General features: G+C 71.7%; 105 protein-coding genes, 1 tRNA gene and 1 pseudogene (1 of these 107 cut by a window edge). 39 read left to right on the forward strand and 68 right to left on the reverse strand.

Annotated elements, in window-relative coordinates:
* The 3 genes from IEJ02_RS30650 to uvrB all read right to left on the reverse strand — a co-directional run.
* Positions 1 to 665: TerD family protein (locus IEJ02_RS30650; RefSeq protein ID WP_223864745.1), on the reverse strand; the 665-nt coding region annotated here is incomplete at its 3' end.
* A gap of 182 nt (positions 666 to 847) precedes the next feature.
* Positions 848 to 1426 carry a TerD family protein gene (locus IEJ02_RS30655; protein ID WP_137977476.1) on the reverse strand — a complete coding sequence of 193 codons (579 nt, stop codon included), beginning with the start codon at positions 1424 to 1426 and terminating at the stop codon, positions 848 to 850.
* Positions 1427 to 1622: 196 nt separating this feature from the next.
* A complete protein-coding gene (uvrB, locus tag IEJ02_RS30660) occupies positions 1623 to 3767 on the reverse strand; it encodes an excinuclease ABC subunit UvrB (RefSeq protein ID WP_191067800.1) in 2145 nt (714 codons plus the stop codon).
* Positions 3768 to 3982: 215 nt separating this feature from the next.
* On the opposite strand from uvrB, the gene IEJ02_RS30665 reads away from it, so the two are divergent.
* The 4 genes from IEJ02_RS30665 to IEJ02_RS30680 all read left to right on the forward strand — a co-directional run bounded on the left by IEJ02_RS30665 (position 3983) and on the right by IEJ02_RS30680 (position 7291).
* Positions 3983 to 4861, forward strand: a complete 879-nt coding sequence (locus IEJ02_RS30665) for a glycerophosphodiester phosphodiesterase (RefSeq protein ID WP_191067801.1) — start codon at positions 3983 to 3985, stop codon at positions 4859 to 4861.
* An 88-nt stretch (positions 4862 to 4949) separates the two neighbouring features.
* Positions 4950 to 5594, forward strand: a complete 645-nt coding sequence (locus IEJ02_RS30670) for a methylated-DNA--[protein]-cysteine S-methyltransferase (RefSeq protein ID WP_191067802.1) — start codon at positions 4950 to 4952, stop codon at positions 5592 to 5594.
* 350 nt (positions 5595 to 5944) lie between these two features.
* Positions 5945 to 6598 (forward strand): DUF4360 domain-containing protein, encoded by a 654-nt coding sequence (locus tag IEJ02_RS30675; RefSeq protein WP_137977479.1) that lies wholly within the window; start codon positions 5945 to 5947, stop codon positions 6596 to 6598.
* Positions 6599 to 6628: 30 nt separating this feature from the next.
* Positions 6629 to 7291 carry a DUF4360 domain-containing protein gene (locus tag IEJ02_RS30680; protein ID WP_191067803.1) on the forward strand — a complete coding sequence of 221 codons (663 nt, stop codon included), beginning with the start codon at positions 6629 to 6631 and terminating at the stop codon, positions 7289 to 7291.
* Between the two features lie 82 nt (positions 7292 to 7373).
* On the opposite strand, the gene IEJ02_RS30685 is transcribed toward IEJ02_RS30680, so the two are convergent.
* Complete coding sequence (locus IEJ02_RS30685; protein WP_182468999.1) at positions 7374 to 8021, reverse strand: nucleoside/nucleotide kinase family protein; 648 nt, start codon at positions 8019 to 8021, stop codon at positions 7374 to 7376.
* Between the two features lie 95 nt (positions 8022 to 8116).
* Between IEJ02_RS30685 and IEJ02_RS30690 the strand changes: the two genes are divergently transcribed.
* Positions 8117 to 8659 carry a DUF1697 domain-containing protein gene (locus IEJ02_RS30690; RefSeq protein ID WP_191067804.1) on the forward strand — a complete coding sequence of 181 codons (543 nt, stop codon included), beginning with the start codon at positions 8117 to 8119 and terminating at the stop codon, positions 8657 to 8659.
* A gap of 82 nt (positions 8660 to 8741) precedes the next feature.
* Here the strand turns inward: IEJ02_RS30690 and IEJ02_RS30695 are convergent, their stop codons facing one another.
* The gene (locus tag IEJ02_RS30695; RefSeq protein ID WP_275560333.1) at positions 8742 to 9221 is read right to left on the reverse strand and encodes a type II toxin-antitoxin system PemK/MazF family toxin; all 480 of its coding nucleotides are present in this window, start codon (positions 9219 to 9221) and stop codon (positions 8742 to 8744) included.
* Positions 9222 to 9282: 61 nt separating this feature from the next.
* Here IEJ02_RS30695 and IEJ02_RS30700 point away from each other — a divergent pair, with 61 nt between their 5' ends.
* Entirely contained in the window at positions 9283 to 10506 is a 1224-nt protein-coding gene (locus tag IEJ02_RS30700) for an FUSC family protein (RefSeq protein WP_191067805.1), read from the forward strand.
* A gap of 47 nt (positions 10507 to 10553) precedes the next feature.
* Here the strand turns inward: IEJ02_RS30700 and IEJ02_RS30705 are convergent, their stop codons facing one another.
* Positions 10554 to 11762 (reverse strand): ADP-ribosylglycohydrolase family protein, encoded by a 1209-nt coding sequence (locus tag IEJ02_RS30705; protein ID WP_191067806.1) that lies wholly within the window; start codon positions 11760 to 11762, stop codon positions 10554 to 10556.
* A gap of 144 nt (positions 11763 to 11906) precedes the next feature.
* Between IEJ02_RS30705 and IEJ02_RS30710 the strand changes: the two genes are divergently transcribed.
* Both IEJ02_RS30710 and IEJ02_RS30715 read left to right on the forward strand, forming a co-directional pair.
* Entirely contained in the window at positions 11907 to 12212 is a 306-nt protein-coding gene (locus tag IEJ02_RS30710) for a DUF6343 family protein (protein WP_137977483.1), read from the forward strand.
* 119 nt (positions 12213 to 12331) lie between these two features.
* Complete coding sequence (locus IEJ02_RS30715) at positions 12332 to 12538, forward strand: hypothetical protein (protein ID WP_191067807.1); 207 nt, start codon at positions 12332 to 12334, stop codon at positions 12536 to 12538.
* A 157-nt stretch (positions 12539 to 12695) separates the two neighbouring features.
* Here IEJ02_RS30715 and IEJ02_RS30720 read toward each other — a convergent pair whose 3' ends face one another.
* From IEJ02_RS30720 to IEJ02_RS30730, 3 genes are all read right to left on the reverse strand, one after another.
* Positions 12696 to 13076 (reverse strand): tetratricopeptide repeat protein, encoded by a 381-nt coding sequence (locus IEJ02_RS30720; protein ID WP_191067808.1) that lies wholly within the window; start codon positions 13074 to 13076, stop codon positions 12696 to 12698.
* Positions 13077 to 13240: 164 nt separating this feature from the next.
* A complete protein-coding gene (coaE, locus tag IEJ02_RS30725) occupies positions 13241 to 13849 on the reverse strand; it encodes a dephospho-CoA kinase (RefSeq protein ID WP_137977486.1) in 609 nt (202 codons plus the stop codon).
* A gap of 38 nt (positions 13850 to 13887) precedes the next feature.
* A complete protein-coding gene (locus IEJ02_RS30730) occupies positions 13888 to 14832 on the reverse strand; it encodes a PAC2 family protein (protein WP_191067809.1) in 945 nt (314 codons plus the stop codon).
* A gap of 312 nt (positions 14833 to 15144) precedes the next feature.
* On the opposite strand from IEJ02_RS30730, the gene IEJ02_RS30735 reads away from it, so the two are divergent.
* Entirely contained in the window at positions 15145 to 15678 is a 534-nt protein-coding gene (locus IEJ02_RS30735; protein WP_223864748.1) for a right-handed parallel beta-helix repeat-containing protein, read from the forward strand.
* Positions 15679 to 15688: 10 nt separating this feature from the next.
* Here the strand turns inward: IEJ02_RS30735 and rpsA are convergent, their stop codons facing one another.
* On the reverse strand, positions 15689 to 17191 hold the full coding sequence (gene rpsA / locus IEJ02_RS30740) for a 30S ribosomal protein S1 (RefSeq protein ID WP_191067810.1): 1503 nt from the start codon (positions 17189 to 17191) through the stop codon (positions 15689 to 15691).
* A 367-nt stretch (positions 17192 to 17558) separates the two neighbouring features.
* Here rpsA and IEJ02_RS30745 point away from each other — a divergent pair, with 367 nt between their 5' ends.
* Positions 17559 to 18449 carry a class I SAM-dependent methyltransferase gene (locus IEJ02_RS30745; protein ID WP_191067811.1) on the forward strand — a complete coding sequence of 297 codons (891 nt, stop codon included), beginning with the start codon at positions 17559 to 17561 and terminating at the stop codon, positions 18447 to 18449.
* A 22-nt stretch (positions 18450 to 18471) separates the two neighbouring features.
* Positions 18472 to 21345 carry an ATP-dependent RNA helicase gene (locus IEJ02_RS30750; protein WP_191067812.1) on the forward strand — a complete coding sequence of 958 codons (2874 nt, stop codon included), beginning with the start codon at positions 18472 to 18474 and terminating at the stop codon, positions 21343 to 21345.
* Between the two features lie 459 nt (positions 21346 to 21804).
* Here IEJ02_RS30750 and IEJ02_RS30755 read toward each other — a convergent pair whose 3' ends face one another.
* From IEJ02_RS30755 to polA, 7 genes are all read right to left on the reverse strand, one after another.
* Positions 21805 to 22155, reverse strand: coding sequence for a hypothetical protein (locus IEJ02_RS30755; protein ID WP_275560329.1), 351 nt, complete (start codon positions 22153 to 22155; stop codon positions 21805 to 21807).
* Positions 22156 to 22178: 23 nt separating this feature from the next.
* On the reverse strand, positions 22179 to 22397 hold the full coding sequence (locus IEJ02_RS30760) for a hypothetical protein (RefSeq protein WP_223864749.1): 219 nt from the start codon (positions 22395 to 22397) through the stop codon (positions 22179 to 22181).
* Between the two features lie 147 nt (positions 22398 to 22544).
* Positions 22545 to 23165, reverse strand: coding sequence for a hypothetical protein (locus IEJ02_RS30765; protein WP_223864750.1), 621 nt, complete (start codon positions 23163 to 23165; stop codon positions 22545 to 22547).
* 2 nt (positions 23166 to 23167) lie between these two features.
* Positions 23168 to 24169 carry a cell envelope lipid trafficking protein PgfA gene (pgfA, locus tag IEJ02_RS30770; protein ID WP_137977492.1) on the reverse strand — a complete coding sequence of 334 codons (1002 nt, stop codon included), beginning with the start codon at positions 24167 to 24169 and terminating at the stop codon, positions 23168 to 23170.
* A gap of 16 nt (positions 24170 to 24185) precedes the next feature.
* Complete coding sequence (locus tag IEJ02_RS30775; protein ID WP_191067816.1) at positions 24186 to 24320, reverse strand: SPW_0924 family protein; 135 nt, start codon at positions 24318 to 24320, stop codon at positions 24186 to 24188.
* 171 nt (positions 24321 to 24491) lie between these two features.
* The gene (locus IEJ02_RS30780) at positions 24492 to 26270 is read right to left on the reverse strand and encodes a lytic transglycosylase domain-containing protein (protein ID WP_191067817.1); all 1779 of its coding nucleotides are present in this window, start codon (positions 26268 to 26270) and stop codon (positions 24492 to 24494) included.
* A gap of 113 nt (positions 26271 to 26383) precedes the next feature.
* A complete protein-coding gene (polA, locus tag IEJ02_RS30785) occupies positions 26384 to 29122 on the reverse strand; it encodes a DNA polymerase I (RefSeq protein ID WP_191067818.1) in 2739 nt (912 codons plus the stop codon).
* Positions 29123 to 29372: 250 nt separating this feature from the next.
* On the opposite strand from polA, the gene IEJ02_RS30790 reads away from it, so the two are divergent.
* The 8 genes from IEJ02_RS30790 to IEJ02_RS30825 all read left to right on the forward strand — a co-directional run bounded on the left by IEJ02_RS30790 (position 29373) and on the right by IEJ02_RS30825 (position 38971).
* Positions 29373 to 31655, forward strand: a complete 2283-nt coding sequence (locus tag IEJ02_RS30790; protein WP_137977496.1) for an FdhF/YdeP family oxidoreductase — start codon at positions 29373 to 29375, stop codon at positions 31653 to 31655.
* An 81-nt stretch (positions 31656 to 31736) separates the two neighbouring features.
* Positions 31737 to 32252: a hotdog fold thioesterase gene (locus tag IEJ02_RS30795; protein WP_191067819.1), complete on the forward strand. Its 516-nt coding sequence runs from the start codon at positions 31737 to 31739 to the stop codon at positions 32250 to 32252.
* Between the two features lie 55 nt (positions 32253 to 32307).
* Positions 32308 to 32766, forward strand: a complete 459-nt coding sequence (locus IEJ02_RS30800) for a hypothetical protein (RefSeq protein ID WP_191067820.1) — start codon at positions 32308 to 32310, stop codon at positions 32764 to 32766.
* 567 nt (positions 32767 to 33333) lie between these two features.
* Positions 33334 to 34542 carry a branched-chain amino acid ABC transporter substrate-binding protein gene (locus IEJ02_RS30805; RefSeq protein WP_223864752.1) on the forward strand — a complete coding sequence of 403 codons (1209 nt, stop codon included), beginning with the start codon at positions 33334 to 33336 and terminating at the stop codon, positions 34540 to 34542.
* Between the two features lie 102 nt (positions 34543 to 34644).
* Entirely contained in the window at positions 34645 to 35577 is a 933-nt protein-coding gene (locus IEJ02_RS30810) for a branched-chain amino acid ABC transporter permease (RefSeq protein ID WP_037948794.1), read from the forward strand.
* Between the two features lie 12 nt (positions 35578 to 35589).
* Positions 35590 to 37344, forward strand: coding sequence for a branched-chain amino acid ABC transporter permease (locus IEJ02_RS30815; RefSeq protein ID WP_191067822.1), 1755 nt, complete (start codon positions 35590 to 35592; stop codon positions 37342 to 37344).
* Complete coding sequence (locus IEJ02_RS30820; protein ID WP_191067823.1) at positions 37341 to 38258, forward strand: ABC transporter ATP-binding protein; 918 nt, start codon at positions 37341 to 37343, stop codon at positions 38256 to 38258. Before IEJ02_RS30815 ends, IEJ02_RS30820 begins: the two co-directional genes overlap by 4 nt.
* Positions 38255 to 38971, forward strand: coding sequence for an ABC transporter ATP-binding protein (locus tag IEJ02_RS30825; RefSeq protein ID WP_137977499.1), 717 nt, complete (start codon positions 38255 to 38257; stop codon positions 38969 to 38971). The genes IEJ02_RS30820 and IEJ02_RS30825 overlap by 4 nt, the downstream gene beginning before the upstream one ends.
* Before the next feature lie 59 nt (positions 38972 to 39030).
* Here the strand turns inward: IEJ02_RS30825 and IEJ02_RS30830 are convergent, their stop codons facing one another.
* Complete coding sequence (locus IEJ02_RS30830; protein ID WP_191067824.1) at positions 39031 to 39225, reverse strand: hypothetical protein; 195 nt, start codon at positions 39223 to 39225, stop codon at positions 39031 to 39033.
* Between the two features lie 428 nt (positions 39226 to 39653).
* Between IEJ02_RS30830 and IEJ02_RS30835 the strand changes: the two genes are divergently transcribed.
* The 3 genes and pseudogenes from IEJ02_RS30835 to afsR all read left to right on the forward strand — a co-directional run bounded on the left by IEJ02_RS30835 (position 39654) and on the right by afsR (position 44218).
* Complete coding sequence (locus IEJ02_RS30835) at positions 39654 to 40457, forward strand: AfsR/SARP family transcriptional regulator (RefSeq protein WP_317985966.1); 804 nt, start codon at positions 39654 to 39656, stop codon at positions 40455 to 40457.
* Positions 40454 to 41116: pseudogene (locus IEJ02_RS50510) on the forward strand (AfsR/SARP family transcriptional regulator); the annotation flags it as partial. The gene IEJ02_RS30835 and the pseudogene IEJ02_RS50510, both read left to right, overlap by 4 nt.
* 75 nt (positions 41117 to 41191) lie before the next feature.
* Complete coding sequence (afsR, locus tag IEJ02_RS30840; protein ID WP_370467158.1) at positions 41192 to 44218, forward strand: SARP-family global regulator AfsR; 3027 nt, start codon at positions 41192 to 41194, stop codon at positions 44216 to 44218.
* Here afsR and IEJ02_RS30845 read toward each other — a convergent pair.
* Complete coding sequence (locus tag IEJ02_RS30845; RefSeq protein WP_191067827.1) at positions 44175 to 44813, reverse strand: ANTAR domain-containing response regulator; 639 nt, start codon at positions 44811 to 44813, stop codon at positions 44175 to 44177. The genes afsR and IEJ02_RS30845 overlap by 44 nt on opposite strands.
* A gap of 97 nt (positions 44814 to 44910) precedes the next feature.
* On the opposite strand from IEJ02_RS30845, the gene IEJ02_RS30850 reads away from it, so the two are divergent.
* Together IEJ02_RS30850 and IEJ02_RS30855 are read left to right on the forward strand one after the other, a co-directional pair.
* Positions 44911 to 44984, forward strand: a tRNA-Leu gene (locus IEJ02_RS30850).
* A gap of 108 nt (positions 44985 to 45092) precedes the next feature.
* Entirely contained in the window at positions 45093 to 45866 is a 774-nt protein-coding gene (locus IEJ02_RS30855; RefSeq protein WP_191067828.1) for a helix-turn-helix domain-containing protein, read from the forward strand.
* Between the two features lie 33 nt (positions 45867 to 45899).
* Here IEJ02_RS30855 and pyk read toward each other — a convergent pair whose 3' ends face one another.
* The gene (gene pyk, locus IEJ02_RS30860) at positions 45900 to 47330 is read right to left on the reverse strand and encodes a pyruvate kinase (RefSeq protein WP_191067829.1); all 1431 of its coding nucleotides are present in this window, start codon (positions 47328 to 47330) and stop codon (positions 45900 to 45902) included.
* Positions 47331 to 47487: 157 nt separating this feature from the next.
* Positions 47488 to 48228: an SIMPL domain-containing protein gene (locus IEJ02_RS30865; protein ID WP_191067830.1), complete on the reverse strand. Its 741-nt coding sequence runs from the start codon at positions 48226 to 48228 to the stop codon at positions 47488 to 47490.
* 105 nt (positions 48229 to 48333) lie between these two features.
* On the opposite strand from IEJ02_RS30865, the gene IEJ02_RS30870 reads away from it, so the two are divergent.
* Positions 48334 to 50130 carry a bifunctional metallophosphatase/5'-nucleotidase gene (locus tag IEJ02_RS30870; protein ID WP_191067831.1) on the forward strand — a complete coding sequence of 599 codons (1797 nt, stop codon included), beginning with the start codon at positions 48334 to 48336 and terminating at the stop codon, positions 50128 to 50130.
* 115 nt (positions 50131 to 50245) lie between these two features.
* On the opposite strand, the gene IEJ02_RS30875 is transcribed toward IEJ02_RS30870, so the two are convergent.
* Positions 50246 to 51184 (reverse strand): NADP-dependent oxidoreductase, encoded by a 939-nt coding sequence (locus IEJ02_RS30875; RefSeq protein WP_191067832.1) that lies wholly within the window; start codon positions 51182 to 51184, stop codon positions 50246 to 50248.
* A 115-nt stretch (positions 51185 to 51299) separates the two neighbouring features.
* Between IEJ02_RS30875 and IEJ02_RS30880 the strand changes: the two genes are divergently transcribed.
* Entirely contained in the window at positions 51300 to 51866 is a 567-nt protein-coding gene (locus tag IEJ02_RS30880) for a TetR family transcriptional regulator (protein ID WP_191067833.1), read from the forward strand.
* Between the two features lie 42 nt (positions 51867 to 51908).
* On the opposite strand, the gene IEJ02_RS30885 is transcribed toward IEJ02_RS30880, so the two are convergent.
* From IEJ02_RS30885 to IEJ02_RS30905, 5 genes are all read right to left on the reverse strand, one after another.
* A complete protein-coding gene (locus tag IEJ02_RS30885) occupies positions 51909 to 53402 on the reverse strand; it encodes a lysine N(6)-hydroxylase/L-ornithine N(5)-oxygenase family protein (RefSeq protein WP_191067834.1) in 1494 nt (497 codons plus the stop codon).
* Entirely contained in the window at positions 53399 to 54799 is a 1401-nt protein-coding gene (locus IEJ02_RS30890; RefSeq protein ID WP_191067835.1) for a pyridoxal phosphate-dependent decarboxylase family protein, read from the reverse strand. Before IEJ02_RS30890 ends, IEJ02_RS30885 begins: the two co-directional genes overlap by 4 nt.
* A gap of 176 nt (positions 54800 to 54975) precedes the next feature.
* Complete coding sequence (locus IEJ02_RS30895) at positions 54976 to 55209, reverse strand: hypothetical protein (RefSeq protein ID WP_191067836.1); 234 nt, start codon at positions 55207 to 55209, stop codon at positions 54976 to 54978.
* A gap of 313 nt (positions 55210 to 55522) precedes the next feature.
* Positions 55523 to 58129 (reverse strand): aminopeptidase N, encoded by a 2607-nt coding sequence (gene pepN, locus IEJ02_RS30900; protein WP_191067837.1) that lies wholly within the window; start codon positions 58127 to 58129, stop codon positions 55523 to 55525.
* A 79-nt stretch (positions 58130 to 58208) separates the two neighbouring features.
* A complete protein-coding gene (locus tag IEJ02_RS30905) occupies positions 58209 to 58592 on the reverse strand; it encodes a chorismate mutase (protein ID WP_191067882.1) in 384 nt (127 codons plus the stop codon).
* Between the two features lie 1261 nt (positions 58593 to 59853).
* Here IEJ02_RS30905 and IEJ02_RS30910 point away from each other — a divergent pair.
* Positions 59854 to 60240 (forward strand): VOC family protein, encoded by a 387-nt coding sequence (locus IEJ02_RS30910; protein WP_191067838.1) that lies wholly within the window; start codon positions 59854 to 59856, stop codon positions 60238 to 60240.
* An 89-nt stretch (positions 60241 to 60329) separates the two neighbouring features.
* Here IEJ02_RS30910 and IEJ02_RS30915 read toward each other — a convergent pair whose 3' ends face one another.
* The gene (locus tag IEJ02_RS30915) at positions 60330 to 61127 is read right to left on the reverse strand and encodes a S1 family peptidase (RefSeq protein ID WP_191067839.1); all 798 of its coding nucleotides are present in this window, start codon (positions 61125 to 61127) and stop codon (positions 60330 to 60332) included.
* A 265-nt stretch (positions 61128 to 61392) separates the two neighbouring features.
* Here IEJ02_RS30915 and IEJ02_RS30920 point away from each other — a divergent pair, with 265 nt between their 5' ends.
* Positions 61393 to 62280, forward strand: a complete 888-nt coding sequence (locus IEJ02_RS30920) for a hypothetical protein (RefSeq protein ID WP_191067840.1) — start codon at positions 61393 to 61395, stop codon at positions 62278 to 62280.
* Between the two features lie 118 nt (positions 62281 to 62398).
* Positions 62399 to 62872, forward strand: coding sequence for a PPOX class F420-dependent oxidoreductase (locus tag IEJ02_RS30925; RefSeq protein WP_137977513.1), 474 nt, complete (start codon positions 62399 to 62401; stop codon positions 62870 to 62872).
* A gap of 16 nt (positions 62873 to 62888) precedes the next feature.
* On the opposite strand, the gene IEJ02_RS30930 is transcribed toward IEJ02_RS30925, so the two are convergent.
* From IEJ02_RS30930 to hisI, 18 genes are all read right to left on the reverse strand, one after another.
* Positions 62889 to 64391 (reverse strand): glycosyltransferase family 39 protein, encoded by a 1503-nt coding sequence (locus tag IEJ02_RS30930; protein ID WP_191067841.1) that lies wholly within the window; start codon positions 64389 to 64391, stop codon positions 62889 to 62891.
* A gap of 75 nt (positions 64392 to 64466) precedes the next feature.
* Complete coding sequence (locus tag IEJ02_RS30935; protein WP_191067842.1) at positions 64467 to 65444, reverse strand: ABC-2 membrane transporter-related protein; 978 nt, start codon at positions 65442 to 65444, stop codon at positions 64467 to 64469.
* Complete coding sequence (locus IEJ02_RS30940; protein WP_191067843.1) at positions 65441 to 66373, reverse strand: ABC transporter ATP-binding protein; 933 nt, start codon at positions 66371 to 66373, stop codon at positions 65441 to 65443. The genes IEJ02_RS30935 and IEJ02_RS30940 overlap by 4 nt, the downstream gene beginning before the upstream one ends.
* Entirely contained in the window at positions 66370 to 66792 is a 423-nt protein-coding gene (locus IEJ02_RS30945) for a GntR family transcriptional regulator (RefSeq protein ID WP_191067844.1), read from the reverse strand. Before IEJ02_RS30945 ends, IEJ02_RS30940 begins: the two co-directional genes overlap by 4 nt.
* Before the next feature lie 210 nt (positions 66793 to 67002).
* Positions 67003 to 68463 (reverse strand): glutamate synthase subunit beta, encoded by a 1461-nt coding sequence (locus IEJ02_RS30950; RefSeq protein WP_191067845.1) that lies wholly within the window; start codon positions 68461 to 68463, stop codon positions 67003 to 67005.
* Positions 68456 to 73006, reverse strand: coding sequence for a glutamate synthase large subunit (gene gltB, locus IEJ02_RS30955; protein WP_191067846.1), 4551 nt, complete (start codon positions 73004 to 73006; stop codon positions 68456 to 68458). The genes IEJ02_RS30950 and gltB overlap by 8 nt, the downstream gene beginning before the upstream one ends.
* Positions 73007 to 73307: 301 nt before the next feature.
* The gene (locus IEJ02_RS30960) at positions 73308 to 74039 is read right to left on the reverse strand and encodes a VIT1/CCC1 transporter family protein (protein ID WP_191067847.1); all 732 of its coding nucleotides are present in this window, start codon (positions 74037 to 74039) and stop codon (positions 73308 to 73310) included.
* Positions 74040 to 74227: 188 nt separating this feature from the next.
* Positions 74228 to 75208 carry a prolipoprotein diacylglyceryl transferase gene (gene lgt / locus IEJ02_RS30965; RefSeq protein WP_191067848.1) on the reverse strand — a complete coding sequence of 327 codons (981 nt, stop codon included), beginning with the start codon at positions 75206 to 75208 and terminating at the stop codon, positions 74228 to 74230.
* A gap of 70 nt (positions 75209 to 75278) precedes the next feature.
* The gene (locus tag IEJ02_RS30970; RefSeq protein ID WP_191067849.1) at positions 75279 to 76106 is read right to left on the reverse strand and encodes a DsbA family protein; all 828 of its coding nucleotides are present in this window, start codon (positions 76104 to 76106) and stop codon (positions 75279 to 75281) included.
* 442 nt (positions 76107 to 76548) lie between these two features.
* On the reverse strand, positions 76549 to 77367 hold the full coding sequence (trpA, locus tag IEJ02_RS30975) for a tryptophan synthase subunit alpha (RefSeq protein WP_191067850.1): 819 nt from the start codon (positions 77365 to 77367) through the stop codon (positions 76549 to 76551).
* Positions 77367 to 78614, reverse strand: a complete 1248-nt coding sequence (trpB, locus tag IEJ02_RS30980) for a tryptophan synthase subunit beta (RefSeq protein ID WP_191067851.1) — start codon at positions 78612 to 78614, stop codon at positions 77367 to 77369. The genes trpA and trpB overlap by 1 nt, the downstream gene beginning before the upstream one ends.
* A 70-nt stretch (positions 78615 to 78684) precedes the next feature.
* The gene (gene trpM / locus IEJ02_RS50895) at positions 78685 to 78837 is read right to left on the reverse strand and encodes a tryptophan biosynthesis modulator TrpM (RefSeq protein WP_369075658.1); all 153 of its coding nucleotides are present in this window, start codon (positions 78835 to 78837) and stop codon (positions 78685 to 78687) included.
* A 23-nt stretch (positions 78838 to 78860) separates the two neighbouring features.
* Positions 78861 to 79670, reverse strand: a complete 810-nt coding sequence (trpC, locus tag IEJ02_RS30985) for an indole-3-glycerol phosphate synthase TrpC (RefSeq protein ID WP_137977522.1) — start codon at positions 79668 to 79670, stop codon at positions 78861 to 78863.
* A gap of 157 nt (positions 79671 to 79827) precedes the next feature.
* Positions 79828 to 80238, reverse strand: coding sequence for a DUF2752 domain-containing protein (locus IEJ02_RS30990; RefSeq protein WP_191067852.1), 411 nt, complete (start codon positions 80236 to 80238; stop codon positions 79828 to 79830).
* A gap of 168 nt (positions 80239 to 80406) precedes the next feature.
* A complete protein-coding gene (locus IEJ02_RS30995) occupies positions 80407 to 80676 on the reverse strand; it encodes an HGxxPAAW family protein (RefSeq protein WP_191067853.1) in 270 nt (89 codons plus the stop codon).
* 780 nt (positions 80677 to 81456) lie between these two features.
* Positions 81457 to 82170: a TIGR02234 family membrane protein gene (locus tag IEJ02_RS31000; RefSeq protein ID WP_191067854.1), complete on the reverse strand. Its 714-nt coding sequence runs from the start codon at positions 82168 to 82170 to the stop codon at positions 81457 to 81459.
* Between the two features lie 661 nt (positions 82171 to 82831).
* A complete protein-coding gene (locus IEJ02_RS31005; protein WP_275562690.1) occupies positions 82832 to 84367 on the reverse strand; it encodes an anthranilate synthase component I in 1536 nt (511 codons plus the stop codon).
* A 163-nt stretch (positions 84368 to 84530) separates the two neighbouring features.
* Entirely contained in the window at positions 84531 to 84908 is a 378-nt protein-coding gene (gene hisI / locus IEJ02_RS31010; RefSeq protein WP_191067856.1) for a phosphoribosyl-AMP cyclohydrolase, read from the reverse strand.
* 216 nt (positions 84909 to 85124) lie between these two features.
* On the opposite strand from hisI, the gene IEJ02_RS31015 reads away from it, so the two are divergent.
* Together IEJ02_RS31015 and IEJ02_RS31020 are read left to right on the forward strand one after the other, a co-directional pair.
* Complete coding sequence (locus IEJ02_RS31015) at positions 85125 to 86138, forward strand: hypothetical protein (RefSeq protein WP_191067857.1); 1014 nt, start codon at positions 85125 to 85127, stop codon at positions 86136 to 86138.
* 783 nt (positions 86139 to 86921) lie between these two features.
* Positions 86922 to 87554: a TIGR03085 family metal-binding protein gene (locus IEJ02_RS31020; RefSeq protein ID WP_191067858.1), complete on the forward strand. Its 633-nt coding sequence runs from the start codon at positions 86922 to 86924 to the stop codon at positions 87552 to 87554.
* A gap of 81 nt (positions 87555 to 87635) precedes the next feature.
* On the opposite strand, the gene IEJ02_RS31025 is transcribed toward IEJ02_RS31020, so the two are convergent.
* The 3 genes from IEJ02_RS31025 to IEJ02_RS31035 form a co-directional block, all read right to left on the reverse strand.
* Positions 87636 to 88466 (reverse strand): endo alpha-1,4 polygalactosaminidase, encoded by an 831-nt coding sequence (locus IEJ02_RS31025; protein WP_191067859.1) that lies wholly within the window; start codon positions 88464 to 88466, stop codon positions 87636 to 87638.
* Positions 88467 to 88680: 214 nt separating this feature from the next.
* A complete protein-coding gene (locus IEJ02_RS31030; protein WP_191067860.1) occupies positions 88681 to 89589 on the reverse strand; it encodes a polysaccharide deacetylase family protein in 909 nt (302 codons plus the stop codon).
* Positions 89590 to 89772: 183 nt separating this feature from the next.
* Entirely contained in the window at positions 89773 to 90522 is a 750-nt protein-coding gene (locus tag IEJ02_RS31035) for an SDR family oxidoreductase (protein WP_191067861.1), read from the reverse strand.
* Between the two features lie 215 nt (positions 90523 to 90737).
* On the opposite strand from IEJ02_RS31035, the gene IEJ02_RS31040 reads away from it, so the two are divergent.
* The gene (locus tag IEJ02_RS31040) at positions 90738 to 91208 is read left to right on the forward strand and encodes an OsmC family protein (RefSeq protein WP_191067862.1); all 471 of its coding nucleotides are present in this window, start codon (positions 90738 to 90740) and stop codon (positions 91206 to 91208) included.
* A gap of 2 nt (positions 91209 to 91210) precedes the next feature.
* On the opposite strand, the gene IEJ02_RS31045 is transcribed toward IEJ02_RS31040, so the two are convergent.
* Entirely contained in the window at positions 91211 to 92311 is a 1101-nt protein-coding gene (locus IEJ02_RS31045; RefSeq protein ID WP_191067863.1) for an alkene reductase, read from the reverse strand.
* 65 nt (positions 92312 to 92376) lie between these two features.
* Here IEJ02_RS31045 and IEJ02_RS31050 point away from each other — a divergent pair, with 65 nt between their 5' ends.
* The 3 genes from IEJ02_RS31050 (at position 92377) to IEJ02_RS31060 (ending at position 94689) form a co-directional block, all read left to right on the forward strand.
* Positions 92377 to 92742 carry a MerR family transcriptional regulator gene (locus IEJ02_RS31050; protein ID WP_137977533.1) on the forward strand — a complete coding sequence of 122 codons (366 nt, stop codon included), beginning with the start codon at positions 92377 to 92379 and terminating at the stop codon, positions 92740 to 92742.
* A 259-nt stretch (positions 92743 to 93001) separates the two neighbouring features.
* Entirely contained in the window at positions 93002 to 93643 is a 642-nt protein-coding gene (locus IEJ02_RS31055) for an RNA polymerase sigma factor (protein ID WP_191067864.1), read from the forward strand.
* Positions 93640 to 94689, forward strand: coding sequence for a CU044_5270 family protein (locus tag IEJ02_RS31060; protein ID WP_191067865.1), 1050 nt, complete (start codon positions 93640 to 93642; stop codon positions 94687 to 94689). Before IEJ02_RS31055 ends, IEJ02_RS31060 begins: the two co-directional genes overlap by 4 nt.
* A 57-nt stretch (positions 94690 to 94746) precedes the next feature.
* On the opposite strand, the gene hisF is transcribed toward IEJ02_RS31060, so the two are convergent.
* Genes hisF through hisD form a run of 9 tightly spaced genes read right to left on the reverse strand, consistent with a single transcriptional unit; the run spans position 94747 to position 100798 of the window.
* Positions 94747 to 95517: an imidazole glycerol phosphate synthase subunit HisF gene (gene hisF / locus IEJ02_RS31065; RefSeq protein ID WP_191067866.1), complete on the reverse strand. Its 771-nt coding sequence runs from the start codon at positions 95515 to 95517 to the stop codon at positions 94747 to 94749.
* On the reverse strand, positions 95514 to 95924 hold the full coding sequence (locus IEJ02_RS31070; RefSeq protein ID WP_137977536.1) for a Rid family hydrolase: 411 nt from the start codon (positions 95922 to 95924) through the stop codon (positions 95514 to 95516). The genes hisF and IEJ02_RS31070 overlap by 4 nt, the downstream gene beginning before the upstream one ends.
* Complete coding sequence (gene priA / locus IEJ02_RS31075; protein WP_137977537.1) at positions 95921 to 96652, reverse strand: bifunctional 1-(5-phosphoribosyl)-5-((5-phosphoribosylamino)methylideneamino)imidazole-4-carboxamide isomerase/phosphoribosylanthranilate isomerase PriA; 732 nt, start codon at positions 96650 to 96652, stop codon at positions 95921 to 95923. Before priA ends, IEJ02_RS31070 begins: the two co-directional genes overlap by 4 nt.
* A gap of 50 nt (positions 96653 to 96702) precedes the next feature.
* The gene (hisH, locus tag IEJ02_RS31080; protein WP_370467157.1) at positions 96703 to 97341 is read right to left on the reverse strand and encodes an imidazole glycerol phosphate synthase subunit HisH; all 639 of its coding nucleotides are present in this window, start codon (positions 97339 to 97341) and stop codon (positions 96703 to 96705) included.
* On the reverse strand, positions 97338 to 97502 hold the full coding sequence (locus tag IEJ02_RS31085) for a CG2302 family histidine operon protein (RefSeq protein ID WP_037948925.1): 165 nt from the start codon (positions 97500 to 97502) through the stop codon (positions 97338 to 97340). The genes hisH and IEJ02_RS31085 overlap by 4 nt, the downstream gene beginning before the upstream one ends.
* Complete coding sequence (locus IEJ02_RS31090) at positions 97499 to 97765, reverse strand: hypothetical protein (protein ID WP_191067868.1); 267 nt, start codon at positions 97763 to 97765, stop codon at positions 97499 to 97501. The genes IEJ02_RS31085 and IEJ02_RS31090 overlap by 4 nt, the downstream gene beginning before the upstream one ends.
* A 2-nt stretch (positions 97766 to 97767) precedes the next feature.
* A complete protein-coding gene (gene hisB, locus IEJ02_RS31095; RefSeq protein WP_014059975.1) occupies positions 97768 to 98361 on the reverse strand; it encodes an imidazoleglycerol-phosphate dehydratase HisB in 594 nt (197 codons plus the stop codon).
* Entirely contained in the window at positions 98358 to 99476 is a 1119-nt protein-coding gene (locus tag IEJ02_RS31100) for a histidinol-phosphate transaminase (protein WP_191067869.1), read from the reverse strand. The genes hisB and IEJ02_RS31100 overlap by 4 nt, the downstream gene beginning before the upstream one ends.
* Positions 99473 to 100798, reverse strand: a complete 1326-nt coding sequence (hisD, locus tag IEJ02_RS31105) for a histidinol dehydrogenase (RefSeq protein WP_191067870.1) — start codon at positions 100796 to 100798, stop codon at positions 99473 to 99475. The genes IEJ02_RS31100 and hisD overlap by 4 nt, the downstream gene beginning before the upstream one ends.
* A gap of 156 nt (positions 100799 to 100954) precedes the next feature.
* Between hisD and IEJ02_RS31110 the strand changes: the two genes are divergently transcribed.
* Genes IEJ02_RS31110 through ybaK form a run of 3 tightly spaced genes read left to right on the forward strand, consistent with a single transcriptional unit; the run spans position 100955 to position 103861 of the window.
* Positions 100955 to 102550, forward strand: coding sequence for an oxidoreductase (locus tag IEJ02_RS31110; RefSeq protein ID WP_191067871.1), 1596 nt, complete (start codon positions 100955 to 100957; stop codon positions 102548 to 102550).
* Between the two features lie 55 nt (positions 102551 to 102605).
* Complete coding sequence (locus IEJ02_RS31115) at positions 102606 to 103346, forward strand: LON peptidase substrate-binding domain-containing protein (RefSeq protein WP_191067872.1); 741 nt, start codon at positions 102606 to 102608, stop codon at positions 103344 to 103346.
* An 11-nt stretch (positions 103347 to 103357) separates the two neighbouring features.
* A complete protein-coding gene (gene ybaK / locus IEJ02_RS31120) occupies positions 103358 to 103861 on the forward strand; it encodes a Cys-tRNA(Pro) deacylase (RefSeq protein ID WP_137977540.1) in 504 nt (167 codons plus the stop codon).
* Here ybaK and IEJ02_RS31125 read toward each other — a convergent pair.
* The 6 genes from IEJ02_RS31125 to IEJ02_RS31150 all read right to left on the reverse strand — a co-directional run bounded on the left by IEJ02_RS31125 (position 103744) and on the right by IEJ02_RS31150 (position 109630).
* Positions 103744 to 104553 carry a hypothetical protein gene (locus tag IEJ02_RS31125; RefSeq protein ID WP_191067873.1) on the reverse strand — a complete coding sequence of 270 codons (810 nt, stop codon included), beginning with the start codon at positions 104551 to 104553 and terminating at the stop codon, positions 103744 to 103746. The genes ybaK and IEJ02_RS31125 overlap by 118 nt on opposite strands.
* A 73-nt stretch (positions 104554 to 104626) precedes the next feature.
* Complete coding sequence (locus tag IEJ02_RS31130; protein ID WP_191067874.1) at positions 104627 to 105364, reverse strand: SDR family NAD(P)-dependent oxidoreductase; 738 nt, start codon at positions 105362 to 105364, stop codon at positions 104627 to 104629.
* Positions 105365 to 105377: 13 nt separating this feature from the next.
* Positions 105378 to 106157, reverse strand: coding sequence for an SDR family NAD(P)-dependent oxidoreductase (locus IEJ02_RS31135; RefSeq protein WP_191067875.1), 780 nt, complete (start codon positions 106155 to 106157; stop codon positions 105378 to 105380).
* A gap of 22 nt (positions 106158 to 106179) precedes the next feature.
* The gene (locus IEJ02_RS31140) at positions 106180 to 107508 is read right to left on the reverse strand and encodes an MFS transporter (RefSeq protein ID WP_191067876.1); all 1329 of its coding nucleotides are present in this window, start codon (positions 107506 to 107508) and stop codon (positions 106180 to 106182) included.
* A gap of 246 nt (positions 107509 to 107754) precedes the next feature.
* On the reverse strand, positions 107755 to 108633 hold the full coding sequence (locus tag IEJ02_RS31145) for a polysaccharide deacetylase family protein (RefSeq protein ID WP_191067877.1): 879 nt from the start codon (positions 108631 to 108633) through the stop codon (positions 107755 to 107757).
* On the reverse strand, positions 108626 to 109630 hold the full coding sequence (locus IEJ02_RS31150; RefSeq protein ID WP_191067878.1) for an asparaginase: 1005 nt from the start codon (positions 109628 to 109630) through the stop codon (positions 108626 to 108628). The genes IEJ02_RS31145 and IEJ02_RS31150 overlap by 8 nt, the downstream gene beginning before the upstream one ends.
* Positions 109631 to 109820: 190 nt before the next feature.
* On the opposite strand from IEJ02_RS31150, the gene IEJ02_RS31155 reads away from it, so the two are divergent.
* On the forward strand, positions 109821 to 110846 hold the full coding sequence (locus IEJ02_RS31155) for a LacI family DNA-binding transcriptional regulator (protein WP_191067879.1): 1026 nt from the start codon (positions 109821 to 109823) through the stop codon (positions 110844 to 110846).
* A 172-nt stretch (positions 110847 to 111018) separates the two neighbouring features.
* On the opposite strand, the gene IEJ02_RS31160 is transcribed toward IEJ02_RS31155, so the two are convergent.
* The 3 genes from IEJ02_RS31160 to IEJ02_RS31170 form a co-directional block, all read right to left on the reverse strand.
* Complete coding sequence (locus IEJ02_RS31160; RefSeq protein ID WP_317985967.1) at positions 111019 to 111774, reverse strand: SLC41A family transporter; 756 nt, start codon at positions 111772 to 111774, stop codon at positions 111019 to 111021.
* A gap of 59 nt (positions 111775 to 111833) precedes the next feature.
* A complete protein-coding gene (locus tag IEJ02_RS31165) occupies positions 111834 to 112760 on the reverse strand; it encodes an ABC transporter permease (RefSeq protein ID WP_191067880.1) in 927 nt (308 codons plus the stop codon).
* Positions 112761 to 112838: 78 nt separating this feature from the next.
* On the reverse strand, positions 112839 to 113506 hold the 3' portion of the coding sequence (locus tag IEJ02_RS31170; RefSeq protein WP_137977549.1) for an ABC transporter ATP-binding protein. It continues 373 nt past the right edge of the window; only the last 668 of its 1041 coding nucleotides appear in the window; its start codon lies beyond the right edge, outside the window; it ends in the stop codon at positions 112839 to 112841.

The following is a 113506-nucleotide window of genomic DNA, read 5'->3' on the forward strand; positions in this document are numbered from 1 at the left end:
CGCGGCGGGGTCCGCGGCTGGTCCGGGGCCGGGTCGGTGCCGCCGCCCGCGGCGGCCGTGCGCACCCGCCCGTCGCCCTCGGTGCGGGGCGGGGGCTGGGCGACCGAGCGGGCCATGCCGCGGGCCACCGCCTCGTTGATCCGCGCCGCGAGGTCGGCGCCCCGCTCCAGCCCCTGGTCGTGCAGCATGGCGGCCAGCCCGCCCGCGTACCCCTGGCCGATGGCGCGCACCTTCCAGGCGCCCTGCCTGCGGTAGAGCTCCAGGGCGGCCACCGCGGACTCCGAGTCCAGATCGGTGATCGTGTAGCTGGCGATCTCGGTGCCGTCGAGGCCGGTGACGGCGACGAACGGCGCGGCCATGGCGCCGAACCGGGCCGGGCCGCCGACGCCCGTCGGCAGCGCGAGCAGCACGGTGACCCGGTGGATGTGCTCGGGCATCGCGTCGAGGTCCACGGCGAGCCGGTGGGCGGCCGCCGCCTGTTTGGGCACCTCTATCCCGGTCAGCTGGGGCGAGGCGGGATGCGCGACCCATTCGGCGCCGTGCACCGTGCCCCGCTCATCGCCGAGTGTCGCCCCGGCCACGATCGGATTGCCCGCAGAGATCCGGATCTCCAAACGGGTCTGGGGCAGCGGATGGTTCTGCCCTCGGACCAGCTCGGCCGTCATGGCTGCGTCCCCTCGTTGTGTTCCGCTGTGTACGTGTTCCGCTGTGTGCCGTAGGTGTGAGTGGTGATGCGGTGGTGCGGTGAGCGCGTCGGCCCGGCGAGCTCTGCTCAACCGGGCCGACGCGCTCACCTGGGCGGTGCGCCTTGCCAGAGGCGGTACGCCATGACGGACGCGGTACGCCTCTACAGATGCGGCAGGATGTGCGGCATCAGGTCCTGGAAGGTGCGGCCGTTGGCCGGCTCGCCGACCGCCTTCATCTGCCAGGCGCCGCCCGCGCGCTGCACCGTGGCCATGATCTGGGCGGTGTACTGCCCGCCGCCGGTGAGGGTGTAGCGGGCGAGCTCCTGGCCGTTGGTCTCGTCCACCAGCCGGCAGAACGCGTTCTGCACCTCGGCGAAGGTCTGACCGGTGAAGGAGTTCACCGTGAAGACGATCTGGTCGATGTGGACGGGCACCCGCTGGAGGTCGACCAGGATGGCCTCGTCGTCGCCGCCCTGCCCGGCGCCGCCCACGAGGTTGTCACCGGTGTGGCGGACCGAGCCGTCGTCGCTGACCAGGTGGCGGAAGAAGACGACATCGGTGGGCTGCTTGTCGGCGAAGAGGACGGCCGACGCGTCGAGGTCGATCTCCCGCGTACGGGAGCCGAACAGCCCGCGGCGGGGCGCCGCCTGCCAGCCCAGCCCCATCCGCACCGCGGTCAGGGTGCCCCCGTCGGCCTTCTGCAGGCTGATGGCCTGTCCCTTGGACATGTTGACCGTCACGCGCTGTCCCTACTCTCGTCTCTCGATTCCCCGTGGCCGCCGCGGGTGTGCGGCCGTGGCCGCGCCGTACGCACGGCCCTTCCGAAAACCCTATGCACGGCCGCCGGGGCTCCGGCCGGACGAGCGGACTTTTGTGTCGGTCTTGCAACACAGGGAACCCGCGGGCGCCCCGGTGAGGACCCGGGGCGCGCGGTCATCAGGACACTCCGGCCTCCCGCATCTGCCGCAGCTCCTTCTTCAACTCCGACACCTCGTCGCGCAGTCGGGCCGCCACCTCGAACTGGAGCTCCGCCGCCGCGGCCCGCATGCGGTCGGTCATCTCCTCGATCTGCTCGGCGAGCTCGGCCGCGGGCCGGTCGGTCAGCACCGCCTCCTTGGCCTTGCCCTTGGCGGCCTTGGCCTTGCCGCCCTTGGCCGCCTTGCCGCCGGCCGCCGGCTCTGCCGCCTTCGCGCCCTTGCCGTCCTTCGCCTTGCGGTAGCCGGTGCCGAGCAGCTCCTCGGTGTCGACGTCCTCGCGGGCGATCTGGGCCACGATGTCGTTGATCTTCTTGCGCAGCGGCTGCGGATCGATCTTGTTGGCCTTGTTGTACGCGATCTGCTTCTCGCGGCGGCGGTTGGTCTCGTCGATGGCCTTCGCCATCGCCGGGGTGACCTTGTCGGCGTACATGTGCACCTGGCCCGAGACGTTACGGGCGGCGCGGCCGATCGTCTGGATCAGCGAGGTGCCCGAGCGCAGGAACCCTTCCTTGTCGGCGTCGAGGATGGCGACCAGCGAGACCTCCGGCAGGTCCAGGCCCTCCCGCAGCAGGTTGATGCCCACCAGCACGTCGAACTCACCGGCGCGCAGCTCGCGCAGCAGCTCGACCCGGCGCAGGGTGTCCACATCGCTGTGCAGATAGCGCACCTGGATGCCCAGCTCGAGCATGTAGTCGGTGAGGTCCTCGGCCATCTTCTTGGTGAGGGTGGTGACCAGGACGCGCTCGTCCTTCTCGGTGCGGGTGCGGATCTCATGGATGAGATCGTCGATCTGGCCCTCGGTCGGCTTGACGACGACCTCCGGGTCGACCAGGCCGGTCGGGCGGATGATCTGTTCCACGAAGCCGTCGCCACGGGACATCTCGTACGCCCCCGGGGTGGCCGAGAGATAGACCGTCTGGCCGACGCGCTCCAGGAACTCCTCCCACTTCAGCGGGCGGTTGTCCAGTGCGGAGGGCAGCCGGAAGCCGTGCTCGATCAGGGTCCGCTTGCGGGAGGCGTCGCCCTCGTACATCGCGCCGATCTGCGGCACCGTGACATGCGACTCGTCGATGACCAGGAGGAAGTCCTCCGGGAAGTAGTCCAGCAGGGTGTGCGGCGGGGAGCCGGTCTCACGGCCGTCGATGTGCAGCGAGTAGTTCTCGATGCCGGAGCAGGTGCCGATCTGCCGCATCATCTCGATGTCGTAGGTGGTGCGCATCCGCAGCCGCTGGGCCTCCAGCAGCTTGCCCTGCTTCTCCATCCGGGCCAGGGTCTGCTCCAGCTCGGCCTCGATCCCGGCGATGGCCCTCTCCATGCGCTCGGGCCCGGCCACGTAGTGGGTGGCCGGGAACACATACAGCTCCTGGTCGTCGCTGATCACTTCGCCGGTGAGCGGGTGGAGCGTGGACAGCGCCTCGATCTCGTCGCCGAACATCTCGATGCGGACCGCGAGCTCCTCGTAGACCGGGAAGATCTCGATGGTGTCGCCGCGGACCCGGAAGGTGCCCCGGGTGAACGCCATGTCGTTGCGGTTGTACTGAATATCGACGAAGCGACGCAGCAGCTGATCGCGGTCGATCTCCTCGCCGACCTTGAGCGGCACCATGCGGTCCACGTACTCCTGCGGCGTACCGAGGCCGTAGATGCAGGAGACGGAGGCCACCACGACCACGTCACGCCGGGTGAGCAGCGAATTCGTCGCCGAGTGGCGCAGCCGCTCCACCTCCTCGTTGATCGAGGAGTCCTTCTCGATGTAGGTGTCCGACTGTGGGACGTAGGCCTCGGGCTGGTAGTAGTCGTAGTACGAGACGAAGTACTCGACCGCGTTGTTCGGCAGCAGCTCGCGGAACTCATTGGCCAGCTGGGCGGCCAGCGTCTTGTTCGGAGCCATGACCAGCGTGGGCCGCTGCAGCTTCTCGATCATCCATGCGGTGGTCGCGGACTTGCCGGTGCCGGTCGCGCCGAGCAGGACGACGTCCCTCTCCCCCGCGCGGATGCGCCGGTCGAGGTCGGCGATGGCGGTGGGCTGGTCACCGCTGGGCTGATAGGGGCTGACGACCTCGAAGGGCGCCACCTTGCGTTCGAGCTGAGTTACGGGCCGCATGAGACCCACCGTACGACTCGCCACTGACAACGGCTGAGCGCTCGTCCGCACCACCCCCTCCTCGGCCCTCCGGCCGGATTCGGATGATCATGCGCGCGATGTCGCCCGTGACACGAATTTTCCGTCCATCCGATGTCTATCCTCCACTGCCACGCATCTGGGACCCTCTGCCCGTCCATGAGTCGGACGAGAATCAGACGACGCGAGGAGTCCGTATGCAGATCCGCCCGGCCGCCGCGTTAACCGGCGCGCTCATCGGGATGTCCGCGCTCTTCCTCCCCACGGCCACGGCCCAGGCCACCGGCCAGACGCACCACCACACGGTCACCGTGGCCCATCGCGGTGCCTCCGCGTACGCCCCCGAGAACACCCTGGCCGCCGTCGACGCCGCCGACGACCTGGGCATCGACTGGGTGGAGAACGACGTCCAGCGCACCAGGGACGGCGAGCTGATCGTCATGCACGACACCACGCTGAGCCGGACCACCGACGTCGAGCAGGTCTTCCCGGACCGCGCGCCCTGGAAGATCTCCGACTTCACCCTCGACGAGATCGAGAAGCTGGACGCCGGAAGCTGGTTCGGCCCCGAGTTCCAGGGCGAGGCGGTGCCCACCCTGGAGGAGTACATGGACCGGGTTTCGGACAACCACCAAAAGCTCCTGCTGGAGCTCAAGGCTCCTGAGCTCTATCCGGGGATCGAACGCCAGACGCTGCGGGAGCTGCGCAGAGAGGGCTGGCTGGACCACCGGCACAAGCGCCGGCTGATCGTCCAGAGCTTCAGCGCCGACTCCGTGCGGACGGTCCACCGGCTGCGGCCGGACGTCAAGACCGGCTTCCTGGGCACCCCGGCCGTCGCCGACCTGCCGGAGTACGCCGAGTTCTCCGACCAGATCAACCCCAGCTACACCACCATCGACGCCGGCTACGTGTCCGCGGTGCGGTCGGTGGAGGGGGCGCACGGCAAGCCGTTGGAGGTCTACACCTGGACCGTCAACGACGGCCCGACGGCGGTCTCGGTCGCGGGCATGGGCGTGAACGGCATCATCACCAACAAGCCCGATGTGATCCGGGACGCCCTCGACGACGCCTCGTGAGCCACGGCTCCCCTGACGAGGCGCCCCGCCGGCCGACCGGCGGGGCGCTGTCGGGGGCGCTGTCGGTGGGGGGTTCTACGCTGAAGGCGTGACGATCGCAGAGCGGCAGACACAGCCGGACCCGCGGGAGCGGCGGGAGCGCCCGGAGGGGCCGGAGGCGCGCGCCTGGGCCTGGGCGGTCCTGGCCACGCCCATCGGCCCGCTGCTGCTCGCGGCCACCGACGAGGGGCTGGCCCAGGTGGTCTTCCACGCGGAGGAGAAGACGGCGGCCGAGGCCGTCGCCAGGCTCACCCGCCGTCTCGGCGCCGAGCCCACCGCCGTGCCGCCCGCGGCCCCCGGCACCGCGGCCGTCCCGTCCGCACCTCGCTGCGCCGGGCATCTGACCGAGGCGATACGGCAGATGGAGAGCTATTTCGCCGGGGACACAAAGGCCTTCACCCTCTCCCTGGACTGGTCCCTGATCACCGGCTTCAACCGCCGGGTGCTGCGCGAGCTGGCCGCGCATGTGCCCTATGGCACGGTCGTCGGCTATCAGAACCTCGCCGACCGGGTGGGTGAGCCGGGCGCGGCCCGCGCCGTCGGTGTGGCCATGGGGAGCAATCCACTGCCGGTCGTGGTGCCGTGCCACCGAGTGGTGGAGAGCGGCGGGGGTATAGGCGGTTTCGGCGGCGGGCTGGAGACCAAGCGCACCCTGCTGGCACTGGAAGGCGTTCTTCCGCAACCGCTCTTCTGAATCGTCCTTCCCGGCCGGACGGAAATATCTTGTCCCGGAATTCCGCGGCCGTCTTGTGGCGCTTGCGTGTCACCCTTATCTTAAGAGCGCCCATCGCCTTGGCCTTCTGTCAGCAGCCGGGCATGGGGCTCTCATTGCGTTCGGCCGTACGAACCGTACCGCGTGATAACGCTCTTCCGCTCTTCTGCTCTTCAGCACTTCCCGCTCCACCGATCGTGCGCGCCACCTGCTCTGCCGGTACTTCCCGCACGTCCCGTACCCCCAGCTCTTCCTCGCCCTTCCTCGCTCTTCCCGCTCCTCGGAAATTCATCGCTCAACTACGTCCCCACAAGTGATCGAATTGGAGAGCCATGTCCGGTGTTCTGCTGGCGGGCGGCGCGGCCGCGGCGCTATTCGCCTCGGCCCTTTCCACCCAGGGTGTTTCCTCGGCCCCTGATGGACCGCCGGAAAAGATCCAGATAAGCGTCAAGACGGTGAACGGCTCGGGCTGCCCCAAGGGCACCACCGCCGTGGCCGTCGCCGCCGACAACTCGGCGTTCACCGTGACCTACAGCGACTATCTCGCCCAGGTCGGCCCCGGCGCGGATCCGACCGACATCCGTAAGAACTGCCAGCTCAGCCTGGGCGTGCATGTGCCGCAGGGGTTCACCTACGCCATCGCCCAGGTCGACTACCGGGGCTATGGCTACCTCGAAAAGGGCGCCAAGGGCACCGAGAAGGCGAGCTACTACTTCCAGGGCTCGGCGGACACCGCGTCGCGGACCCATGACTTCAGCGGTCCGTACAACGACAACTGGCAGACCACCGACAGCACCGACTACAGCGCCCTGGTGTGGGCCCCCTGCGGCCAGGACCGCAACTTCAACGTCAACACCGAGCTGCGGGTCAGCGCCGGCACCTCTCCTGCGGGCACCACCAGCTTCATGGCCATGGACTCGACGGACGGCGGGGTCAACACGGTTTACCACCTCGCCTGGAAGGAATGCCCTTCCGCCGTCCGGTAGCCCGGTAAATCCACCATCGAATGGAGAATCATGCCCGGTGTTCTGTACGCAGGCGGCGTGGTCGCGGCGTTATTCGCCTCGACGCTCACTTCCCAGGCATATGCACAACCCCCGTTCGACACCGTGCCGCCCGACAAGATCGTGATCACGGTCGCGACCGTCAATGGGTCGGGCTGCCCGGCGGGCACCGCGGCGATCGCCGTCTCCCCGGACAACACGGCCTTCACCGTGACCTACAGCGAGTATCTCGCACAGGTGGGCAAGGGATCCAAGCCGACGGACTTCAGGAAGAACTGTCAGCTGAGTCTGGTCACGCATGTGCCACAGGGATTCTCCTACGCCATCGCCAGTGTCGACTACCGTGGTTTCGCCCATCTGGAAAAGGGCGCGTCCGCCACCCAGAAAGCCTCGTACTACTTCCAAGGGCAGTCGCAGACCTCGTCGAACACGCATAGCTACAACGGCGCCTACGACGACAACTGGCAGGCCACCGACGTATCCGATATCGCCACCGTGGTGTGGTCGCCCTGCGGCGAACTCCGCAACTTCAACATCAACACCGAGTTGCGGGTCAACGCCGGATCGTCCAACACCACGGATACGACGAGCTTCATCGCCATGGACTCGACGGACGGCGATGTGAGCACCACCTATCACTTCGCCTGGAAGGAATGCCCGCCGACCAAGAAGTGACCCCCGCGCACCAACCCGGGCCTGACCCCTGCACACCAACCCGGGCCTGACCCCCTGCGCACCGCCTCGAAACGTACCCCGGCTACGGCTCCGGGCGGTGCCAGGCCGGATGCCGGGGGTCGTCCATCCGCACCACCACGTCCGCCGCCTCACCGGGCCCCACCTCGTCCTCGTAGCGCGCGAAGGCGGGCAGGGTCCAGCGGTCGCCCTCGTCGGTGCGGCGGGCGAGGGCCGCCGGGGACAGCCGCAGATGCACCGAGAGGTCGAACGGGAACCAGTGCCCCAGCAGCAGCGCGCCGTGCAGCAACAGCACCCCGCCCGGCGGAAGTTCGGCGTACGGGCTGCGCGTGGCCCGGTCGGTCTCCGGATCCCACAGGTCGGGCAGCACCCGCCCGGTGCCGCCCGGCCCCGGTTCCAGCGGATCGAAGACCTCGCGCCACAGGGCGCCGGTGTCCAGCCAGCGGTCGTAGTACGCGTCGGGGTCCCGCTTCCCGTACTCGTAGCGCAGCGAGGCGGGCCGCCAGAACCCCGCCGCCGCGACCACCAGCGCCGGTCGACCGAGGATGCGCAGCGCCTCCGCCAGATCCCGCGCCAGTTCGCCGGTGGGCGCCGCCGGAGCCCCGTCGACGGCCACTCTCAGCCAGGGGCTGCCGTCCGCCGCCGTCAGCCCGGCGATGCGGTCGGCGGTCGCGTCGGTCAGCCGTTCCCAGGTGATCGCTTCGAGCCGCACGCCCCCATCATGCCGTGGGCCCGGGGCCGGCATGCCGTGGGCCCGGGGCCGTGGGCTCCAGGGCCCAGGGACTCCGGGAGAGGTACCCTCCGGCCATGGCACCTCAGATAGCGCTGCTCCGCGGCATCAATGTGGGCGGGAACAGGAAGTTCCCCATGGCCCGGCAGCGTGAGCTGATGGCCGAGCTGGGCTTCGAGGACGTCACCGTCCACCTCCAGACCGGCAATATCGTCTTCGCCGACCCCGGCACCCCGCCCGGGCAAACGGCCCGCACGCTGGAGGACCACTTCGCCGCCGACCTCGGCTTTCCCGTGGACGTCATGGTCCGTACGCGCGACGAGCTGGCCGCGGCGATCGAGGCCAACCCCTATCCGGAGGCCGTGGCCGAGCCCAAGACCCTGCATGTGGTCTTCCTGGCGGACGTGCCCGCGGACCCGTCCGCGCTGGACGCGCTGGATCCGGCCGCCTACGCCCCGGAGGCGTTCCGCCTCATCGGACGCGAGATCTTCCTGCACTGCCCGGACGGGGTCGGCCGCTCCAAGCTGGCGGCGAAGGTCACCAACGCCCGGCTCGGCGTGCCGACCACCGCCCGCAACTGGAACACGGTCACCAGGCTGCTGGCGCTGGCCGACGGCTGAGACGTTTCCTCAGCATCGGCCGGAGACACGCCGCATCCGGCCGGAGACACGCCGCATCGGCCGGAGACTCCCCGAGCCGCGCTCAGCTCCAGCCGTACCGCTGCCGCAGCCGCAGCACGACCAGGTCGAAGCGCGGCCGGTCGAGCGCGCACGCCTCGCGCCGCATCCCGTCCGGATGCACCCGCAGCACCCGGTCCAGATCGACCCATGACTCCCGCCCGGCCCGGTCCCACGGCCCGGAGCCGATCGGCACCCACTCGCGGTCGCCGTCGTGCCGCTTGCTGGACAGCTGCACGGCGAGCAGCGTCCCGGCCCGCTCCCGCGCGACCACCAGCACCGGGCGGTCCTTGCCGCGGCCGTCGTTCTCCTCGTACGGCACCCATGTCCAGACGATCTCGCCGGGGTCCGGATCCCCGTCCGGATCGGGCGCGTAACTCGTCCGTACCCGCCCGACCTGGCGCGGATGAGCCTCGACGGTGGCGGCCGGGCCGGTGCTTCCGGGAAGCGCCGCGCCGTCCCCCGTCCCCTGCGTTCCGTTCAATGGGCTGATCACGCCCGACACGTTAACCCGTCCGCGAAACCCGGTGACATGGCGGCCCCCTCGGCGTGGAAGGGGCTTGTACGTGCCCGATGTTCTCGACCCACTGGCGGAGCTCGTCAAACGACGCCACGACCCGGTCGTCGTCCAGACTGTGCGCTCCACGGCGGCGGCGACCATCGCGTACGTCGTCGCCCTCGAGCTGAGCAAGGAACCCGCCCCGCTCACCGCCCCGCTCACCGCCCTCCTCGTCGTCCAGGTCACCCTGTACGCGACCCTCACCCGAAGCCTGCGCAGGGTCGAGGCCGTGGTCGTGGGCGTCCTGATCGCCGTCGCCTTCAGCGTGCTGGTGGGGCTGACCTGGTGGAGTCTGTGCCTGATCATCCTCGCCGCCCAGACCGCCGGCTATCTCACACGCGTGGGCGACTGGGTCCAGGAGGTGGCGATCAGCGCCATGCTGGTCCTGGGCGTGGCGCAGGTGACCACCTACGCCTGGGACCGGGTGCTGGAGACCCTGATCGGGGCCGGTGTCGGGATGGCCTTCAACTTCTTCCTCGCGCCTCCGGTGTGGGTCGAGACGGCCGGTAAGTCCATCGAGGACCTGGCCCGCCGGATGCGTCAGCTGCTGCTGCACATCGGCGAGGAGCTGGGCAGCCAGATCGCCGTCGACCGCGCCGCCGCCCGGCTCCACGAGGCCCGCCGCCTCGACCACGACATCTCCCAGGTCGACGCCGCCCTCCGGCAGGCGGAGGACAGTGTGCGGCTCAACCCCCGCGTCAAGGAAGGCCTGCTCTACCGCGTGGTGCTCCGCACCGGCCTGGACACGCTGGAGATCTGCACCGTCATCCTGCGCGTCATGTCCCGCACCCTGACCGATCTCGCCAGGGCGCGGACGGACGAGCCCCTCTTCCCCCCGGACGTGGCGGATGCCCTGAAGGACCTCTTCACCCATCTCGCCGCCGCCGTCGAGAGCTTCGCCGTCCTGGTCACCACGCAGGTCAGCGCCAACGCCGAGGAAGCCGAATCCCGCCTCTCCAGCGAGCTCGTCAAGGCCCACGCCAGCCGCGACCGCGGCGCCGACCTCCTGCTGCGCCGCGTCCAGGAGCACCCCCGCCAGTGGCAGCTGCACGGTGCCCTGCTGGCGGAGATCGACCGCGTCCTCGACGAACTCGACATGGAGCAGCGCTCCAAGCGCCTCATGGAAGAGCTCGACCGCAGCACCCGCGAGAAGCGCGAGCGCTTCCCCTTCCTCCACAAGGCCCAGCGCCGGCTCCGGCGCGGCCGCACGGACGGCTCCGGAGCGGTCTGAGTCCCGGGGCGGTCTGAGTCCCCGGGTGGTCAGCGTCCCCGGGGCGGTCAGCTGAGCGGGTAGCGGTCGCGGGGGAAGACCACGTCGTCGTAGGGCTCGTACAGCTCCACCGAGCGGTGGAACTCGGAGGCGAAGTCGTCGGCGAGTTCGGCGATCGTGCCGCGGCCCTCGGTCAGGGACAGCCAGGCCGGCGGGAGGCGGAGGTCGCCGTGGTGGGCGCCGAGGATGTTGCCGCAGATCGAGCCCGTCGAGTCGCTGTCGCCCGAGTGGTTGACGGAGAGCAGCAGGGCCGCCTGGACGGGGGTGCGCGGGGGCGCCGGGTCGTAGCTGATCTTGCCGCCGGGGCCGTACAGGATCTGCTGGGCCGGGGTGCGGGCCAGGGCACTGTAGACCGCGATGGCCAGCGCCTCCTCGGCGACCCAGCCGCCGCCGAGCGACTCGGCCTTCTCGGGGGTCGGATCGCCCTCGGCCGCCAGGTCGACCGCCTTGCGGAGGGCGGCGGTGGTCTCCTCGTGGCCCGGGTAGCGGGCGAGGAGTTCCAGGGTGCGCAGGGTCGCGCCTTCGAGGGACTCGCCGTCGAGCAGGCAGGCGATCATGGCGGCCAGGGCACCGGCCGCGTAGTAGCCCGTCGGATGGCCATGGGTGATCTGGGCGCAGCGGGCGGCGAGTTCGAAGCTCTCGCGGGGGTCGAGCCCGGTGAGGCCGAACGGCGCCGAGCGCATCACGGTGCCGCAGCCCTTGGAGCCGGTGTTCACCGGGCCGGGGGTGCCGTCGAGGGGGGCGCGCGGGGCGGGGACGTGCTTCGCGGTGAGGCCGGAGAGGCAGGCGTTGCCGGGGGCGCGGCGGGCGTACAGCCAGGGCTGGGTGCGCAGCCAGCCGGAGCGGACCAGGTCCCCGCCTCCCTCGGCGGGCGGCGGCCCGGGGTGGTTCTGGGTGTCCAGCCAGCGCAGATAGGCGTGGCGGACGACGGCGGTCTCGGACCCTTCGAGGCCCTTGGACGAGGTTCTGGCGTGGGCCCGTATCAGGCCCTCGGCCGTGAAGAGCGTCATCTGGGTGTCATCGGTGACCCGGCCCACGACCCCGCTGCCGTCCGGGACGAGGGTGGTGACGCCCGCGGCGCCGTAGGTCTCGCGGATCGACCGCAGGGAGAGGAACTCGATGGGATTGCCGAGGGCGTCGCCGATCGCACCGCCCAGCAGGCAGCCGCGGATGCGGGCCCGCTTGGCGGCCGTTTCGTCCCATGACTGGCGGATCACTGGCCACTCCTCATCGTCCTGGTCCCATGCCGTCCCGTGTGGATGTACACGACATGATCTCAGGTGTCGGTGGGCGCCCCCCGGCGGTAGATTCGAGGGGGCGGAAAGCGGTAGGAAGCGGCCGAAAACGGGAGATGCTGTGCCATGCCGATGCGGCTGATCCGAACGGGCGATGAACCGGTACACGCGCGCAGTCCGCTGCGGATGCGGCTGGGGCTGGCCACGTGGGGGCTGCTCTGGACGCTCGGCGGCGCGGTGGCCTTCGCGGTCGCGGGCCGGCCGGGGTGGGCGGCGGCGTGCGGGGCGCTCGCCGTCGTCACGCTGATCGATCTGGTCCTGGTGATCCGGCACATCCGGCAGGGGCCGCACTATCAGCCGGGCCGTGATGTGCCGCCGTACGCACCGGTCTCCGAGGGCAGGCGGAGCCGCGGGCGGCGGCGGGCTCCGTAAGGCGGGCAAGCCTGGGCACGCCGCTTACGGCGGTGACGGGATATCGACGGCGGGGAGCACCGCGTTCCGGGGGATACTGCCCAGTACCTGCTGAGTACCTGCCGCGACAGGGGGCCGTCATGGGGGTGCTGGCGATCGGCATCGCGCTCTGTGCGCTCGGGCTGATGCTCTCCGGAACCGGAGAGCCGTACGGGCGGTGGGAGGCGCGGCGGGGACCGGAGGCCGACCCGTACGACATCGTCCGTCAGCGCGGAGTGGCGCTCGGGCTCGGCGGGGTGGTGCTGCTGGGCGCGGTGGTCCTCGGCGGCTTCGCCCTCTGGCGCTGACCGGGGACACGGGCGCCCGCCGCCCACCGTTGCGTACGGCGGAACGCGGGCCCCGCCGCGCACCGGCGCGTACGGCGGAATGCGGGCTCCACCGTGCACCGGCGCGTACGCCGGAACGCGGCCCCCGGTGAGCGCCGCGGCTCAGCCCGCGCCCCGCCTATCCGTCCCGGCTACCCTTTTCGCCGAACCGGGCCGCCTCCACGAAGTCCGGGCGCGGATCGAGCGCCGCGGCCAGCCGGAAGTGGCGGGTGGCCTCGGCCGAGCGGTTGGCCCGCTCCAGGGTGCGGGCCAGGGCGAAGTGGGCGAAGGCGTTGTCCGGCTCGCGCTCCAGGACGAGCTGGAACTCCAGCTCCGCCGAGCGCAGCTGGGCCGCGCCGAAGAACGCGCGCGCCCGGAGCAGCCGGGCCGCCGTGTTCTCGGGGTGGGCGCTGATGACCGAGTCGAGCAGCTTCACGGCACCCCGTGGATCTCGGGCGGCGAGCAGCTGCTCCGCGGCGCGGAAGTCGATGACGTGGGTCTCGGGCGTGGGCTCGGGCACAGCCGTTTCCTTCCCCGGGTACGTACTCGGTGGTGAGGCGGCGGATGGGGTGAGGGGATGGGATGAACCGTCACGGTGATCGTTCGCTACGGGGTGCACAACAAACACCCCGCACGCCGCATTCCCCGCCGCGGGCCGCCGCACGCTCCGCACCGCGCCCCCGGTCAGCCCTCCGTGGCGGCCGCCCGCTGCAGCAGATCCGCCCAGACCTTTCTGACCTGCGGCTCCAGCGCCTCGATCGGGCCATTGTTGTCGATCACCACATCGGCGATGGCCAGCCGTTCCGCGCGGGTGGCCTGTGCCGCCATCCGGGCCCGCGCCTCGTCCTCGGCCATGCCGCGCAGCCGCACCAGCCGGTCCAGCTGGGTCTCGGGCGTGGCGTCCACGACCATGACCAGGTCGTAGAGCGGCGCCAGCTTGTTCTCGGCCAGGAGGGGGACGTCATGGACGACCACGGCGTCGGGCGCGGCCGCCGCCTGGAGTTCGGCGGAGCGGTCCCGGACCAGCGGGTGGACGATCGCGTTCAGCGCGCTCAGCCGCTCTGGGTCGTTGAAGACGATCCCGCCCAGCCTGGGCCGGTCCAGACGGCCGTCGGCGGTCAGCACCTCGGGGCCGAACTCGGCGACCACGGCGGCCAGTCCCGGCGTGCCCGGCTCGACCACCTCGCGAGCGATCCGATCCGAGTCGATCAGCACCGCCCCCAATGAGGTCAGAATCCGTGAGACCTCGCTCTTACCCGCGCCGATTCCGCCCGTGAGCCCCAGGTTCAGCATGGGGCCCACGCTATATGGCGCGCCGGTGGGGTCATCGGTCAGGCTCCGCCGTCGCCCTCGCGCTCGGCGAGGAACCGTTCGAACTCCGCGCCCAGTTCATCCGCCGAGGGCAGCTCGGCCGGCTCCGCGACCAGATTGCCGCGGCTCTCGGCCCCGGCCACCGCGTCGTACTGGTGCTCGAGGCCCCGTACGAGCGCGACCAGCTCCTCGTCGCCCTCCGAGATCTGCCGCTCGATCTCCTCCTGCGTCCTCAGGGCCTCGTTGCGCAGGGCGTGCGTCGGCCCCGGCAGCACCAGACCGGTGGCCGCGGTGATGGCCTCCAGCGCGGTGAGCGCCGCGTCCGGATAGGCCGACCGGGCCAGGTAGTGCGGCACATGCGCGGCGACGCCGAGCACATCGCGGCCCGCCTCGGCGAGCCGGTACTCGATCAAGGACTCGGCACTGCCGGGCACTTGGGCCTCGTCGAAGTAGCCCCGGTGCCCGGGCATCAGGTCGGTGCGATTGCCGTGCGGGGTGATGCCGACCGGCCGGGTGTGCGGCACGCCCATCGGGATGCCGTGGAAGTTCACCGCGAGCCTGACGCCCAGCCGCTCGACCATCTGGCCCACGGCGGCCGCGAACCGCTCCCACTCCACATCCGGCTCCGGCCCGGTGAGCAGCAGGAACGGAGCCGCGGTCGCGTCGCGCACCAGATGCAGCTCGATCTTCGGGGTCTCGTACGCGGTCCACCGGTCGCGCTGGAAGGTGAGCAGCGGGCGCCGGGCCCGGTAGTCGACCAGCCGGTCATGGTCGAAACGCGCGACCACCTTGCGCGGCAGGCCGTCGAGCAGCCGCTCCACGATCTGGTCCCCGGTCTCGCCGGCGTCGATATAGCCGTCGAAGTGGTACAGCAGCACCAGCCCTGCCGAGTCCCGCGAGGCTATCGCGTCGACCTCCGCCAGCCCGCTCGGTTCCCATGCGTACAACTCCTGCGGATCATGCACTGTGACCGCTCCTCCTCGTGTTCGCTCGCAAGAACACCGAACGGGGGCGGGGGCATTCCCCGGGTGGGACCTTCGATGGCCGAGCGGCCCCGAACCCCGCCCCCGAGGGGCCCACTTGGGCGACGTCCCCCATGGCCCACCGGGTCGAACGGGAGCGGCCCGATCTCGATGTCGGCGCACGTCGCGGGGTTGACGCGCATATGCGGCACGCCTATCTTCGCCAGCCGTCAGCGGTTCATCATGTCATCCGGCGTTCACTGACCAGAACCCAGCGTGTTCACCTCTGGCCACGGCACAGGAAGGCAGCCTCCTATGCACTCCCCCGGCCGCACTCCCACCCGATTACGCACCCTCCTCACCGCCGTCGCCGCCGGGCTGATCGCCACCGGCGGGCTGATCGCGGCGGGCATGACCGGGCAGGAGGCCCCCGCCGCCACCGCCGTCCCGATCTCCGTCGATGACACGGACGGGCTCAGGGAGGCCCTCGCCGGGGCCCGGCCCGGCGACACGATCCGGCTCGCCGACGGCTGCTACCACGGCAGCTTCGAGATCACCGCTTCCGGCACCTCCGGCTCGCGGATCACCCTCACCGGCTCCTCGAAGGCGGTCCTCACCGCGAGCGGCGGCTATGGGCTGCGGCTGAACGGCGCCTCGTACTGGACCGTCAGGGGGATCACGGTCCGCGGCGGCAAGGAGGGCATCAGGATCGACGGCGCCCACAGCGTGACCGTGGACTCCGTTTCGGTCAGTGTGCGGCGCCATGGGCAAGTGTGCGGCGCCACGGGCATGCGTAAGGCCCGCTCCCCAGGGGGAGCGGGCCTTACCTGCTCAGCTGGTGCCGACTAGCGGCGGCTGGTCAGCTCTGGCCGCCGGCCAGCTTCTCGCGCAGCGCGGCCAGCGCCTCGTCCGACGCCAGGGCGCCGGAGTTGTCGGCCGACTCCGAGGAGTACGAACCGCCACCGGAGGCCTGCCCGCCCGGCGCCGGGGCGGCGTTGCCCGCCTCGGCAGCGGCCTGCTCGTCGGCCTCGCGGGACTTGATGACCTGCGCCTGGTGCTGCTCGAAGCGCTGCTGCGCCTCGGCGTACTGGCGCTCCCACTCCTCGCGCTGCTTCTCGTAGCCCTCGAGCCAGTCGTTGGCCTCGGGGTCGAAGCCCTCGGGGTAGATGTAGTTGCCCTGGTCGTCGTAGGACGCGGCCATGCCGTACAGGGTCGGGTCGAACTCGACCGCGGACGGGTCGGCGCCGAAGGACTCGTTGGCCTGCTTCAGCGAGAGGCTGATGCGGCGGCGCTCGAGGTCGATGTCGATGACCTTGACGAAGATCTCGTCGTTGACCTGGACGACCTGCTCCGGGATCTCCACGTGGCGCTCGGCCAGCTCGGAGATGTGGACCAGACCCTCGATGCCCTCGTCCACGCGGACGAACGCACCGAACGGCACGAGCTTGGTGACCTTACCCGGGACGACCTGACCGATCTGGTGGGTCCGGGCGAACTGCTGCCACGGGTCCTCCTGCGTCGCCTTGAGCGACAGGGAGACGCGCTCGCGGTCCATGTCGACGTCCAGGACCTCGACCGTGACCTCCTGGCCGACCTCGACGACCTCGGACGGGTGGTCGATGTGCTTCCAGGACAGCTCCGAGACGTGGACGAGACCGTCGACGCCGCCCAGGTCCACGAACGCACCGAAGTTGACGATGGAGGAGACGACGCCGGAGCGCACCTGGCCCTTCTGGAGGGTGGTGAGGAAGGTCTGGCGGACCTCGCTCTGGGTCTGCTCCAGCCAGGCGCGGCGGGACAGGACCACGTTGTTGCGGTTCTTGTCGAGCTCGATGATCTTCGCCTCGAGCTCCTTGCCCACGTAGGGCTGCAGGTCGCGGACGCGGCGCATCTCCACCAGGGAGGCGGGGAGGAAGCCACGGAGGCCGATGTCGAGGATGAGACCACCCTTGACGACCTCGATGACGGTACCGGTGACGATCCCGTCCTCTTCCTTGATCTTCTCGATGGTGCCCCAGGCGCGCTCGTACTGGGCGCGCTTCTTCGAGAGGATCAGTCGGCCTTCCTTGTCCTCCTTCTGGAGGACAAGGGCCTCGATCTCGTCGCCGACGGCCACGACCTCATTGGGGTCGACGTCGTGCTTGATCGACAGTTCGCGAGAGGGGATGACGCCTTCGGTCTTGTAACCAATGTCGAGCAGGACCTCGTCCCGGTCGACCTTCACGATGACGCCGTCGACGATGTCGCCGTCGTTGAAGTACTTGATCGTCTCGTCGATCGCGGCGAGGAAGGCTTCCTCGGAACCGATGTCGTTGACCGCCACCTGCGGGGTGGTGCGGGTTGCCTCGGTGCTGCTCGTCATGTGGAAAAGGGCTCCGGTACGGACATGAAGTCGTAGGTACTGCTACGCCGGGGACCCTTATCGCACTGCCGAAGCCGGACAGCCTTGGAGACGCCGAATCTTTCCGATTTCAGGGATCGAAAAGCGCGAGCGCCTCGACAACCGAGGGGACATACAACAGATGCGAGCGCGGCCTGCTCCGTCCGAGGCGCACAGGCCCGCAGCGCAACTTGTAGCATACGGGGGCAGCCGGGCATGGTCAATGCACGAAGAGCACACGTGGGGATTAACGCCCCGAACCCGGCAAATTGCATGGTCCGTACTGCGACGCGGCTTTCACCGTGCCCCGCAGCCACAGGTCGATACAGAGAGTACGACGACGCGCGCGATGGTCCAAGAACACGAGCCCAGCACCCCTGTGGAGGCCGCCGAGCCGACGGCCACCCGCCGCATCGCCGACACGGCGGAGAGCAGCCGGGCCAACCGGGGGTGGTGGGACCGCAACGCGGACGAGTACCAGGAGGAGCACGGCGCCTTCCTGGGCGACGACCGGTTCATATGGGGCCCCGAGGGGCTGGACGAGGCGGAGGCCGGGCTGCTGGGCCCGGTGGAGGCGCTCAAGGGGCGCGATGTGCTGGAGGTGGGCGCGGGCGCCGCGCAGTGCGCCCGCTGGCTGGCCGCCCAGGGGGCGCGGCCGGTGGCGCTGGACCTCTCGCACCGGCAGCTGCGGCACGCGCGGCGGATCGACGCGGAGGCGGCGGTCTCCGGGGGGTCGGGCGCCTCCGGGCCCGCCCGGGCCGGTGACGCGGCCGGGGTCGCGCTGGTGCAGGCCGACGCCACCGCCCTGCCCTTCCGGGACGGCTCGTTCGACCTGGCGTGCTCGGCGTACGGAGCGGTGCCGTTCGTGGCCGAGCCGGTGCGGGTGATGCGCGAGGTGCACCGGGTGCTGCGGCCGGGCGGACGGTGGGTCTTCTCGGTGACGCATCCGATCCGCTGGGCGTTCCCGGACGAACCGGGGCCCGAGGGGCTGTCCATCGCCGCCTCCTACTTCGACCGCACGCCCTATGTGGAGCAGGACGAGTCGGGCCGGGCCGTCTATGTGGAGCACCACCGGACGCTGGGCGACCGGGTGCGGGACGTGGTGGCCGGGGGTTTCCGGCTGGTCGACCTGATCGAGCCGGAGTGGCCCGCGTGGAACCACCAGGAGTGGGGCGGCTGGTCCCCCTTGCGGGGGAACCTCATCCCGGGCACGGCGATCTTCGTGTGCGAGCGGGACTGAGCGGGATCGGGGGGTGGAGAGGTTGTCCATTTCCGCGGACGCGCGCGCCGAGGCCCTGGACCGTCTTCCCGTACGCGACGCCGTGCCCGAGCTGCTGCGCGCGCTCGACGACCGCGGGGTCGCCGTGTTGTGCGCGCCCCCGGGGACCGGTAAGACGACGCTGGTGCCGCTGGTGCTCGCCGGGCTGGTGGGCGGCGGGCCGACGGGCGGCGGGCCGGTGCGGCGGGTGCTGGTGGCCGAGCCACGGCGGATCGCGGCGCGGGCCGCCGCGCGGCGGATGGCGTGGCTGCTGGGCGAGCGGCCGGGCGGCAGGGTCGGCTTCACCGTGCGAGGGGAGCGGCAGGCCGGGCCCGGGACCGTGGTCGAGGTGGTCACGACCGGGGTGCTGTTGCAGCGGCTGCAGCGCGATCAGGAGTTGGCCGGTGTCGATGTGGTCGTGCTCGACGAATGCCATGAGCGCCATCTGGACGCGGACACGGCCGCCGCCTTCCTGCTCGACGTCCGGGCCGCGCTGCGCCCCGACCTCCGGCTGATCGCCGCCTCGGCGACCACGGACGCGGAGGGCTGGGCGCGGCTGCTCGGCGACGGCGGAGATGACGGCGATGGCGGGCATGGCGGCGATGGTTCGGCGGACGGCGGGGACGGCGGGCCTGGCAGCGATGGCTGGGCGGACGGCGGGGACGGCCCTGGGGCGCCCGCGCCGGTCGTCTCGGCACCGGGGGTCTCCCATCCGGTGGAGGTGGTGTGGGCGCCGCCCGAGCGCCCCGTAAGGCCGCCGCACGGGATGCGGGTGGACCCCGCCCTGCTGGACCACGTCGCGGCCGTGGTGCGGCGGGCGCTGCGCGAGCGCGACGGCGATGTGCTGTGCTTCCTGCCGGGCGTCGGGGAGATCGCCCGGGTGGCCGGGAAGCTGGGCGGGCTCGCCGGCACGGAGGTCCTCCAGGTGCACGGGCGGGCGCCCGCCGCCGTACAGGAGGCGGTGCTCGCGGGGGCGGACGGCGGGCGGCGGCGGGTGGTGCTGGCCACCTCGGTCGCCGAGTCGAGCCTGACCGTGCCGGGCGTGCGGATCGTCGTGGACTGCGGGCTGGCGCGTGAGCCCCGGATGGACCACGCACGCGGGCTGAGCGCGCTGACGACCGTAAGGGCGTCACGGGCCACCGCCCGGCAGCGCGCGGGCCGTGCGGGGCGCGAGGCGCCCGGGGTGGTCTACCGCTGCTGGCCGGAGGCGGAGGACGCCCGGCTGCCGCGCTTCCCGTCCCCGGAAATCGCCGGTGCGGACCTTACGGCCTTCGCGCTCCAGACGGCGTGCTGGGGCGATCCGGACGCCTCGGGGCTGGCCCTGCTCGATCCGCCGCCCGCCGGGGCGATGGCGGCCGCGCGCGAGACGCTGACCGCGATCGGCGCCGTGGACGCCGCCGGACGGGCCACCGAACGCGGCACCCGGATGGCCCGCCTCGGCCTCCACCCCCGCCTCGCACGGGCGCTCATCGACGGCGCGAAGGAGGTCGGCGCGCGCCGGGCGGCCGAGGTGGTGGCACTGCTGAGCGAGGAGCCCCCGAGGGAGTACGGCGACGACCTCGCCGCCGCCTGGCGCACCGCCCGCCACGGCGGCGACCCCTACGCCGCCCGCTGGCGCCAGGAGGTCCGACGGCTCGAACACGCCCTGACCACCGAGGTAAGCGCACGACCGGGCAGGGCCCAGGGCGGAGATGGCCCGGGGCGGGGCGAGGATGGTCCTGCGCTGGGCGACGGCCCGGCACACGGCGGAGACGGTCCGGGGCACGGCGGAGACGGTCCGGGGCACGGCGGCGATCCGCGCGGCGGTGATGGTCCGGCGCACAGCAGTGGCGGCCCGGCACACAGCAATGGTGGCCCGGCACACGGCGGTGGCGGCCCGGCACACAGCAATGGCGGCCCGCACGGCGATGACGCCGTGGCGGGGCTGATGGCCGCGCTCGCGTTCCCGGAGCGGGTGGCCCGGCGGCGCGGCGAGCGGGCGTACCTCATGGCCGCCGGGACGGGCGCGGAGCTGGGCGACGGCTCGCGGCTGGGCGGGGCGCCGTGGCTCGCGGTGGCCGTCGCGGACCGGCCGGTGGCGTCCACGTCGGCGCGGGTGCGACTCGCGGCGGTGACCGACGAGGACACCGCCCGGGTGGCGGCCGCGGCGCTGGCCTCGGAGGGTGAGGAGGTGCGCTGGGCCGACGGGGACGTCCTGGCGCGCCGGGTGGTCCGGCTCGGCGCCATCGAGCTGGTGTCCCGGCCGCTGACCGACCCCGATCCGGAACTGGTGCGGCGGGCGCTGCTGGAGGGGCTGCGCCGCGAGGGCACGGGGCTGCTGCGCTGGTCGGCGCAGGCCACGGCGGTCCGGCAGCGGATGGCGTTCCTCCACCGCGAGCTGGGCGGGGCCTGGCCGGACGTCTCCGACGAGGCGCTGCTGGACCGCGCGGACGACTGGCTCGGGACGGAGCTGGCGCGGGCCCGCGGGCGTGCGGATCTGGGGCGGGTGGACGCCGGACAGGCGCTGGCCCGGCTGATGCCGTGGGCCACGGGCGAGGCGGCACGGTTCGAGGAGCTGGCACCGGAGCGGATCGAGGTGCCGAGCGGCTCGCGGGTGCGGGTGGACTACGGCGCGGACCGGCCCGTGCTGGCGGTGAAGCTGCAGGAGCTGTTCGGCTGGCAGGAGGCCCCCCGGATCGCGGGCGGCCGGGTGCCGCTGCTGGTGCACCTGCTGTCCCCGGCGGGACGCCCGGCCGCGGTCACCGCCGATCTGGCGTCCTTCTGGAAGGACGGCTACCGCTCGGTCCGCGCCGAACTGCGCGGCCGGTACCCCAAGCACCCCTGGCCCGAGGACCCCACCACGGCCGAGCCAACCCGCCGCACCAACACCCGCCGCTGAGCGATGCGGCCGAGAGACCGCACGGCCACTGCCGCTCAGCGGGTAGCGGGGCGCGGTGGGCCACGCGGCACAGCGGGACGACGGGACGCCGTAGGACGCCCTCGCTGAGGCACGCGTCCAAGCGGCCCACGCCGCGCAGAAAGCCGGGCCGCGCAGGAGGCCATGCCGCTCAGGGGACCGGGTCACTCAGGGGAAGCGCGGCGCGGTAGGCCACCGGGCCCCTGTGAGCCACGGGAAGCAGCTGGCCACGCGGCGCGCGGGCCGCCACGCGGCGCAGTAGGACGGGGACGCCGTAGAACACGGGCGGAGGCGGGCCGCGGAACGCGGTGGGTCGCGCGACGCACCGTAGAACGCGGGCGGAGGCAGGCCGCGGAACGCGGTGGGCCGCGCGACGCGGTGAGCCGGGCCCTCGTAGGGAACCCGAGGCGCGGTGAGCCGCGCGGCGCATCCGTCGGGGTGTCAGTCGGCCCAGGCGCGCAATCTGCGGGCGGTTTCGCCGAGGCGGAAGCCGCTGATCTCCCGTATGTCGCGGACCAGTCTGACCATGGCGCCCGGCGGGGGCGCGATCGGTTCTCCGGACTCCTCCATGTACATCTGCGCGCAGGCCGCGCCGATCGTGGCGTTGTAGTCGGAGAACGGCTCGAGGATCAGTGAGGTGTGCAGAAAGGTCGCGGCGCGGGCGGCGGCCTCCTCGTAGTAGGGCTCGCCCGCGAACCGCTCGTAGCGGTGGCGCTCGGTCATGCAGTGCAGCGCACCCCAGTCCCGGACCGGGGTGTTCACCGGGGAGACCTCGACCTGGACGTTCAGCACCCAACCGGCATCGACGTACAGGATCACCGCATGCCGTGCGGGAACTCCCGCTCGAACTCGGCCTTGTAGGCCAGGGCGAACTTCACGGCGCCCTCGACGAAGCGCTGCTTCTGGCGCCGCCGCACCACGTCCTCGGTCAGTATGTCATGCGCCAGCCGTTTGATCGGGACGCCCTTCTCCCTCGCCTCGGCACGCAGCTCGGCCAGCTCCTGCTCGGTGAACTCAATCGTGATGCCAGGCATGGGCGGCATGCTAGCCACGCCCTCGCCCTGATCACTACCGGCTTGGCCACCACGAGCGAATCGCGGGGACGGAGGTTGACGCGACGTCCGCCCCGCTCAGCACCTCAGCCCGCTCCGCACTCGCACCCGCTCAGCACTCGCACCCGCTCAGCACTCCAGCCTCAGCGCGAACTGCTCCCCCGTCGGGAACGGCTCGTCCGCCGGGTGCGGCCCGACCCATATGAGCGCCTGCTCGAAGGTCATATACGAGCCGTTGTCGACGCACTGGCCGACCACCACCGCATTGCCGCCGCAGCGCCATGCCGCGTAGTTCCACGGGTGGTCGCCCTTCTCGTCCCGCACCACGGTCTCCGGCTCGCCCAGGCGCTCGCTGAAGGCGTCCACGGCGGCGCGCCACCGGCCGTCGAAGCCGGAGCGGTCGGCCTCGCGGTCGAAGACCCAGCCGGGGTCACCGGAGTGGTACTCGGCGAGCCAGTCGACATTGCCGCTGAGCCCGTCGGCCTGCAACTCCGCGTCGAAGTCGTCCGGTTCGTAGTAGTAACAGAACGGGATCATGCATTCGGTGTCCGCCTCGTCCGGCCCACCGAACCACTCCGGGAGGACATAGTGCCCGGTATTGGTCGCGTAGGAGGACGTGCGGGAGCCGTCGGGCACCCAGCCGAAGCGCTTCGCGGCGGCCGCCGTGGCGCCCGGGGTCCATTCCAGGCGCGCCAAGTCGGCGATGTGGCCGATGAGTTCGGGGCCGGGGACGCAGCTGTTCACTGGCATGGTCATACGCTACGGCCCGCCACTGACAACGCGGCCGGCGCCGCCGGGGCGGACGGCGGGCGCGCCGCGCGGCCGCGCGCCTCCAGCAGCAGCGCGAGCGCGAGCAGGGCCAGCCCCAGGATCAGGAAGCCCCATGGCAGATAGGCCGTGAGCATGAGGACCAGCTGCCGCTGGGACTTCACCATGTCCACCGTGTGCCGGATGTAGTCCTCGCGCATCTTCACATGGCCGGAGAAGACGGTCACCCGGTCGCGGTCGCCCAGCAGCGTGCCGCCGCGCAGCTCCTCCTTGTGGATCTCCTGCCCGTTGACCGGGGCGCCCGTGGTGGGCTCGACCCAGAACATCCGCTTGGTGCTGTACCAGCGGGAGGTGCCGGCCTTGCGGACGGTCTCGGGGGTGACGCCGTCGACCGGCATGGTCTTGGGCAGCGGCACCTTGGTCCAGGGGATGGTCTGCTCGAAGTAGTAGACCTCCAGGCCGCGGAAGTTCCGGGTGCCCTTGTAGTGGATGGGGGCGGAGGTGCGGGTCTGGGCGTCGAAGTAGCGGTAGTCGCGCTTCTCGGTGAGGAACGGCCACTTGTACTCGATGCCGTCGCGGCGCACCGCGTCCCCGTCGACGTGTTCGCCGCCCGCGTGCACCGGGTCCTGGGAGTGGGCGTCGAAGACATAGCGCTCGGGGATCTTGGAGACCATCTTGCCGTCGGGCCCGGCCACGTACGACAGGGTGTCCCAGACGACGACATCGCGCCCGGTCGCCTTCCCGACCTTCTTCGCGGCGGGCACATTGCCGCGCAGGGTCTGCACGATGCTGACCTTGGGGACGGTGCGGGGCTTCATGGTGCCGTAGTCGAGCAGGGTGGCCGGGCTGGCCTCCATCACCGCCGTCTGGTACTCGCTGGGCGGGATCTTGGCCAGCCGGGGATAGGCGTACCAGCGCAGCAGCGGCGCGAGGGCGGCGAAGAAGACGGCGAAGGCCAGCAGCACCAGGCTTGCTCTGCGGCGCATGGCGGATGTCCCTCCCTCAGGGGTGCTTGGGGACGGTGGTGAGCAGGGGCTCCGGGGAGGTCTCACCTCTGGGGGCGCCGATGGCCGTCACCGTGAGAACGATGGTGAGGGCGGCGGCGAGTCCGATCGCGGCGGCGGCGAGGGCACGCATACGGGGCCTCCTCGTGGTCGGTACGAGGCGCTGCCTGACGCTCCGTCAGGGATGGGGCACCGTAGCAACAGGGGCCGCAGATGAGAACACGAAGGCGGGAATGCGTCACACCGCCCCTGGGCCCGGTGGGGGCTCAGGGGCGGTGCGGTGAACCGGGTGAGGGGCGGTTTTTTACGAGGCGGGGGCCTGGGTGACCGTCAGCTCGACGTCCAGGACGGCGCCGCCCTCGGTGGTGAGGCGAAGCAGGAAGGTGCCCGCGTGGTCATCGGTGAGGATCTTCGGCAGCGTGAGCCGGCCGAGGTCGTCGGTCTTCAGGGCGGTCAGGGTGCGCACCGGCTTGCCCTTGTCGTCCAGGAAGTAGGGCCCCTTGTCGTTGGGCTTCGCGTCCTTCGCCGAGGTGATCATGGTGGCCGTCACCGGCACACCCTCCGTGGCCTTGCCCTTGTTGGTGGCCTTGACGGTGAGCGCGTCGGCGAACGAGGCGCCGGTCCGGGCCGTGAGCTTCTTGTCGCCGATCCGGGCCAGCGCGTCGGCCTGCGGCACGGGCCGGGCCTTGACGATGGCGGTGAACTCCACCGGGGCGGCCTCGCGCCCCACGGCGGTGGCGCGCACGGTGAAGGTGCCGGTCTTCTCGCCCGCGAGCAGCTTCGGCGCGGTGGCGGTGCCATCGGCGGCGGTCAGCACGGTGGCGGACTTGACCAGGCCGAGGAAGCGCGCGTCGGTGTCGCCGAGGATCTCGTACCGCACCCGGGCACTGGCCACCGGCTTGCCCGCGGTGTCCACGGCCTTGACGCGCGGCGACTGGGCGAACTCGGCGCCCGCGGTGGTGGACAGTTCCTTGGCGCCGACGGTGGTGAGCTTGCTGGTGCCGCTCGGGGTGGGCGGCGGAGTGGTGGGGGGCTGCGGGGTCGGGCTCCCGGTGCCGGGGGTACCGGGCGTACCGGGGGTGCCGCCATTGCCGCCGGTCGGCGGGGTCGGCGGGGAGGTGTCGGGCTTGTCCTCGGGCTTGGGCAGGGTGTGGACGCCGCCCTCCTCGCCCTTGCCGCCGTCCTTGCCCGGGTTCCTGCCCGGGTCCTTGCCCTTGTCGCCGCCCTTGTCGCCCGAGCCGGAGCCGTTCCCCGAGGGGATCACACCGGTGCCGTCGGGGACCTCATGGGTGCCGCGCTTGTAGTACTCGAACCACGACAGGACGGTGTTCAGGTATTCCCGCGAGTGGTTGTAGCCGAGGATCGCGCGGTCCAGGTCGGCCTTGACGGACAGGTCGCGGCCGTCCGCGCAGAGGTAGCTGCCCGCGGCGAGGGCGGCGTCATAGACGTTGTTGGGGTCCTTCTCGCCGTCACCGTTGCCGTCCCGGCCCCAGCTGGCCCAGGTGGACGGGATGAACTGCATGGGGCCGACCGCCCGGTCATGCGTACTGTCGCCGTCGTAGGCACCGCCGTCGGTGTCCTTGATCAGGGCGAAGCCGTCGCCGTTGAGGACCGGGCCGAGGATGGGCGAGACGGTCGTGCCGTCGGCGCTCACATTGCCGCCGCCGGCCTGGCCGGACTCGACCTTGCCGATCGCGGCGAGCAGCTCCCAGGGCAGATTGCAGCCGGGGTTGGACTCCCTCAGGGTCGCTTCCGCCTTCTTGTAGGCGGCGAGGACGCTCGCTGGTATGCCCGCCTCGGGCTTGGTGCTGCTGCTCCCGGGGAGCCCGGGCAGATCGATCGAGGAGCCCGGCTTGTCGGGGGTGACCAGGGGTGGCAGATCGGTGTGGTACGAGGAACCACCGTCGATGGGGGTGTCGTCCGGCGCCGGCGCCTCCCCCGCCCGCTGCTCCCGGTTCCGGTCGCCATGGTCGGAATTGGCGAATCCGGGCGCCTGGGACGCGGTGAGCGCGGCCATCGCGGCCGCCGCCACCGCTGTCGTGGCCGCCCCCTTGCGCAGTCGTCGGCCGATAAGCGGTGCCATCCGTGTGTCCCTCCCGTCGAACACGATGCGCTCCCCCGGCGCGTCAACTCTGGTGACACTACGACAACTTAGGGCCCGCAGCTACCGGTGCAAACACCCCATCGGGCGAACTCTCAGTGAGCCGCGGACTCCCAGTCCGCACCGGATCCTACCGATACGTCCAGCGGAGCGCTGAGCTTGAAGGCGCCCGTCATCTCCCGGCGCACCAGCTCCTCGACCCGCTCCCGCTCACCGGGCGCGATCTCCAGCACGATTTCGTCGTGGACCTGCAACAGCATCCGCGACGAGAGTTTCTCCTTCGTCAACGCCGCGTCCACCTTGAGCATCGCGATCTTCACAATGTCGGCGGCGGTGCCCTGGATCGGGGCGTTGAGCGCCATCCGCTCGGCCATCTCGCGGCGCTGGCGGTTGTCGCTGGTGAGGTCCGGGAGATAGCGGCGGCGGCCGAGCATGGTCTCCGTATAGCCGGTGGCGCGCGCCTCCTCGACGACCCGCTGGAGGTAGTCGCGCACCCCGCCGAACCGCTCGAAGAAGTTCTCCATCAGCTTGCGGGCCTCATCGGGGGTGATGCCCAGCTGCTGGGAGAGGCCGAACGCCGAGAGGCCGTACGCCAGCCCGTAGGACATGGCCTTGATCTTGCGGCGCATCTCCGGGTCGACCGCCGACTTGTCGACGGAGAAGACCTGGGAGGCGACCGTGGTGTGCAGGTCCTCACCGGAGGTGAACGCCTCGATCAGGCCCTCGTCCTCGGAGAGATGGGCCATGACGCGCAGCTCGATCTGGCTGTAGTCGGCGGTCATCAGCGACTCGAAGCCGTCGCCGACGACGAAGCCGCGCCGGATCGCCCGGCCCTCGTCCGTGCGCACCGGGATGTTCTGCAGATTGGGGTCGGTGGAGGAGAGCCGGCCGGTGGCCGCCACGGTCTGGTTGAAGCTGGTGTGGATGCGGCCGCCGGGGGCGATGGTCTTGATCAGGCCCTCGACGGTGGAGCGCAGCCGCGCCTGCTCACGGTGGCGCAGCATGATCACCGGGAGCTCGTGGTCGGTCTGCGCGGCCAGCCAGGCCAGCGCGTCGGCGTCCGTGGTGTACCCGGTCTTGGTCTTCTTGGTCTTGGGCAGGCCCAGCTCGCCGAAGAGCACCTCCTGGAGCTGCTTGGGCGAGCCGAGGTTGAACTCATGGCCCACCGCCGCGTGGGCCTCCTTCACGGCGTGCTGCACGGCGGCCGCGAACTGCTGCTCCATGCGCTCCAGCCAGCCGCGGTCGGCGGCGATGCCCGACCGCTCCATCCGGGCCAGCAGCTCGGAGACGGGCAGCTCCATGTCGTGCAGCAGCCCGGCCGCGCCCACGTCCTTGAGCCGGCCGCCGAAGGCCTCGCCCAGGTCCAGGATGGTCCGCGCCTTGATCATCAGGGCGTCCCGCTCGGCCTCTTCATCGGCGCCGAAGGCCAGCTGTCCGCTGTCCGCGGCCGCCGCCGGGGACAGCTCACGGCCCAGGTACTCCACCGACAGGGCGTCCAGCTCGAAGGAGCGGCGGCCGGGCTTGACCAGATAGGCGGCGAGAGCGGTGTCCATCGAGACGCCCGCGACGGACCAGCCGTGCTCGGCGAAGACCCGCATGATCCCCTTGGCGTTGTGCAGCACCTTGGGGCGGTCCGGGTCCGCGATCCACTCGGCGAACGCCCGCTCGTCGGCCTCGTCCAGCTGCGAGGGGTCGAAGAAGGCGGCGGGTCCGGAGCCGGTGGCCAGCGCGACCTCGCTGACGCTGCCGCTGCCCAGCGCCCAGGTGTCCACGGTGGCCAGGCCCAGTGGGGTGTCGCGGTGGCTCTCCAGCCAGGGGGCGAGCTCGCCCGCGCCCAGCGCCACTCCGTCGACCGCGACACCCGGCTCGGCGGCCGCGGGCTCGTCCGCCGCCGCGCCCGGATCGACGGCCATGATGCGGTCGCGGAAGTTCTGGTGGCGGAACTCCAGCGCGTCCAGGATCACTCCGAGTGCCTCCCGGTCGTACGGGGCGCGCTCGAGCCCCTCGGGGCCGCTGGTGAGCTCCACGTCCCGCACCAGCTCGGTCAGCTGGCGGTTGAGCTTGACGGACTCCAGGTGGTCGCGGAGCTTCTCGCCGACCTTGCCCTTGACCTCATCGACCCGCTCGACCAACTCCTTGAAGGAGCCGAACTGATTGATCCACTTCGCCGCGGTCTTCTCGCCGACGCCCGGGATGCCGGGGAGGTTGTCCGACGGGTCGCCGCGCAGGGCCGCGAAGTCGGGGTACTGGCTCGGGGTGAGGCCGTACTTCTCCTGCACCTTCTCGGGGGTGAACCGGGTCAGCTCGGAGACGCCCTTGGTGGGGTAGAGCACCGTGACGTGGTCGGTGACCAGCTGGAAGGAGTCCCGGTCGCCGGTGACGATCAGGACGTCGAAGCCCTGCGCCTCGGCCTGGGTGGCGAGGGTGGCGATCACATCGTCGGCCTCGAAGCCCTCCACCGCGAAGCGGGTGATCTTCATGGCGTCGAGCAGCTCGCCGATCAGCTCGACCTGGCCCTTGAACTCGTCGGGGGCCTTGGAGCGGTTCGCCTTGTACTCCGTGAACTGCTCGGAGCGCCAGGTCTTGCGCGAGACGTCGAACGCCACGGCGAGGTGCGTGGGCCGCTCATCACGGAGCGTGTTCGCCAGCATCGAGGTGAAGCCGTAGATCGCGTTGGTGGTCTGGCCGGTGGTCGTGCTGAAGTTCTCCGCCGGCAGCGCGAAGAACGCCCGGTATGCCAGGGAGTGCCCGTCCAGCAGGAGCAGGCGGGGACGGTCCTCCCCCGTGCGGTCGGACGCGGGCGCTGCGGTCTTCTTCGATGCTTTCTCTGCCACGCCCCCGATCCTGCCACGCCCCACCGACAATGCCTCCCGCCCCGGCCACCGGACCGGACGGACCGGGCACAAGATCGGACCAGGCACAAGATCGGACCGGGCCGCACGCCCGGAGCGGCCGCGCCACCGGACCGGGCCGGGCCACCGGCAGCCGGACCGGGCCGCCGCCCCGGCTGTCGGTGGCCCGTGACAGGATCGGACCCACAGGTCCACAGACAGGTCCGCACCGCTCGAGCCCAAGGGGAGCGACATGGCAGCCAAGCCACCCGCAGGCGATCCGATCCAGGACGCGCCCGAGGTCACACCCCCACAACATGCCGCCGCCGGGCTGCCGGCCGTAGGGCATTCGCTGCGCATCGCCCACCAGCAGATGGGCGTGCGCCGCACCGCGCTCACCCTGCTGCGCGTCAACCAGAAGGACGGCTTCGACTGCCCCGGCTGCGCCTGGCCCGAGCCGGACAAGCGCCATGCGGCCGAGTTCTGTGAGAACGGTGCGAAGGCCGTCGCCGAGGAGGCCACCCTCCGCCGGGTGACCCCCGACTTCTTCGCCGCCCACCCGGTGGCCGACCTCGCCACCCGCAGCGGCTACTGGCTCGGCCAGCAGGGCCGGCTGACCGAGCCCATGTACCTGTCCGAGGGCGCCGAGCGGTATGAGCCGGTGTCCTGGGACCGGGCCTTCGACATCATCGCCGACGAGCTGACCGCGCTCGACTCCCCCGACGAGGCGGTCTTCTACACCTCGGGCCGCACCAGCAACGAGGCGGCCTTCCTCTACCAGCTCTTCGCCCGCGAGTTCGGCACCAACAACCTGCCGGACTGCTCCAACATGTGCCATGAGTCCTCCGGCTCGGCGCTCACCGAGACCCTCGGCGTCGGCAAGGGCAGCGTGCTGCTCGAGGACCTCTACAAGGCCGACCTGATCGTCGTGGCCGGGCAGAACCCTGGCACCAACCACCCGCGCATGCTCTCCGCCCTGGAGAAGGCCAAGGCCAACGGCGCGAAGATCATCTCCATCAACCCGCTGCCCGAGGCCGGTCTCGAGCGGTTCAAGAACCCGCAGAACGCCCGCGGTATCGCCGGTGGCGGCACCGCGCTCACCGATCTCTTCCTGCAGATCCGGATCGGCGGCGACCAGGCCCTCTTCCGCCTCCTCAACAAGCTCATCCTGGAGACAGAAGGCGCTACCGACGAGGAGTTCATCCGCGAGCACACCCACGGCTTCGAGGAGTTCGCCGCCGCGGCCCGCGCCGCCGACTGGGACGAGACGCTGCGCGCCACCGGTCTCGACCGCGCCGACATCGACCGCGCGCTGCGCATGGTCCTCGACTCCAAGCGCACCATCGTGTGCTGGGCGATGGGTCTGACCCAGCACAAGCACTCGGTGCCCACCATCCGGGAGGTCGTCAACTTCCTGCTGCTGCGCGGCAACATCGGCCGCCCCGGCGCCGGGGTCTGCCCGGTGCGCGGCCACAGCAATGTGCAGGGCGACCGCACCATGGGGATCTTCGAGCGCCCCGCCCCGGCCTTCCTGGACGCCCTGGAGCGCGAGTTCGGCTTCGCCCCGCCCCGCGAGCACGGCTTCGACGTCGTCCGGGCCATCCGCGCCCTGCGCGACGGCCAGGCCAAGGTCTTCTTCGCCATGGGCGGCAACTTCGTGGCGGCCTCCCCCGACACCGAGGTCACCGAGGACGCGATGCGCACCGCCCGGCTGACCGTCCATGTCTCCACCAAGCTCAACCGATCCCATGTGGTCACCGGCGCGCGAGCGCTGATCCTGCCCACCCTCGGCCGCACCGAGCGCGATCTCCAGGGCGGCGGCCCGCAGTTCGTCACCGTCGAGGACTCCATGGGCATGGTGCACGCCTCCCGCGGGCGCCTGGAGCCCGCGAGCTCCCATCTGCTCTCCGAGCCGGCCATCGTCTGCCGGCTGGCCCGCCGGGTGCTGGGCCCCGAGAGCCACACCCCCTGGGAGGAGTTCGAGAAGGACTACGCGCGCATCCGCGACCGCATCGCCGCCGTCATCCCCGGCTTCGAGGACTTCAACAACCGGGTGAGCGACCCCTCCGGTTTCGCCCTGCCGCACGCCCCGCGCGACAGCCGCAGCTTCCCCACCGCCACCGGTAAGGCCAACTTCACGGCGGCCCCCATCGAGTACCCCAAGGCGCCCGAGGGCCGGCTGCTGCTGCAGACCCTGCGCTCCCACGACCAGTACAACACCACCATCTACGGCCTGGACGACCGCTACCGCGGCATCAAGAACGGCCGCCGGGTGGTGCTGGTGCACCCCGAGGACGCCCAGGAGCTCGGGCTGGCCGACGGCGCTTACGCCGACCTGGTCAGCGAGTGGAAGGACGGCACCGAGCGGCGCGCCACCGGCTTCCGCGTGATCCACTACCCGACCGCGCGCGGCTGCGCCGCCTCGTACTACCCGGAGACCAACGTCCTGGTCCCGCTGGACGCCACCGCCGACACCAGCAACACCCCGGCGAGCAAGTCCGTCGTGGTCCGCCTGGAACAGACGACCCCGGCCTAAGCGTTTGCTCAGTTGCCTGGTAAGAAGGTGGCCACCACAAGCAAAGGTGGCCACCACAGCAATCGAACGGAGCCTGTCCCGATGGGCGAGCAGACCAGCGTGAAGTTCCCGCAAGAGGTACTCGACGAGTACGCGGCGCTCGGCGTGGACCTCGCCGCGCTGTTCTCCGCCGGGCACCTCGGCACCCGCATGGGCGTGCAGATCCTCGAAGCCTCGGCCGAGCGGGTCGTGGGCACCATGCCGGTGGAGGGCAACACCCAGCCGTACGGGCTGCTGCACGGCGGCGCCTCCGCCGTGCTGGCCGAGACCCTGGGCTCGGTCGGCTCGATGCTCCACGGCGGCAGCGGGCGGATCGCGGTCGGCGTGGACCTCAACTGCACCCACCACCGAAGCGTCCGCTCGGGTCTGGTCACCGGCGTCGCCACCCCCGTCCACCGGGGCCGCTCCACCGCCACCTACGAGATCGTCATCAGCGATGAGCGGGATCGGCGGGTGTGCACGGCCCGCCTCACCTGTCTGCTGCGCGAGGTGGACGACGCCGGGCGGGCCAAGACGGTCGCCGACGTCGCCGAGGCGAAGGAGCGCGCCGAGGCGTGACGCCCGGCGCTCTTACCGTTGTCCCCCTGGGCGGCCGGGTCTACCGTGACGCTCCATGGGGGCAACGACCCGGGCGGGTTCCTGGCCCGCCGCCGTATGCGGGTGCGCTCTCGTACTCGCCGTGACGATGACCGGATGCGGCGGCTCCGGTTCCGGCCCCTCGGGCGACTCCCACAACTCCGGTAACTCCCGTAGCGCACCGGCGTCCACGCCCGCCCCTCACAGCCCCACGCCACAGTCCGCCTCGCCCGTGCGGCTGTGCGCCGACCTCATCTCCTACTGGGCCGAGCAGGACCTCGCGGGCAGCCAGTGGGCCGGGCTCGACTGGGAGCAGAAGGGGCTCTCCAACGAGCAGTACGAGATCTACGACGACATCGTCCAGGCCGCGCGCGCCGAGCGGAAGCGGCATGGCACCCCGGCGGCCAGAGCGCTGATCAAGCGGCTGGCCGAGCGCCGCTGCGCGGCCGCGAACGGCGCCACCCACAGCTCCGAGAACTGGCGCCCGCCGACCTGAGCCGCACCGGCCCGACGCCGGACCATCACCGGCCCGACACCGGTCCGAGGCCATCCCATCACCGATCCGACACCGTTCCGGAAACCCCCGCCCACCGCCCCGGACAGACCCCGGACCCGCACCGCCAGCCGTAACACTACGTAACGCTGACGCAATATAAGATCGCATTTTCAGAACGCTCGACGATTCCGAAATCGATCTTCCCGCGCTCATCCGCGCACGCGGCTTCGCGCTTCGTTCACAAGCGCACGGCACTCCTTAGCGGAACTGCACCTTCTCAGGATCCGGACCTAACGGTTGGCCCAAATTCGCCCCATTCGTCCCTTCCGTTCCGCTACACGGACACCCCGGGGTGACGCGCGTCATAACAAGACAGTCACATCATCGTCTAGACCTCTGCCCCCGGTCGCGCCCCGCGCTTAGAGTCACAGCCAGTCACGGCCCCGTGGGATGTACGCCGCACCCACACGGCCATTCCAGGTTCATCCGGCGAGGACACGGCACCCCATGAACCCGGGTGCCGGGCCAGGGAAAGGATTCCTCGTGCGACACCGTTCCTTGCTCATCATGACGACCGCCATCACTGCGGGAGCCCTCACTCTCAGCGCCTGCGGGTCGCGGGACGACAAAAACGACAGTGGCGGCAAGGACAGCAAGACGACCGTGGTCATCGGTGTCGACGCCCCGCTCACCGGCTCGCTGTCCGCTCTCGGCCAGGGCATCAAGAACTCCGTCGACCTCGCGGCGAAGATAGCCAACAAGAACAACGAGGTGGACGGGGTCACCTTCAAGGTCAAGTCCTTCGACGACCAGGCCGTGCCCTCCTCCGGCAAGCAGAACGCGACCTCGATGGTCGACGACGAGGAGATCCTCGGCGCGGTGGGGCCGCTCAACTCGGGCGTCGCCCAGTCCATGCAGGGCGTCTTCGACCGAGCCGACCTCGCCCAGGTCTCCCCCGCCAACACCAACCCGGCCCTCAGCCAGGGCGACGACTGGGCCTCGGGCAAGAAGTCGCGCCCCTTCAAGACCTACTTCCGCACCGCGACCACGGACATCATCCAGGGCCGCTTCGCCGCGCAGTACTACTACAAGGACGCGAAGAAGCGGAAGGTCTTCGTCGTCGACGACAAGCAGGCGTACGGCAACGGCCTCGCCACCATCTTCGCCGATGAGTTCAAGCGCCTCGGCGGCAAGATCGTCGGCCGCGACCACCTGACGGTCAAGGAGACCGACTTCTCCGGCATCGCCAACAAGGTGAGGTCCTCCGGCGCCGACTCGGTCTACTTCGGCGGCCAGTACCCCGAGGGCGGTCTGCTGTCCGACCAGGTCAAGCAGGCCGGCGCGCAGGTCCCGATCATGGGCGGCGACGGCATCTACGACCCCGCCTTCATCAAGGCGTCGGGCACCAGCAACGACGGCGACCTCGCCACCTCCGTCGGCTACCCGGTCGAGCAGCTCGACTCCGCCAAGACGTTCGTGAAGAACTACGCCGACCAGCACTACAAGGACCCGTACGCGGCCTACGGCGGCTACTCCTACGACGCCGCCTGGTCCATCATCCAGGCCGTCAAGGCCGTGGTCGAGGACAACGACGGCAAGCTCCCGGACGACGCCCGCGCCAAGATCACCGAGGCGCTCGGCAAGGTCTCCTTCGACGGCGTCACCGGCAAGGTCTCCTTCGACCAGTACGGCGACACCACGAACAAGCAGCTGACCGTCTACAAGGTCACCAAGGGCGCCTGGAAGTCCGTGAAGAGCGAGACCTTCAAGGACTGACCCCCGGCGGCAATCCGCACACCCACGAAACGAATCCGCGCGAGGGCGTACCCATCGCCCTCGCGCGGCGTCATATCCGACACGCTCATCGGAGGCCCTGCGGTGCACGAACTGCCGCAAACGCTGGTCAACGGCCTGACCCTCGGCGCCCTCTACGGCTTGATCGCCATCGGGTACACCATGGTCTACGGCATCGTCCAGCTCATCAACTTCGCCCATGGCGAGATCTTCATGATCGGGGGCTTCGGGGCCCTCACCATCTACATCTGGCTGCCCAGCGGCACCGCGCTCTCCCTCGCCCTGCCCCTGATGCTGATCGGCGGCATCGTCGCCTCGGTCGCCATCGCCACCGCGGCGGAACGCTTCGCCTACCGGCCCCTGCGCGGCGGCCCCCGGCTCGCCCCCCTGATCACCGCGATCGGTCTGTCCATCGCACTGCAGCAGGCCGTCTGGGCCTTCTACCCCGACGCCAAGAAGCCCCGCAGCTTCCCGCAGTTCGAGGGATCGTCGTTCGAGATCCTCGACAATCTGCACATCCAGCGCGGCGACGCCTTCCTCCTCATCGCCGCCCCGCTGTGCATGCTCGCCCTGGGTCTCTTCGTCTCCAAGAGCCGGGCCGGCCGCGCCATGCAGGCCACCGCGCAGGACCCCGACACCGCCAAGCTCATGGGCATCAACACCGACCGCATCATCGTGATGGCCTTCGCCATCGGCGGTGCGTTCGCCGCCGTCGCCGCCCTCTCCCACGGGCTCAAGTACGGCCAGATCAACTTCGAGATGGGCTTCATCGCCGGCCTCAAGGCGTTCACCGCCGCCGTGCTCGGCGGCATCGGCAACATCTACGGCGCCATGCTCGGCGGCGTCGTCCTGGGCATCGTCGAGGCCCTGGCCATCAAGTACATCCAGGACATCCCCGGGATGGACCAGCTCGGCGGCGGCGCCTGGAAGGACGTATGGGCCTTCACCCTGCTCATCGTCGTCCTGCTGGTCAGGCCACAGGGTCTGCTCGGCGAACGCGTAGCGGACCGGGCGTGAGGGAGTGAACCGATGACCACCGACAAGACCCAGCCCACCGCCGTGCGCACGGCCGAGGCCGGCGCCCCCGCCCCGCGCACCACCCTGCTCCGGGCCCTCACCGCGGCCGGCGGCGCCGCCGCCGTCGTCTCCACCTTCCTGGCCTGGACCTGGACCGCCGAATTCCCCGGCGATCTGACCGTCTACGGCTACCCCGGCGGACTGCAGCTCCTCACCCTCGTCCTCGGCGTCGCCACCGCCGTCTTCGCGCTGGCCGCCCTCGACCTGAAGGGCCTGCGCTGGCTCACCCCCAGCGGCTCCACCCAGGCCCTGCGGATGCTGGCCCTCGGCACCTTCGCCGTCACCTGGTTCACCGTCATCGCCATCGCGGTGGACCTGGACGGCCTGGTCAACCTGGAACCCGGCGGCTGGATCGCCGCCGTGGTGACCGCCGTGCCCGTGGCCACCACCTTCCTGCTCCCTGACGACAGCCGCCCGCTGTGCCGTCCCAAGGAGCTGCCCTCCTGGGCCGAGATCCTGATCATCGCGGCGGTCTTCGCCGTCGGCCTGTACGTGGTCAACTACGGCATCCAGACCGACGCCGACCACCCCGAGCCGTTCCTCGGCTACCTCATCGCCGTCGGATTCGCGGCCGTCGCCCTGGTCAAGGCCGGGCTCATCAGCCGGATCAGCGAGCTCACCAGCGCCTATCGCTCCGTCACCCTGGTGGCGGCGCTGATCACCGCGATCGTCTTCCCCTTCTTCCAGGACAAGTCCAGCTTCACCGAACTCGGCGTCAACATCGCCATCTTCGCGACCGTCGCCCTCGGCCTGAACATCGTCGTCGGCCTCGCGGGCCTCCTCGACCTCGGATATGTCGCCTTCCTCGGCGTCGGCGCCTACACCGCCGCCCTGGTCTCCGGCTCCACCGCCTCGACCATCGACGTCAAGTTCCCCTTCTGGGCCGCCGTGATCACCGGCGGCGTGGTCTCCCTGATCTTCGGTGTGGTCATCGGCGCCCCCACCCTGCGGCTGCGCGGTGACTACCTCGCCATCGTGACCCTCGGCTTCGGAGAGATCTTCCGTCTCGCCATGCTCAACCTCGACGGCACCTCCGGCCCCTCCGTCACCAACGGCCCCGACGGCATCCCCAACATCCCCCCGCTGGAGATCTTCGGGTTCAACTTCAACGACGACCACAGCGTCGGCGGACTCACCCTCGACTCCAACGGCAACTACTACCTGCTGATGCTGCTGGTCACGGTGCTCGTCGTGCTGATCTTCAGCCGCGCGGGCAACTCCCGCATCGGCCGCGCCTGGGTCGCCATCCGCGAGGACGAGACCGCCGCCACCGCCATGGGCATCAACGGATTCCGGGTCAAGCTCATCGCCTTCGCGCTCGGCGCCACCCTGGCCGGGGTCGCCGGTGCCGTATGGGCCCACTTCCAGTCCACGGTCGTCCCCGAGCAGTACGTCTTCGCCGGACCCGTCCCGCCCAACTCCACCTTCCTGGTGGCCGCCGTCATCCTCGGCGGCATGGGCACCATCGGCGGTCCGCTGCTCGGCGCCACCCTGCTCTATCTGATCCCCAAGAAGCTGGAGTTCCTCCAGGACTACCAGCTCCTCGCCTTCGGTATCGCGCTCATCCTGCTGATGCGCTTCCGCCCCGAGGGGATCGTCCCCAACCGGCGGCAGCAGCTCGAGTACCACGAGACCGGCCAGCTCGACGTCCCCGGCGCCACCGGACTCAAGGACAGTGCCGTCGGCGTCACCAAGGCGGAGGCATGACAGCGATGACCACCACCACGACCTCCCCCGTGCTCACCGCCACCGGCGTCACCATGCGCTTCGGCGGTCTCACGGCCGTACAAGCGGTCGACCTCGACGTCCACCCCGGCGAGATCGTCGGCCTCATCGGGCCCAACGGCGCGGGCAAGACCACCTTCTTCAACTGCCTCACCGGTCTCTACGTCCCCACCGAGGGCCGCGTCGCCTACCGGGGCACCGTGCTGCCGCCCAAGCCCCACCTCGTCACCCAGGCGGGCATCGCGCGCACCTTCCAGAACATCCGGCTCTTCGCCAATATGACGGTCCTGGAGAACGTGCTCGTCGGCCGCCACACCCGCACCAAGGAGGGCCTGTGGTCGGCCCTGCTGCGCGGCCCCGGCTTCAAGCGCGCCGAGGCCGCCTCCAAGGCCCGCGCCATGGAACTCCTGGAGTTCACCGGCCTCGCCGACAAGGCCGACCACCTCTCCCGCAACCTCCCCTACGGCGAGCAGCGCAAGCTGGAGATCGCCCGCGCCCTCGCCAGCGACCCCGGGCTGCTGCTGCTCGACGAGCCCACCGCCGGAATGAACCCCCAGGAGACCCGCGCCACCGAGGAACTGGTCTTCGCCATCCGGGACCTGGGCACCGCCGTGCTCGTCATCGAGCACGACATGCGCTTCATCTTCAACCTCTGCGACCGGGTCGCCGTGCTCGTCCAGGGCCAGAAGCTCGTCGAGGGCACCTCGGAAGTCGTCCAGAGCGATGAGCGCGTCATCGCCGCCTACCTCGGCACCCCCTTCGAGGGCGCGCCGGGCGCGGAGGAGGCCGCCGAGGTCGAGGCCGCGGAGGCCGGGTCCACGACCGGAGCCACGGGCGGGGCCACGCAGGACGAGGCCCAGCGGGGCACCACAGCACGTACGGAGGACGGACAGTGACCGCACTGCTCGAGGTCGAGGACCTGCGGGTCGCCTACGGCAAGATCGAGGCCGTCAAGGGCATCTCGTTCAGCGTCGAGGCCGGACAGGTCGTCACCCTCATCGGTACCAACGGCGCGGGCAAGACGACCACGCTGCGCACCCTGTCCGGCCTGCTCCAGCCGCTCGGCGGGGAGATCCGCTTCGACGGCAAACCGCTGAGGGGCGTCCCCGCGCACAAGATCGTCGCCCTGGGACTGGCCCACTCGCCCGAGGGGCGGCATATCTTCCCGCGACTGTCGATCGCCGAGAACCTCCAGCTCGGAGCGTTCCTCCGGAAGGACGCGGACGGCATAGCCGCCGACATCCGGAAGGCGTACGAGCTCTTCCCCATCCTCGGCGAGCGCCGCAACCAGGCGGCGGGCACCCTCTCCGGCGGTGAGCAGCAGATGCTCGCGATGGGCCGGGCGCTGATGTCCCGCCCCAAGCTGCTGATGCTCGACGAACCCTCGATGGGCCTCTCGCCGATCATGATGCAGAAGATCATGCAGACCATCGCCGAGCTCAAGTCCCAGGGCACGACGATCCTGCTGGTCGAGCAGAACGCCCAGGCCGCTCTGTCGCTGGCCGACCAGGGCCATGTGATGGAGATCGGCAAGATCGTGCTGTCGGGAACGGGCGAGGCGCTGCTGCACGACGAGTCGGTGCGGAAGGCGTACCTCGGCGAGGACTGAAGGCCAGGGGCCTGGCCGCACCGGAAGCGGTGCGGCCAAGCCCTTTGTCCGTCTGCGGCTCAGGCCGTTCCGGCCACGTGGTACATCGCGTAGAGAATGGTCGGCAAAACGCCGATCAGCGTCCCGAGGGCGATGATCACCGCAGGGAGACGTCGCGTCGCCCGCAGCACCCTGGCCACGTAGCCGACGAGGGCAAAGAAGGCCAGGATCACTACGACCCCGGCTAACAGCCACGCTAAGGAATCCGGATACACCGCTGCACTCTCCTTCGACTGTGCCTAGTCCAGGTCAACTCCCCGCGCACGACAAGAAAGACCCCATGCGGGCCTTGGTAGGAGGCCCGGATCACTTCACGAACGCACGGCGAGTCAGAAATGAAGGTAGCCGAAGTAGCCTGAGTTGGGCCAGAGTTACCAGGAAAACACAGCAAGGCAGGGCTCCCGGGCTACCACCCCCGGAAGGCCCTGCCTGATTGCACGCTGGACTAGGCATGCCGCAAGCGCGCTGGTCTACCAGAGTGCCCGCATCATGTGGACGATTGATGAACGTCTTGATACGGCAGCACCCTCCGCACTCTCCCTTGATCTCCCTCTGATTCCGCTCTGCTCTCGCTCTACAGTCACTTAATGCCTACTAAGTGTACTGCTAGGCTGGCTTTCATCAATCGCCGATCGTGGGAGGGGTGAAGGCGATTTCCCTCCAGTTCCGACTCCTGGGCCCCGTTGAGGCGAGTCGTAACGGCGAGCACGTCACCTTGGGTCCTCCCCAACGGCGAGCGGTTCTCGCCATCCTGCTTCTCTCAGCACGACAAGCCGTCACGATCGCCGCTTTGCGGGAGCGCATCTGGCCAGGCCCGCCTCCGGCATCCGCCACGCAGGCCCTGCATGTGCACATCCACCATCTGCGGCAGCTGCTGGGTCAGTTCACCCACGGAACGAACGGCGGCGCACCTCGCCTGGCGACCCATCCGGGCCACATCCCGGAACAGGTGAGCTACGTCCTGCACACCACCCCGGACTCCGTCGACGTCACCGGCTTCCAACGTCTGCTGGAGGACGGCGAGGCAGCCCACACCGAGGGCGATACCCACACCGCTCTCACCCACTACGACACCGCACTGAGGCTGTGGCGAGGCCAGCCGTTGGCCGAGCTCCAACCCTCCGCCTATGTTCTGAGCACCCGACAGGGCCTCGCGGACATCCACCTGGATCTCAGCAAGCGGCGAGCGGCCGCCCTGTTGGAGCTGGGTGCCGCCGCCCGGGCCACAGCCGATCTCCAAAACCTGCGTACCCAGCACCCAGGTGACGAGAGCATCGTCGTCCTACTGGCCCGCGCCCTGTGCGCGACCGGGTCGGAATCCCGCGCTCTCCGGCTCGTGACCGATGAACTCGACCGCTGGGACCGCGAATACGGTCTACGGCCCCTCTCTCTCCTGGATCAGCGGAACAGCATCGTCCACGGCAGCCGTTCCAAGGGGACCTCATGAGGACAGAGGCACACCTGCTCGGCCCCGTCCAACTCGTCGTGGATGGTATCGACGTCACCCCGCCATCAGTGCGCGCCCGCACCTTCCTCACATCGCTCCTGCTGCGGTGCGGGCAGACCGTCCCTATCGAAACGCTCAGCGAAGAGCTCTGGGGCGCTTCCCCGCCTGCCACGGCGCGGGCTCAAGTGCACACCTACGCCAGCCGACTACGGAGTCGAATCGACCAGGCGGGCGGGCCGGGCGCCGGGCGCCGTCTGGTGGCGACACACTCCGTCGGCTACACCTTGTTGGCGAACCCACAGCACCTGGACCTGACCCGGTTCACCCGACTTCTCGACGACGCCAGAAGCCGGTTCGACGAGGGCCTTGACGAACGCGCACACGAACTGCTGAGCGCAGCGAACGAATTGTGGCGTGGCCCCGCCCTCACGGGCATCGCCGCCACCCCCCGACTCGCGGCCCAGGCACGACGCTTCGAAAATCTGCGCCTGGAGGCGCTGTCCCTGCGCATCGACACCGAGTTGCGTCTCGGTCGTCACACCCGGGCGATCGCCGAGCTGCGCGCACTCGCCGAAGAACATCCGGATTACGAGCCGTTCCGCGCCCAGCTCGCCCGAGCGCTGCACGAGCGCGGCCGCGCCGCTGAGGCCCCGCACAGCTTCCGGCAGGTGTTTCGCTCTCCCGCGGGCAGCCCACGGGACACGCCCTACCCGCCTGCGCCACCCCCCACAGAGATTCAGCGAACTCCGACGAGCCCATCGCCGCGCCCCCTCGCTCGCCCGGCCACCGGCCAGGAAACGCCTCACGAACCGGGGCCCCTTCGCTTCACCGTGCTCGGGCCGGTCCGGGCCATTCGAGGCGAGGAGCAGCTCAGCACCGGCTCACCGCAGCAGCGGGCACTGCTCGCCACGCTGCTGCTACGCGGCGGACAGACGGTGACCGCGCCGGAACTGATCGACGCCGTGTGGGGCGATGACCCGCCCGAGGTAGCCATCGCCGCGCTGAGAACGTACGCCTCGCGGCTACGAAAGGCTCTGGGAGCCGACTCGGATGTACTGGTCAGCGAATCCGGCGGATACGCGATCCGCACCGCACCAGGCGCACTCGATGTCGATGTAGCCGAACAGCTGGCCGCCCAGGCAGAGAAAGCGGGGCAGTCCGGCGACCGAGTCCGGGCACGAGAGCTGATCAACAAGGCGCTCAGCCTGTGGAACGGCGAGGCGCTGGCCGGACTGCCCGGTCCGTACGCGGAGACACAGCGCTCGCGTCTCGCGGAATGGCATCTCTCACTGATCGAAACACGCCTCGACCATGATCTGGAGCTCGGCCTCCACACCGAGGCGGTCCCCGAGCTCACGGCGCTGACCGCCGCACACCCGCTGCGCGAGCGTTTGCGTGAACTACTCATGCTGGCGCTCTACCGCAGCGGCCGACAGGCCGAGGCATTGGCCGTCTACGCCGACACCCGGAGGCTGCTGGCCGAGGAACTCGGCGTGGACCCGTTGCCGGAACTCAGCGATTTGCAGCAGCGCATCCTCGAGGCGGACAAGACATTACTTCCCTCCGGCACGCCGGAAAGCGACCGAGCCGACCCGGCACCCCCGCCACCGGTCCCCCTCCAACTCCCGGCCGACACACCTGACTTCACCGGCAGCACCACATTCGTCCATGAGCTGAGCGAGCAACTGGCCACCCCCAACGGACGCGCCACCGCCGTATGGGCCATCCACGGGATCGCCGGAATCGGCAAGACGGCACTGGCCGTCCACATAGCGCACGCCGCGCGTCACCTCTTCCCCGACGGACAGCTCTATGTCGACCTCCAGGGCTCGACGCCGACCGCCGCCGCCCCAGGAGCCGTCCTGGGCTCCTTCCTCCGCGCCCTCGGCACCCCGGACCACAGCATCCCCGACGGCGTCGAGGAACGCGCCGCCCTCTATCGCTCCAAACTCGGCGGCCGCCGTGTGCTCACCCTCCTGGACAATGCGCGCGACGCTGCCCAGGTACGGCCGCTGCTGCCCGGGATCGAGGGTTGCGTCACTCTGGTCACCAGCCGTACCCGCATGATCGACCTAGCGGGCGCCCATCTCGTCGACCTCGATGTGATGAGCCCCGAGGAAGCGCTGGCACTCTTCACTCGCATCGTAGGCGTCGAGCGGGTCGAGGCGGAGCGCGACGCCGCCATGGACGTGGTGGCGGCCTGCGGCTTCCTCCCCCTCGCCGTCCGTATCGCCGCCTCCCGGCTCGTGGCACGCCGCACCTGGACCGTATCCACCCTGGCGCGCCGGCTCGGCGACGAACGACGGCGGCTGGACGAGCTACGGGCGGGCGACCTGGCAGTCAAGGCCACCTTCGAGCTGGGCTACGGTCAGCTCGAAGCGCAGCAGGCCCGGGCGTTCCGGCTGCTGGGGCTGGCGGACGGCCCGGACATCTCGCTCACGGCGGCCGCTGCCGTCCTCGACATGGATGTTTCTGACGCCGAGGACCAACTCGAATCCCTCGTCGATACCTCTCTGCTGGATTCCGTAGTACCCGGTCGCTACCGCTACCAGGACCTCGTACGCCTCTTCGCCCGAGCCTGCGCCGAGCGTGATGAGCGACCAGCGGACCGGGACGCGGCCGTGAGCCGCCTACTCGACTTCTATCTCGCCACGACGGCAGGTGTGTACGCACGGGAACGACCCGGCGACCGGCTGATCAAGCACCTCGCGCCCACCAGCCACCCGGGCCTCGCCTTCCCGGACGACGACGCCGCACTCGACTGGCTCTTCAGCGAGGGCGACTGCTTGTTGGCATGTGCCGCTCAGGCCGGCTCCGGCGCAACGCTGCGCCGCGCGACCGACCTGCTTCTGATCGCGTCCGACCTCGCCGAGTCCGGATCCCACACCCACCGGTACGCGGCCCTGGCCGCAAAACTCAGCGCGACCGCCCAGGCCAGCGGAGACCCGCAGGCCGAAAGCCGCGCACGGAGCGCCCTGGCCCGCGCCCTCAGCCTGCGCGGACAGCACCAGGAAGCCGACGAACAGGCGCGGCAGGCCATGCGCATCGGCCGCGCGGTGGAGGACCCGGCCGTTATCGGCCGCCTCCCGAATCTGCGCGGTGTGACCGCGATCCTTCTGAAACGGTTCGACGAGGCGGAGGCCCACCTCCTCGAGGCCATAGACGCCTTCCGCGCCGACCAGGACCGACCCGGTGAGGCTGCGGCGCTGTGCAACCTGTCCCGGGTTCACATCGAGTTGGGTCGCACCATGAATGCGATCGACGTAGCCCAGCAAGGCGTCAGGATCTACGAGAGCCTGGGGCTCGGCCTGCGCCTCGCAAACGGAAAGTACGCGCTCGGCCAGGCACTGATCTCGGCCGGGCGGGGTCCGGAAGCACTGGAAGCGCTCACCGATGCGGTCAGCCTCTTCCACGAGAGCCGCCAGCGTCTGTGGGAAGGAATGACCCACCACCGGCTGGCGGAGGTCCAGCTCGCACTTCACCATCCGGCAGAGGCCGCCGCACATGCCGAGCAGGCCCTCGCCCTGGGCGCAATCGGCGGCGAATGGCGCCGCGCCGTCGTCCTCACCCTGCTGGGCAAGGCCCTGATGGAACTCGGAGAGGGCGATCGTGCCGAGGCCTGCTGGCGCAAGGCACTCTCCATCCACGACGAGCTGGGAACGGCCGAGGCGGACGAGGTGCGCCTGCTGCTCGGCCGACTGGCCCAGCACGTCCTCCCTATTGCTGGGACTGCTGCTTCTTCTCCGCCGCGTCCTCGATGACGGCCTCCGCCACCTGCTGCATCGACAGCCGGCGGTCCATCGAGGTCTTCTGGATCCAGCGGAAGGCGGCGGGCTCGGTCAGCCCGTACTGGGTCTGAAGGATGCTCTTGGCCCGGTCGACCAGCTTGCGGGTTTCCAGCCGCTGGGAGAGGTCGGCGACCTCCTGCTCCAGGGTCTTCAGCTCGGTGAAGCGGGAGACGGCCATCTCGATGGCCGGAACCACATCGCTCTTGCTGAACGGCTTCACGAGATACGCCATCGCCCCGGCGTCCCGGGCCCGCTCGACCAGTTCGCGCTGCGAGAACGCGGTGAGCATGAGGACGGGCGCGATGCGGTCGGCCGCGATCCGCTCGGCGGCGGAGATGCCGTCGAGCACCGGCATCTTCACATCGAGGATGACGAGGTCGGGGTGGTACTCCTGGGCGAGCGCGACAGCCGTCTCCCCATCGCCCGCCTCGCCGACGACGGAGTACCCCTCCTCTTCGAGCATCTCCTTCAGGTCGAGGCGGATGAGGGCCTCGTCCTCGGCGATGACGACGCGGGTTGTCTGCGGTGGGACGTGCGACTGCGCGTCGGGGGCGTCAGCGGTGCTCACTGTGCTCCTCGTTTTCCTGGCAGGTGGGCACCACGAGCCTACCTATCTCCTGTATGGTTGGAGCACGGAGGGGGCGCCGCCACCTTCGATTCGTAAGGCCCCGGTACTCCAACGGTTAGAGAGACGGTGCTCAAACCACCGACAGTGTGGGTTCGAATCCCACTCGGGGCACTTACCTTAAATTCCAAGGTCACCGAATATTTGACCTCTTTCACCCGATGAAGTGAACAATCCTTCGAGCGGGCACACGAAAGTCAGACTGCGGCCAGGCTCGCAATCGTGTACGACATCGCAACACGTAAGCGCGCCATCGCCTTAGTCCGCCAGGGCTTCAGCATCAATGCGGTAAGCAAGCAAACCGGAGTATCGCGATCCGCTATTGCCCGCTGGCAAGTCAACATCGAACCTGTCTCGCTCAAGTCCGAATGCCCAAGATGCTCGCCTCTGGGCCATCTCCAAGACGTCGCCGAGACGTATGCCTATCTGCTCGGACTGTATCTGGGCGACGGACACATCATTCAGTACTCCCAGCATCGCGCCCCGAGCCTCATGGTCGCTTGCAGCGAGGCATGGCCAGGGCTGATTGCCGAGTGCGAGGCAGCGATGCGGGCGGTCTTCCCGAACAACTCGGTCTGTCGGGTCCGCCGGACAGGCTGCCACAACGTGAAGGTCTACTCACAGCACCTGTGGTGCATGTTCCCGCAACACGGCGTCGGCAAGAAGCATGAGCGGCCCATCGTCCTGGAAGCCTGGCAACAACAGATCGTGGACCGTCACCCATGGGAGTTCATCCGTGGGCTCTTCCACTCCGACGGTTGCCGGATCACCAACTGGACCACCCGCCTCGTCGCGGGCGAACGCAAGCGCTACGAATACCCCCGGTACTTCTTCACCAACAAGTCCGACGACATCCGCAAGCTCTGCTCCGACACCCTCACCAAGGTCGGCGTTGAGTGGACGACACTCGCGCGCGGCAGCGATCCGTTCAACATCTCCGTCGCCCGCCGGGCTTCCGTCGCCCTCATGGACAAGCACGTCGGGCCGAAGTACTGAACCAGTACTTCGGCCCCAAGGAGCGAGGCTCGGCTACCTCAGGTCGTCCGCGCCGATGTGGTGGACGCGGACCAGATTGGTGGAGCCCGAGACACCGGGCGGGGAACCGGCCGTGATGATGACCAGGTCGCCCTTCTTGCAGCGGCCGAGGCGCAGCAGTTCCTCGTCCACCTGGGCCACCATCTCGTCCGTGGAATCGACCATCGGACCCAGGAAGGTCTCCACGCCCCAGGTCAGATTGAGCTGGGAGCGGGTGCCCGGCTCCGGGGTGAAGGCCAGCAGCGGGATCGGGGAGCGGTAGCGGGAGAGGCGGCGGACGGTGTCGCCGGACTGGGTGAAGGCGACGAGGAACTTCGCGCCGAGGAAGTCCCCCATCTCGGCCGCCGCGCGGGCCACCGCGCCGCCCTGGGTGCGGGGCTTGCTGCGCTCGGTGAGCGGGGGCAGGCCCTTGGCGAGGATGTCCTCCTCGGCGGCGACGACGATGCGGCCCATCGTCTTGACCGTGACGATCGGGTACTTGCCGACGCTGGTCTCGCCCGAGAGCATCACCGCGTCCGTGCCGTCGATCACCGCGTTGGCCACGTCGGACGCCTCGGCCCGGGTGGGGCGGGAGTTCTCGATCATCGAGTCGAGCATCTGGGTGGCGACGATCACCGGCTTGGCGTTCCGCTTGGCCAGCTTGATCGCGCGCTTCTGGACGATCGGTACCTGCTCCAGCGGCATCTCCACGCCGAGGTCGCCGCGGGCGACCATGATGCCGTCGAAGGCGTCGACGATCCCCTCGAGGTTCTCCACCGCCTGCGGCTTCTCGATCTTGGCGATGACGGGCAGCCGGCGGTCCTCCTCGTCCATGACCCGGTGGACGTCCACGATGTCGTTGCCGTTGCGGACGAAGGAGAGGGCGATGACATCGGCGCCGATGCGCAGGGCCCAGCGCAGGTCCTCGATGTCCTTCTTGGACAGCGCGGGGACGGAGACGGCCACACCGGGGAGGTTGAGCCCCTTGTGGTCGGAGATCATGCCGCCCTCGATGGCGATGGTGTGCACCCGGGGGCCGTCGATGTCGACGACCTCCAGGGTGACCCGGCCGTCGTCGACGAGGATCCGCTCACCCTTGCTGACGTCGCCGGCCAGCCCCTCGTAGGTGGTACCGCAGCGGAACCGGTCGCCCTCGATGGGTTCGACGGTGATGATGAACTCATCCCCGCGTTCAAGGAGTACGGGCCCTTCACGGAAACGGCCGAGCCGAATCTTCGGACCTTGAAGGTCGGCCAGGATGCCGACGCTGCGGCCGGTCTCCAGCGAGGCTTTGCGCACTCGCCGATAACGCTCCTCGTGCTCGGCATAGGTGCCGTGGCTGAGGTTGAAGCGGGCCACGTCCATTCCGGCCTCGATGAGTGCCTTGATCTGCTCGTACGAGTCGGTGGCGGGTCCCAAGGTACAGACGATTTTTGCTCGGCGCATGATGCCGAGCCTATGACTTACCGGCGAGTAAAGAACCGGGAACTTCACACTCCTCCATGGCCTTTGGATGGCAGGTTATTGACAACTAATGAAACGTGCAGCGGGCCGCTCCGATGAGCGTTTCGGAGGGTGGCTCCGGGGCTCCGGAGGAGGCGTTTCAGAGCTCGGGCGGGGTCATGGTAAAGCGCGCGTTGACGTGCGCGTACACCGTCTGGCGCTGCGGCTCGAGGTCGAGCGCGGCCACGGCGTCCCGGTCGGCGGGGTCGCCGTAGCCGGACCGGGCGCGCGGGGCGGCGACCGCCACGGGCTGGAACGGGCCCTCCTCCGCCTCGAGGTCGGCGAGCTCGGTGAGCGCCACCAGCCGGGCGCCGAGCGCCCCGGCGTACTCGCGGGCCCGCTGCACCGCCTCGCGCACCGCCTGCTGCCGGGCCCGGCCGTACGCGGGCGAGTCGGGGCGCAGCCCCCACCAAGGGCCGTCGACGCGGGTGAGCTCGAGGTCGGCGAGGCGGGTGGTGAGCTCGCCCAGGGCGGTGAAGTCGGTGAGGGCCGCGGTCAGGTGCACCCGGCCGTGGTAGGCCCGTACGCGCTCGTGGCGGCTCTTGGGGCTGATCTCGGGGGTGACCGAGAAGGCGCCGGTCTCCAGCTTCTCGACCGCCTCACCGTAGGACTTCACCAGCTCCAGGACCTGGTTGTTGCGGCGGGTGAGGTCCTCCAGCGCGGCGCGCCGGTCGGCGCCGCGGGCGCTGACGGTGATGGTGAGCCGGGCGATCTCGGGGTCGACCTCCAGGGTCGCCTCGCCGCGGACGGCGACGCGCGGGGTGTCGGGGGTGCCGTACGGCAGGGGCGCGGCGGGCCGCGGCGGAGGGCCGGGCTGGGCGGGCTGCGGCGGCTGGTCCATGGCGGCTCCCGGTCGGGTGTGCGAGGGCTGGTGCGAAGCGGTGCGGTTGGGCCAGAATCTACGCGCGTTGTGCCCAATTCGCAGGTATCTCAGGGGAGATCAGCCATGCCGCTCAACCGTCGGAAGTTCCTCGGCCGCACCGCGGCGACCAGTGCGGGGGCCGCCCTCGCCTCCGCCGCGGCCGCCGTCCCGGCGGAGGCGCGGGGCCACGGGCGGCCCCGGCGGCGGTACGCCTTCACCGTGCTGGGCACGACCGATCTGCACGGCAACGTCTTCAACTGGGACTACTTCACCGATGCCGAGTTCGACGACGCGGCGCACAACGATGTGGGCCTGGCGAAGATCTCCACGCTGGTCGACCAGGTCCGTAAGGAGAAGGGCCGCCGCAATACGCTGCTGATCGACGCGGGCGACACCATCCAGGGCACCCAGCTGTCGTACTACTACGCCCGGGTGGACCCGATCACCGGGGAAGGCGGCCCGGTGCATCCCATGGCGCGGGCGATGAACGCGATCGGCTATGACGCGGCGGCGCTGGGCAACCATGAGTTCAACTACGGCATCCCGGTGCTGCGGAAGTTCGAGGAGCAGTGCGACTTCCCTCTGCTGGGGGCGAACGCGCTGGACGCGAAGACGCTGCGGCCCGCCTTCCCGCCGTACTGGATGACGCGGCTGCGCACCCCGTGCGGACGGGATGTGAGGGTGGCGGTGCTGGGGCTGACCAACCCGGGCATCGCGATCTGGGACAAGGCCAATGTGCAGGGCAAGATGACCTTCCCGGGCCTGGAGGAGCAGGCGGCGAAGTGGGTGCCGCGGCTGCGGTCGATGGGCGCGGACGTGGTGATCGTCTCGGCGCATTCGGGGACCAGCGGCACCTCCAGCTACGGCGACCAGGTGCCGTATGTGGAGAACGCGGCGGCACTGGTGGCCGAGAAGGTGGCGGGGATCGACGCGATCCTGGTGGGCCACGCGCATGTGGAGATCCCCGAGTCACGGGTGGTCAACAAGGAGACCGGACGCGAGGTCGTACTGTCGGAACCGCTCAAGTGGGGTCAGCGGCTGACCCTCTTCGACTTCGAGCTGGAGTGGGAGCGGGGCCGCTGGCAGGTGGCGTCGGTGTCGGCGAAGGTGCTGAACTCCAACACGGCCGAGGAGGACCCGCGGATCGAGCGGCTGCTCGACGCCGAGCACAAGAAGGTCGTCGGCTATGTGAACCAGGTGATCGGCACCTGCTCGGCGGCGATGACGGCCACCGAGGCGCCGTACAAGGACGCGCCGATCGTGGACTTCATCAACCATGTGCAGGCGGAGACGGTGAAGGCGGCGCTGGCGGGGACGGAGTACGCGGAGCTGCCGGTGCTCTCGCAGGCGTCCTGCTTCTCCCGTACGGCGGCGATCCCGGCCGGGGAGGTCACGATCCGGCAGGTGGCGGGGTTGTATCCGTTCGAGAACACCCTGGAGGCGCGGGTGCTGACGGGCGCCCAGCTCAAGGACTATCTGGAGTTCTCGGCGCGCTACTACGTCCAGACCCCGGCGGGCGGCGATGTGGACCCCGCGAAGCTGACGAACGCCTCGGACATCCCGGACTACAACTACGACGCGGTCGGCGGCCTCCGTTACGAGATCGACATCGCGAAGGCGCCGGGCTCGCGGATCGCGAAGCTCAGCTTCGACGGCAAGCCGGTCGACGAGAAGGCGCGGTTCGTGCTGGCGGTCAACAACTACCGGGCGAGCGGGGGCGGCAACTTCCCTCATGTGGCCTCCGCGAAGCAGGTGTGGGCCAATTCGGAGGAGATCCGGAACACGATCATCGCCTGGGTACGGGCGAAGGGGACGATCGATGTGTCGCGGTTCGGGTCGGTGGACTGGAAGCTGACCCGGGACGGCGTTCCGGTGTTCTAGGGCGCGTTCGGGGGTATCGCCGTGCTTCGAGCGCCCGCACGTCGTACGCGGGTGCCTCACGCTGTTCCGGCGGGCCGCCGCACCGGAACAGCGTGAGCCGACAGCGGCACGGCGGTCACCCGGTCGTGATGACGAGCTTGCCGCCCTTGAGTGTGCCGCGTTCGAACTCCGTGAGCGCCGCGATCGCTTGGGTGAGCGGCACCGTGCGAGCGATCGGCAGCCGCAGCGTTCCCTGCCCGGCAGCTCGCGCGACCTCCTCGAGGTCCTTCGTGACGGCTTGGGCGATCAACACCTTGAAGGGGCCCGGCAGGGCACTTCTCGCGAACTTCGCGGGAGTGGGGGTGATGTCGATGATGCGGCCGCCGGACTTCAGCAATGTCTGCGCCGCCTTGATCGGGAGCGTTCCCGCCGTGTCGAGGACGATGTCGAATCGTCCTCTGAGCGTCGTCGGGTCGAAGTCGAACTCGACGATCGGGTCGACGCCGAGGTCGCGCGCGTCCCGCGTGGCGGTGGCGCGGCAGCTGCCTCCCACCGAGGCGCCGTGCGCCGAGGCTAGCTGGACGGCGGATCGGCCCACTCCGCCGAGGCAGCCGTGGACGAAGACGGCTTGTCCGGGGTGCGGCTTCCCCGGGTTGGTCAGGGCCTGAAGGGCGGTGATCCCGACCGTTGGGATCGCGGCGGCATCCTCGAATGAGAGATCCGCCGGCTTCTTCACGACCCCCTTCGCTTCGACGACGATCATCTCGGCGAATGCTCCCGCCGCCTTGAGCGGCGCCCCGCCGAGCACTTCATCGCCGACGCCGAGCCGAGTGACGCCGTCGCCGACCGCCTCGATGACGCCCGCGAAGTCGTGGCCCAGCCCACGTGGGAAGCGCCGGCCGGTCAGCGTCTTCATGCTGCCACTGCGGATCTTCCAGTCCATCGGGTTGGCCGCCGCCGCCCGTACCCGGACCAGAACCTCGCCGGCGCCGGGCGGCGCCGGCTCGAAGTCCTCGAGCCGCAAGACCTCGGGCCCGCCGTACTGGTGGTACTGGATGCGCTTCGCCGTGGTCATTCGCTGCCTCCACCGTGATGTCATCAGATGACATGACCCTAGCACGCCGATGTCACCTGATGACATCAGTTCCGGCAAGGCGGTGTCATCAGGTGACATCACATAAACTCGCCGCATGGGACGGTGGGAACCTGGAGCCGGTAGCCGACTGCGCGAGGCCGCGCTGGAGCTGTATCTGGAACGTGGCTTCGAGCAGACCATGGTGGCCGATATAGCCGAACGGGCCGGTGTCACCGCCCGCACCTTCTTCCGGCACTTCGCCGACAAGCGCGAGGTTCTCTTCGACGGGTCGTCCGAACTGCAGGAGAAGTCGGTTGCCGCCCTGGAGGCGGCGCCAGCCACGGCGTCGGCGCTGGACGCCATCGCGGCCGCGCTCGACGCGGTGGCCGGGATGGTCGGCGGCGACCGTGAGTTCGCGCGGACGCGGCAGACGGTGATCATGGCCAACGCCGATCTCCGCGAACGTGAGTTGATCAAGCTTGCGTCCATGTCGGCCGTCCTGGCCGACAGGTTGCGACGGCGGGGTGTTGGCGACACCGAGGCCGGCCTGGCCGCCGAGACCGGCATCGCCGTGTTCCGCGTCGCCTTCGAGCGATGGATCAACGCCACCGAGGAACGTGACTTGGCGGATGTCATCCGAGAGACGCTGACCCGGCTGCGGGCGCTGACCGCCGCCGGCTGAGGTTCGATTCCCGTCGTTCGGGGCATGCCGGCCCCGGCGCGGTCAGGTGCGCGTCGGGGCGAGGGGGGTGCGCTGGTCGGGGAGGTGCGGGTTGCCGATCACGGTGCCGCACCGCCCCGACGGCTGGAGCCCGAACGCGGTGAACGCGGTGCGGGACGGCAGCCGGTAGGCGGGGTCCGCGAGCAGCGAGTTGAGGATGACGGCGGAGCGCCAGGCGGCGAGGCCGAGGTCGGGGGTGCCGACGCCATGGGTGTGGCGCTCGGCGTTCTGGACGTACACCGAGCCCTTGATCATGGGGTCGAGGACCAGACGGTGATCGGCGTCGACGCGCGGGCGCTCGGAGGCGTCCCGGCGGATATAGGGGTCGAGGGCGGCGAGGAGGGTGTCGACGCGGCGCTCGCGGTAGCCGGTGGCGAGGACGACGGCCTCGGTGGTGTGGCGGGCCCGGGTGCCCTGCTCGGTGTGTTCCAGGTGGAGTTCGAGGCGGGCGGCGGCGATACGGCCGGCGGTGCGGACGGTGACACCGGGGGTGAGAACGGCGCCGGGCCAGCCGTCGGAGTGCAGGGCGCGGCGGTAGAGCTCGTGGTGGATCGCGTCCAGCGTCTCGTGCGCGATGCCCTTGTAGAGCTGCCACTGGCGGGGCAGCAGCTGGTCGCGGACGGGCTCGGGCAGGGTGTGGAAGTAGCGGGTGTAGTCGGGGCTGAACTGCTCCAGGCCGAGTTTGCTGTACTCCATGGGCGCGAAGGCGGGGGTGCGGGCCATCCAGTGGAGCCCTTCGGCGCCGAGGGGGCGGTTGCGCAGCAGGTCGAGGAAGACCTCGGCGCCGGACTGGCCGGAGCCGATCACGGTGACGTGGCCGGTGGCCAGAAGCCGCTCGCGGTGTTCGAGGTAGTCGGAGGAGTGGAGGACGGGGACGTTGGGGGCGTCGGCGAGCGGGCGCAGGGGTTCGGGGACGTACGGCTCGGTGCCGACGCCGAGGACGAGGTTGCGGGCGTAGACGCGGCCGAGGGCCCTGCCCTCCGCATCCGTTCCGGTCGCCTCGGGCGCGGGGGCGTCGGTGGCCGGGCCGAGCCGGGTGAAGTCGATTTCGAACAGCTCGTACTCGTGGTCCCAGCGGACGGCGTCGACGCGGTGGTCGAAGTGGAGTCCGGGGAGCCGTTCGCTGACCCAGCGGCAGTAGGCGTCGTACTCGGCGCGCTCGATGTGGAAGCGCTCGGCGACGTAGAAGGGGAACAGCCGCTCATGGGCCTTGAGGTACTGGAGGAAGGTCCAGGGGCTGCCGGGGTCGGCGAGGGTCACCAGGTCGGCGAGGAAGGGGACTTGGATGGTCGCGCCGTCGATGAGGAGGCCGGGGTGCCAGTGGAAGGCGGGCCGCTGCTCGTAGAAGGCGGTGCGCAGGGCGGGGGCGCCCTGGGCGAGGGCGGCGAGGGAGAGGTTGAACGGGCCGATGCCGATGCCGGCCAGGTCAACGGGGCGGTCGGCGGCCGTGGCGGGATCGGCGGACGCGGCGGGGTTGGGGGGGTGTTCGGTGCTCATGGGGTGGTGTTGCCTTCCACGAGTTCGAGCAGCCCGCGCAGATCGTCGGGCTGGATGTGCGGGTTGAGAACGGTGGCCTTGAGCCACAGCCCCTCGGGGGTGGCGGCGCGGCCGAGGACGGCCGCCCCGTGGTGGAGGAGGCGGCGGCGCAGCGCGGCGACGGCGGCGGGCGGTGCCCCACTGGGGCGGAAGAGGACGGTGCTGATGGTGGGGCGGGCGTAGAGCTCGAGCCCGGGGCGGGCCTCGATGAGGTCCGCGAGGTGCTGGGCGGCCGCGCAGACGTGGTCCACGAGCTCGCCGAGACCGCGGCGGCCGAGCGCCCGCAGCGTGACGGCGATCTTGAAGATGTCGGGGCGGCGGGTGGTGCGGAGCGAGCGGCCGAGCAGATCGGGCAGGCCCGCTTCGGTGTCGTCGTCGGCGTTGAGGTAGTCGGCGTGGTGGGCCAGCGCGGCGAGCGCCGCGCCGTCGGGCACGGCGAGGAGGCCGGCGGCCACCGGCTGCCAGCCGAGTTTGTGCAGGTCGAGGGCGACGGTACGGGCGCGGTCGAGCCCGTGGAGCCGCTTGTGGAGGGTGTCGCTGAAGAGGAGCGGCGCGCCGTAGGCGGCGTCGATGTGGAGGGTGGCGGCGTGGTGGTCGCAGACGTCGGCGATGTCGGGGAGCGGGTCGATGGCCCCGGTGTCGGTGGTGCCGGCGGTGGCGACGACGAGGGTGGGGGCGTCGGACGGCCGGTCCAGGGCGGTGTGGAGCGCGACCGGGTCGAGGACGCCGCCGGGGGTGGGGAGGGTCAGGGGCTCGTCCAGCCCGAGCAGCCAGGCGGCGCGCTGGACGCTGTGGTGGGCGTTGGCGCCGCGGACGATACGGAGGGGAGCGCCCTGGGCGGCCTCGCGGGCGAGGAGCAGGCCGAGCTGGTTGGATTCGGTGCCGCCGGTGGTGACGAGGGCGTCGGGCGCGGGGCCGTGGGGGTGGACGAGTTCGGCCAGGGCGCGGCAGGTCAGCGCCTCCAGCGCACAGGCGGCGGGGGCCTGGTCCCAGGAGTCGAGGGAGGGGTTGAGCGCGGAGACCGCGAGGTCGGCGGCGGTGGCGACGGCGAGTGGCGGACAGTGCAGATGGGCGGTGCAGCGGGGGTCCGCGGGTTCGGCGGCGCCATGGGCGAGGGCGCGGACGAGGCTGCGCAGCGCGTGGTGGGGCCCCTCCCCCTCGTCGGGGATGAGCGGCCGGGCCGCGCCGCGTATCCGCCGGGCCACCGCGGCCGGTCCCCCGGCCGGGAGGGGCCCACCGCGGTCGGCGGCGCCGTGGGCGAGGGCGTCGAGGACGGTGTCGACCATCGGGCGGAGCACGCCCGGTCCGCCCTGGCCCCCGGCGAGGAGGCGGGCGGTTCCGGATGCGGGCACGGGCATGGGTGTGCCCCTAGGGGTGTCTGGGCGGCGGTCAGGGCTGCCCAAATTACTTCGCGCGCCAGCGGTCCGATCCGGGGCCGGGGTCAAGTGCACCCGTACGTGGTACGGCCCGGCCGCGCGGATTGATCGGCGGGGCCGGGCCGCCCCGGGCTTGCCGCCTCGTCCGGCCCGATCGGTTACTCGATGTACCCCGTCTCGGGGTCCACCTGGGCGAGGAAGTCCCGTGCGGCCTCCTCCAGTTCCCGCGTGCTCAGGGAATCAGCTCCGTGCACACCGATGGTGAAGCCGTATCCGGGGTTGGGCCCGGTCAGCCAGGTGAGGTCGTACGTCCCGGGTTCGCCGGCGCGCTCACCGACCTCGAACCCCTCCCCGTCGACCCTCAGCTCCCACCGGCGCGCTCCTCGATCCATGCCCCTCAGTCTGCCCCGTCCCCGCCGGGGGGCGGTGGTGGTTCGGCGGCTCCCACGCCCGGCTTCGGTCCGCACGGCTCGAACGGCCCGGCTGGCCAGTCGGCATGCCCGAACCCTGCCGCGGGCACGGACTCGTCGAACGTGCTCGCGACCAGCCGGCCGTCCTGTCGGACAGCGGGCGCATCCCGCCCCGGACGGTCAGGAGGAGCGCCTCGACTTCCTCATCACCCGGCTCGCCGACGCCCCGGGCTGACCGGCCCCACGCCGCGGGCGGCGGGGCGATCGGGCGCCCCGCCGCCCGCGTCAGCGGGGGTTACTCGCCCTGCTTCTCCCGTACGCTCAGGGCGCGTCGCAGGTCGTCGATCTGGTCGGCGAGGCGGCGGCGGAGGGCGGGTACGGCGTCGGGGGACGCGAGGCACTCCTCGCCCAGGCGCAGGGTTTCGGCGTCCACGGTGCTCGGGAAGCCGAAGCGGGCGACGGTGTCGGCGATGGCGGGGCCGCGGCGGGCGCCGAGCGCGACGGCGGCCGGGAAGTAGCGCGGCACGTAGTCGGCGAGGACGTCGTGGTGCTCGGGCTGCCAGAAGCCCGCGACGGTCGCGGTGACCAGGTAGTTGGAGAGCTCGTCCCCCTGGCCATCGTTCCCCTGGCCGTCGGCGCTCTTTCCGTCCTCCCCGCCGCCGAAGATGGTCTGCCAGGCGGCCTCCTTCGCGGCGGCGTCCGGCAGCGCGGCCCGGCAGCGGGCGGCGCCCTCCTGCCCGGTGGCGCTGGAGTCGCGGGCGCGTTCGGCGTCGATGTCGGCGGGGCCGACGGCGCCGAGGACGGCGAGGCGGCCGAGGATCTGCCAGCGCAGCTCGGGGTCGAGGGCGGGGCCGCCGGGGACGGTGTCGCCGTCGAGCCAGTCGCTGAGCTCGGCGGGGGCGGTGGCGCTGCCGATGAACGTACGGACGGCGGCGAGCCGCAGCCCGTCCCCGGAGCCGTCCTCGGTGCGGCGCAGCAGATCGCGGCAGGTGGCGCTGATGGTGGCCAGGGCGGCGGGGCGCTGGTCCGCGGGGAGGTAGCGGTCGGCGATCTGGGTGCGGGCGAAGGCGAGGACGCCCTGGACGATCGCTATGTCGGTCTCGTGCGGCAGATGGGCGCGGGCGGCCTCGAGGTAGTCGGTGGCCGGGAGGTCGCCGTCGCGCACCATGTCGCGGGCGGCGTTCCAGACCACGGCGCGGCTGACGGCGTCGGGGAGGCCGGACAGCGAGCGGTGGACGGCCTTCCAGGAGCCGGGGTCGAGCCGGATCTTGGTGTAGGTGAGGTCGCCGTCGTTCAGCAGCAGCAGATCGGGGCGGGGCCCGGTGAAGGAGAGGCTGAGGCCGGGCTCGGCGCCGTCGAGTTCGGCCTCGACGCGCTCGCGCAGGACCAGCTGGTGCGGGGCGGCGGGGGCGTGGTCGTACAGGCCGATGGCGATGCGGTGCGGGCGCCGAGTGGGGACGTCCCCGTCCGGGCCGCCGCCCTGGTGGCGGATCTCGGCGCTCCAGCGGCCGCCGCCCGCGGTGACGACGGGCGCGAGGGTGTCGACGCCGGTGGTGCGCAGCCAGCGGTCGGCCCAGGCGTGGACGTCGCGGCCGGAGGAGCGGGCGAGGGAGTCGATGAAGTCGGCGAGGGTGGCGTTGCCGAAGCGGTGCCGGGTGAAGTGGTCGTTGATGCCGTCGAGGAAGGTCTTCTCGCCGAGCCAGGTGACGAGCTGGCGCAGCGCGGAGGCGCCCTTGGCGTACGAGATGCCGTCGAAGTTGAGGCGGGCGGCGGCGGTGTCGGGGACCAGCTCGGGCGCGGGCGCGACCGGGTGGGTGGAGGGGCGCTGGTCGGCGTCGTAGCCCCAGTTCTTACGGCGGACGCCGAAGTCGGCCCAGGTGTCGGTGTAGCGGGTGGTCTCGGTGAGGATCTGGTAGCCCATGTACTCGGCGAAGGACTCGTTCAGCCAGATGTCGTCCCACCACTTCATGGTGACCAGGTCGCCGAACCACATATGGGCCATCTCGTGGGCGATGACCATGGCGCGGGTCTGGCGCTCGGCGTCGGTGACGGCGGAGCGGAAGACGAACTCGTCGCGGAAGGTGACCAGGCCCGGGTTCTCCATGGCGCCGGAGTTGAACTCGGGGACGAACGCCTGGTCGTAGGAGTCGAAGGGGTACGGCTCCTCGAAGATCTCGTGGTAGCGGTCGAAGCAGCGCCGGGTGATGTCGAACAGCTCGTCGGCGTCGGCCTCGAGATAGGGCGCGAGGGAGCGGCGGACGTGCAGCCCGAAGGGGAGTCCGGCGTGCTCGGTGCGCACCGAGTGGTACGGGCCGGCGGCCAGGGCCATCAGATACGTGCTGATGGGCGGGGTGGGCGCGAGCTGCCAGCGGCCCTCCTCGGGGGCGCCGACGCGGGTGGCGATGCCGTTGCCGAGGACGGTCCACTCGGGCGGGGCGGTGACGCGGACGTCGAAGACGGCCTTGAGGTCGGGCTGGTCGAACGCGGTGAAGACGTCGTTCGCGTCCGACATGCAGCACATCGTGTAGAGGTACGTCTCGCCGTCGGCCGGGTCGGTGAAGCGGTGCATGCCCTCGCCGGTGTGGGAGTAGCGCATGTCGGTCTCGACGCGCAGTTCGTGCTCGCCCTCGCCGAGCCCGGTGAGCGGGAGCCGGCCGCCCGCGACGGCCTTGGCGGTCTCGCCGGTGAGGTCCAGCTCCCGGCCGTCGAGCACGGCCCGGTGGAGGGCGGCCGGCCGGAGTTCGGCGAAGGTGTCCGCGCCCGCCTGGCGCGCGCTGAAGCGGATGGTCGTGGTGGAGCCGAAGAGCTCCTCCCCGCGGGTGAGGTCGAGGTCGATGGTGTAGCGGTGGACCTCGATGAGGCGGGCTCGGTTCTGCGCTTCCTCGCGCGTCAGTACGGACATGGGGACATGCTGCCCTACGTGCGGCGGGCCGCACACGGGTGGGAAGTGGTTGCCCGGGGCGGATGGCCACCCGGGAGCACTACCGGAGTGCGCCCTCGGGCCCCTCGGTGCCGTTGTCGGAGCGGGCGATGGTCTCGTGGTGCCGGATGACCTCGGCGATGATGAAGTTGAGCAGCTTCTCGGCGAAGCCGGGGTCGAGCTTGGCGCTCTCGGCGAGCTGCCGCAGCCGGGTGATCTGGCGCGCCTCGCGGGCCGGGTCGGCCGGGGGGAGCCGGTGGGCGGCCTTGAGGTGGCCGACCTGCTGGGTGCATTTGAAGCGCTCGGCGAGCATATGGACCACGGCCGCGTCGATGTTGTCGATGCTGTCGCGCAACCGGGTCAGCTCGTCGAGGACGGACGGGTCGATCCCCTCGGGGTCTCCCGGCGTCGCCGTCGCCGGCTGTCCGGCGGTGTGGTCACTCATGCTGTGCGTCATGCTTCCTGAGAGTACTTTTCCCGGGGACCCGGTTCCGCTCGGGGGCGCTTCGGCCCGCGTCTGCCGCGTCGGCCCGCGTCGGCCCGCGTCGGCCGCGTCCGGGGCCTGCCCTCGGTCGGCCCCCGGACCGCCCCGACCCCTGTGGGGGGTTTGGGGTCCGGCCCGCGAGGGGCGCGGAAGGGGGCGGGGCGGTCGTGGTGGAGGGCCGCTCCCGGTACGGCGCCTCCACCGTGGAGGAGTCGCCTGGGCGGGGAGAGGTTCCACCTACGGCCCGACTTTCCCGGTGGCCTCCCGGCCCGGCTTTTCCGGCGGCTTACGGCCCGGCTTTTCGGCGGCGTACGGCCCGGCTCTCCCTGCGGCTCCCGGCGCCGCTTCCCGGCGGCTCCCGGCTCGGCTTTCTCCGTGGCCCGCTCCGGAGGGGGCCGTTCCGGGCGAGCGGGGTGTCCGACGGGGCTTGACGCCTGCGGCGGGCTGCTCCCCTCCCCGCCCCTTCCCGAAACTGGGGCTCCGCCCCAGACCCCGACGGGGGCTCCGCCCCCAGACCCCGGACCGGCACTTCGCCCCAAGCCCGACGGGGACTTCGCCCCAGACCCCGCACCGGCACCTCGCCCCAGACCCCGGACAGGCGCTCCGCCCCAGACCCAACGGGAACTTCGCCCCAGACCCCGCACCGGCACTTCGCCCCAGACCCCAGACAGGCGCTCCGCCCCAGACCCAACGGGAACTTCGCCCCAGACCCCGCACCGGCACTTCGCCCCAGACCCCAGACAGGCGCTCCGCCCCAGACCCAACGGGAACTTCGCCCCAGACCCCGCACCGGCACTTCGCCCCAGACCCCAGACAGGCGCTCCGCCCTAAGCGCTCCGCTGGAAGTGCCGCGATGCGTCGTCGGCCGTCTGCGGCGCCGTTGTGGCTGGTCGCGCCCGCGCGGCGGAGCCGCCATCGACACAGCCCGCGCCCCTTCGGGGCGCTGCCGAACCAGAGCGGCCTTCCTCCGACCTGCTGAGGCCCCGGACCGGTACTTCGCCCCAAGCCCCGGGCCGGGGTTTTGCCCCAGGCCCGGGCGGGGGGTTCGGCCCCTTTCCGCGGCATCGATATGGGGCTCCGCCCCGGATCTCGGGGTCCAGGGGCGGAGCCCCCCCAAGCGGCGGAGCCGCATATCGTCAGGTGCCGGGAAGGGGCGGGGAGGGGGAGGCATCAATATGCGGCTCCGCCGCGTGGTCCGCCGGACACCCCATAGGGTTCCCACATGATCGCGACGCTTCAGTGCACCGTCATCGACTGCCCCGATCCCGCCGCGCTGGCCGCCTTCTACGGCAAGATCCTGGGCTGGCGGGTGAACGACAGCGATCCCGAGTGGGCGACCCTGACGGCCGAGGACGGCCGTCAGTTCGCCTTCCAGCGGGCGCCGGACCATCAGCCGCCGCGCTGGCCGGATCCGGCCCATCCGCAGCAGATGCACCTGGACTTCGACGTGGCGACGCGCGCGGACGCGGAGCGGGCGCAGCGGGAGCTGATCGAGCTCGGGGCGACGTTCCTGCACGACAGTGGCGGGGAGCGTTCGGGGTTCCGGGTCTTCAACGATCCGGCGGGGCACCCGTTCTGCATCTGCTACGGGCAGACACAACCGAGCTGACGGCTCTGATGGAGCGACAGAGCTGACCGGGGGCCGGCTCGGTGGCCGGTCCCCGGTCAGCTCCCGTCGACGGCGATGCTGAGGAGGGGTCAGCCGCCGAGCTGGGTCGCGCCCGCCTTGATGTCCTTGGCGAAGGTGCTCACCTCGGTGTAGACGCCGGGCTTACCGGGCCGTGCGCAGCCCTCGCCCCAGCTGACGATGCCGACCTGGATCCACTGGCCGCTGTCGTCCTTGCGGAACATCGGGCCGCCGGAGTCGCCCTGGCAGGTGTCCACGCCGCCCTGGGCCATCTTCCCGGCGCAGATCTCCTCGCCGGGGACGAGCTCGTCGTACGCGGACTTGCAGGTGGCGTCGTCGACGAACGGCACGGTGGCCTTGAGCATGTAGCGCTGCTGGCCACCGCCCTCGACGGCGGCGCCCCAGCCGGCCACGGTGAAGTCGCCCTTGTTGTACGCCGTGGTCTCGGCGATCTTCAGGGTGGGCTGGTTGATCGGCTTGGCGAGCTTGATGAGCGCCCAGTCCTTGCCGGTGCCGTTGTAGCCGGGGGCCTGGAGCACCCGGGTGGACTTGACCTTGATGGCGCTGGAGCTCTGGAGGTCCACGACGCCCGCGGTGGCGGTGATGGAGGTGTTGGCGCCGCTGCCGTCCACGCAGTGGGCGGCGGTGAGCACGATGTCCTGGGTGTAGAGGGCGCCACCACAGCCCATGGAGAGCCGGACCATGAAGGGGAATTCGCCCTGGGCGGCGCGGGTGCCGCCGACCACGGAGGGGCTCGGCTCGGGGCCGGTGGGCACGGCGTTGGCGCTGCCGGGGGTGAGGCTGAAGGCGGCGAGGGCGACCGCACCGAGGGCCGAGGCTCTCTTGAGGTGCTTCAGCGTGTTCCGCAACGGAGTGTCCTTTCGTGGGGGGTTCGGGTGCATGTCAGGCTCATGCCAAGCACTGATTCGCGGCTCCGCCGCGTGACAAAAATCCGGAAACCTCTCCGAAATCCCGTGGATGAGCCGGTAAAACGCCCTGTGATTATGTGGACCGGGTGAACGGGGTGACAAGGGTCGGTTTCCAGCCAGCGCGGCCTACCCGCCGCCCCACCGAACGACCGTAAGGTTGAGGGGAGACAGGGCGCACGGCTGGCGACGGGCACGGGGTGACGGCGTGGCGGCACCGGGCAGCGACATCGAGCACGGCTATCCCCACCTGGACACCGTCCGGGCCGCGATCACCGCGCTCTACCGCCGCCTGTCCCGCGACACGGTGGACACCTTCGGGCTCAGCGTGGTCCCCGGCGACGTGGCCTTCGCCGACCAGGACGACCTCTACCTGGGCGTTCAGCGGGTGGCCCGGGTCATGGTGCAGCATCTGCGGCTGCCGGACGCGCGGATGATCGTGAGCTTCCGGGAGATGCGGCACGCGGGGAACGTGGAGCTGGCCGCGGGCCCGGAGTACTTCATCGAGCTCAACTCCCGCTTCAAGACCCACCGTCGGGACATCGGCGCCGCCCTGGCCCACGAGGTCACCCATGTGTATCTGCACCGCCTGGACCTGTCGTTCCCCGGCACGCGCGACAACGAAATCCTCACCGACACCACCGCCGCCTATCTCGGCACGGGCTGGTTGCTGCTCGACGCCTACCGCCAGGACTCGGTTTCCAGCCAGAAACTGGGCTATCTGACACCGGAGGAGTTCGGCTACGTCCTGGCCATGCGGGCGCTGCTCTTCGGTGAGGACCCCTCCCCCTGGTTCACCTCTCCGCAGGCGTACGAGGCGTACGCCAAGGGGCTGGAGCTGGCCCGCCGCGAGCAGGCCCGGCCGCCGCTCGCCGCCGCCGGCTGGACCGGCCGCCGCCGCTACGCCAAGGACCGCCGGTCGGCCCAGTCCGGCCACCCCGCCCCCACCGGAGGGGAGTACACCTTCGACGCCGGCCCTCCGCTGAGCGTCTCCTTCCCCTGCCCGACCTGCCGTCAGCGCATCCGGGTCCCGGTGCGCGGGCGGCTGCGGGCCCGCTGCGGGCTGTGCCGTACGGTGCTGGAGTGCGACACGTGACGCGACAAGTGACGCGGCACCTGGCGCGACACCTGACCACGTGAACGCGATGTCCGACGCGGCGCCGGTCCGTGGCCCTACGGACGTGGAGCGCGCTCGACGTCGTACGCTCGCCTGCATGAGTCCCTCCATCGCCACCAACACCCAGGTCGGCCTCGATGAACTGCTGGAGTTCGTACGCCCGCGCCACCGTGCGCTGCTGATGACCCGCCGGGCCGATGGCTCGCCCCAGGCGTCCCCGCTGACCTGCGGAGTCGATGACTCCGGCCGGATCGTGATGTCCACCTACCCCGAGCGCGCCAAGGTGCGCAACGCCAAGCGCGACCCCGCCGTGAGCCTCGTCGTGCTGTCCGACGAATGGAACGGCCCGTGGGTGCAGATCGACGGCACCGCCGAGGTGATCGACACCCCGGAGTCCGTCGAGCCGCTGGTCGAGTACTACCGCAATATCGCGGGCGAGCACCCGGACTGGGACGAGTACCGCGAGGCCATGCGCAAACAGGGCAAGTCGCTGATCCGGGTCACCCCCGAGCGCTGGGGCCCGGTCGCCACCGGCGGCTTCCCGGCCCGGCTGGTGGAGAACGAGGGCTGACGGCGCCCGGCGACGCTCAGCACGCCCCCGCGCGCCCGTAGAGCACGATCCGCATCCCGGTGACGTCCCTGACGGCGCATCGGTGGAAGTGCTCCGCGAGCACCTTACGCTTCACCCGCTCCTGAGGGGTACCGTCCAGCGGCTGGCCGGGCGGGTCGTTCACCGTGACGATCCGCCCGGCCGTCAGCATCCGGGCCCGGATCAGCGGTGCGGGCAGCTCGATGCCGTGCAGGGTGCCCGAGGGGATCGCGTGCCGGGCCAGCGCCAGCTCCCGCAGGCCCCGGAAGTCCTCCGGTCTTGACATGATCGGCTCCCGGCGCCGGGCGGGCAGGAAGAGCACCCCGTCGCCGGGACGGCTCAGCTCCCGTACGGCGCGGGCGGCGGCGAGGGGGTCGTCGAGCCGGCTCTGCGGGGTCCGCAGGTGGAGGGAGTACGGCAGCAGCGCCGCCACGGCGGCCACCGCCAGCCCTCCGGCCAGCGCGCGCGGGGCGGCGACGGTGCGCGACAGCGCGTCCAGCCGGGCCCCGATCAGCAGCGCGAGACCGACGTAGGCGTAGAGCACGTACCGGTCGACGTAGAGCGGATGGAGATACGACACCGCCAGCAGCGCCGCCGGGGGCAGGATCAGCAGCGCGAGCGCGAGGTCGCGCAGCGGGACGGGCCCGTGCGCGGGCAGCGGTCCCCGGGCGCAGCCGAGGCCCGCCAGGGCGAGCGTGCCGAAGCCGAGCAGTTCGGGCGGGCCCGGCGGGGAGATCCAGCCGACCAGCGCCGCCTGCTGCTGACTGACGATCACCAGCGGTGCCAGCACCACCGCCACCACGGAGGCCGCCTGCCCCCACGCCCAGCCGAAGCGCGCGCCCGCCCGGGCCCGGTACAGCGCGACGCCGTGCGCGGCGACGGCCAGGATCGCGAACTCGTGCAGCAGACAGGCCAGCGAGGCGACGGCGGCGTATCCGGCCCAGGTGCGTCTGCGGGGCCGGGCCACGGCGCTCAGCAGCAGATGCGTGGCCGCGACGACGGCGGCGCAGACCAGGGCGTAGGACCGCCCCTCCTGTGCGTACCGCTGCACCGCCGGGGCCAGCGAGAAGACCAGCCCGGCGGCGAGTCCGGCGCGGGGCCCGGCGAGCCGCTGCCCGAGCAGTCCGACCCCGGCGGCCGCGGCGGCCATGGCCAGCACCGAGGGCAGCCGGAGGGCGACGAGACCGCCGTCCCAGAGGGCGAAGACGCCGTGCATGAGCAGGTAGTACAGACCGTGGACGGCGTCGGCCCCGCCGAGCAGACGCCAGATGTCGGCGACGCTCCGGTGAGCGACCTGATACGTCGTCGACTCATCGCGCCACATGCTGTTCTCGCGGCGGATCCCCCACAGCCCGAGCGCCAGCGCCAGCCCGGCCGGGACGAGCCCGGCGGCGGCGCGCCCGGTGCGGCGGGTCGCCGGGGCCGAGGGCGCCGGGGCCGGGGGCGCCGGGCGGGCGCGCGGCGCGACCCCGGCGGAGTCGAGGGCAGGCGAGACGGCCATGGGAGGGGGAACTCCGATCGGAGCGGAAGGTGATGCCGTGGAGGCCGTGAATGCCGTGGCGGGGAGGGGCGCGGATCAGGCCCGTCTGCGGCCGATCCACCACAGGCAGAACGCGGCGAGTGCGACGGCCACGGCCAGGCAGATCCCGGCCTGCATCCACTGCATGGGCCAGTAGTGGCTCGCCGGGTGCAGCTCCTCGTACACCCTCCGGGTGGCACCGAGCCGGTCGAGGCAGCGGTGCCAGGCGTCATCGCCACCGGTCACGGACGCGCAGCGGTCGAAGGGGATCTTCTCCCCGGAGCGGCTCAGATAGCCGTTGCCCATGCCGCGCCACGAGTTGAAGTAGACCTGAAAGTAGGTGACGGCGAATTCGCCGGAGGCGTCGGGTTCGGAGACGACCGTCCGCGGCGTCATCAGATGGGGGCGCAGGGCGTCCAGCCCGTACTGGACACCGGCGGTGGCCCCCAGCGTGACGACCATGGCGGGCAGGGTGCGCCGCAGCAGCAGCCCGGCCGCCGCGCCGAGGAGGAAGGCCGGCGGGGCGAGGGCGACCGCCGCCGGGCCGGTCGCGTCGAACGGCACGGCGGTGCCCCAGGCGATGTCCTGGAACTGGCCCCGGGCCGCCCGCCACCACCAGGTGTACAGGGCCGCGAGGACCGCGGTGCCGGCCGTGACGGCGACGAGCGGGAGCGCGAGTTTGGCGATGAGCCAGCGGGTCCGGCCGACGGACTGGGTCCACACCAACCGGTGAGTGCCCATCTCCAGTTCCCGGGCGAACAGGGGCGCGCCGATGAAGACGCCGATCAGCGCCGGCAGGGCGGTGAGCAGCCGCCCGGTGTTGAGCAGCGGTGTGCGGTAGGTGTCCCTGTCGTGCGCCCGGAAATAGCCCATCATCTCCGCGCGCTGCCAGACGATGTACGCGGCGATCGCCACGACCACGGCCAGGCCCGCCCAGAGGGCGGCCCGGTGCTGCCGCGCCACCAGCCACGCCAGCCCTCGTACGCGGGGCCGGGTGCCGGCTGACGCCCGGATCCGTACGCCGATCGCGCTCATGCCTCCACCTCCGTACCGGTCGCCCGGGCACCGGCCGTGAACAGCGGCGGGGCGTCGGGGGCGCGCAGATAGCCGAGCAGGACGTCCTCCAGGGAAGGTTCGGTGACGATCCAGCCGTCCCCGGCCTGGATCTCCGCCGGGCGTATCAGCGCGGTGAGCTGACGGCCGGTCGTACGGGTCTCGACCACGGTGTGGCGGGCGAGCGCCTCCGGTGTACCGCCGCCGGTCCCGCTCGGGCCGGTGACCAGGCGGTGGGCGGCCTGGATGGCGTCCGCCTCGCCCGCCAGGCGGATCCGGCCGCCGCCCATCAGCAGCAGGTAGTCGCAGACGCCGTCGAGTTCGGCGAGCACATGGGTGGAGATGACCACGCCGGTGCCGCGCTCGGCGGCCTCGGCCATCAGCGCGCCCATCATCCGGTGGCGGCGCAGCGGGTCCTGGTCGGACATCGGCTCGTCCAGGAGGAGCAGATCGGCACGTTTGCCGAGAGCCACGGCGAGCGCCACACAGGTGCGCTGGCCGCCGGAGAGCGAGCCGACGCGGGCGGACAGCGGCACCTCGGCCTCCGCCACCACCCGTTCGGCGGTCTTCTGGTCCCAGCGGGGGTTGAGCTCCCGGCCCAGGCGCAGGGTGTCGGCGACGGTGAAGCGCGGGTAGAGCGGCTTGTCCTGGGCGACGAAGGCGATGCGCTCGCGGGTGCCGGGGTCGGCGGAGGGGCGGCCGAAGACCCGCAGGGTGCCGGTGGTCGGGGTCAGCAGCCCGGCGGCGAGGGACAGCAGGGTGCTCTTGCCGGAGCCGTTGGGGCCCACCAGTGCGCAGATCCGCCCGGCGGGCAGCCGGAAGGCGACATCCCTGAGGGCCCAGCCGCGCCGGTACTTCTTGCCCAGCCCGGACGCCTCCAGTGCGCCGGACGGGTCGATCTCTTCGGTCACCCGTTCTCCTCGTGTCCACGCTCGCTGGGGGCGGCGCTCTCGCCGAAGCGCTCCTCGAGGACCGAGGCCACCAGCGCCGTCACGTCCTCGCGGTCGAGCCCGGCGGCGCGGGCCCGGTCGGTCCAGTCGGCGAGCTCCGCGCGCAGCGGTGAGTCCGCGGCGGCGCCGGGCCGGGCCAGCGACCGGCGGACGAAGGTGCCAAGACCCGGCCGGGGCTCGACCAGCCCCTCGCGCTCCAGCTCGCGGTACGCCTTCAGGACGGTGTTGGGGTTGATGGCGGTGGCCGCGACGACCTCCTTGGCCGTGGGCAGCCGGTCCCCGGGTTGCAGCAGTCCGAGGCGGAGCGCCTGTTTGGTCTGCTGGACGATCTGCAGATAGGTGGCGATGCCGCTGCGCCGGTCGATCCGGTACTCGACCATCCGCCCTCCACCACCCTTTCACTAATCAGTTAGTGGAATGATGGTGGAGTGCGTCGGAGGGAATGTCAACCGGCCTGGCCAGTGGCCCCGGAGAACGCGTCAGCCGAAACGCCACGCGGCGCCTTCCCCCGGTCGGGAGGGGGAAGGCGCCGCGCGGCCGATCCGTACGCCGTTGTACGGGCGGAGATCCGGGAAGACCGGGAGACCGGGTCAGACCATGAGGGCCCGGTCGGTGGGGCTGATCGGGGCGGGCAGCTCGCTGGCCCCGGCCAGATAGCGGTCCACCCCGCGCGCCGCGGAGCGGCCCTCGGCGATGGCCCAGACGATCAGCGACTGGCCGCGGCCCGCGTCACCGGCCACGAAGACACCCGGCACATTGGTGGCGAAGGAGGCATCGCGCGCGATGTTGCCGCGCTCGTCCAGCTCCAGGCCGAACTGCTCCACCAGGCCGTTCTTCTGGTCGGTGCCGGTGAAGCCCATGGCGAGGGTGACCAGCTGGGCCGGGATCTTCCGCTCGGTGCCCGGCTTCTGCTCCAGCTTGCCGTCCTTGAACTCCACCTCGATCAGGTGCAGCCACTGGACGTTGCCGTCCTCGTCGCCCTCGAAGTGGGTGGTGGAGACGGAGTAGATCCGCTCGCCGCCCTCCTCGTGCGCCGAGGTGACCTTGTAGAGCATCGGGAAGGTCGGCCAGGGCTGGCCCGGGCTCCGCTCCTCGCCCGGCCGCGGCATGATCTCCAGCTGGGTGACGGAGGCGGCGCCCTGCCGGTGGGCGGTGCCGACGCAGTCCGCGCCGGTGTCGCCGCCGCCGATGACCACGACGTGCTTGCCCTCGGCGGTGATGGGCGACGTGGTGAGGTCGCCCTCCTGCACCTTGTTGGCGAGCGGCAGGTACTCCATCGCGAAGTGGATGCCGTTCAGCTCCCGGCCCGGGACCGGCAGGTCGCGCGAGGTGGTGGCGCCGGCCGCGATGACCACGGCGTCGTACCGCTTGCGCAGCTTGGCGGCGTCGATGTCGCGGCCGATCTCGGTCTCGGTGCGGAACTTGGTGCCCTCCGCGCGCATCTGCTCGATACGGCGGTTGATGTGCCGCTTCTCCATCTTGAACTCGGGGATGCCGTAGCGCAGCAGCCCGCCGATGCGGTCGGCCCGCTCATAGACGGCGACCGTGTGGCCGGCCCGGGTGAGCTGCTGGGCGGCGGCCAGGCCGGCCGGGCCCGAGCCGATCACGGCGACGGTCTTGCCGCTGAGCCGCTCGGGCGGCTGCGGGGTGACATCGCCCGCGTCCCACGCCTTGTCGATGATGGTGACCTCGACGTTCTTGATGGTCACCGGCGGCTGGTTGATGCCGAGCACACAGGCCGACTCGCACGGGGCCGGGCACAGCCGCCCGGTGAACTCCGGGAAGTTGTTGGTCGCGTGCAGCCGCTCGCTGGCCTCGCGCCAGTCCTCCCGGTAGGCGTAGTCGTTCCACTCGGGGATGAGGTTTCCGAGCGGACAGCCGTTGTGGCAGAACGGGATGCCGCAGTCCATGCACCGGCCGGCCTGCTTGCTGATGATCGGCAGCAGCGAGCCGGGGACGTAGACCTCGTTCCAGTCCTTGACGCGCTCCTCCACCGGGCGGGTCTTGGCGACCTCGCGGTCGGTGCTCAGGAAGCCCTTGGGGTCAGCCATTGATCGCCGCCTCCATCATCTTCTCGTGGGTCTCGGACTCGGAGAGCCCGGCACGCTCGGCGGCGTCCTTGGCGGCGAGCACGGCCTGGTACGTAGCGGGGATGATCTTGCTGAAGCGGGTGAGGGCGGTCTCCCAGTCGTCGAGCAGCGCGCCCGCGACGGTGGAGCCGGTCTCCTCGTGGTGGCGGCGCACCGCGTCGTGCAGCCACCGCTGGTCGGTGTCGTCCAGCGCGCCGACGGCGTCCCGCAGATCGACGTTGACGTTGTCCGGGTCGAGGTCGATCACATAGGCGATGCCGCCGGACATCCCGGCCGCGAAGTTGCGCCCGGTGGGGCCGAGGACGACCGCGTGGCCGCCGGTCATGTACTCACAGCCGTGGTCGCCCACGCCCTCGGAGACGACCGTGGCGCCGGAGTTGCGGACGCAGAACCGCTCGCCGACCCGGCCGCGCAGGAACATCTCGCCGCCGGTCGCGCCGTACGCCAGGGTGTTGCCCGCGATGGTCGAGTACTCGGCGAGGTGGTCGGCGCCCCGGTCCGGGCGGACGATCACGCGGCCGCCGGACAGGCCCTTGCCCACGTAGTCGTTGGCGTCGCCCTCGAGCCGCAGCGTGACACCGCGGGGCAGGAACGCGCCGAAGGACTGACCGGCCGAGCCGGTGAAGGTGATGTCGATGGTGTCCTCGGGCAGGCCGGCGCCGCCGAACTTCCGGGTCACCTCGTGGCCGAGCATGGTGCCGACGGTCCGGTTGATGTTGCGGATCGCGACCTGGGCCCGGACCGGCTGGGCGGCCTCGGCGGAGTCGGCGTTCAGCGCGTCGGCGGCGAGCTTGATCAGCTCGTTGTCCAGGGCCTTCGCCAGCCCGTGGTCCTGCTCGACCACCTGGTGGCGGACGGCGCCGTCCGGCAGCTCGGGTACGTACAGCAGCGGGGCGAGGTCCAGACCCTGCGCCTTCCAGTGCTGGACGGCGCGGGTGGTGTCCAGCAGCTCGGCGTGGCCGATGGCCTCGTCCAGGGAGCGGAAGCCCAGCTCGGCGAGGAGCTCGCGGACCTCCTCGGCGATGAACTGGAAGAAGTTCACCACGTACTCGGCCTTGCCGCTGTAGCGCTCGCGCAGCACCGGGTTCTGGGTGGCGATGCCGACCGGGCAGGTGTCCAGGTGGCAGACGCGCATCATGACGCAGCCGGAGACCACCAGCGGCGCGGTGGCGAATCCGTACTCCTCGGCGCCGAGCAGCGCGGCGATCACCACGTCACGGCCGGTCTTCAGCTGGCCGTCGGTCTGCACCACGATGCGGTCGCGCAACCCGTTGAGCAGCAGCGTCTGCTGGGTCTCGGCGAGGCCGAGCTCCCAGGGGCCGCCCGCGTGCTTGAGCGAGGTGAGCGGCGAGGCGCCGGTGCCGCCGTCGTGGCCGGAGATCAGCACCACATCGGCGTGGGCCTTGGAGACGCCCGCGGCCACCGTGCCGACGCCGACCTCGGAGACCAGCTTGACGTGGATCCGGGCCTGCGGGTTGGCGTTCTTCAGGTCGTGGATCAGCTGGGCGAGATCCTCGATCGAGTAGATGTCGTGGTGCGGCGGCGGGGAGATCAGGCCGACGCCCGGGGTGGAGTGCCGGGTCTTGGCCACCCACGGGTAGACCTTGTGGCCGGGCAGCTGGCCGCCCTCGCCGGGCTTGGCGCCCTGGGCCATCTTGATCTGGATGTCATCGGAGTTGACCAGGTACTCGCTGGTCACGCCGAAGCGGCCGGAGGCCACCTGCTTGATCGAGGAGCGCCGGGCCGGGTCGTACAGCCGGTCGGAGTCCTCGCCGCCCTCACCGGTGTTGGACTTGCCCCCCAGCTGGTTCATGGCGATGGCGAGGGTCTCGTGCGCCTCCTGGGAGATGGAGCCGTAACTCATGGCGCCGGTGGAGAACCGCTTGACGATCTCGCTGACCGGCTCGACCTCCTCGATCGGGATCGAGGGGCGCTCGCCCTTGAAGGAGAACAGACCGCGCAGCGTCATCAGCCGCTCGGACTGCTCGTTCACCCGCTCGGTGTACTTCTTGAAGATGTCGTAGCGGCGCGAGCGGGTGGAGTGCTGCAGCCGGAAGACCGTCTCGGGGTCGAAGAGGTGCGGCTCGCCCTCGCGGCGCCACTGGTACTCGCCGCCGATCTCCAGCGTGCGGTGGGCGGAGGGGACGCCGGAGGCGGGGTACGCCTTGGCGTGGCGGGCGGCGACCTCCTTGGCGATGACGTCCAGGCCCGCGCCGCCGATCTTGGTGGCGGTGCCGTGGAAGTAGGTGTCCACGAAGGACTCGTCCAGGCCGACGGCCTCGAAGACCTGCGCGCCCCGGTAGGAGGCCACGGTCGAGATGCCCATCTTGGACATGACCTTCAGGACGCCCTTGCCGAGCGCCTTGATGAGGTTCTTGATCGCGGTCTCGGCCTCGACACCGGGCAGGAACGTCCCGGCCCGGACCAGGTCCTCGACCGACTCCATGGCCAGGTACGGGTTGACGGCCGCGGCGCCGTACCCGATCAGCAGCGCGACATGGTGCACCTCGCGGACGTCGCCCGCCTCGACCAGCAGCCCCACCTGGGTGCGCTGCTTGGTGCGGATGAGGTGGTGGTGGACCGCGGAGGTGAGCAGCAGCGAGGGGATCGGGGCGTGCTCGGCGTCCGAGTGGCGGTCGGAGAGCACGATCAGCCGGGCGCCGTCCTCGATGGCACGGTCGGCCTCGGCGCAGATCTCGTCCAGCCGGGCGGCGAGCGCCTGACCGCCGCCACCGACCCGGTACAGGCCCGAGAGGTTCGCCGCCTTGAGGCCCGGCATGTCCCCGTCGGCGTTGATGTGGATGAGCTTGGCCAGCTCATCGTTGTCGATCACGGGGAAGGGCAGGGTGACGCTGCGGCAGGAGGCCGCGGTCGGCTCCAGCAGATTGCCCTGCGGGCCCAGCGAGGAGATCAGCGAGGTGACCAGCTCCTCGCGGATCGCGTCCAGCGGCGGGTTGGTGACCTGTGCGAACAGCTGGGTGAAGTAGTCGAACAGCAGCCGCGGCCGCTCGGAGAGGGCGGCGATCGGCGAGTCGGTGCCCATCGAGCCGATCGGCTCGGCGCCGGCCTTGGCCATCGGCGCGAGCAGGACGCGCAGCTCCTCCTCGGTGTACCCGAAGGTCTGCTGACGGCGGGTGACCGAGGCGTGGGTGTGCACGATGTGCTCGCGCTCGGGGAGGTCGGCCAGGTCGATCAGACCGGCCTCCAGCCATTCGCCGTACGGCTGCTCTGCGGCCAGCTCGGCCTTGATCTCGTCGTCCTCGATGATGCGGTGCTCGGCGGTGTCCACCAGGAACATCCGGCCCGGCTGGAGGCGGCCCTTGCGGACCACCTTGGCCGGGTCGATGTCGAGGACGCCGACCTCGGAGGAGAGCACGACCAGACCGTCGTCGGTGACCCAGTAGCGCCCGGGCCGCAGACCGTTGCGGTCCAGCACGGCGCCGACCTGGGTGCCGTCGGTGAAGGTGACACAGGCCGGGCCGTCCCAGGGCTCCATCATCGTGGAGTGGTACTGGTAGAAGGCGCGCCGGGCCGGGTCCATGGAGGGGTGGTTCTCCCACGCCTCGGGGACCATCATCAGCACCGAGTGCGGCAGCGAGCGGCCGCCGAGGTGGAGCAGCTCCAGGACCTCGTCGAAGGTCGCCGAGTCGGAGGCGTCCGGGGTGCAGACGGGGAAGATCCGCTCCAGGCCCTTCTCCCCGAACAGGTCACTGACCAGCTGGGACTCCCGGGCCCGCATCCAGTTGCGGTTGCCCTGGACGGTGTTGATCTCACCGTTGTGGGCGACGAAGCGGTACGGGTGGGCCAGCGGCCAGCTCGGGAAGGTGTTGGTGGAGAACCGGGAGTGGACCAGCGCGACGGCCGTGGCGAAGCGGCGGTCGGAGAGGTCCGGGAAGAACGGCTCCAGCTGACCGGTGGTCAGCATGCCCTTGTAGACCAGGGTGCGCGCGGACAGCGAGGGGAAGTAGACCCCCGCCTCGCGCTCGGCGCGCTTGCGCAGCATGAACGCCTTGCGGTCCAGGGCCACGCCGGTGCTGGTGCCGTCGGCGACGAAGAGCTGGCGGAAGGCGGGCATGGTGGCCCGGGCACCGTTGCCCAGCAGCTCGGGGGCGACGGGCACCTCGCGCCAGCCGAGGACGGTCAGGTCCTCCTCGGCGGCGAGCCGCTCGATGTGCTCCGCGGCGGCCGCACCCTCGGTCTCGCCCTCGGGGAGGAACGCGATGCCCACCGCGTAGGCACCGGCTTCGGGCAGCTCGAAGCCGGTCACACTGGCCCGCAGGAAGGCGTCCGGAACCTGGACGAGGATGCCCGCGCCATCGCCGGAGTCGGGCTCGGAACCGGTGGCGCCGCGGTGCTCGAGGTTCCTCAGCACGGTGAGAGCCTGCTCCACGAGCTCATGGCCGGCCTCACCGGTGAGGGTCGCCACGAAGCCGACGCCACAGGCGTCGTGCTCATTGCGCGGGTCGTACATCCCTTGGCGGGCAGGGTGGGATGCGGAACGCATCGGCTCTCCCGTCGTCGTCATGGCATTTTGCGTGTGCCGAGGGACGACGTTGGCCCTCCGCGAGAATTTCGTGCAGGTTACATGATGGGGCGAATCTCGGGAAGCGGAAATTCTGTTCCATCATGCGGACACCCCAGGGGTGGGGTGAGGTCAGGCAATACGGGCATTGGGGGTTGGGCGACCGGCGTCGCCATCGCGCGGATCGGGCGACACTGCCCAAGCGCTTCGGGCTTATGCCCGCCCGTAAAAGGATCGAAACCGAGGAGTAACGGCGCGATGATCGCGGCTCGCCGTATGACGGTCATCCTACGGCCGTTCCGAAGAAGGTGCCCAGGGCATAGGTCACACCCGCCGCCGCGCCGCCCAGCGCCAGCTGCCGCAGCCCGCTGTACCACCAGCTCCGCGCGGTCACCCGGGCCACCACCGCACCGCACCCGAACAGCCCGATCAGCGCCAGCACCAGGGCCGGCCACAGCGCCGTGGCGCCCAGCAGATACGGCAGCACCGGCAGCAGCGCGCCCAGCGCGAAGGAGCCGAACGAGGACACCGCCGCGACCAGCGGCGACGGCAGATCGTCCGGATCCACGCCCAGCTCCTCGCGGGCGTGGATCTCCAGCGCCTGCTCGGGGTCGCGGGAGAGCTGCTCGGCCACCTCACGGGCCAGGGCCGGCTCCACCCCGCGCGACTCGTAGAGCGCGGCCAGCTCCTCCAGCTCGTCCACCGGGTGCTTGCGCAGTTCGTGCCGCTCCACCTCCAGCTCGGCCTGGACCAGATCGCGCTGGGAGGCGACGGAGGTGTACTCACCGGCGGCCATGGAGAAGGCACCGGCCGCGAGGCCCGCCAGACCGGTGATCACGATGGTCTGCCGGTCCACGGCGCCACCGGCCACGCCGGTCATCAGCGCGAGGTTGGAGACCAGTCCGTCCATGGCCCCGAAGACGGCGGGGCGCAGCCAGCCGCCGTTCACATCACGGTGGGTGTGGTTGTCGCGGTGGGCGATGTGCGGTGACTCGGCACTGTCGATGACGGACATATGAAGATGTGCTCCCTTCGAGAAGGGTGTGGCGATGCGGCCCTCACCCCAACAGTTCGAAGGTACGCACGAATTCCCCCGCTCCGCCAGCAAGGAAGGCCGAACTTACCTCGCTGACCTGCGCAAACGCAGAAGGGCCGCCGAACCCCGAGGGGTTCGGCGGCCCGATGGACGCGCGTCGGCGCGCGTCAGGGGTTCTTGGTGGGCTCCGCCTCGGCGGCCACCGCACCGGCCTCGCCCTCGCCACCGCTCTTGGCCTGAGCGTCGCCGCTCTTGGCCGGGGCGTCGCCGCCCGTCTCGGTGGCCGGGGCCGCTCCGGCGCCGCCCTCGGCCGCGCCGTCCTCGACCGCGGCGGGCTCCACGACCTCCTCGCGGCCGGGGGCCCGCTTCGCGGAGATCACCAGATAGGCCACCGCGGCCAGGAAGACCACCACGGCCGTCCAGTTGTTGAGCCGCAGCCCCAGCACATGGTGGGCGTCGTCCACCCGGAGGTACTCGATCCAGAAGCGGCCTACGGTGTACGCCGCGACGTAGAGCGCGAACGCCCGGCCGTGCCCCAGCGTGAAGCGGCGGTCCGCCCAGATCACCAGCAGCGCCACACCGACGCACCACAGCGACTCGTACAGGAAGGTCGGGTGGTACGTGCCGGCCACCCGGCCCGCGTCGGCGTCGCCGTCGATCTTCAGCGCCCAGGGCAGCGTGGTGGCCTTGCCGTACAGCTCCTGGTTGAACCAGTTGCCCCAGCGCCCGATGGCCTGGGCGAAGGCGATCCCGGGGGCGATGGCGTCCGCGTACGCCGGGAGCGGGATCCCCCGGCGGCGGCAGCCGATCCAGGCGCCGAGCGCGCCCAGCGCGATGGCTCCCCAGATCCCCAGGCCGCCCTGCCAGATCTTGAAGGCGTCCACCCAGTCACGGCCGTCGGTGAAGTACAGCTCGTAGTCGGTGATGACGTGGTAGAGGCGGCCGCCGACCAGGCCGAAGGGCACCGCCCAGACGGCGATGTCGGCGACGGTGCCGACCCGGCCGCCACGGGCGACCCAGCGCCGCCCGCCGTACCAGACCGCGACGAAGACGCCGATGATGATGCAGAACGCATAGCCGCGCAGCGGGACCGGACCGAGATAGATCACGCCGGACGACGGGCTGGGAATATAAGCGAGGAGGTCCATGACAGGACCGACGCTACCGTGCCGGGCGGGCGATGCGGCAACCCACCCGGCAACGGCTGCGTAACAAGGATCAGCCGCGGGCCGCCGCGAGGACCATGCGCTTGAGCTTGTTGGGGCTCAGCGGCTTCTTGGGATCGCCGTAGATCGACTTTCCGCCCAGCAGCACGGTCGGCGTGGAGCCGTAGCCGGAGTGGGCGAAGACATCGTTGGACTTGCGCACCCAGGCGTCGTGCCGGCCGTCCTCGACGCACTTCCGGAAGGCGGGCGTGACCAGCCCGGGGACCTGGTCCGCGAGCTTGATCAGCCTGCCGTTGTCGGCGTAGGTGTCCCGGGTCTCCTGGGACTGGTGGCGGTAGAGCACATCGTGGTACGCCCGGAACTTCGCGGGGCCCTTGTCCTGGGCACAGGCCGCCGCGTTCGCGGCGCGGAGCGAACCGGTGCCGCCGAGGTTTCCGTCGATGATCGTCACCAGGTGGTACTCGACCCGCATCCGGCCGGTGTCCTGCAGCTCGTGGACGGTCTTGCGGAAGACGTCCTCGAACTGCTTGCAGCCCGGGCAACGGAAGTCCTCGTAGACCGTCAGGGTCACCGGGCCCGCCTTCCCCGCCCTCCCCGCCTTCCCTTCCTGCGCGGACTTCTCCGACCTCCCCGAGGGGATCACCAGGCGCCCCTTGCCGACGGCTCCGCGCGGCGGCACCAGGGCGCCGCTCGACTTCCCCGAGTCGTCGTCGGTCCTGGACGCGACCATGCCCACGCCCACCGCCGCGCCGAGGACGGCCACCACCGCCCCCAGGACGCCCAGCGTCCGCTTACGCTTCGCGCGCGCCCGCTCCCGCTCACGCTGTTCCCGCAGGCGCTCTCGGGCGCCGCGCTTTCCCTCACGGTTTCTCTGGCTCACGCCCTCGCCTAACGAGGCGGAGGAGCACCGCCGAGCTCCTCCGCCCCGTTCTTCCCTCGAACGAGCGACCCTCTGACGGGTGACCGGGGGACCACGCGGCGGAGCCGCATATCGGTACTTCCCCCTCCCCGCCCCTTCCCGCAGCACCGATATGCGGCTCCGCCGCGTGGCAGGGGTTCCGCCCCTGGACCCCGGGGTCTGCGGCGGGAGCCTCCGCCCTCCAGCCCCTCCAGGGGGCACCTCCCAGCGGTAGCTGGGGGAGATTGAGGAGCGGGACCTAGGGACAGAGCCCCGCTTCCCAGCCCCTCCAGGGGGCACCTCCCAGCGATAGCTGGGGGAGATTGAGGAGCGGGGTCTGGGGCGGAGCCCCAGTTGTGGGAAGGGGCGGGGAGGGGAGCCGCCCGCCGCAGGCGTACGCGCACCACCCTCCGCCGGACACTCCCTAACGCGCGGTGCGAACCCCCTCCGCCAGCTCACCCGCGAGCTCCCGCAGCCCCGCCAGACCAGCCTCGGAGTCGCCCTCCGCGTCCAGCAGCCGCTTGACGAAGGCCGAGCCCACGATGACCCCGTCGGCGAACGCCGCGACCTCCGCCGCCTGGGTGGCGTTGGAGACACCGAGGCCCACGCACACCGGGAGCGAGGTGGTGGCGCGGGTGCGCTCCACCAGCGCGCGGGCCTCCTGGCCCACCGATTCCCTCGTTCCGGTGACACCCATCAGGGACGCCGCGTAGACGAAACCGCTGCCCGCCGCCGTGATCTTCGCCAGCCGCTCGTCACGGCTGCTGGGCGCGACCACGAACACGGTCGCCAGACCGTGCTGCTCGGCGGCCTTCCGCCAGATCTCCGACTCCTCCACCGGCAGATCGGGCAGGATGCAGCCCGCGCCGCCCGCCTCGGCGAGATGGGCGGCGAACCGCTCGACGCCGTACCGGTCCACGGGGTTCCAGTACGTCATGCACAGGATCGGGGCGCCGGTGCGGGCGTGCACCTCCCCCACCGTGCGGATCACATCGCGGATCCGGACCCCGCCCCGCAGCGCGATGTCGTCGGCGGTCTGGATCACCGGCCCGTCGAGCACCGGATCGCTGTGCGGCAGCCCGACCTCGACGATGTCGCAGCCCCCCTCGATCATGGCGGTCATCGCGTCCACCGCGCCGTCGATGGTGGGGAATCCGGCGGGCAGATAGCCGACGAGCGCGGCGCGCCCCTCGTCCTTGGCGCCCGCCAGGACGGATCCCAGCAACTCCAGGTTCCCGGCCATCACTTCGCCCCCTCGTCACGTCGCTGGTCGTAGAGCCCGAAGTACCGAGCCGCCGTGTCCATGTCCTTGTCGCCGCGCCCGGAGAGGTTGACCAGCACCAGGCCCTCGCTCCCCAGCTCCCGGCCGAGGTCCAGGGCGCCCGCGAGCGCGTGGGCGCTCTCGATCGCCGGGATGATGCCCTCGGTCTCCGACAGCAGCCGCAGCGCCCGCATGGCCTCGTCGTCGGTGACCGCCCGGTACTCGGCGCGGCCGATGTCCTTCAGATACGCGTGCTCAGGGCCGACGCCGGGGTAGTCGAGACCGGCCGAGATCGAGTACGGCTCGGTGATCTGGCCGTCCTCGTCCTGGAGGACGTAGGACCGGGAGCCGTGCAGGATCCCGGGCTCGCCCTGGCTCAGCGTGGCCGCGTGCTCCCCGGTGGCCACGCCGTGCCCGGCGGGCTCGAAGCCGACGATCCGCACGCTCTCGTCCGGCAGGAAGGCGTGGAACAACCCGATCGCGTTGGATCCGCCGCCCACGCAGGCCGCGACCGCGTCCGGCAGCCGCCCGGTCCGCTCCAGGATCTGCCGCCGCGCCTCCACGCCGATCACCCGGTGGAAGTCGCGCACCAGCGCCGGGAAGGGGTGGGGTCCCGCCACGGTGCCGAAGAGGTAGTGGGTGCGGTCCACATTGGCGACCCAGTCCCGGAACGCCTCGTTGATGGCGTCCTTGAGGGTGCGGCTGCCGGACTTCACCGCGATGACCTCGGCGCCCAGCATCCGCATCCGCGCCACGTTGAGCGCCTGCCGCTGGGTGTCGATCTCGCCCATGTAGATGGTGCACTCGAGCCCGAACAGCGCACACGCGGTGGCCGTGGCCACCCCGTGCTGACCGGCGCCGGTCTCGGCGATGACGCGGGACTTGCCCATCCGCCGGGTGAGCAGGGCCTGCCCCAGCACGTTGTTGATCTTGTGGGAGCCGGTGTGGTTGAGGTCCTCCCGCTTGAGGAAGACCCGGGCGCCCCCGGCGTGCTCGGCGAACCGGGGCACCTCGGTCAGCGCGCTGGGCCGGCCGGTGTAGTTGACCAGCAGATCCTCGAGCTCGGCCGCGAAGGCGGGGTCCGCCTTGGCCTTCTCGTACTCGGCGGCGACCTCGTCCACCGCGGCGACGAGCGCCTCGGGGATGAACTTGCCGCCGAAGGCGCCGAAATACCCCTCGGCGCTGGGCACCTGGCCCTCCGGGTCAGGGATGAAGAAATCAGAGGACATGCGACGTACTCCTCGATCGGGGCATCGCCCCGCGACGGGTGGGATGGATGGGCAAGCGTGCGGCGTGCGCTCAGCGCGCCGCCGCCCGGCGCCATCGCCGCCCGTTGATCTGCCCCGGCTCGCATCCGATGTGGTAGCGCACGCGCCGCCCCCGCACCCGCCGCGCGGGCGCGCGGCAGCCCCGGGGCCGACAGCCCCGTGCCAGGCGCGCGTACGTCTCCATGGTCCGCCGATCCCGCCCCGTCGTCAGTCCCGGCCGTGACGCAGCGCCGGATGGGCACCCGCCGCCACCAGATCGGCCACCGCGGCCTTGGGGTCGCGCCCGGTCACCAGGGACTCGCCGACCAGCACCGCGTCCGCGCCGTCGTTGGCGTAGGCGATCAGGTCGTGCGGGCCGCGCACCCCGGACTCCGCGATCTTGACGATGTGGTCCGGGATCTCCGGGGCGATCCGGGCGAAGTTCGAGCGGTCCACCTGGAGGGTCTTGAGGTCGCGCGCGTTGACGCCGATCACCCGGGCCCCGGCGTCGACCGCCCGGGCGGTCTCCTCCTCGTCGTGCACCTCGACCAGGGGCGTCAGCCCGATCGACTCGGCCCGCTCGATGAGCGAGACCAGCGCCTGCTGCTCCAGCGCGGCGACGATCAGCAGGATGACGTCGGCGCCGTGCGCCCGCGCCTCCCACAGCTGGTACGAGGTGACGATGAAGTCCTTACGGAGCACCGGAATGTCGACCTTCGCCCTTACGGCTTCCAGGTCGGCCAGCGATCCGCCGAAGCGCCGCTGTTCGGTCAGCACGCTGATCACGGCCGCGCCGCCCGCCTCGTAGTCCGCGGCGAGCCCGGCGGGGTCGGCGATGGCGGCGAGCGCGCCCTTGGAGGGGCTGGACCGCTTGACCTCACAGATCACCTTGACGCTGTCGCCCTTGAGCGCCGCGACACCGTCCTTCGCCGGCTGGGCCTTGGCCGCCCGCTCCTTGAGCTCGTCGAGGGCGACGCGCGCCTGCCGCTCCGCGAGGTCGGCACGGACTCCGTCGATGATCTCGTCGAGCACACTCACCGAGCGGCCCCCTTCCGTGACGGGGATGAAGCTTCTGATCTGTACCGGGTGCGGCGGTCCACCGCGTCACCTGGCACTGCGATGGTAGCCGCCGGTAGGCCGAGGTCTCGCATCCGGTTGACGCGGGCGCCCACCACATGCACATACACAACAGCGGTCAGGGCACCAGTAGTCCCCCGAACGGGAAATTCCGGACGATGGTGAAGACCAGGGCCACCACGCCGAGCGCCCCCGCGTGCCACGGCCGCGGCGCCGGGAAGCGTCCGCGTACGCACCACACCGCCCAGCAGACGGCGAAGGCCGCGTAACAGCCGACGGCCAGGGCGTTGTCACGCAGCGCGGTCACCAGATCGCCGTGGGCCAGGGCATGGGCGCCACGCAGCCCGCCGCAGCCGGGGCAGTACAGCCCGGTGAGCCGCAGCAGCGGGCAGACGGGGTAGTGGCCGGGCTCCCGGGGGTCCACGGCGCCCACGTAGCCGAAGGCGGCGAGGACGCCCGCGAGCACCCCGAACGGGGCGGCCAGACGCCGCACCAGGGGGGCGAGGGCGGTCGGCGGTGGTTCGGTCACACCGCCGAGTCTGCCCGGGGATCCACGAAGGCGCGGCTCAGGGCCGGTGCACCGGCCTCCGTACGGCTCAGTGCCGCGTGCGGCTCAGTGCCGCGTACGGCTCAGTGCCGCGTACGGCTCAGTGCCGCGTGCGGCGGAGGCGGGCGCGGCCCCGGGCCGCGCCGGGACTCACTGCTGGGTCTGCGCCTGCGCCTGCGCCTGCGACTGTGCCGTGGGCTGCGGCTTCGGCTGCGGCGGGTGCTGCGTCTTGGGCATGCCCAGCCCGGCCGCGCGCATCGCCGCGCCGACGACACCGCCGAGGGCGATGATCACCACGCCCGCCCAGAAGCCGAGCGGGTTGGCCGCCACGGTGAACGCGCCGGCTACGCAGAAGCCGATGAAGGCGATGGTGACACCGGTCCAGGCGGCCGGGGTGTGTCCGTGGTCGTGACCCGCCATGAATTCTCCTCGTATCTGTACGCGCCTGGTCCGGGCGCTCGGGGGCGAACGCTCCCCCGCCATTGTCCCCGACGCGCGAAACGCCCTTGAGCGGGGGTGGGACCTTATGGCGCGAGGCGGGACGGCGGGCGGGAGATACGCGATATGCGGCTCCACCGCGTGGCAGGGGCTTCGCCCCTGGCCCTCCGGGGGTTTGGGGCGGAGCCCCGGTCCGGGGTACCTGGGGCGGAGCCCCGGTCCGGGGTTTGGGGCGTGGCTCCGACCCGGGAGCTGGGGCACAGCCCCGGCCCGGGGTCAGGGGCACAGCCCGGTCCGGGGCATCTGGGGCGGAGCCCCGGCCCGGGGGCTGAGGCACAGCCCCGAGCCGAGGTCAGGGACGTGGCTCCGACCCGGGAGCTGGGGCACAGCCCCGGCCCGGGGCTGAGGCACAGCCTCGACCCGAGGTCAGGGACGTGGCTCCGACCCGGGAGCTGGGGCACCGCCCCGGCCCGGGGCTGCGGCACAGCCTCGACCCGAGGTCAGGGCCGTGGCTCCGGCCCGGGGGCTGGGGCACAGCCCGGATCCGAGGTATCGGGCACAGCCCCGGCCCGGGGTCAGGGGCGTGGCTCCGACCCGGGAGCTGGGGCACAGCCCCGATCCGAGGTATCGGGCACAGCCCCGGCCCGGAGTCAGGGGCGGAGCCCCGGGTCCGGGGTCTGGGGCGGAGCCCCGGGTCGGGGGTCTGGGGCGGAGCCCCAGTTTCGGGAAGGGGCGGGGAGGGGAGCAGCCCGCCGCAGGCGCCTAGGCGCCGCGCTCGGCTTCCTCCCGCGCCGAGGCCGCCGGGGCCTCCGTCGGGTCCTCGCCGCGGTCCAGGGCCTGCCACAGCTCCTCGGGGCGGTCCGGGTCGGAGGCGGCGGCGCCGCGCCGGGTGCGGCCCCGGCCCGCAGTGCCCGCAGTGCCCACAGTGCCCGCGCGCTCGTACCGGCCGGACATCGCGGGCCAGTGACGCCCGTAGCCCAGGGCGAGCACGCCCGCGAGCAGCAGCAGCACCCCACCCGCCGCGGCGACCCACGGCCAGGGGGTGTACGCCACGTCGTGGATGGGGCTGTGGGTCAACCCGCTCACCTTGGACGCCTTCTCCTCCAGCGCCGCCTTGTCGGACGCGCCGAGGGCCGAACTGATCACGATGCCCGCGCCGCTGAGGGCCAGCAGCGCCGCGACCACGGCACGGCCGAGGCGGCGCACGGCGAAAACCGCGACCAGCGCGGCGAGGCCGACGACCGCGAGGGCGCCGGGGAGTCCGGTGATGTCATCGCCGTTGGCGCTCTGCGGGAGGGATCCCTGGGCGACGGAGGCCGTGCCCTCGGCCCACTTGCGGCTGGTGGCCAGCAGGACGAGGGCGGCGCCGAGCGCACCGGCGAGCAGGGCGATGGCAAGGCTGCTTCGGCGGCCGCGCGCGGCGGGGGCGGAGGGCTCGTGCTCGGCCCTGGGCTGGGGTACGGCTGCTGCAGTCACGCCTACCACTATCCCCCACCCGGGTACGGGATCGTTCCCGGGTGGGGGATATGGGACCTACCGGGAGCCACCGGCCACCGGGAACGCACCGCCCTGACAGCCACCGGCCATTGGGAAACCACCGCCCTGGGGAACCACCGGCCACCGGGAACCACCACCCCTGGGGAACCACCGGCCACCGGGAACCACCACCCCCGGGGAACCACCGGCCACCGGGAACCACCACCCCCGGGGAACCACCGGCCACCGGGAACCACCACCCCCGGGGAACCACCGGCCACCGGGAACCACCACCCCCGGGGAACCACCGGCCACCGGGAACCACCACCCCCGGGGAACCACCGGCCACCGGGAACCACCACCCCCGGGGAACCACCGGCCACCGGGAACCACCACCCCCGGGGAACCACCGGCCACCGGGAACCACCACCCCCGGGGAACCACCGGCCACCGGGAACCACCACCCCCGGGGAACCACCGGCCACCGGGAACCACCACCCCCGGGGAACCACCGGCCACCGGGAACCACCACCCCCGGGGAACCACCGGCCACCGGGAACCACCACCCCCGGGGAACCACCGGCCACCGGGAACCACCACCCCCGGGGAACCACCGGCCACCGGGAACCACCACCCCCGGGGAACCACCGGCCACCCGGCGCTACCGCCCCAGGCGGCCCGCCGCGTGCACCGCCCGCAGCACCGCCGCCGCCTTGTTGCGGCACTCCGCGTCCTCTGCCACCGGATCGGAGTCGGCGACGATCCCGGCGCCCGCCTGGACGTACGCCGTGCCCTCGCGCAGCAGCGCGGTGCGGATGGCGATCGCGGTGTCGGAGTCGCCCGCGAAGTCGAGGTAGCCGACGCAGCCGCCGTACAGCCCGCGGCGGCTCGGCTCCAGCTCCTCGATGATCTGCAGCGCCCGCGGCTTGGGGGCGCCGGAGAGGGTGCCCGCGGGGAAGCAGGCGGTGAGCACGTCGAAGGCCGTACGCCCCTCGGCGAGGCTGCCGGTGACGGTCGAGACGATGTGCATGACATGGCTGTAGCGCTCGATCGACATGAAGTCGACGACCTCCACGCTGCCCGGCTCGCAGACCCGCCCGAGGTCATTGCGCCCGAGGTCGACGAGCATCAGGTGCTCGGCCCGCTCCTTGGGGTCGGCGAGCAGCTCCTCGGCGAGCGCGGCGTCCTCCTGCGGGGTGGCCCCCCGGTGGCGGGTGCCGGCGATGGGGTGCAGCATCGCCCGGCCGTCCTCGACCTTGACCAGGGCCTCCGGGCTGGAGCCCACCACATCGAAGCCCTCGAACCGGAAGAGGTACATATAGGGGCTCGGGTTGGTGGCCCGCAGCACCCGGTAGACGTCGAGGGCGCTGGCCGAGCACGGCGTCTCGAACCGCTGCGAGGGGACGACCTGGAACGCCTCGCCCGCGCGGATGCGCTCCTTGATGTCGTCCACCGCTGCCATGAAGTCCTCGCCGCCCCACAGCGCGGTGTACTCGGGCAGCTCGGAGTCGGGCAGCGCGGCGGGGTCGGTCGCCACGGGGCGGACCAGGTCGGCGGCCATCGCGTCGAGCCGGGCCACGGCGTCCGCGTACGCCTCGTCCACGCCCGTGTCGAGGTCGTTGTGGTTGATCGCGTTGGCGATCAGCAGCACGGTGCCGTCCCAGTGGTCCAGCACCGCGAGGTCCGAGGTGAGCAGCATGGTCAGCTCGGGCAGGCGCAGATCGTCGCCGCCGTGCTCACCGACCTTCTCCAGGCGGCGGACGATGTCGTAGCCGAGGTAGCCGACCATCCCGCCGGTGAACGGCGGCAGCTGGACCAGCCCCCCGAGGTCACGCGGGGTGTGCAGGGCCTCGACGGTGGCGCGCAGCGCCTGGAGGGGGTCGCCGTCGGTGGGGACGCCGACCGGCGGGGTGCCCAGCCAGTGGGTGCGGCCGTCGCGTTCGGTGAGAGTGGCGGCGCTGCGGACGCCGACGAAGGAGTAGCGGGACCAGGAGCGGCCGTTCTCGGCGGATTCGAGGAGGAAGGTGCCGGGGCGCTCGGCCGCCAGCTTGCGGTAGAGGCCCACGGGGGTGTCGCCGTCCGCGAGCAGCTTGCGGCTGACGGGGATGACGCGGCGGTCGGCCGCCAGCTTGCGGAAGGTCTCGAGATCCATCGTGACAGCGTCCTGGGTCTGGGGCTGGGGAGCCCGGCGGGGCACGGGGGCTGGGGCTGGGTGCTGGGGCTGGGGGCTGGGGCTGGGTTGGGGTGGTGGCCGGTCTGCGGGCCCGTCTACCGGCCGGTCCGCGGACCGGCTACCGGTCTACTGGGTGGTCTGCGGGCCGGTCTACTGGGCTGTCCGCGGACCGGTCCACCGGGCGGATCTACTGGTCGGTCCGCGGGCCGAGCGGGAGCTCGTCGGCGTCGAAGCAGGTGCGGTCGCCGGTGTGGCAGGCGGCGCCGACCTGGTCGACCTTGACGAGGACGGTGTCGGCGTCGCAGTCGAGCGCGACGGACTTGACCAGCTGGACATGGCCGGAGGTGTCGCCCTTGACCCAGTACTCCTGGCGGCTGCGGCTCCAGTAGGTGCAGCGGCCGGTGGTGAGGGTGCGGTGCAGCGCCTCGTCGTCCATCCAGCCGAGCATCAGCACCTCACCGGTGTCGTACTGCTGGGCGATGGCGGGCAACAGGCCGTCGGCGCCGCGCTTGAGGCGGGCGGCGAGGGCCGGGTCGAGGGCGGAGGGGCGGTCGGAGCCGGTCATGCGACCATTCTGCACGTCCGGAGGGGGGTCCCCGCGAATGATCTCCGCCGGACCGGGGGCGGGCCGGAGCCGCGCTGGGAAACCGGGCCGGGAACCGGGCTGGGAAACCGGGCCGGGAACCGGGCTGGGAAACCGGGCCGGGAACCGGGCTGGGAAACCGGCCGGTAGGCCGGGCCCGATGGACGGGTTGTCAGTGGAATGGGGCATGCTTCGGACATGACGTTTCCGCCGCCGTCGAACGACCCCAACCGGGCTGGAAACGGCGGGGGGTTCGGTCCACCGCCGCAGCCGCAGCAGCAGCAACCACCACAGCCCCAGCCCGCGCAGCCGCAGCAACCCGCGCAGCCCCCGCAGGCGCAGCAGCCGCAGCAGGGCTTCGGGCCGCCGCCCCCGACGGACCAGCCCGCGCAGCCGAGCGGCGGTTTCGGCCCGCCCACCCCTCCGGCCCTGCTGCCCGGCGGCCCGCCCCCGGGCGCGCTGCCGCCGGGGTCCATACCCCCGGGGGCGCTGCCGCCCCCTCCCCCGCCGCCCAGCACCGGCGGCTCCAAGGTCACGGCGATCGTCATCGCGGCGGTGGTGGCCGTGGCGGTGGTCGTCGGCGCGATCGTCATCGGGACGAAGGACGACGGCGGCAAGGAGACGTCGGCCGACGCCGGCCCGTCCGTCTCGGCCTCGGCCTCGGCCTCGGCCTCGGACCGTCCCCTCTCCTCGCCCTCGGACGCCGGGTCGTCCGCCGCCCCGTCGGGCTCGGAGGACCCCGGCGAGGGCGCGCCGCTGGGCGGCGGAAGCGAGGCCCCCGACGGGGATCCGGGCGCCTCGGATTCGGCGGCCCCGGACGCGTCGGAGTCCGGCGCGCCCGGTGACAAGGTGCCGTATGTGGTGCTCGACCCCGGCCAGTGCTTCGATCACCCGGCGATGGACAGCAGCGTCACCAAGGTCGAGAAGCGGTCCTGCCACGGGCCGCATGACGGCGAGGTGATCGCCAACGAGACGCTGAGCGGCGACTTCTCCACCGAGAAGGCGATCCAGACCAAGGCGCTCGCGCTGTGCGCGACGGATGCCAAGAAGCGGCTCAAGAGCATCCCCAACGACGGCCGGATGTATTACTACTACGCGCTGTATCCCGCGCTGGGCACGTACTCCGTCCAGGGCGAGGACCAGGTCTCCTGCGCGCTCACGCTGAGTGGCGGGCGCGACGGCAAGAAGCTGAGCAAGCCGCTGCCGGGGTAGGTCGGGCGGATCGTGACGCCTGCGGCGGGCTGTTCCCCTCCCCGCCCCTTCCCACAACTGGGGCTCCGCCCCAGACCCCGGGGGCCCAGGGGCGAAGCCCCTGCACGCGGCGGCCGCCCCGCAGCGCAGGCACAGCCACCCCACAGCGGGCGCGGCCGACCCGCAGCGCGGTCCGGGCCACCCCACAGCGCAGGCGCAGCCGGCCCACAGCGGACGCAGCCGCCCCACAGCGGGCGAGGCCGACCCGCAGCGCGGTCCGGGCCACCCCACAGCGCAGGCACAGCCACCCCACCGCGGGCGAGGCCGCCCCGCAGCGCGGGCACAGCCACCCCACAGCGGGCGAGGCCGACCCGCAGCGCGGTCCAGGCCACCCCACAGCGCAGGCACAGCCACCCCACAGCGGGCGAGGCCGACCCGCAGCGCGGTCCAGGCCACCCCACAGCGCAGGCGCAGCCGACCCACAGCGGACGCAGCCGACCCACAGCCCGGTCCGGGCCGCCCGCAGGCGCAACCGACCCGCAGCGCGGTCCGGACCGACCCACAGCGCAGGCGCAGGCGCAGCCACCCCACAGCGCAGGCATAGCCGCTCCGTAGTGCGGTCCGGGCCGACCCGCAGCGCAGGCGCAGCCGACCCGCAGCGCGATCGCAGCCGACCCGCAGCGCGGTCCGGGCCACCCCGCAGCGCGGGCGCAGCCGACCCGCAGACCCGGCGCAGACGCTTCGTCGGGGTGTGCGGCGGCGTTCCTCGTGGCAGTGGGCGGTTCCCGGTCGTAGGGTGGACGTATGTCCACTCACGCGAAGCGCGAACGCCTGCTGCTCGCCGACCTCTTGGACGGCGCGGGCCCCGGGGCCCCGACGCTGTGCGAAGGCTGGAGCACCCGCGATCTGGCGGCCCATCTGGTGGTCCGCGAGCGCCGCCCCGACGCGGCCGCCGGGGTGCTGGTCAAGCCGCTGGCCGCGCGGCTGGCCCGGGTGCAGGAGGAGTTCGCGGCGCGGCCGTACGAGGAGCTGCTCCAGCTGTTCCGCACCGGTCCGCCCCGGATGTCGCCGTTCGCGCTGAAGCAGGTGGACGAGGCGGCCAACAGCTTCGAGTTCTACGTCCACGCCGAGGATGTGCGCCGCGCCCGGCCGGACTGGACGCCGCGCGAGCTGGACCCGGTCTTCGCCGACACGCTGTGGTCCCGCATCGAGCGCGGCGCCCGGATCTTCGGCCGCCGCTCCCCCGTCGGCCTGGTGCTGCGCCGCCCGGACGGCCGTACGGCGGTGGCCCACCGCGGCACCCCGGTCGTCACGGTCACCGGCGAACCGGGCGAGCTGGCGCTCTTCCTCACCGGCCGCCAGCAGTCCGCCCGGGTCGAGCTGGAGGGCGACAAGGAGGCCGTGGCCGCGGCGCGCGAGGCCAAGCTGGGCATCTGAGACGCACAGCGTCCCCGCCCGCCGGGCAGGCGCAGACGCAGGCGCAGGCGCAGACGGACGGGGACGACGTGGGGGAATCCCCTAACAGGTCTCGCGAACGTAGCCGTCCCCGCCCGCGGGAGAGACGTCCTCGTCCCGCCGGACGACGCTGAGCCGGTCGCCCCAGCCCTCGCACGCCTTGGCGAAGCCCTCGTCGCCGTACTCGACCACCACCACATGGTCGTCATACGCCTTGGCGAACTCACCGCACTCGTCGTACTCGCCGCACTCCTCGACCACCGCGAAGTCCAGCCCGGCCGCCTTCCGGTCGGGAAGGAGCTCCGCGGTGTTCTTCTGCGCGATGGCCAGCCCCTGGCCGTGGGCGTGCTCCGACAGCAGGGCCATGAACGCCTTGGCGTGAGCGGTGGTCAGCAGCTTCTTGGAGCGTTCGTAGCTGTCGTAGTTGTCGGGCTCGACGGCGTCGAACCCCTTGTCGGCGCAGCCGTCGATCCAGCCGTCGACCTTGTCCGCCACGCGCTCGCGCTTCTCGGCGGTACGGATGTCGAGCAGCGGTTCCTTCCACTTGGTGTCGATGACGAGATCGCCGTTGCGGTCCCGCAGCAGCAGGTCGTCCGGCCACTGGTCGCGCTCGCCCGGCTGGACCTGGAAGGCGTTGACGTAGCAGATGTTGTACAGCCCGTCCGCCGGGGAGTCCCCGCGGTCGCGGCTGACGATGTCGACCCCCTTCGGCGGGGTGTACGCCCCGCCGATCTGGTAGTCGAAGCCACCGTGGACGGGCGGCAGCGCCACTTCGGACGCGCTGGCTCCCGAGGACATGGACACGGCCACGACGGCGGCGGCTGCGGCGGCGGCCGTCACCACCGACCCGAGGGCCCAGCGGCGGCGAAGGCGTGCGGCATGGCTGGCTGGCATGAGAGCTCCAACACTCGCGGGTAGCGTCCCCGCCTCGGACGGCATCCGCCGTCCTGGCGACTGTGTCCGGGCTCGGGACCGGCACCGGGTCCCCTACCGGCTGGGCGCACCTCTTGCGCGGCACGGGACATGTACACCGTGCGGCTGCTGTGATCAAAGCGGGCCCCGGCAACGGCGTCAAGTCGGCCGTCTCCTTCGACCGCCTGGCGTCACGTCAGCGGGCCCATGGATCAGATGGCGTCATGTCGGCCGCCTCGGCGTCACGTCGGCCTGCCCCGGCCCAGATCCGCCGCAGCGGCCGGTAGTCGATCACCACGATGCCCTCCTCCGCCAGCAGTTCGCGGGCCCGCGCCGACGTCAGGAACGCGTGGTCGCCGTGGCGCACCCGCCATCCGCCGCCGGGCTCGGCGGCCCGCGACCGGGCGTCGTCAAGACCGGGGTGGACCGCCCACTCGCTGAGCCCGGGCGGAAGGGCGCGCAGCAGCTCGGCGTAGCGGGCCGCCTTACCGTCGATGTCGAGGGCGAAGCTGTCCAGGAAGTCATGGTCGGTGACCGGCAGCCCCCGCCCGCGCGCCGTCCGGCGGCCGCCGTCGAGCCAGACCCGCACCGCCAGTCCGTACTCCCCCGCCAGTGCCACGGTCAGCTCGAAGACGTCCTCGCGGCCGCCGTCGGCCAGACAGTGCCAGTCCAGATGAGTCGGTGTCAGTCCCGCGTCGGCCACGGCCTCGATCTGGGCCCGGAACTCCCGCTCGACCTCCTCGGGGCGCGCCCGCGCGAGCAGTTCCTCCCGCCGGTCGGCGGTGAAGAGCTCGCCCCGCTCGTCCAGCAGCGACGCCACGGTCCCCTTCGCGCTCAGCGGTCCCCACCGGAGGTGGTCCGCGTCGCGGACGAGCGTGAGGTGGATGCCGAACGGGACGCCCGGCCGCGCGCGCAGCATCCGCAGGGCCTGCGACGCCCCGGGGCAGGGCACCATCACACTGCAGGAGCTGGCGATCCCCTCCTCGATCGCGTCGATGACGGCGACGTTGACCGACTCGTGCATGCCGAGGTCGTCGCAGTTGACGATGAGCACCCGCGCATCCGGCGGGAACCCCAGCAGCTGACTCGAGGTGGCTCCATCCATGCCCTCAGTGTGAGCCGCCGTCACCGGTCGCCCTACGGATTTTCCGCCCGCCCCTCGTGGACGACCCGTCCCCCCCCTGGACGGCCCGCCCCTCGTGGACGACCCGTCCCTCCCCTGGACGGCCCGCCTCTCGTGGACGGCACGTCCCTCCTGGACGGCCCACCGCTCCTGGACGGCACGCCCCTACTGGGCGCTCGCCGCCGGGCGCACCACGATCTCGTTGACGTCGACCTCGGGCGGCTGTCCGACGGCGTACGCGATGGCGTCGGCGATCGCGGAGGCGGGGATGGCCACCGAGCGGTAGGTCTTCATGGCCTCGCGGGCGCTCGGATCGGAGATGGACTCGGCGAGCTCGGACTCGGTCACGCCCGGGGAGACCAGGCTGACCCGGATGTCACCGGCCGACTCCTGGCGCAGCCCCTCCGAGATGGCGCGCACGGCGAACTTGGTGGCGCAGTACACCGCGGCGGTGGGCGACACCTCGTACGCGCCGACCGAGGCGATGTTCACGACGTGCCCGCCGCCCTGCTCCCGCATCACCGGCAGGGCCGCGGCGATGCCGTACAGCACGCCGCGCACATTCACGTCGAGCATCCGGTCCCACTCGTCGACCTTCAGCTCCTCGAGCGGCGAAAGGGGCATCACCCCGGCGTTGTTGACCATCACATCCACCTGCCCGAACCGCTCCCGGGCGGCCGCCACGAAGGCCCGCATGTCATCGGCCGCGGTGACGTCCAGCCTCTGGTAGGCCGCGCTGCCGCCCTCGGCGGTGATCTCCCCGGCCAGCTCCCCCAGCCGCTCGGTCCGCCGCGCCCCCAGATAGACCCGGTGCCCGTCGGCGGCGAGCCGACGCGCGGTCGCCGCCCCGATCCCGCTGCTGGCCCCGGTGATGAGTACGACCTTGCTGGTCCCGGTCCCGGTCATGGTGTTCATGGCGGTATCTCTTTCCGTTCTGGTGCCGCTCCGTCCTGACCCCACCGAGTCTGCGCAGGTCAGAGCCCCCGTACCAGGGCGCGCTCCTCCTGGGTGTGACACACCCACTGGGGCGCCGCATGATGTGCGGGAGTCGGCTCCAGGGCCACTGGACCGGCTCCAGGGCCGCTGGACCGGCTCCAGGGCCGCTGGATACGACAGGGAGGGCACAGACGATGGGCCGACAGCACACCTACCGCGCCACCGTCCGGTGGACCGGTAACACCGGTTCGGGGACGAGTGGTTACCGGGACTACGGGCGGTCGCACGACATCCTCGGCGAGGGGAAGCCGACCCTGCGGGGCAGCGCGGATCCCGCGTTCCTGGGGGATCCGGAGTGCTGGAACCCGGAGGAGTTCCTGCTGGCCGCGCTCTCGCAGTGCCACATGCTGAGCTACCTCTCGGTATGCGCCCGGAACGGGGTGACGGTCACGGCGTACGAGGACGTCGCCGCCGGGGTCATGGAGGAGACGGCCGGGCTCGGCGGCCACTTCACCGAGGTGGTGCTCAACCCGGTGGTCACCGTCGCGGACGAGGCGATGCTGGAGCGGGCACGTTCGGCGCACGAGGACGCCCATCGGACGTGCTTCATCGCGAACTCCGTCAACTTCCCCGTCCGCCACCAGCCAGCCGTCCGGGTCGGCTGAGCTCAGGCCGTCGTCAGCGTGGGGTAGTCCGTGTAGCCGGTCTCGCCGCCTACGTACATCAGGTACGCGTCCCGGATGGGGTTGAGCGGGGCGCCGGTGCGCAGGCGTGCCACCAGGTCGGGGTTGGCCAGGAAGGTGCGGCCGAGGGCGATCAGGTCGGCGCCTTCGGCCAGCAGCGCCCCGGCCTGGCGCATACCGCCGTCGGCGGGGACGCCGTCGCCGGGCAGTGACGGGTTGGCGATCAGCGTGGCCGGCCAGGAGGCGCGGAGCTCCCGGAAGAGGGGCTGGTCCGGCTGGGCGCGGACGATGTGCAGATAGACGAGGCCGGTGTCGGCGAGCTCCTTGATGAGCGCGGGGTAGAGGGCCTCGGTGTCGCCCTCCTCGATGCCGTTGACGGTGGATCCGGGCGAGATGCGCAGGCCCACCCGCTCGGGGCCGATCGCCTCGGCGACGGCGTGGACCACCTCGGTCACGAACCGGACGCGTCCGGCCACCGAGCCGCCGTAGGCGTCGGTGCGGCGGTTGGTGCCCTGGGCCAGGAACTGGTGGAGGAGGTAGCCGTTGGCGGCGTGCACCTCCACTCCGGCGAAGCCCGCGTCCCGGGCGTTGCGCGCGGCGGCGGCGAAGTCGGCGACGGTGGAACGGATCTCATCGAGCGTCATCTCGCGCGGTACGACGGCCTGCCGATGGCCGTTCGGGGTGAAGATCGTCTCCGGGAGCGGGACCGGCGAGGGCGCCACCGGCGTCAGCCCGCTGGTGTCCGGGTGGCCGACCCGGCCGCCGTGCTGGAGCTGGAGGAACATCCGGCCGCCCGCCGCGTGCACCGCGTCGGTCACCCGCCGCCATCCGGCCACCTGGGCCGCGTTGTGGATCGCGGCGATGTCGGGGTAGGTCTGCCCCACCGCGTTGGGCGTGGCGGCCTCGGCGACGATCAGCCCGGCCGTGGCGCGCTGGGCGTAGTAGGTGGCCATGATCGGCAGGGGCACGCCGTCGGCGGCGGCGCGGTTGCGCGTCATCGGGGCCATGACCAGGCGGTTGGGGAGGTCGAGAGGGCCGAGGCGGGCGGGTTCGAAGAGGCTGGGTATCTCGGGTGTGTGCGTCATGCGGGTACGGTAGAACTTGCCACTGATGTCAGATTCAAGTCCCGGACCGGCAGACGAGGTGAGGAATGCGGATCGGCGAACTGGCGCGGCGCACCGGCGTCAGCGAGCGCTCGCTGCGCTACTACGAGAAGCAGGGCCTGATGACGGCCGAGCGCACCCCGGGCGGCCATCGCGAGTACGGGGAGGGCGCGGTGGACCGCGTCATCCGCATCCAGGAGCTGTTCGCGGCGGGGCTGTGCAGCGAGAAGATCGCCCAGTTGCTCCCCTGCATGCGGGACTCGGACGGTGGCCCGTCGCGGACGGCCGACGGGCAGCTGGTCTCCGACCTGACGGTGGAGCGGGAGCGCATCGACCGCATGATCGCGGACCTGCTCCGCTCCCGCGAGGTCCTGGACGAGGTGATCGAGGCGGCGTCGGTCCCGGCCGAGTAGGGGGTGTCCGGCGGACCTTGACGCCTGCCGACGCCTGCGGACGACTGCCGACACCTGCCGACGCCTGCCACGGGCCACTCCCCTCCCCTTCCCACAACCGGGGCTCCGCCCCGTCCCCCGGGGCCCAAGGGCGAAGTCCCCGGCCCCCGGCGGAGCGCCGTGGTCCGCCGGGCATCCCGCCGCCGCGCCCCATGTGTGGCGCAGGTCACGGGAACCACCTCCGCCGTGCGGAGAGGCACGGGTGTGAGGTGTGAACGAGATGAGTGATGGCCTGCGGGCGCGAATACGGGCGGGCGACCGCGAGGCGTTCGCGGAGCTCTACGAGAGTTACGCGCGCACGGTCTACAACCATGCCTTCCGGCTGACCGGCGACTGGTCGGTGGCCGAGGAGGTGATGGGCGATACGTTCCTCGACGCCTGGCGCACCCGGGAGCGGCTGGAACCGGGCGACGGCACGCTGAAACCGTGGCTGCTGGGCGTGGCGACGAACAAGGCGCGCAACGCCAACCGCGGCATCGGCCGCCGCCTGGCCTTCCTGGCCCGCCGCCCGGCCCCCGCCCCGGTGGCGGACTTCGCCGACGAGGCGGCGGACCGCATCGACGACGCCCGCCGACTCGCCGCCGTGCGCACGGTGTTCGGCCGGCTGCGGCGCGGGGAGCAGGAGGTGCTGGCGCTGTGCGTCTGGTCCGGCCTGGACTACGCACAGGCGGCCGAGGCCATGGGCATCCCGGTGGGAACGGTGCGCTCGCGGCTGTCCCGGGCCCGCGCCCGGCTGCGCAAGCTCGCCGATCAGCGGCTCGCGGAGGAAAAGAAGGAACCGCCGCACCGTCGCGGAGAGGTACAGCGTGAGGCCGCGTTCGCGGCCCTGCCCTTTCAGGAGTTTCAGGAGGACCCCCGATGAACGCCGCCGGCTCCGGGCCCGCCCGGCCCGAGCGCGAGCGCGAGGACGCCGCGTACGAGGACACCGCGCGCGAGGAGCTCGCCCGGCTGCTTCCTCCCGTCCCGGCCGAACGGGACGTGCCCTCCGCTCCGTACCTCCACCACAAGGACCGATTGATGCAGCACATCGATGACGACCAGAACCGCACCACCGCCCCCGCCCCCGCCCGTACGGCCCGGCGGCGGCTGTTGCGCCCGGCGCTGCTGATGCCCGCCGCGGGCCTGGCGCTGGCCGGGGCGCTGGCCGTCACCCTGACCGCGGGCGGCGACTCCGGCGATGGCTCCCACCCCCGCGAGACCGCCACCGTCCTGCTCGACCGGATCGCCGGGACCGCGGCGAAGTCGGACGTCAAGCCGGTGCGACAGGACCAGTTCGTCTACGTCAAGAGCGTGACGGCGGGAGCCGAGATGAAGGAGGACGGCTCCTCGACACTGGAGCCGCCGTATGAGCGCGAGGTCTGGATGTCGCAGAAGGTGAAGCGGATCACCAAGACCGGCGAGATGAGGGAAAACGGGGAGTGGGCCCGGATGGCCGAGTTGGGCGGGTCCCCGGCGGGCCCCTACCGCCCCACGTACCAGTGGCTGGCGTCCCTGCCGACCGACCCGGACGCCCTGCTCAAGGAGCTGTACCGGATGGCCACACCGGACGAGGACGTGGAGAAGGCACAGGCCGTCTTCAACCGGATCGGCTCCTTCCTGGGCGAGACGGTGATGCCGCCGGAGAACGCCGCCGCCCTCTACAAGGCCGCCGCGAAGATCCCCGGGGTGACGCGGAAGGAGGACGCGGTGGACGCGGCGGGCCGCCACGGGGTCGGCATCGCCCGCGTCGACAAGAGGTCGGGGGAGGCCACCGAATGGGTCTTCGACCGGGACAGCCTGACCCTGCTCGGTGAGCGCAGCTACCTGACGAGGGACGTCGGGGCGGGCAAGAAGGGCGACGTCATGGAGAAGACCGCGTATCTGAAGCGCGGCATCGTCGACCACTACCGCGAGCGGCCGGCCGGCTGAGACGCCACGGCGGCGGGGGACCACCGTCCGGTGGTCCCCCGCTTCATCGCGTCTGCCTCAGCGGACCGGGTGCCCAGCCTCCCGTAGCGCGTCCTTCACCTGGCCGATCCGCAGATCGCCGAAGTGGAAGACGGAGGCCGCGAGCACCGCGTCCGCGCCCGCCGCGATGGCCGGCGAGAAGTCGGCCGGCTTGCCGGCGCCGCCGCTGGCGATCACCGGGATGGTGACGTGCCTGCGGACGGCCTCGATCATGGCCGTGTCGTAGCCGTCCTTGGTGCCGTCCGCGTCCATGGAGTTCAGCAGGATCTCCCCGGCGCCCAGCTCCGCCGCGCGGTGGGCCCATTCGACGGCGTCGATGCCGGTGCCGCGGCGGCCGCCGTGGGTGGTGACCTCGTAGCCGGAGGGGGTCACCGTCCCCTCGGGGCAGCGGCGGGCGTCGACCGAGAGGACGAGCACCTGGCTGCCGAAGCGCTCGGCGATCTCGCGGATCAGCTCGGGGCGGGCGATGGCGGCGGTGTTGACGCCGACCTTGTCCGCCCCGGCGCGCAGCAGCTTGTCCACGTCCTCCGGGGTGCGGACGCCGCCGCCGACCGTCAGCGGGATGAAGACCTGCTCGGCGGTGCGGCGGACCACGTCGTAGGTGGTCTCGCGGTCGCCGGAGGAGGCGGTGATGTCGAGGAAGGTGAGCTCGTCCGCGCCCTCCTCGCCGTAGATCTTGGCCATCTCGACCGGGTCGCCCGCGTCGCGCAGATTCTGGAAGTTGACGCCCTTGACGACCCGGCCGTTGTCCACGTCCAGGCAGGGGATGACTCGGACCGCCAGGGTCATGACTGTCGTGCTCCTCGGAATGCTTCCAGTTCGACTTCCACCAGGACGCGCGAGTCGACGAAGCCGGACACCACGACCAGCGTCGCGGCGGGGCGCACGGCGTCGAAGAGCTCCTTGTGGGCGCGTCCCACCTCGTCCACGTCGCGGGCGTGGGTGAGGTACATACGGGTGCGGACCACCGATTCGATGCCGAGGTCGAACCTCTTCAGCGCGTCCAGCGCATGGCGGAAGGCCGCGAGCGTCTGCTCGTACGGATCCCCCTCGCCCTCCAGGACGCCGCGCTCCGCGAGCGGCATCGTCCCGGCGACGAGCACCAGGTCACCGGCCTCGACGGCCCGGGCGAACCCGATGGTCTGCTCCCAGGGACTCTCGGTCTGGACCCGTCGCCCGATCTCGGGTGAGGTCATACGGCCACCGCCTCCAACGCCTCTTCCAAGGTGAATGCCTTGGCGTAGAGCGCCTTGCCCACGATGGCGCCCTCGACACCTTCCGGTACCAGGGTCGCAAGGGCGCGCAGGTCATCGAGCGAGGAAACGCCGCCGGAGGCGACGACGGGGCGGTCGGTCGCGGCGCAGACATTGCGCAGCAGCTCCAGGTTGGGGCCCTGGAGGGTGCCGTCCTTGGCGATGTCGGTGACGACGTAGCGGGCGCAGCCCTCGGAGTCGAGGCGGGCCAGCGTCTCGTACAGATCGCCGCCGTCCCGGGTCCAGCCGCGGCCGCGCAGCGTGGTGCCGCGCACATCGAGGCCCACCGCGATGAGGTCGCCGTGCTCGGCGATGACCTTGGCGACCCACTCGGGGGTCTCCAGGGCGGCCGTGCCGAGGTTCACCCGGGTGCAGCCGGTGGCCAGCGCGGCGGCCAGCGAGGCGTCGTCGCGGATGCCGCCGGACAGCTCGACCTTGAGGTCCATGGCGCGGGCCACCTCGGCGATCTGCGCGCGGTTGTCCCCGGTGCCGAAGGCGGCGTCGAGGTCCACCAGGTGCAGCCACTCGGCGCCCGCCCGCTGCCAGGCCAGGGCGGCCTCCATCGGGTCGCCGTACGACGTCTCGGAGCCGGACTCGCCGTGGACGAGGCGGACGGCCTGGCCGTCGCGGACATCGACGGCGGGGAGGAGTTCGAGGCGGTGCGTGCGCATGCGGACAACCTTCGGTGAGAGCTGACGCGGGGCGGGTCGGGCGGGGCGAGTCAGAGCGTGTCGAGCCAGTTGCGGAGCAGCCGCGCCCCGGCGTCGCCCGACTTCTCGGGGTGGAACTGGGTGGCCCACAGCGGGCCGTTCTCGACGGCGGCGACGAACGGCTCGCCATGGGTGGCCCAGGTGACCTTGGGGGCGGGGATATGCGGGTTGGTGACCTCGAGCTCCCAGGTGCGGACCGCGTAGGAGTGGACGAAGTAGTACCGCTCGCCCTCGTCCAGGCCCGCGAAGAGCTGGGAGTCGCCGGGCGCCTTGACCGTGTTCCACCCCATGTGGGGGACGACGGGGGCGCGCAGCGGCTCGACCGTGCCGGGCCACTCGTCCAGGCCCTCGGCTTCGACGCCGTGCTCGATACCGCGCCCGAAGAGGATCTGCATGCCGACACAGATGCCCATGACCGGGCGGCCGCCGGACAGCCGGCGCCCCACGATCCAGTCGCCGCGCGCCGCGCGCAGCCCCTTCATGCAGGCGGCGAAGGCACCGACACCGGGGACGAGCAGGCCGTCGGCGGCCATGGCCTTGTCGTAGTCACGGGTGATCTCGACCTGCGCGCCGACGTGGGCGAGGGCCCGCTCGGCGGACCGGACGTTGCCGAATCCGTAGTCGAGGACAACGACGCTCTTGTTGCTCAATTCCATACCTCAAGCCGCAGGACGCCGGCGAGCAGCGCCATCGTGGCGCCGATCCCGAGCAGCGTGATGATGCTCTTGGACATGCCCTGCTTGACGAAGGAGATGACCCCGCCGAGCAGAAACAGTCCCACGAGGATGAACACGGTCGACAGGCCGTTCACGCAGCTACCTCGTTCGCTTCTCCGCCCGCGCGGCGAAAGCGCGGGTCGAATGTCGTCTGCGGCCCGGCGGCCGCGCGGGCGACGCTCACAGCTACCTCGTTCGCTTCTCCGCCCGCGCGGCGAAAGCGCGGGTCGAATGTCGTCTGCGGCCCGGCGGCCGCGCGGGCGACGCTCACAGCTACCTCGTTCGCTTCTCCGCCCGCGCGGCGAAAGCGCGGGTCGAATGTCGTCTGCGGCCCGGCGGCCGCGCGGGCGACGCTCACGGTCAGAGGGCCCCCTTCGTGGAGGGGAGGATCCCGGCGGCGCGGGGGTCGCGCTCGCTGGCGTAGCGCAGGGCCCGCGCCAGGGCCTTGAACTGGCACTCCACGATGTGGTGGGCGTTGCGCCCGTAGGGCACGTGGACGTGCAGGGCGATCTGCGCCTGGGCCACGAAGGACTCCAGGATGTGCCGGGTCATCGTGGTGTCGTAGGTGCCGATCATCGGCGCGATGTTCTCCGGCTCGGTGTGCACCAGGTACGGGCGGCCGGAGAGGTCGACCGTCACCTGGGCCAGCGACTCGTCCAGCGGCACCGTGCAGTTGCCGAAGCGGTAGATGCCCACCTTGTCGCCGAGCGCCTGCTTGAAGGCGGCGCCCAGCGCGAGGGCGGTGTCCTCGATGGTGTGGTGGGTGTCGATGTGCAGGTCGCCCTCGGTCTTGACCGTGAGGTCGAAGAGGCCGTGGCGGCCGAGCTGGTCGAGCATGTGGTCGTAGAAGCCGACCCCTGTCGACACATCGACCTGGCCGGTGCCGTCGAGGTCGATCTCGACGACGACCGAGGTCTCCTTGGTGGTGCGCTCCACGCGTCCCACGCGGGTCATGCGCTCGTCTCCTTCATCAGCTCGCGTACCGCGTCGAGGAACGCGTCGTTCTCGGCCGGGGTCCCCGCGGTGACCCGCAGCCATCCCGGTACGCCGTTGTCCCGGACCAGGACGCCCCGGTCCAGCAGGCCCTGCCACGCCGCGTGGGCGTCCTCGAAGCGGCCGAACTGGACGAAGTTGGCGTCGGATTCGGTCACCTCGCAGCCGATGGTGCGCAGCTCGCTCACCAGCCGGTCGCGCTCGGCCTTGAGCGCCTCGACGTACCCCAGCAGCGTATCGGTGTGCTCCAGGGCGGCCAGCGCGGTGGCCTGGGTGATGGCGGACAGGTGGTACGGCAGCCGGACCAGCTGGACGGCGTCGACGACCGCCGGGTCGGCGGCGAGGTAGCCGAGCCGCAGCCCGGCCGCGCCGAACGCCTTGGACATGGTCCGCGAGAGCACCAGCCGCGGCCGCCCCTCGATCAGCGGCAGCAGCGACGGACGGTGGCTGAACTCCCCGTACGCCTCGTCCACGACGACGAGCGCCCCGGCGGTGTCCGCCCTGGCGTCCTGCGCCGCGTCGTGCAGCGCCAGCACCGTCTCGGCGCAGACCGCGGTCCCCGTCGGGTTGTTCGGCGAGGTGATGAAGACGACATCGGGGCGGTGCTCGGCGATGGCCTTACGGGCGGCATCGACATCGATGGTGAAATCGGCGTTCCGCGGACCGGAAATCCAGCCGGTGCCGGTGCCACGGGAGATCAGCGCGTGCATCGAGTACGAGGGCTCGAAGCCGATCGCGGTGCGCCCCGGGCCGCCGAAGGTCTGCAGCAGCTGCTGGAGCACCTCGTTGGACCCGTTGGCCGCCCAGACCTGGGCGACACCGACCTCGAGACCGGCCGTACGGCTGAGGTAGCGGGCCAGCCCGGTGCGGAGCTCGACCGCGTCCCGGTCCGGGTAGCGGTTGAGGTTCCGGGCCGCCTCGGCGACCCGCTCGGCGATCCGGGCGACCAGCGGCTCGGGCAGCGGATAGGGGTTCTCGTTGGTGTTCAGCCGTACGGGCACGTCCAGCTGCGGAGCGCCGTACGGGGATGTGCCACGGAGCTCGTCCCGGATCGGGAGATCGTCAATGCCGGTCACTTGCTCGGTGGCACCTTCCAGTCGAACCTTGCCTTCACCGCGGCGCCGTGGGCGGGCAGATCCTCCGCCTCGGCCAGCGTCACCACATGGCCGGCGATCTCGGCCAGCGCGTCCCGGGTGTAGTCCACCACATGGATGCCGCGCAGGAAGGACTGCACGGACAGCCCGGAGGAGTGGCAGGCGCAGCCGCCGGTGGGCAGCACATGGTTGGAGCCCGCCGCATAGTCACCGAGCGACACCGGGGCGTAGGCCCCGACGAAGATCGCCCCGGCGTTGCGCACCCGGGCCGCGACGGCCGCCGCGTCCTGGGTCTGGATCTCCAGGTGCTCGGCCGCGTACGCGTCCACGACGGCCAGGCCCTGCTCCAGACCGTCGACCAGCACGATGCCGGACTGCCGCCCGGCCAGCGCGGGAGCGATCCGGTCCGCGACGTGCTTGGTGGCCCCGACCTGGACCTCGAGCTCCTTCTCGACCGCGGCGGCCAGCTCCTCGGAGTCGGTGACCAGCACGGACGCGGCCAGCGGGTCGTGCTCGGCCTGGCTGATCAGGTCCGCGGCGACGTGCACCGGGTCGGCGGTGGCGTCGGCGAGGATGGCGATCTCGGTCGGCCCGGCCTCGGCGTCGATGCCGATCCGGCCCTTGAGCAGCCGCTTGGCCGCCGCGACCCAGATGTTGCCAGGACCGGTCACCATCGAGACCGGACGGCAGTCCTCGGTGCCGTAGGCGAACATGGCGACGGCCTGGGCGCCGCCCGCCGCGTACACCTCGTCCACGCCCAGCAGGGCGCACGCCGCGAGGATCGTGGGGTGCGGCAGCCCGCCGAACTCCGCCTGCGGCGGGGAGGCGACGGCCATCGAGCCGACCCCGGCCTCCTGCGCGGGCACCACGTTCATCACCACGGAGGAGGGATAGACCGAGCGCCCGCCCGGTACGTACAGCCCGACGCGCTCGACCGGCACCCAGCGCTCGGTGACCGTGCCGCCCGGCACCACCTGGGTGGTGTGGTCGGTGCGCCGCTGCTCGCGGTGGACCAGCCGGGCCCGCCGGATGGACTCCTCCAGGGCGGCCCGCACGGCCGGGTCCAGCTCGGCGAGGGCGCGCCGCAGCGCCTCCGCGGGGACCCGCACCCGCTCTATGGTGACGCCGTCGAACCGATGGGCGTAGTCGATCAGCGCAGCGGTACCGCGATGGCGCACGTCGTCGCAGATGGGCCGCACCTTCTCCAGGGCGGCCTCGACGTCGAGCTCGGCACGGGGCAACAGGTCGCGGTCGATCCCGCCCTCCGGGAAGGCGGCGCCGCGCAGATCGATACGGGAGATCACGCGATCAATTGTCTCAGACCCGCCACGACGCCCCTCCCCCCGTATCAGTCAGTGATACGGACCCCCTAAGTTGACCCTGACCGTTGGCGTTCAACCGGTTACTCAGCGGGAATGTGCTCCGTACGGGGACACGGAGAATCAGGAGGGGACACGGCTGTGACCGAGCCGCACGATGGCGACCCACCCCCGGGCCTCGATCTGACCACCGCCGAATGGGGCATGTGGCAGGCGTTCCGCAACGGCAGCACCCATGACCTGCGCACCTCCCATCCCCAGCGGAACGACCCCTCAGGACCGTACGCCTGGGGCCCGGAGCGCAGTGTCCGCGCGCGTGTCGTGGCCCTCCTGCTGCTGGACGGGCCGCCCGCGCAGCCGGGCCGGGTCTCGGCGCTCAAGCTCAACGGGGTGCACATCACCGGCACGCTCGATCTGGCCGGCGGAAACATCGAGCCCTATGTGGAGCTCAAGAACTGCCGCTTCGAGCGGGAGGTGCTGGTCCCCGAGGCGCAGTTCACCACCCTGCGCCTGGTGGGCTGCTCCCTCCCCCGGCTGGAGGCGGCCCGGCTGCGCACCGAGGGCGATCTGCATCTGCCGCGCTGTGTGGTCGAGCACGGGATCCGGCTCACCGACGCCCATATCGGCACCGATTTACTGCTCAACCAGCTCATCGTGCGCCGCGACCGCCGGGGCATGTCGATCAGCGCCGACGGGCTGACCGTCGCCCAGGACTTCCAGGCCGACATGATCGAGTCGTACGGCGAGCTGAGCCTGCGGGGGGCGCAGATCGGCGTGTCGCTCAGCCTGCGCGGCAGCCGGCTGCGCAACCCTTACGGCCGCCGCGCGCTCAACGCGCCGCAGCTGACCGTGGAGCGCAGCCTGTACCTCACCGCGGGCGGGGTGAGCACGTACTCCAGCGGCTCCACCCCGCCGTACGGCACCGCCTCCACCCCCACCCGCGGCACCCGGATCCAGCGCTTCGAGTGCGAGGGCGGGATCCGGCTGGACGACGGGCGGATCGGCGACGCCATCGACTTCGACCAGGCCCGCTTCATCATGGAGAACGACCAGGAGCTGTCGCTGCGCCGGGTCCAGACGCCCGAGCTGCGCTTCCTCGGGGAGCGGCCGCAGCGCGGACGGGTGATCCTCTCCGGCGCCCGGGTGGTCAACCTCGTCGACAAGTCGGTGAGCTGGCCGGGGCCCGGCGGGCTGACCATGGCCGGGTTCAGCTATGAGTGCCTGATCCCGCGCGGCCACTTCCCGCTGGCCCGGCGGCTGGAGTGGGTGGCCGCCGCCACGCCCGAGTACGCGCCCGAGCCGTACGAGATGCTGGCCAACACCATGCGGGCCAGCGGCGAGGACGCCGACGCGCGTGAGGTGCAGCTCGCCAAGCAGCGGCGCCGCCGGGAGACGCTGCCGCTCGCCGGGAAGGTGTGGGGCTATCTCCAGGACTGGACGGTGGCCTACGGCTACCGCCCGGGCCGGGCGGCGGTGTGGATGGCGGTGCTGTGGGCGGTCGGCTCGGTGTTCTTCGCCCACAACCGGCCGGAGGCGCTGAAGCCGGACGAAGCGCCGAACTGGAACGCCTCGCTGTACACGCTCGATCTGCTGATCCCGGTCATCGACCTGGGCATGGACGGCTACTGGAAGCCCGACGGCGCCGTCCAATGGGCCTCCATCATCATGATCCTCCTGGGCTGGGTGCTGGCCACCGCGGTCGCCGCCGGAGCGTCCCGGCTGCTGCGGCGCCAGTGACGGCTGCTCCGGCACCAGTGAAAGGGGACGCGCGGGGCCATTAGGCTTACGCCCCGTGACCTCCGCGCGCCTTCCGCTCTTCCCGCTGAACACGGTGCTGTTCCCGGGGCTCGTCATGCCCCTGAACGTCTTCGAGCAGCGGTATCGCTCCCTGATGCGCGATCTGTCGGCGCTCCCCGAGGACGCGCCGCGCCGGTTCGGGGTGATCGCGATCAGGGACGGCCACGAGGTCGCGCCGAGCGCGGTCGGCCTCCCGGACTCCCTCGCGCTGCCGGACCCCGGCCCCACGGCCGGGTTCGGCCCCGACCCCGCCAAGTCCTTCTACTCCGTGGGGTGCGTGGCGGACGCGGCCACCATCCGGGAGCAGGAGGACGGCACCTTCGAGGTGCTGGCCACCGGCACCACCCGCTTCGAGCTGGTCTCCGTGGACTCCTCGGGTTCGTATCTGACGGCCGAGGTCAAGGAGCTGGAGGAGGAGCAGGGCGAGGGCGCCGGGGCGCTGGCCTCGGGGGTCGTACGGGCCTTCCGCCTGTACCAGAAGCGGCTCGCGGGCGCCCGGGAGCGCACCCTGGCGGCCGAGCAGGACCTGCCGGGCGAGCCGTCCGTCCTCTCCTACCTGGTGGCGGCCGCGGCCGTGCTGGACACGCCCGCGAAGCAGCGGCTGCTCCAGGCGCCGGACACCGCGAGCCGGCTGGCCGACGAGCTGAAACTCCTTCGCGCCGAGAGCGCGGTCATCGGTAAGCTCCCGTCGCTCCCGGCCGTCGATCTGACCCGCGGGCCCACCAGCCCCAACTGACGCGGACGAACATGCCCAAGAAGACCAGGAAGAACTCGGCGGGCACCCCCGCCACCACCGCCCTGACCGCCGCGGGCACGGAGTTCACCGTGCACTCCTACGAGCACGACCCGGCGGCCCCGTCCTACGGCGAGGAGGCCGCCCAGGCGCTCGGCGTCGCGCCGGAGCGGGTCTTCAAGACCCTCGTCGCGAGCGTCGATGACCGCCTTACGGTCGCCATCGTGCCGGTCTCGGCCACGCTCGACCTCAAGGCGCTCGCCTCAGCGGTGGGCGGCAAACGGGCCACGATGGCGGATCCGGCCCTGGCCGAGCGCACCACGGGCTATGTGCGGGGCGGGATCTCCCCGCTCGGCCAGCGCAAGCGCCTCCCCACGGCGCTGGACGCGTCGGCGTCCGGCTACGAGACGATCTGCGTCTCGGCAGGCCGCCGCGGGCTGGAGGTCGAGCTCTCGCCCAAGGACCTGGCGTCGCTGACCGACGCGGTGGTGGCACCGATCGCGCGCTCCGGCAGATAGCGGGTCCGGGCCCGGACCACCTGCCCGTCGCGGATCTCCACGTCGTACTCGGCGGCGGGCCCGAGCGGGCCCCGGGCGGCGAGCGCGTCGCCGTCCAGCCGCCCGCTCTGCCGGGCCCACTCCAGCCGGACCATGGTGTCGGCCGCCTGGGCGCAGGGGTCCGGACCTCCGGGCGGCGGCCACAGAGCGGGCACCGGGCGGGCCCAGGCCTCGGCCACCCCCTCCACCCGCTCCAGATAGCGGCGCGGGGACCAGCGCGGCGAGGCGAGGGCGGCCAGGACGGCGCGGGCCGTGGCCGCGCAGTCCACCACCGCCGCCTCCCCGGGGCCGCCCAGCGCGGCGTCGGCGTGGCGGGCCCCGCCCGGGGCGACGCGCAGCACGACTCCCGCGCGCCGGTCCTCCTCCGCCGGTACGGACAGCGGCCCGGACGGCCGCGCGGGGTCGCGGGGCGCCGGTTCGGCTCCCGGTGCCCAGCGCCGTACGGCGGCCACCAGCGCGCCCAGCCCTTCGCAGGCCGTGGCCGCCCCGGTGGGCCCGGTCACCAGCCAGCCCCCGCTTCCGGCCACCACCCGCACCCCTGGCCGGTCCACCGCGCGCGCCGCGGCGAGGCCCACCGCCCGCCGGGCCGCGACCCCGGCGGTCCAGGGCCGCGCCCAGTCGAACGCGCCACGCTCACCGCACGCCCCGCACATCGCACACCTCCTTCCCTTGGCCGGCGTCTCCGTGGCCGGTAGCTCCTTGGGCCGCGTCACCGGCCGTGGGGCGCTAGGGCATCACGTCGCCGCTGTTGGGGCCGAGGGTCTGGCCGACGTACAGATTGCCTCCGGGGTCGCTGGCGAGCAGGACGGCGGTCGGGGCGACCTCCTCGGGCCGGCCGAACCGCCCCAGCGGCAGTTCGGCCTGTTTGGCCGCCTTCCACTCCGGGGTGATCCCGGCGACCATCGGGGTGTCGATCGGCCCCGGCGCGATGGCGTTCACCAGGACGCCCCGCTCCGCGACCTCCAGCGCCAGCGACTTGGTCAGGCCGATGACCCCGGCCTTGGCGGCCGCGTAGTGGGCCAGCGACCGGCCGCCCTTGATGCCGAGCTGCGAGGCGATGTTGATGACCCGCCCCCAGCCCCGTTCGGCCATCTGGGGCACGGCATAGCGGCAGCAGAGGAAGACGCCCGTCAGATCGACCGCCAGGGTCTCGGACCACACCTGGGGGTCCATCTCCATCAGCGGCGCCTCGGTGAGGATGCCTGCCGCGTTGACCAGGATGTCGATCCCGCCGAACTCCCCGACCGCCGCCGCCATCACCGCCTCCACGGCGGCCGGGTCGCTCACGTCCACGGCCGTGTGTCCCGCCGCACCGCACCGCGCGGCGACCGCCTTCGCCCGCTCCGCGTCGCGGTCGGCCACCACCACCCGGGCCCCTTCGGCCGTGTACGCCTCGGCGACGGCGCGGCCGATGCCGCTGGCCCCGCCGGTGATGAACGCGGTCCGTCCGTCCAGCGCACCCATCAGCGCTCCCTCCTCATACCGGCATCCGCACGGTGAGCCCGCCGTCGACGGTCAGGCTCTGGCCCGTGATGTACGAGGCGTCGTCCGAGGTCAGATAGGCGATCGCGGAGGCGACCTCCTCCGGCCGCCCGACCCGTCCCCAGGGGATGGACCCGGCGGCGCGGGAAAGCCCCTCGGGGCCGAGGGAGTTGACCGGATCGGAGGACTGCGGGGTTTCGATGAGCCCCGGGACGACGGAGTTGACCCGGATGGCCCGTGGGGCGAGTTCGACCGCGAGGCTCCGGCACAGCCCGAGCACCCCGGCCTTCGCGGCGGCGTAGTGGGCGTGGTCGTCCCACCCGTAGACCCCGCCCGCGATGGAGGACACCGCCACCATCGCGCCCGGTCCGTCCATCCGCCGCGCCGCGGAGCGCAGGGTGCGCAGCACTCCGGTCAGGTCGACCGAGAGCATGTCCTCCCAGGCGGCGTCGGTGAGTTCGTCGAGCGCGGCCCGGCGCAGCACCCCGGCGCCCGCCACGGCGATGTCCAGGCGGCCGAAGACGTCGAGGGCGTGTTCGGCGAACGATTCGACCTGCGCGGGGTCGCGCACATCGACCTCGTACCGCGCGCACTCCCCGCCCGCCGCCTTCACCAGGCGCTCGGTCTCGGTGGGGTCATGGGGGTCGCCGGGGTAGCTGCCGATGACGGTGCGCACCCCGCGGCGGGCGTACTCCACCGCGAGCGCGCGGCCGATGCCGCTGGCCGCACCGGTGATGACGGCGACCCGATGGTCCGACTGGTCTGTCCTTAGCACTGTTGTCGTTCTCCCGGTGAGTTCAGGCTTCGAGGGTGTCGACCCGGCGGGCGGCGAACATCACGAAGCCGGACAGGAAGGTGCCGACCGCTCCCACGAGCAGCGCCGTCTGGTTCCAGTGGGCGCCGGAGGCGAGCATCGCGGTGGCGATGGCGCCGGCGGCGATGGCCCCGGGCTGGCTGAACGCGTTGATGAACGAGGTGCCGGTGGCCCGGCACTGGGTGTCGTAGCACTCACCCATGTAGAAGAGCATCGCCGCGTACGGGCCGATCAGGAAGAACATGCCCAGGGAGTAGAACAGCACCACGGGGACGGTGCCGTGGGCGACGGTCAGCATGAGGGCGAAGAGGACGCCCGAGAGGATCCAGCCACAGGCGATCACATTGCGGCGTCCGAAGCGGTCGCCGGCCCAGCCGTGGAAGAGGTATCCGGCGAAGCCGACGGCGTTGATGACGATGAAGAGCAGCAGCGAGTTGGCGAAGCTGACGCCCTTGGCCCTGGTGAGCACCGTGGTGCCCAGGACGCTGAAGATCTGGATGCCGAACCAGTTGGCCAGCCAGGCGAAGCTGAGCACCAGGGTGTTGCGCCGGGCGCGGCCGCGGAAGATCTCCAGCAGTGGTGCGGAGGGCGTCTCGTCCACGCCGTACTCCGCGGCGAGCCGTCGTGCCTCTTCCTCGTCGCCGGACCGGCGCAGCTCGCGCAGGCGCCGCTGGAGTTCGAACTGCGGGGTCTCCGGCAGTCCGCGGCGCAGCAGGGCGATGACGATGGCCGGGAAGGTGGCCAGCAGGAAGCAGCCGCGCCAGCCGACGAGCGGGAGGAACACGGCGACGAAGGCCGCGGCCACCAGGGTGCCGATCGGCCAGCCGGACTGCACCAGGCTGTAGATGAAGCCGCGGCGCTTCTTGATCGCCTCGTCCTCGGTGACGGCGTAGATCTCGTTCAGATAGGTGGTGTTGACCGCCTGTTCGGACAGTCCGAGCCCGCCCAGGGACCGGACGCCGACCAGGTAGGAGGCGTTGATGGTGCCCGCCGAAGCGGCGGACGCCAGGGCGGTGCCCGAGACGGTGAGGATCATGCCCTTACGGCGGCCGAGCCGGTCGACGAGCGGGCCGACGCCGAGGACGACGACGGCCGTTCCGACCGATATCAGGGTGGAGACCAGGGCCGCTCGCTCCTCGCTCCATCCGAAGCGGCTGGAGATCTCCGGCAGGAGGGTGCCGAACAAGATGTAGTCGTATACGGCGAACACCCAGGCGCAGAACGCGATGGCCGTCGCCTTTCTGGTGGGACGTACGCCGATGCGCGGAAGTCTGCGGGCGGGGGCGAGCGGGCCGGAGGAGACTGTGGTCATGACAGGTGCCCCTTGTCGGAAGCGGGGGATCGCCGCGCCGTCGCGGCGAAGGGGAGAAGGGGAGGGTGACGTGCTTCGGCCGGGGGTGGGGCCGGGGCCGGGCGGCAAAATGACCTGTCGTCCGGGGGGGAGGGAGGCGCGCCACGGCGCGGGGTGCCGCGCTCGGGGGGACCGGGATGGAGGGGTGCTTCGGGGGTCAGGCCCTGGGGAGCTTCGGGGGTCTGGCCCTGGGGGGAGCTTCGGGTGTCAGGCCCTGGGGAAGCGGGCCTTGAAGTCGGTGGCGATCTCGTCGAAGGTCGACCAGCGCACGCCCTCGTGACCGCTGATGTACTCGATGAGCCGCTCCAGCATGAGCAGCGTCTGGGGCCTGCCCGAGACATCGGGGTGGATTGTCATGGTAAAGGCCGCATAGTCCATTTCGCGATAGACCCAGTCGAACTGATCACGCCAGGTCTGCTCCAGGTCGCGCGGGCTGACGAAGCCATGACTGTTCGCGCTGGCCTTGACGAACATCATGGGCGGCAGGTCGTCGAGGTACCAGTTGGCCGGGATCTCGACCAGCCCGGTCTCCTCGCCGCGCACCAGCGGTTTCATCCACTCCTCGGCCGGACGCGAGTAGTCGATCTTCGTCCAGCTGTCGCCCACCCGGACGTAGTAGGGGTGGAAGTCGTTGTGCATCAGCGAGTGGTCATAAGCGATGCCGCGCTCGATCAGCAGCTCGTTGGTCACCGGTGAGAACTCCCACCAGGGGGCGACATAGCCGGTCGGGCGGCGCCCGGAGACCTTCTCGATCAGCTCGATGCTCCGGTCCAGGATCGCGCTCTCCTGGGCCCGGGTCATCGCGATCGGGTTCTCGTGCGAGTAGCCGTGGGCGCCGATCTCATGGCCCGCGTCGACCACCTGGCGGGTCTGGTCGGGGAAGGTCTCCAGGGAGTGGCCGGGGATGAACCAGGTGGTGCGCAGCTCCTTCCGCTCGAAGAGGCGCAGCAGGCGCGGCACCCCGACCTCCCCGGCGAACAGGCCACGGGAGATGTCACAGGGCGAGTCCTCGCCGCCGTAGGAGCCCAGCCAGCCCGCCACCGCGTCGACGTCGACCCCGAACGCCACAAAGATCTCTTTAGCCATGGGTGGTCCTTTCCAGTGAGTTGTTGAGTTCGGCCCGCACGCGCCGTGGATCGCCGTAGGCGCCGAGCAGGGCGATGAGCAGGACCCGCGCCTGGGAAGGGCGCAGGGTGCCGGTGGGTACGGCGCCCGCCCGCAGCAGGTCCGCGCCGCCGCCGTTTCCGTAGAGCGCGGCCACGGGGCCCGCGTGCACCCGGGTGGACAGGGCGACGACCACGCCGGACGCGGTGAGCCGGGCGACCTCCTCGGCGACCTCGGGGTTGGCGTTGCCCGCCCCGGTGGCCTCCAGCACCACCCCTCGGGCGCCCGCGTCGGTCACCGCGCGCAGCGCCCGGACATCGCATCCGGGGTAGCAGGCCACGATGTCGACACGGGTCGCGTCGGGGCGGAAGGTGCCGGGATCGAGCGGCTTGGAGCGCACCGGCACCGCCGAGATCTTCACCTCGCCGTCGCCCACCCGCCCGAGCGGACCGCCGTCGGGCGCGGTGAACGCCGCGGGCGCGGTGGTGTGCGCCTTGCGGGTCCCCCGCGCGGGGTAGACCTGCCCGTCGAAGCAGACCAGCACCCCCAGATCGCGTGCCACGGCGGCGTCGGCCACCGCGATCGCGTCCGCCAGATTGCGCGGGCCGTCGCTGTCCGGGGCGTCCGCCGGGCGCATCGCGCCGGTGAACACCACGGGCCGCGGATCGCCGTGGAAGAGATCCACCAGGTACGCGGTCTCCTCCAGGCTGTCGGTGCCGTGGGTGACGACGACCCCGCTCACGCCGTCGTCCGCCAGTGCCTCGCGGACGGCAGCGGCGACGCCGTACATATCGGCCGGGGTCAGCAGATAGCTGCCGAGGCAGAACACATCCCTCGCCTCGACCGCCACCCCAGGGGGCGGGGGCCAGGGGAGCCGCTCCAGCAGGGCGTCCGCGGGATCGGCGGCGAGCCTGGTGCCATGGGCGTCCCGGCGCGTGGCAATGGTCCCGCCCGTCGACAGTACGACGATTCTGCGCACCCTGCCTCCTCATCCACGGCGCGAAAGCGCGCTTTTGTGACTCAATTTCGCGCCCAAACGTTTGGGCCAATCGTTTGGGTAGGATGTGGGTGGCCGACAGCGGGTGTCAAGGGGTCCGCTGTTAACATCGCGTTGAGCGTGCCGCCCCGAGGTCCGGACGCGGCAGCGGGACATCCGGAGGCCGAGCCGAGTGGGCACCAAGAGAGCACGACCGGTCACCCTGCGCACCATCGCCGATGAGCTCGGTCTGCATGTCTCCACCGTTTCGCGGGTGTTGCACGCCAAACCGGACGAGAGCCTGCGCGCCGCCTCGACCACCACGGTCGAGCGCATCCGCCGCCTCGCCGACGAGCTCGGCTACCAGCCCAACCCCCATGCGACCAGCCTGCGCACCCGGCGCAGCAATCTGGTGGGCGTCCTGGTGCCCCGGCTGTCCGACATCGTGCTCGCCACGATCTACGAGGGCATCGAGGAAGCGGCCGCCGAACACGGCCTCTCCACCTTCGTCGCCAACACCGGCGACCAACCCGAAGCCCAGCGCACCCGCACCAATATGGTCATCGGGCGGCGCGTCGACGGCATGATCTTCGGCGACGCCTATGTGGACGGGCGGTTCCTCGACGAGGTGGCCGAACGGGGAATCCCCTTCGTCCTGGTCAGCCGCACCGCCGGCGCCCATCCCTCGGTGACCTGCGACGACTATCTCGGCGGCCGGCTGGTGGCCGAGCATCTGCTGGAGCTGGGCCACCGCGATGTCGCCGTCGTCGCGGGCGAGCCGTACGCCAGCACCGGTATCGACCGCACCGCCGGCCTGGTGGACCGCTACCGCGAGGCGGGGCTGCCCGTCCCTGCGGACCGCATCGCCCACTCACGCTTCGACGTCCCCGGCGGCCACGCCGCGACGGCGCGGCTGCTGGACACCCCGAACCCGCCGACGGCCGTCTTCGCGGTGAACGACTTCGCGGCCATCGGCGCCATAGGCGCCCTCCGCAACCAGGGACTGCGGGCAGGGGCCGATGTGGCCGTCGTGGGCTTCAACGACACGCCCCTGGCGGCGGAGCTGCCGGTGCCGCTGACGACGGTGCGCTCGCCCATGCTCGACATGGGGCGCGAGGGGTTGCGGCTGCTGCTGCGCCTGCTGGAGGGCGAGCCGGTGGAGTCACGGCGCCTTCGCCCCGAACTCATCGTCCGCGCCTCCAGCACCCCCTCCCCCTGACCCCGGGGCTCCGGCCACGGAGTCAGGGGAAGGGGCCTCGCTACGGGGCGACCACGACTGCCTGGGCGACCACGACTGACAGGGCGACCATGACCGACTGGGCGACCACGGCTGACGGGGCGACCATGGCTGACGGGCCGCTGGGGTGGCTACTTGGGCCGCTGGGGTGGGGCTACTTGGCGCCGCGCCACTGCTCCACCGAGTCCGGCTCCGGGTCCCGGGGGCCGAACAGCCCGGTCAGCACCAGGTGGATCACCATCGCCGCCACCGACCACGACAGCAGCGCGCCCTTGGCGCCCAGCTTGAGCGGTCCGTCGAAGGTGACGCCCTTACCGGCCTCCTTGGCATGTGCCACGACGTCCGAGGTGGGCCCCAGCCATACGCCCAGCCGCCAGGCGATCACCGAGGCGAGCACCCCGCCGATCGCCAGCCCGATGACCAGCGCGATACCGCCGTGGCGGAAGATCAGGAAGACGATGATGGCCGAGACGGCCCCGAAGGCGAGACCGAGCAGCGTGAACATCCCGTCCGCGCCGACCGCGTCCTCCCCTTCCGAGTTCTTCAGATAGACGGCGGACCCGTCCGAGACCAGGGGAACCTTCGGCGCCAACCACAGCCACAGCAGCCCGAGGAGCACCCCGGAGACCGCCACCGCGATGGCGACCAGCGACGCCTGCACCAGTTCGGCACGCAACTCGGGCCCGGGCTCGGAGTGCTCGGAGAACTCGGTGTGCTCGGCGTGCTCAGCGCGCTCGGAGTGCTCGGCGTGGTCCGGATGCCCGGAAGCCTGCCCCGGGTGCGCGGGATACCCGGTGGGGTACGGCACGGCGGAGTCCCCGGCAGGAGGCTGCTCGTGGGACGGCGGCCGGCCCTCGGCGGGCTCGTCGTGCGGCGAGTGCTGATCATGCGGCGTCAACGGTGCGGTCACCCCGTCATCGTGCCAGTCGGACGGCGTACTTCGGTCGGCGGGCCGTTCGCCGCGGCGCGTCACCGCACCGCCGCCCGCCGATAGGCCCAGGTCGCGGCGGCGAGGGACACCACGGCCACCCCGGCGCACACCCCGAGGTCGGCGCAGACCACCCACCAGTCGGGCTGCCCGTCGAAGGACCGGGCCAGGGCCTCCACACCGTACGTCGACGGCAGCAGATCGCGCGCGTACGACACCACCTGCGGCATCCGGGCCGCGGGCAGCACGCCGAGCAGCAGCGCGGCGGACATCCCCAACTGGCCGCACAGCGTGGCGAGTTCCTGGCGCGGGGCGAGCAGCCCCAGGGCGGCGCCGAGTCCGGCGAGGGCGGCGCCGGACAGGGGGATCACGGCGAGGAGGATCCACAGGTTCGTCATGGGCAGCTGGAAGAGCACACTGCCCATCACCGCGGTGACGGCGGTCCCGGGCACGGTGAAGGAGGCGTACGCGGCGGCCGCCCCGAGCACCACGGCCGAGGGCGGCACCGGCAGGGTCGCGTAGTGGTCAAGACCGCCGCTGGCCCGCAGCTGGCCGAAGTACTGCGCGAGCAGGTTGAGCGCCACGAAGGCGACGACCAGCACGCTCGACCCGGCCACCACCGACCGCGCCTCGCTTCCGCCGTCCACCACCCCGCGCATCAGGATCATGATCCCGATGGACTGGAAGGTGGCGACGAAGAGCAGCGGGATCCGGGCCACCCGGGCCCGTGAGAGCTGGGCGCGGTAGACCGCGACGAGCGCGGGGAAGAGCCGCGCCCGGGCCGCCAGCGGCGCGGGCACGTCACCGGCCTCACCGGCGTCACCAGACGCACCCGAGGTACCGGCGTCACCGGACGCCCCCGAGGTACCGGAAACACCGGACGCACCGGGCAGCCCAGCAGACGCGCCGGACACACCAGGCACACCGGTGGCCCCGGACACACCGGACACGGCGGGCATGACACTCACGTTGTGCTGCTCCTCTTCGCCTCTTACGGCTCGAATACGGTCACGGTCACCGACGCGTTCACCGGCTCGCCCCGGCGGTCACGCCTTCACCAGGCCCTCCGCGCCCTCGGCACGGCCCCCCAGGGCGATGTACACATCCTCCAGGCTCGGCGTGGCAAGGGTGAAATCGTCCAGCGCGGCGAAGGCGGGGCCGCCGGTCACGGTGGCGATGGCGGCGCGCGCGTCATCCGGTGGCAGCCGGAGCGTCCAGCGCCGCCCGGAGGCGTCGGCGGCGGCCCGGGCCGCCTCGGCGGCCTTCCACAGCGCGGCGACCTCGGGCACGTCCAGTGGCGGCTCGGTGCGCCACACCAGCTCCAGCCGCACCTCGTCGGCCACCAGCGCCTTGAGCCCGGCGGGCGTGTCGCAGGCGATGACCCGGCCGCGGTCCAGCACGGCGACCCGGTCCAGCACCGTCTCCGCCTCGATCACATTGTGGGTGACCAGCACCACCGTCACCCCCCGCTCGGCCCGCCGCCGGTCCACGGCCGCCCATACGGCGCGCCGGGCGACCGGGTCCATCCCGCTGGTGGGCTCGTCCAGCACCAGCAGCGGGCGCTCCCCCACCAGCGCGGCGGCGACGCAGGCCAGCCGCCGCTGGCCCCCGGAGAGCTTCTTCAGCGGGCGCCCGGCGACCTCCCCGAGCCCCAGCTCCTCGATCACCGCGTCCCGCTCGGCACGGGCCGCGCGGGTCTCCAGGCCGCGCAGCC

This window comes from Streptomyces sp. 5-10, from assembly GCF_014712245.1.
Lineage (GTDB): Bacteria > Actinomycetota > Actinomycetes > Streptomycetales > Streptomycetaceae > Streptomyces > Streptomyces violaceusniger.

Excerpts from the sequence above, each read along its gene's own strand:
- IEJ02_RS31015 (WP_191067857.1), top strand. The coding sequence starts at position 85,125 with ATGACGTTTCCGCCGCCGTCGAACGACCCCAACCGGGCTGGAAACGGC.
- IEJ02_RS30680 (WP_191067803.1), top strand. The coding sequence starts at position 6,629 with ATGCCCGGTGTTCTGTACGCAGGCGGCGTGGTCGCGGCGTTATTCGCC.
- IEJ02_RS31030 (WP_191067860.1), bottom strand. The coding sequence starts at position 89,589 with ATGGATGGAGCCACCTCGAGTCAGCTGCTGGGGTTCCCGCCGGATGCG.
- IEJ02_RS30935 (WP_191067842.1), bottom strand. The coding sequence starts at position 65,444 with ATGAGCGCGATCGGCGTACGGATCCGGGCGTCAGCCGGCACCCGGCCC.
- IEJ02_RS31035 (WP_191067861.1), bottom strand. The coding sequence starts at position 90,522 with ATGAACACCATGACCGGGACCGGGACCAGCAAGGTCGTACTCATCACC.
- IEJ02_RS30765 (WP_223864750.1), bottom strand. The coding sequence starts at position 23,165 with ATGCCAGTGAACAGCTGCGTCCCCGGCCCCGAACTCATCGGCCACATC.
- IEJ02_RS31145 (WP_191067877.1), bottom strand. The coding sequence starts at position 108,633 with ATGGCTAAAGAGATCTTTGTGGCGTTCGGGGTCGACGTCGACGCGGTG.
- rpsA (WP_191067810.1), bottom strand. The coding sequence starts at position 17,191 with ATGACGAGCAGCACCGAGGCAACCCGCACCACCCCGCAGGTGGCGGTC.
- IEJ02_RS30805 (WP_223864752.1), top strand. The coding sequence starts at position 33,334 with ATGACGACCGCCATCACTGCGGGAGCCCTCACTCTCAGCGCCTGCGGG.
- IEJ02_RS30690 (WP_191067804.1), top strand. The coding sequence starts at position 8,117 with ATGGCACCTCAGATAGCGCTGCTCCGCGGCATCAATGTGGGCGGGAAC.
- IEJ02_RS30930 (WP_191067841.1), bottom strand. The coding sequence starts at position 64,391 with ATGGCCGTCTCGCCTGCCCTCGACTCCGCCGGGGTCGCGCCGCGCGCC.
- pepN (WP_191067837.1), bottom strand. The coding sequence starts at position 58,129 with ATGTCCGTACTGACGCGCGAGGAAGCGCAGAACCGAGCCCGCCTCATC.
- IEJ02_RS30995 (WP_191067853.1), bottom strand. The coding sequence starts at position 80,676 with ATGGCGGGTCACGACCACGGACACACCCCGGCCGCCTGGACCGGTGTC.
- IEJ02_RS30795 (WP_191067819.1), top strand. The coding sequence starts at position 31,737 with ATGGGCGAGCAGACCAGCGTGAAGTTCCCGCAAGAGGTACTCGACGAG.
- IEJ02_RS30790 (WP_137977496.1), top strand. The coding sequence starts at position 29,373 with ATGGCAGCCAAGCCACCCGCAGGCGATCCGATCCAGGACGCGCCCGAG.
- IEJ02_RS30710 (WP_137977483.1), top strand. The coding sequence starts at position 11,907 with ATGCCGATGCGGCTGATCCGAACGGGCGATGAACCGGTACACGCGCGC.
- IEJ02_RS31020 (WP_191067858.1), top strand. The coding sequence starts at position 86,922 with ATGTCCACTCACGCGAAGCGCGAACGCCTGCTGCTCGCCGACCTCTTG.
- IEJ02_RS30880 (WP_191067833.1), top strand. The coding sequence starts at position 51,300 with ATGGGACGGTGGGAACCTGGAGCCGGTAGCCGACTGCGCGAGGCCGCG.
- IEJ02_RS30950 (WP_191067845.1), bottom strand. The coding sequence starts at position 68,463 with ATGGCTGACCCCAAGGGCTTCCTGAGCACCGACCGCGAGGTCGCCAAG.
- coaE (WP_137977486.1), bottom strand. The coding sequence starts at position 13,849 with ATGCTGAACCTGGGGCTCACGGGCGGAATCGGCGCGGGTAAGAGCGAG.
- IEJ02_RS31125 (WP_191067873.1), bottom strand. The coding sequence starts at position 104,553 with ATGTGCGGGGCGTGCGGTGAGCGTGGCGCGTTCGACTGGGCGCGGCCC.
- IEJ02_RS30925 (WP_137977513.1), top strand. The coding sequence starts at position 62,399 with ATGAGTCCCTCCATCGCCACCAACACCCAGGTCGGCCTCGATGAACTG.
- IEJ02_RS31060 (WP_191067865.1), top strand. The coding sequence starts at position 93,640 with ATGAACGCCGCCGGCTCCGGGCCCGCCCGGCCCGAGCGCGAGCGCGAG.
- trpA (WP_191067850.1), bottom strand. The coding sequence starts at position 77,367 with ATGGCCGGGAACCTGGAGTTGCTGGGATCCGTCCTGGCGGGCGCCAAG.
- IEJ02_RS30905 (WP_191067882.1), bottom strand. The coding sequence starts at position 58,592 with ATGAGTGACCACACCGCCGGACAGCCGGCGACGGCGACGCCGGGAGAC.
- hisF (WP_191067866.1), bottom strand. The coding sequence starts at position 95,517 with ATGACCCTGGCGGTCCGAGTCATCCCCTGCCTGGACGTGGACAACGGC.
- uvrB (WP_191067800.1), bottom strand. The coding sequence starts at position 3,767 with ATGCGGCCCGTAACTCAGCTCGAACGCAAGGTGGCGCCCTTCGAGGTC.
- IEJ02_RS31050 (WP_137977533.1), top strand. The coding sequence starts at position 92,377 with ATGCGGATCGGCGAACTGGCGCGGCGCACCGGCGTCAGCGAGCGCTCG.
- IEJ02_RS30760 (WP_223864749.1), bottom strand. The coding sequence starts at position 22,397 with ATGCCTGGCATCACGATTGAGTTCACCGAGCAGGAGCTGGCCGAGCTG.
- IEJ02_RS30735 (WP_223864748.1), top strand. The coding sequence starts at position 15,145 with ATGCACTCCCCCGGCCGCACTCCCACCCGATTACGCACCCTCCTCACC.
- IEJ02_RS31025 (WP_191067859.1), bottom strand. The coding sequence starts at position 88,466 with ATGCCAGCCAGCCATGCCGCACGCCTTCGCCGCCGCTGGGCCCTCGGG.
- IEJ02_RS31040 (WP_191067862.1), top strand. The coding sequence starts at position 90,738 with ATGGGCCGACAGCACACCTACCGCGCCACCGTCCGGTGGACCGGTAAC.
- IEJ02_RS31130 (WP_191067874.1), bottom strand. The coding sequence starts at position 105,364 with ATGGGTGCGCTGGACGGACGGACCGCGTTCATCACCGGCGGGGCCAGC.
- IEJ02_RS30775 (WP_191067816.1), bottom strand. The coding sequence starts at position 24,320 with ATGCGTGCCCTCGCCGCCGCCGCGATCGGACTCGCCGCCGCCCTCACC.
- IEJ02_RS31140 (WP_191067876.1), bottom strand. The coding sequence starts at position 107,508 with ATGACCACAGTCTCCTCCGGCCCGCTCGCCCCCGCCCGCAGACTTCCG.
- pyk (WP_191067829.1), bottom strand. The coding sequence starts at position 47,330 with ATGCGCCGAGCAAAAATCGTCTGTACCTTGGGACCCGCCACCGACTCG.
- priA (WP_137977537.1), bottom strand. The coding sequence starts at position 96,652 with ATGCGCACGCACCGCCTCGAACTCCTCCCCGCCGTCGATGTCCGCGAC.
- lgt (WP_191067848.1), bottom strand. The coding sequence starts at position 75,208 with ATGGACCTCCTCGCTTATATTCCCAGCCCGTCGTCCGGCGTGATCTAT.
- IEJ02_RS30945 (WP_191067844.1), bottom strand. The coding sequence starts at position 66,792 with ATGGTCGAGTACCGGATCGACCGGCGCAGCGGCATCGCCACCTATCTG.
- pgfA (WP_137977492.1), bottom strand. The coding sequence starts at position 24,169 with ATGCGCCGCAGAGCAAGCCTGGTGCTGCTGGCCTTCGCCGTCTTCTTC.
- IEJ02_RS30960 (WP_191067847.1), bottom strand. The coding sequence starts at position 74,039 with ATGTCCGTCATCGACAGTGCCGAGTCACCGCACATCGCCCACCGCGAC.
- IEJ02_RS31070 (WP_137977536.1), bottom strand. The coding sequence starts at position 95,924 with ATGACCTCACCCGAGATCGGGCGACGGGTCCAGACCGAGAGTCCCTGG.
- gltB (WP_191067846.1), bottom strand. The coding sequence starts at position 73,006 with ATGCGTTCCGCATCCCACCCTGCCCGCCAAGGGATGTACGACCCGCGC.
- IEJ02_RS30780 (WP_191067817.1), bottom strand. The coding sequence starts at position 26,270 with ATGGCACCGCTTATCGGCCGACGACTGCGCAAGGGGGCGGCCACGACA.
- IEJ02_RS30885 (WP_191067834.1), bottom strand. The coding sequence starts at position 53,402 with ATGAGCACCGAACACCCCCCCAACCCCGCCGCGTCCGCCGATCCCGCC.
- IEJ02_RS30890 (WP_191067835.1), bottom strand. The coding sequence starts at position 54,799 with ATGCCCGTGCCCGCATCCGGAACCGCCCGCCTCCTCGCCGGGGGCCAG.
- IEJ02_RS30910 (WP_191067838.1), top strand. The coding sequence starts at position 59,854 with ATGATCGCGACGCTTCAGTGCACCGTCATCGACTGCCCCGATCCCGCC.
- ybaK (WP_137977540.1), top strand. The coding sequence starts at position 103,358 with ATGCCCAAGAAGACCAGGAAGAACTCGGCGGGCACCCCCGCCACCACC.
- IEJ02_RS30665 (WP_191067801.1), top strand. The coding sequence starts at position 3,983 with ATGCAGATCCGCCCGGCCGCCGCGTTAACCGGCGCGCTCATCGGGATG.
- IEJ02_RS31045 (WP_191067863.1), bottom strand. The coding sequence starts at position 92,311 with ATGACGCACACACCCGAGATACCCAGCCTCTTCGAACCCGCCCGCCTC.
- IEJ02_RS30745 (WP_191067811.1), top strand. The coding sequence starts at position 17,559 with ATGGTCCAAGAACACGAGCCCAGCACCCCTGTGGAGGCCGCCGAGCCG.
- IEJ02_RS30820 (WP_191067823.1), top strand. The coding sequence starts at position 37,341 with ATGACAGCGATGACCACCACCACGACCTCCCCCGTGCTCACCGCCACC.
- IEJ02_RS31055 (WP_191067864.1), top strand. The coding sequence starts at position 93,002 with ATGAGTGATGGCCTGCGGGCGCGAATACGGGCGGGCGACCGCGAGGCG.
- IEJ02_RS30865 (WP_191067830.1), bottom strand. The coding sequence starts at position 48,228 with ATGGACCAGCCGCCGCAGCCCGCCCAGCCCGGCCCTCCGCCGCGGCCC.
- hisI (WP_191067856.1), bottom strand. The coding sequence starts at position 84,908 with ATGACCGGCTCCGACCGCCCCTCCGCCCTCGACCCGGCCCTCGCCGCC.
- IEJ02_RS30815 (WP_191067822.1), top strand. The coding sequence starts at position 35,590 with ATGACCACCGACAAGACCCAGCCCACCGCCGTGCGCACGGCCGAGGCC.
- IEJ02_RS30675 (WP_137977479.1), top strand. The coding sequence starts at position 5,945 with ATGTCCGGTGTTCTGCTGGCGGGCGGCGCGGCCGCGGCGCTATTCGCC.
- trpM (WP_369075658.1), bottom strand. The coding sequence starts at position 78,837 with ATGGAGACGTACGCGCGCCTGGCACGGGGCTGTCGGCCCCGGGGCTGC.
- IEJ02_RS30715 (WP_191067807.1), top strand. The coding sequence starts at position 12,332 with ATGGGGGTGCTGGCGATCGGCATCGCGCTCTGTGCGCTCGGGCTGATG.
- IEJ02_RS30875 (WP_191067832.1), bottom strand. The coding sequence starts at position 51,184 with ATGACCACGGCGAAGCGCATCCAGTACCACCAGTACGGCGGGCCCGAG.
- IEJ02_RS30870 (WP_191067831.1), top strand. The coding sequence starts at position 48,334 with ATGCCGCTCAACCGTCGGAAGTTCCTCGGCCGCACCGCGGCGACCAGT.
- trpB (WP_191067851.1), bottom strand. The coding sequence starts at position 78,614 with ATGTCCTCTGATTTCTTCATCCCTGACCCGGAGGGCCAGGTGCCCAGC.
- IEJ02_RS30800 (WP_191067820.1), top strand. The coding sequence starts at position 32,308 with ATGGGGGCAACGACCCGGGCGGGTTCCTGGCCCGCCGCCGTATGCGGG.
- hisB (WP_014059975.1), bottom strand. The coding sequence starts at position 98,361 with ATGACCCGCGTGGGACGCGTGGAGCGCACCACCAAGGAGACCTCGGTC.
- IEJ02_RS30895 (WP_191067836.1), bottom strand. The coding sequence starts at position 55,209 with ATGGATCGAGGAGCGCGCCGGTGGGAGCTGAGGGTCGACGGGGAGGGG.